This is a genomic window from Devosia ureilytica, from assembly GCF_024273195.1.
Taxonomy (GTDB): domain Bacteria; phylum Pseudomonadota; class Alphaproteobacteria; order Rhizobiales; family Devosiaceae; genus Devosia; species Devosia ureilytica.
Map to the genome: position 1 here is coordinate 1 of NZ_JAMZCU010000005.1, position 95,487 is coordinate 95,487.

A 95,487-nucleotide genomic window follows, 5' to 3' on the forward strand; every position below is an offset into this window, starting at 1 on the left:
TGAAGGCCGCATTGCCGACCGCATCGACCGTGGGCGCATCGTTGGAGTCCAGGAGACTCTCGTAGAATGGACGTTCTACATTCTCCCCAAAAGCCAGCGCCGTCGGCGGCAGCAGGCCGCCGATGTTGAACGCGTCGCCGATACCGCCCACCGGCACTTCGAAATTGCCGCCCGAGCTCTGTGAGCCTGCGCCGCCTGGGCCGGCAGCGGTTTCGATGCCATTGGCTTCAAACAGGGTCGCGACAGTCTGTGCGGGGATTTCGATGTCGCCGATGAAAATGGTAAGGCCGGTGATCGCGCCATTGGGAACGACGATGATCGAGCCGTCGGCCTGGACAAATTCGAGATCCGTGCCGTTGACGCGCGGCTGGTCGACGCTCGCCTCGGCCGGCAGGCGCAAGAACTCGCCGTTCTCGATCTCGATGATGGTCCGCGTCGGGTCTGCCGCTGGAGCACCCTGGGCAGCCTGCTCCGGTGGGGTTGTGTCGGTGGGCGGCACACCGGTGGCGCCGGTATCGGCCTGCGCGACCAAGATGGTTTCGCCGACTGCATCGCGACCTTCAACCAGAACACGCTCTGGATTGCGAATGCTCTCAACCATGACACTACCCCACAAATAACTTCAGTTAACGTGGGGTTAACATATAGTCACAGGTAAGACGCCACAATCGGCCGGACCCGGGAATGGCATAGCCTAATATGCGCGCAGCCGTAATATTTGTTTAACCTTAATAGATCTCGCATACCCGAATATGCAACCTTCCGTCAGCTCAGGATAAATCCGACCAACACATTGGCCGGCTCGGGGGGAGGGACAATAATGCGCGCCTGCGTCCGTCGCTCGTGGTTGTCGACCACGATGGAGACGCCGCATTCGATCGCAGTGCCAGTAGCGAGCTCAGCGAAAATCGTCTCGGCGGGGCGATCAAGCCGCAACTGCGCCTTCTCCACCGGACCGTTGCGCACCATCACAGTGCGCAAATAGCGGACAAACTCGTCATTGACCCGAACAAGATGCTTGTTGCGATCAAGCGCGAAGGACGGCGTGGGCGCCATTTGCATCAGCTTGACCGCAGCCAGCGGCGCCGCAAGCGAAGCGAGTCGGTCGTCCTCGTTCAGCAGGCGCCGAACGATGATACTGCGCAAACCGCTCGACAGGTTCGTGCCCCCGACCTCGGCGGCCCCGAGCAGTTCGCGCACCATCTCCGGGGTCTTGCGTCCTTGCCGCGTCGCCAATCGCGCAATTGCATCCCAGAACACCCCTTCCAGGCGCAGCGCGTGCCGGCCCGTGACGGTTGTGACGGTTCGAAAGATTGGAACCGACCAGTCGTCTCCTGAACTCGCACCTGTCGAGACGTCCACAAGGTGGTCGTCGCGGTTGCTATCGTTCAATGAGAGCCTCCTGTCGGACCTTGTTGATGGGCTTGAGCAGATACTGCAGGATTGAGTGCTTGCCGGTAATGATGTCCACCGTGGTGACCATGCCAGGCAAGGTTGCCAGTTCCTGTCCGTGATAGTTGAGCGCCGTTTCCTCGGCGCGGACTGTCACGAGGTAATAGGTTTCGCGCGTTTGTTCATCGACAAGGCTGTCGGCGGAGACATTGTCCACCACCCCCTGCAGGCCGCCATAAACTGAGAAGTCATAGGCGGTGAACTGGATGCGCGCGGCCTGCCCGGGGATGACAAAGGCCACGTCCGATGGCTTGAGACGCGCCTCCACCAGGAGGAAATCAGACTTGGGAACAATGTCCATCAACCGCGCGCCAGCCGTCACAACCGCACCGATTGTGGTCACATCGACTGCATTGACGATCCCATCGACCGGCGAGCGGACTTCCGTGCGGCTGACCCTGTCTGTAGCGCCACGCAGTTGCTGCTCGGCGCTGGCCAGTTCCGCCCGCCGCAGCGTCAGTTCCGACAAGGCTTCCTGGCGAAATTGCTGATCGGCCTGCTGCACCTGCAATTGCGCCTCAAGCAGCGCTGCAGCCAGGCGAGCCGAGCTTTCGACCGTCGCGTCAATCTGCCCGGACAGATCCCCCACTTCCGATCGGAGCGCCAGAAGGTCTGTCCGTGCCGTCAACCCGCGCTCGGCCATGGGCTCGACCAGGGCAAGACGCTCCTGGGCAATTTCGAGGTTGGACTGCAGGCGTGCCCGGTTGACCGTTACCTCGTTGAGCTCACGCTGGCGCTGCTCGACACGTTGCCGCAACACATCGGCCGTACTCACACGGCTTTGCAGCCGCGACTCCAATAGATCACGTTCGGCACTGCAGACGGCGGGGGCCTCTGCGCCCACGTTTTCCGGGCAGATAAAATCCGAAAGGGTCAACCCGGCGCTTTCGATCCGCAACCGCTCGGTCTGCGCGGAAAGCGCCAGGACGCGCGCCTCCACCTCACCGGCACTCGAGGCGGTATTGGTGTCGTCGAGCCGCACCAGCAATTGACCCGCGGAAACCTGCTCGCCCGAGCGCACCAGGATGTCGGTGACCACGCCGGGTTCAGCGCTCTGCACGATCTGTGACTTGCCTGAGGGAATAACCTTGCCTTCGGCGCGACTGATCTGGTCGACCTCGGCCCAATTGGCCCAGAGCAGGAATGCGACAACGACGGCCACCACCAGTACGATAATCTGCGTCCAGGCGCGCGGGGGGCGATCCGGCCGGAGGGAGTAGGTGGTTGAGGGCTTCATTTTGCTGTTCTGAAAATTCATTGCGCGTCCGCCCGCATGCGCAGTTGTTCGAGCACCTTGTCCTTGGGGCCGTCCGCAATCAACTTGCCATTGTCGATCACCATCAGGCGCGTCACCAGCGAAAGCAGGCTGTAGCGGTGTGTCGCAATCAGCACCGTCTGGTCGGGCATCAAGCTGGATTCCAGGTGCTTGATCAGCTGCCGCTCGGTTGCCAGGTCCATGGAGCTCGAGGGTTCATCAAGGAACATCACCTTGGGTTCAACGAGCATGGCGCGCGCCAGGGCGATGGCCTGGCGTTGCCCGCCGGACAACAGCACGCCGCGCTCGCCCACCGGCATGTCATAGCCTTGCGGGTGCCGCGACACGAAATCCTCCACCCCCGCGCGACGGGCAGCGGTCATCAGCCGCTCTTCGGTCGCCGCCGGGTCGCTCATCAGAATGTTCTCGCGGACCGTGCCGTTGAATATTTCGGGGTCCTGGATAACCAGGCCCACGGCGCGTCGAAGGTCCTCGGGATGATATTGGTCGATATCGATGCCGTCGATGGAGACTTCACCCTCGCTGGCGCGATGGAAATTCACCAGCAGCCGCCCAATCGTGGTCTTGCCCGAGCCGATGCGCCCGATAATGCCGATCTTCTCACCCGGCTCGATAGCAAACGAGATTCCGTCCAGCACGAACACCTTGGACTGCGGATAGGCAAACCGGACCTTGTTGAAAGTGATCTTGCCGCCCTGCACCACCCGCTGCATCTGATTGACGCGTGTCGGGCGCTCATCGGGCAGCTTCATGATTCCGTCGACCGTCTGGTAGGCCTCAACGGCGGCGCGGGCGCGTAGCAGGGTCCCGGCAATCATGCCGATCGGGGCAATGAGGCGATTGGACAACATCATCGCCGCAATGATGGCGCCGGTGGTCACATCACCTGTGGTAAAGGCATAGGAGCCACCAACAATGATCCCGACCAGGGACAATTGCGATAGCGTTGCGGTGGTATTGGTTGCCATGGCCTGGAAGGCGCGCAGCTTGTCCTGCGTATTGGACGAAGCCAGCACCGCGGCCTCCCAGCGGCGCAACAATTGCCCTTCGGCGCGCGACGCCTTCACGGTTTGAGCGCCTGTCAACGCCTCAACCAGTACCGAATTGCGGGCAGATGATTCTGCCAGCGCCGATTTGACCGCCCGGCCGGACAAAATGCCGACGATCAGCGTGATGACCAGGGCCGCCACGCCGGCGATCAACGGGAAGATGACCAGCCAGCCAACCAGCAATGTCAGCACATAGGCAAAGATGCCCAGAAACAGCACGTCGACAAACATGACCAATGTGCTGGCCGCAACAAACTCGCGCAGCACTTCGTACTGGCCGATACGGCTGACAAAGGCGCCTGTCGAAGCCGGGCGGGACGACATGGGCGTGTTCAGAACCCGATCAAACAGCGCCGAGGACATCTTGAAGTCGATCGATCGACCAACAAATTCGATCACCCCGGCCCGGGCCAGTTTGAGCAGCAGGTCAAATATCGAGACCATGCCCACGCCGATGGCCAAGACCCACAAGGTCGTCTGCGCCGAATTGGGCAGCACGCGATCATAGACGTTCATGGTAAAGAGCGGGAAGGCGATGGCGAAGACGTTGATGAATGCAGCGGCCAGAAGGACATAGATCGCGCTGGCCGCATGCCCCCGCACGGCCGACCAGAACCAGTGCCCCTGCTGCGCCATGCGGACGCCGCTATGTTCCTGCACCGCCTGAAAGTCAGGTGAGACAAACATCAGCGGCGCCTGCTGCCGGGCGTCGATGTCCTTGGCGTCCAGGTTGACCTCGCTGCCCTGCAGCGGATCATAGGCGCGATAGGTGCGGCGATTGAGCCGGCTCAGCAGCACCAGCGGTGCGCGATTGCCGGGAAACAGAATAACGGGGAAGTCATATTGCTTGAGGCGCTGAGGCGCCTCATTGCCATTTCGAACCGTCACACCGATGCGCGCAAATGCGGCCGCCATCAGCCGAACGTCCATGCGTCCGTGCTCGATCGGCAGGCCGGCCGTCAGCGTCGCAACGGAATCGGACTTTCGCCACGCTCGCGCCAGGAACCGTATGCAATCCAGAACGGGATCGACAGTGGAGGTTTTTTCAACCTCGGATTGAGCCGCGACAGTCATTCACGCCGCCGTTCTGCAAACAGGCATTACCAACCACCAAAATGTAGCTGGTGCACAGTTAAGCACAGATTGGTGGCGCTGTAATCAAAGCGCCATCACAACTTAGTTGCTAGCTGTCGGCAGAGTTAATGGTGTAAGCGTGCGCGGTTCTGATGCTTGCCAAGACTGGATATCGAACGCCGAGCGCGTGTCGGCAACTGCACTGCCATGGGTGCTCACACCCATGAAATTGAGCAATGTGCCACTGGCAGCCAGCACGCGGTATTCAGCAAACATCACACTATATCGGGCAGTTTCGCGCAGGATCTGCACATTGTAGCGCGTATTCTGGGCATCGAGCACGTCCAGCAACGAGCGCTCACCAATGATGAACTGATCGCGATATGAATCGACGAGGCTTCCCGAAGAATTGAGCTGCTCGTCATACACCCGGGCCAGTTCGCCCTGGCTTTTTAGCCGCAACCAGGATTCGCGCACCGCCTGCTCGACTTCGCGCACGGTCTGGTCAAAGACCAGCTTGGCTTCGCTTTCGCGGCGAATTTCTTCCTGAACCTGCGCCCGCGCTATGCCACCGTCAAAGATGTTCCAACGCAGGGACAGCTTCACGCTGGCATCGTTCTGCCAGCCATCAGCGCCAGAGATATCGTATCCGGTCGCAGCGCGCCCTTCGAGCTGAAGCTTTGGCTTCAATCCGGCCTCAGCCTGGTCAACCAGCGCGGACGCTGCGTCGATATCAGCGCCAGCAGTCTTGGTCCGCGGATTGTTGACAATCGCATTGGCAATCGCCAGCTCAAGCGAGCCAGGCACGGCGATCGAGGCACGGCTCGGGGCACCCACGGAGCCAGGCATCATCCCGACAAAGGTCTTGAACTCGATCTGCGCGGCAGCCAGCTCAACGCCGGCTTCGGTCAGCCGAGCCCGCGCCGCAGCAAGGCGCTCGATGGACTGGAAGCGATCTGCCTCGGTCAACTGCCCACTGTCGATGGCAGCCGCCACATCCTGAACCATTGACTCATGGAAGGTGACGTTCTGGCGGGTAAGACCCACGATCTGCTGCTGCAGCAGGACCTGATAATAGACGCGCACGATCTGGAGGGCGATAAACTCGCTGCGCTCCATCACGCGGTACGATGCACTGTCCACGCGCGCGGCCTGGCGGGCCAGCTCGGAATCGCGGAAACCGCCATCATAAAGATCGTAGGTGGCAACCAGGCCGATCTGGGTGGGATAGAGCGGATCGTTTTCGATACCAAGCGCCCGGCGGGACGGATTATTCAACATCTGGACGCCGGCAGAGGCCTCCAGATCGACACGCGGCGCGTAGAGCCCCTCAGCCTGACGCAGCTCGAAGCCGGTCGCATCGTGGTTCTGGATCGCCTGGCCGATCTCTGGATTGCTGTCCATCGCCAGCTGCACGGCCTCTTTAAGGCCCATTGCATGAACTGCACCCACACTCATCAAGGAGACGGTTGAAAGCAGGACGATCTTGAGAAACGTATTCATGCTGAAAATCTCTTTGCCCACTATCCCAACCTACCGGAACGACACGTACTGCTGGTGAAAGCAGTCGCATTTCTGAACCGACTCTTCGTCGACATAGCCACCATTGAGATAGCCCAATGCGGTCGAGCACGCCCAGCGCGCCTCCATGGCCCAGATAAAAGCCGGCTGCCGGGACGTCAGAACCGACGGATCATCCATTCCGGCCTTTGCACTTTCGAGATTGGCGGCGACAGATTGGCGAATCTCTTCGACCGGCATGAGCGGCATGACTGACTGGCGATAATTGGTGCACTGCCCGCCGTAATTGAGGAGCAGATCGGCAGCCATCCCATTGCCCGCAGCGACAAAAGTCCCCACCACGACTGCGATGACCCTGACGAATCCAAGCTGCATAGTAATTGCCCCACCCCATAACCTGCGCGCAGTTTAGTGCATCTGCGCGCCGCCGAGCAAGTCTGCCAAATCCTTTTACAAACTTTCACCGGAACCGATGCAGAAATGCCGCACCGTTTAACAAATCGGTAACTATTAGAACCATCGAAAACTAGGCCCACAAAGCATAACAAAATAGACGGCCAGCCTATCTGATCAGATGGTGCCGACCAACCTCCCACCACGCCACTGAAAGCCGAGGCTCTTTGCGCAACATCACCCGGCGCCCCTCACCGAGGGCCAATCGTTGCCCACCGTCGCATCCAGCACATTCATGCCAGTTTCCAAGGTCCAAGACAGACAAGCACTCAGCGCCCGCGCAAATGTATTTACGTCGTCGCGCCTCTGGCTGCGGAAACATTTGCCGAAGTTGAAAAAATCGTAATGACGCAAGCTAGCCGATCCTGCACCAGCGCAAACGCAATTGCGCGCACTAAGATGCCCAACTCTGCGGTTTGAAAGTATCCCACACGCTATACAAAATAGCGAAATGGCGCGCCCGGAACGATTCGAACGTCCGACCCCCAGATTCGTAGTCTGGTGCAAGCCGTTGATTTGTATACTTCTTTCCGCAAACCAGAGCCTTAGCGACGCATTGTAGATCAATGGCTTAGATCGGAAATGCAAACCGAATCCGCCATTCGCGATTAACACGAAAATGGGGCGCGGCTTCTGCTGTTGGGTCAGCGCCTCTCGCCAAGCTGTCGCCAATTCTCACCGGGGTTGAAACCGGGGAATGGCTCACTCCCTCGGTACCGCCAGTCAGATGCCTTGGGATTCACGCGCAAATGAAGCGAAGTCCTAGAAAATCCACTTAGTAAGTAGGCAGTGCCTTGGGGTGCCGAGGCATATCCGGCGACCTATCCTCCTCATCCGGATTGAACGTCTTCTTACGCACAGTGTTTGGATGGGTACTCTCGGCGTAGTGATGATGGACTTTTGGCCAACGCTAGCAAAGCCCCTTGCCATACGGGGCCAGGAAAGGCCACGAAGTCGGGCTCACCATTTGCTAGCGCTTCTGGGCATGTGCGAGCGTTGGACGACAATTCACCAACAACTTAACGTAAACACCACCGCATCCGGCATGCGGTGGTCCGTCAACCTGGTGTAAACACCACCGCAAACTGGCATGCGGTGGTAATTCGTGATAGCCGCCTGCGAAACTAGCAAAGGCGGGTCGATATGGGCTTTTTTGAAGCATCACCGCATCTATTCTTGCGGTGATGCTAACACCAAGTTGACAAGATTAGCCGGTATTGCGTTTTTCTCGAAGTCAGCAATTACAGCTTTCTGCAAATCAGGCTGACGCCTACATTTCAGCCCGACTGTTCTAAAGCTCGCTGAGCGCTTTTGCTGCATGCAACGACAAAACATGCATCAGACTGTTGAACATCCAGCCAGGGAGCACCCCTGTTGATCCTCAGACAGTCAGATCGGGCCTCGACAGGATTGATGTCAAAGTAGCGACAATTTTGGCCGCGGATATAGCTGGTACTTTTCACTCTGGGGCCTACAACTTTCTGACTGGAGAGCTGCCAGATCGGGAGACGATCCATTTCATCGCGTTGGATGAATAGCGGACCGAGACCAAGGACGTTGCGCCAGTACTCGGCGACATGCTGTTTGGTGCTTGTGCGGGTGGCGACCAAGCCGGCGCTGTGGATCAGAGACCCTAGCTTTGCCTCTAACCAAGGGTCGAACTCTTGGGCCGAACGGTGCACACGGACACACCTTCAATGGGCTAGGCGAGTATTCTAGGAAATCGACAGTGTTGTGGTCCGGAGAACGTCAGGCGAAGCCGGTCAGAAAAGTCCGCATTTCCAAAATATATAGTTATCTAGAATATTATATATAAATATGAAAATGAGAACTGGAACGAACACGCTCTGCGTTCTCCGGCAAACAAGAAAGAGCGCCTCAGCGACTTCGAGACGGCCTTATCCTACCTCGGCCTAAGCGTGGAAGGTTCCGTCTGCTCTATGAGCCTTTCGACAGAGGCCGGCAGGAGCCAGGTGGCTCACTTCACCAGCATCCGCTTCGCCCCCTTCCCGTAGGGCCCTCATCGCCAAAAGCGGTTCATCGCTCCCGCAGCCTCTCCCCTGATTTCGAAAAAAGATCTGACAACCACGGCATCCCTTTTTCCGGATCGCTATAGGGCCATTGTTAACCCGAGCGAGACCCATGTCGAACCAACAGATCCTCTCCGTTCCTTACACCATTGTATGCCCACCTCAGTGCTCAATCACCAGATCGTGCCGATTGTGGCTCTCGAAGCATGGAGTAGATGAATGACGCGCCTTGAGTATTTTCGCCCAGCGCTCATTAATGCTGCGGCCACTAAAGACGCATGGCTGCGATGGACGATTGAGCGGCAATGGGACAGATACATCACCCTATCGTTCAATGAGCCGGCGAAACTGAATCGCCTGGGAGATGTAACAGAGTCGGAAATCGCAAGTCGAAGGGATAAGCTAAAGGAGTGGGACGGGCGAATGAACCGATGCCTATTAGGCCGAAATTGGGCCAAGCTTCACGACTATCGCATGTTCAACATGTACACGATGGAAAAGCCACGCACCAATCCGCACTTTCATGGTTTGGTGCACTTCTTCAATGTAGACGAGGCAGAAAGAGAGCGCCAAGCCAAAATATTCGATGACCGCGCTGAAGACATCTGGAAATATCTAGTTGCCTCCGGGGACGTCGATGTCAAGCCTGTTTTTAATGAACTTGGCGTAGCAAATTATGTTGGAAAGTCTATCACAGATAGTCTAAACTTTGAGAACTGGGTGCCGCCTGACGAATTTTGGCGCCCCTAGTCTCTGGAACCGCAATGCCGTTGCTCGCGAAGCGAGGACGACTAGTAGCCAGCGCCAAAGCCGCACCTGCCCAACTGCCTCTCAAAACGAGAAGCAGTCCTGTCCTATGGAAACAGTCAATAGAAAACGATCACATAAAAATATTAGACATGTAATGCATACAATAAGCGAGAGCGCCGCAGGCGCTCTCAAGGCCGAAGGCCGTTAGGTACAAAATAAAAGTGTGCAGCGTCTGGTGAGCCTAAAGCTCAAGGCTGCAGCCAGATAAAATTCATCGGCCCAAGAGAGCTCGCGGCCGCGGTGACTAACCGACCTGGCGGTGTCCGGTGCATTATCGTCGACCTGCCGCGCCAGGCTGTTGTCGACCACGACCGATGGCTTGCCATACGCGCAATTCGGTTGGCGCAACTGGTCTCGGGCCTTTCAGGCCTTGCATTGCAAAGGGCTGGCTTGTGACCGCCTGATCAATTCAATTGTGCTTTGCTGCCCATTAGCTGACAATCTTGAAGGACTCGTTATGCTCCAAGGTCGGACTTGTTAATCTCGAAGGTTTAGCGTCTCGCCGCGCTTCAGGATCTCGTAGATCACCCCCTCGAGAATCGGCAGGGCCTGCCTGTCTTTGCTCAGCAGTATTGTCGCAAGTGTACTGTGCGAGGACATTGCGCGAACCACGGCTGCCTGGACGGCGCCGGGCAGGTTCCCTTTCATCGCCTGGTCTTTACTGTTTTTGTTGATCTGGGCCATCACGACCGGGTTCTCGCGGGTGATCGCCGCGACCTGGTTAACGAAGGCCACCTGGTCCTCCAGCGGTGTCGCTTCCCCGAATAGGCTGTTCAGCCGCTCAATCAGCTCCTGCATATACACGGGCAGAGCGCCAGGTCGTGAGCCGCCACCACCGCCCTTCACCGGGTCGACGGTGGGCAGCTCCTCGTCTTCGCCTTCGCTTGTCGGTTCCCGCTCCGCGATGTCGTAGCCGGTCAGCGCGATGCCGTGCAGGTCGATCTCAGCTGCAGGCACTCCGTCGAGCCGGTTCGCCAACAGCTTCGAGAAGGCGGCAAAAGTTTCTAGGTCTGGGTCACCTAGGTCTACCAGCTGGGCGATGTAGGCGTAGAGCCGTCCGAACCGGGACAAGCCTGACTTGAAGTCAGTAAGAGAAACGATCGCCGTTTCGACCTGCTCGCGTTCGTGGTCGGCACGCCTCATCCCATCGTCGTTCCCGGCGCTCTTTGCGCGCTGCCAAGCGTCCTCAGCCGAAGCCGCACGTTCCCGCAGGTCGGACAGTCGCAGATTGTAATCATCCGTCGGCTCCTGCGTCGCGGCGTACATTGCCTTGTGCGCCGCCTCGTCGTCGTTCCCAGTCGCAGCAGAAGCGGCGGTCCGGAAACGGGCGCGCTGGAAGTCGAGAATATGGGTACCGTCGTAGATACCCTGATCGTCGAGGAATTCCTTCAGGTCGTAGATGACATTCAGGTCCTGAACCTTCTCAATCCGAGCGCCCCGATCGTACTGGGCGAAGGCGGCCCGGACCACGTCCGGGTCGTTAACGAAATCGATGATGAAGGTTTGATCTTTGCCCGGGAAAGTCCGGTTCAAGCGCGAGAAGGTTTGGACAATCTCAACCGCGTTCGCGATCTTCTTGTCGACGTACATCGCGACCAGCTTGGGCTGGTCGAAACCGGTCTGAAACTTGTTCGCCACCAGCATGACCCGGTATTCTGGCCGGTCGAATACATGGCGCAGATCTTTGCCACCTGCCTCCGGGTTCATATTCGCCTCGGTGAATTCGGCGTCCTCCTCGACGACGAAAGCGTCCCCGTGGAGCAGACTGTCGTTCGGGTGCATCACTTCGCGCCCGGTGAGCTTGCCGGAGAAGCCAACAAGGGTTCGGATGTGTCTGTATTCCGGGTTCGCGGCAATGAAGGCGTCAAAAGCCCGCTTGTACCGGACCGCAGAGGGCCGGGAGCTGGTGACCACCATCGCCTTGGCCTTCCCGTCCAGAAGGTGGGCCACGTTCTTCGAGAAGTGTTCGATGATGAACTGAACTTTCTGGGCGACGTTCGTCGGGTGAAGCGTCATCCACTTCGCCAGCGCTCGCTTGGCGGCCTTCCCGTCGACCCGCTTCTCGTCGACGATCTCCTGTCCGAGGTTGAAGGCGGTCTTGTAGGGGACGTAGCCTCGCAGAACGTCCAAGATGAAACCTTCCTCAATTGCCTGGCGCATCTCGTACTTGTGGAACGAGACCGGCAGGTTGTCGTCCGAGGCAGGCTTGGTGGGATCGGCCGGCCGGCCGAAGAGCATCATGGTCGAGTGCTTAGGGGTCGCCGTGAAGGCGAAATGGGACACGTTGGACGGGCGCTTACGGGCCCGCTGGATCTCGAACAGAATGTCCTCGACCGTCATCTCCTCCGCGTCCTTGCGCGCCGACAGGGCCAGCGTTGCTTGCAGCTTGGATGCGGTGTTCCCGGTCTGGGAGTTGTGCGCCTCGTCGATGATCACCGCGAAGTTCCGGTCCCGCAGGGACGACTCCGTCAGGATCGCCTCCATGGCGAAGGGAAAGGTCTGGATGGTCACCACGATGATCGGGGTGCCCTTCAGCATCGCCTCACTCAACTGGTCGCTCTTCGACTTCGACGAGGTCTCCCGATCGATCGCGGCGATCAGCCCCTTCTGGTGGTCGATCTGCTGGACCGCGTCCTGCAACTGACCGTCCAGGACGTTCCGGTCCGTCACGATGATCACCGTGTCGAAGACCGGCGTCCCGTCGTCCCGGCGCAGTTTCACCAGGTCATGCGCCGTCCAGGCAATCGTCGAGGTCTTGCCCGAGCCCGCGCTGTGCTCGCACAGGTAGGGGTGCCCGGGCCCCTTCGCTTCCGCATCAGCGATCATCTTGTTGACAGCGTCGAACTGGTGGAACCGGGGGAAGATCAGGGTCTCCTTGACCGACCAGTTTCCCTTCAGGTCGACCACGTTCTTCTTCTCGACATAGACGAAGCTGTGGAAGATCCGCAGGAACGCTTCGGGCTGGCAGATCTCCTCCCAGAAATAGGCGACGGGATATTCACCGTCGGCTCGCGCCGGGTTTCCGGCGCGACCGTTGTCGCCCTTGTTGAAGGGTAGGAAGAAGGTGTCGTCGCCCGCGAGCTTCGTGGTCATCCAGATCGCGCTGTCGGACATCGCGAAATGGACGACCGCGCCGCGATGCTGCGTCAGGAGCGGGTGCTTGCGTTTCGTGACCGGGTCTACGGGCAAGCGGTCGCGCCGGTACTGGGCTTTCGCGTGCTCCACCGACTGGGTAAAATCGGTCTTCAGCTCGACCGTCACCAGCGGCAGGCCGTTCAGGAACAGGCCGAAGTCGATGGCGAGCTCGCGACCCGGGTGATATTTCAGCTGCGGCACGACCCGCAGCCGGTTCGACGCGTAGCGGTGCAGGACGGCGTGGTTCCTCTGGTCCTCCGGGGCCGCCTCGGACAGGTCGAGGTGACCGGCGCCTGCGATCGAGAAGCCTCTGCGCAGGGTTTGCACCATCCCCTGTTTCTCCAGCGCGGCCTCCAGCCGATCCATGACGACCGTCAGGGTCTTGTCGCCGTTCATCGCGTGAAGGCGGTCCCATTTCTGCGGCTGGGTGGCGCGCAGCCAGGCTTCCAGGTCCTCCGGATACATGGCGCGGTCCGCGTCATAGGCGTCGGAGGTGCCGACCAGCCAGCCCGCCGCGGCGAGCTTGCCAACGATATGGGATTCCAGGTGCTTCTCGTGATGCAGGTCGCTCATGCAGCAAGCCTCACGTCGATCTTGCCGGTGACGGCGGCGGTGATCAGGGCGGCACGCTTCTCGCGGAGAAGGTCGATGCTGCGCTCGGTTAGGGCGATCAGGCTGTCGATTTTTGCCGTCTGGGTCTCGATGTGCTCAACGATCTGACATGCGTCGTTTTCGGGTGGAAACGGGATGCGGATCGAAGTGAACTTGGGTGGTCTGATGGTTTTTCGTAGTCCCGTGTAGAACGGCTTGAGGCCTTTGCACATATCGAGGTGAAGGAACAGGAAATAGAGATACTTTGAATAGATAAGCGCAAGACAATCGAAAACCGAATAGGCACCCGTGATCATGCCGTGGCGATCAGACAGCCCTACCGTTCGTGGGGTTTCGTCAATATCGAACAAGCAGAACACAAAGTCGCCGGGGCTGACTTCCTGATAGGAATCGAAAGACTCAGGGAATTTTCCGAAATTTTCGCTGATATCGCGCTCGATCACGCCACGCGTGGTCAAAGACAACAGCCTGTATTCGCCGTGGCGTGATCCAACGATGTTCTTCTTGACCCGCAACGCTCGGCCGACGGGAGATATGTCCCAAATTTCTGGCACCATGCCGACCGCCTTGAATGGACCATCTTTCATCGGCGCGTCTGGGTCGATGCCCTTCGTCACCGCATGGGTGATCACGGCCGCCCGCTTTTCCTTCAGCAGCGTGATGAACCGGGTCTTCTTCTCGATCAGCCCGTCAATCCGGCCAGTTTCGACCTCGATATGGTCGGCGATAGCTGCCTGTTCGCGGAGATCCGGCTTCGGCAGCTTCACCTTGCGGACGTGACTGAAGTTCAGGTCCTGCCCGTCACGGACAAAGTTTGAGGTCAGGCGAAGCGCCTGAATGTAGAGGCTGGATTTCATTAGGGCGCCATAAAATCGCCCTTCTACGTCTGGTCCGGGCTTAAGCACCGTGTAGGAGGAACGGACGCTGCCGACAGCGCGGGCGCGCTCGAGCCCACCATCCATGCTGCGCATACTGATCACGAAATCGCCTAGTTCGACATGCTTGCGCATATCGAGATTGACGACCGCCATAGTGACTTGACGTTGCTCAAGCGCCTCGAATTCTGCAACCGGGATGACCCCGTACTTCTGAGTCGCGGACAGCAGCTGGTCGCCTTCGCGTGCGCGCTCCTTGCTCTCAGTGAATAGAGCGGCCGGCGGAACAACCTCCCAATGAGCAGGCACCTGCCCCAGCCAGTCTGCGCCTGAGTCCTTCATCGGAGTTCGCTTGCACGAGATGGGTGTCTTGAGATCTGTACCTGTCATTCCGTCAGTTCCGCGAGCAACGATGCAATGTCCGCCTCGACCGCCTTCAGCTCGGCGTCAATCTCCTCCAGATCGCGGGGTGGCTGGTATTCATAGAAGTAGCGGTTGAAGTTGATCTCGTACCCCACGACGCCCACCTCACCGTCGTATTCATCACGGAACGTCTCATCCAAATAGGCGTCGGGCGCATGAGGCAGCACCTCCTGCGCCATGTAGTCCCGGATGTCGGTACCCAGGGGGATGTTCTCGTAATCCGTCAGGTCGTCGTCGGGGATGAGATCGCCGTTCTTGTCGCAAATCGGATCGATCTCCGGATCGTGGACGCCGAAGGCCTTCTGAAACGCCTTGATCAACGCGGCTGGGACAGATCGCTGACTGATCATCGCGCCGGAGTTCTTCCGCAGCCAGGCCGCCATCCAGTGCCAGCCATGGATCGCGCCCATCTCGCGATCAAGCAGCTTCAGCCAGAGGTCCTTCGAGTCGGTCGTCAGGCGCACCCACGCCTTCTCGGACTCGAGCGCCGCCAGCCCCTCCTGTGAGATCACGATCTTCTTGCGCAGCGGGCGCAGGACCTTCACCCGGCGATAGCCGAAGTCGCGGCTGTCGAAGATTCGGCTCGCCTTTGTCTCGGCGAAATCGGCATACATCTGGACGATCTGCCGGATCTGGCCATCCCCGACGCGGCGGCGCTTGTTGCCCTCGCTCTTGCGCATGGGCTCGAACAGCGCGGTCGCGTCGATCAGCTGGACCTTGCCCTTCCGGTCGGCCGGCTTCTTGTTGGACAGGAGCCAGATGTAGGTGCCGATCCCGGTGCGGAAGAAGATTTCGGTCGGAAGCGCGATGATCGCCTCGACCACGTCCTCTTCCAGCAGGTAGCGCCGGATCTCGGATTCCCCTTGCCCTGCATTCCCGTTGAAGAGGGGCGAGCCGGACAGGACGATCGCCGCCCGTCCACCGCCGCGCTCCGGCGTCTCCAGCTTGCTGAGGAGGTGGAGGAGGAACAGCATCGACCCGTCGCTGACGCGCGGCAGCTTGGGGCCGAAGCGGCCCTCGAACCCCTTCTCCTGATGCTCCCTGACCACGGCGGTCTGGTCCATCTCCCATTTCTTACCGAAGGGCGGATTCGAGACGCAGTAATGGAACCGTTCGTTCGCGAGCTTGTCGTCCGACAGGGTGCTGCCGAGCTTGATGTTCTTCGACAGGTCGCGGCCGGGATCGGACTCGACGGTCTTGAGCAGCATCGAGGCGAGGCAGACCGCGTGAGTCTCCGGTTCCAGCTCCTGTCCATAGGGCACAATCACCGGGGCGACCGAATACCGGTCGCGCAGCGCGTTCACATGCCCCATCCCGTCCGACAGGAAGCCGCCGGTGCCGCAGGTGGGATCATAGAGGGTCCGGATCAGGCCGGGGCTGTCGATGAACATCTGGTCGTCGGGGTCGAGCAGCAGTTCGATGGCCAGATGGACGACGTCGCGCGGAGTCATGAAATCTTCAGCCGCTTCGTTCACCTCGGCCCCGAAACGGCGGATCAGGTGTTCATAAACGTTGGACATGACCCGCTCCGGAACTGTGTCAGGGTGCAGGTCGATGGCGGCAAAGTTCTGACAGATCTTGTAAAGGACCCCGGCCTTGTCCATCCGGGCCAGCGTGTTCGCGAAATCGAACTGTTCAAAGATGACCCGGGCGTTGTCGGAGAACGAGGCGATGTAGTCCTCGAGGTTCTGACGGGTCCGGGTCGCGCCGAGGCTGCGGAGGTCGTAGTTCGAGGTGTTGTAGAACGGGTACCCGGTCTGCGTGCGCAGGATGACGTCGAGGTCTATCCCGCTGTCTTTCATCTTCTTGACACTCTCGCGCACCTGATCCCGGGTCGGCTCCAGAACGCATTCCAGGCGTCGCAGGAGAGCAAAGGGCAGAATGATCTTGCCGAAATCGACGTGCTTAAAATTTCCCCAGAGGTCGTCCGCGTTCTTCCAGATGAAATCGGCGAGAGCGGTGTTCGTATTCATCTGTCTTCCCTAGTTTTGTGGCATTCTGAGTTGCAGGCGTGAACCGCTGGGAGATTAATTCGCTTTTGGCGTCTATTGTTATCATGCGGCCCGGCCGAGAACCTGATCTCCGTTTAGGAGAACGATTTGCTGATCATGGGGCTACTGAATCGGTGTTTCAGCCCGAGCCGTTTGCCCCCTCTAGATCCGCCGCTTTCTGGCGCACTTCTGCTATCAGAACAGGTTAAACAAACTGCTGCCGGCTGATCCCCACAAAATTGGAGGCGGAAGGCAGTTAAACGCGTTTCCACCTCCAAAACCGGACAGTCCGGTTTTGGGCTTTGAAGCAGATGGCAGCCGTTAGGTGATCAACGTCTTCGGCGACTGGACCACCCCAGAGCTAACTTGCAAGGCGCCAAGTCACCGTTTGACGCACGGCAGGGGCATGCAAGACTTAACAGTTATTTTGCATCTACTGTATCCGCGCGCTCGACACCTGACCAATCCTACCATTGTTGACTGCTAAACCGTCCCATGGGTATCAAATGCCGTGGGGGAGGACGGATCGCTGATATATTCTAATCATGTGCTGACAGAGGATCCCGAAGGCCATCGCTGGGCCGTGGTGAAAGAGACCTGCGACGTCAGCAATGACAATGACGCCTTGCTTGTACATGCGGTGGAGATCATACGCCAGGCTTACGGCGAGGACGAAATCCGGCGCATTGCAGATGAGGCAGCGATGTCATTGCCGGAGCCTGCAGAAGGTCTCACAGGGTCGTTCGACACCGGAGCGATCATGGCAGCCTTCAGGAAATCCATTCCCGATCCGGATAGAGAAGGCCGCAAACCGGCGCAGCTCGCAAACTACAGGTCGGAGACAGCGGAGCTCATTGCCCGCGCCGCGCTAGCAAAACTATATGGGTTCGAGGTTCCGCCGGCGTTGCACGCCACCAAGCCGAACCGAGTCCAGCCGATACTGGGCTTCGATGGTTGGACCGTGGCGCTGACCTCGCCCAACGGCCTTTCCTTGGTCCTTATTCAGGTCAAAGGCACTGATGAACCGAAGCGCCCCCCCGGGGAGGCGGCCAAGTTGGTGACCGAATGCGGCAAGGCCGTCACCGACAATGCAAAGCTGAACGATTTCCTAATGGCATGTGTGGTCCGGTGCCAAGGCACCGAATATGCAGCGATGCTTCTCGCGATGGTGTGGGAGCTCGAAACGACGGGGATGATTGCCAACACACTCCTGTCTCCAGTTATAGTCCGTGGTGAGGTCGAGGCAGATTTAGATGATCTGCAGTCCTTAAGAGAGGCGACAATTTCCTACTTGCATGCGAAAGCCCGTGGCATGACTCTCTCGCTCGGTGCCGAACTCAACGCGTTCGGTCGAGCGGCAATGGAAAGAGCCCGCAGGAATGACTGACGTTACGCCAATCTTCGATAGGGAGTATCTGGATGGTCTGGTCTCCCGCTTCGATGATGGTGCTTTCCAGTCATCGTTCAATAACCAGGAACATCCCGATGCCGCGCAGCTCGTTCAGCTTAAGCTCGGATCTATGCTGGGCTATGAGGAGTGGGTCTCCCGATTGGACGCGGATGTTGCCAGCCTCGGCACTTCCGACCATGTCGATGATGCCAGCCGGGTTTTCGATCGTTGGCTGGCCTATGTTGTAACGGCATATCCGCATCGCTCGATCGAGCTTCGCGACCTATTCTTGATGTCGACTTCGGCATTATGGGCTAGGCGTCCGACGGAGCTGCGGCACGTGCTAAGGCTCGATTCCATTTCGGCGATCATTGATCTGGCTGCGTCCTCCGATCAGGGATGGCCTAATCGGGTCAGGGAAGCCGTTTCTCGCGCGCTGATACTGGTCGCGCGCCAATCCGGGCGGGAAGATGTCGAGAACGCGCGCAAGCGACTTGACGAACTGCGAGACCTGCAGCGATCGGTCGAGGTCGACTGGCTCGAAGAGGCGCAGCGCCCCCAGCAATCGGCGTTGGAACTTCTTGCGTTGTACCATTGCGCCCAGGCGACCATCGTGCTCTCGCACTACGTGTTAGACGGTGCCTTCGTTGGAGCCAAGGGGCGCGCCGTCAATGTCGGAACAGAGTTGCGCACCTTGCTTCGAAAGTCTGGCGAGTATGCTGATTTGAGCTCAGAGCCTGGCCTGATGACCTGGACCAGGTCGGTCGCCTTGATGATCCATAAGCTGCGTGCGGACTCGATTTGGGCAAGCGGTTTCAACATCAACGATAAGATCGATCAGTTGGTCCGCTCATTTAGCCAACGCGACGGCGCAATCCTGAGCATGCTTCCTTCGCAACAAGATGCTCTGGCCAACAATCTGCTTGACGCCCAGCGCGAAGCTATGGTGCTCCAGATGCCGACAAGCTCCGGCAAAACTTTGATGGCCGAACTCGCAATCCTGCAGACACTCTCGAGCTACGCAACGGCAAAGGTCGTCTACCTTACACCCACCCGGGCCTTAGCTACCCAAGTGAGACGGACATTGAGTGCCGATTTCGGTGATCTGGACATTGAAGTCACCGCCGCCGGTAGCGCGTTCGAGGAAGATCCTTTTGAGCTCGCCCTGTTGCAGTCCGCGAGCGGCGTGGTGATTTCCACGCCGGAAAAGCTTGACCTCCTTTTACGTGCCCATTCCGACTGGTTCGAAGGCGTTCGTCTGGTGATCGTTGATGAGGCCCACCTTCTCAGAGACGGTGAACGGGGCGCGCGTCTTGAGCTTCTCCTTGCCAACCTGCGCCGTGAGCATGCCCACGTAAGATTGCTGCTTCTTACGCCTTTCGTGGAGAATGCCGTGGAAGTGGCGAATTGGTTGAGCGAAGATCGCGGCAGCGAGGTTGACGTGAGTTGGCGGCCGGCGCGGTTGATAGTTGGGCTGGCTTCCATCAAGGGCCGCCAATCCAAGCGTCGCTGGGAAATCGAATGGAAGGAGCCACATAGGCGGTCGGCTCTCACCGACACTGTTATGTTTTTGACCGAAGGAGAACGAGAAGCGCTTCGCGTCAGTAATTCCACTCGCACCAAGACGGTTTCCCTGAGCAAGCGATTGAGATCTATCGGCCCCTCGTTGGCGATGTTCCCGTCGTCTCGGGTGGGGGCCGAACAGGCGGCGCTGAAAATGGCCGAAGATAAGAGGGTGATAGATATCGACACCGCGCCTGCCGAACTTCGCGTCGCGTTGGCCCTAGCAGCCGAAGAATATGGAGACGATAGCGATCTTACACGATGCCTCAGGAAAGGTGTCGCCTTCCACCATTCCGCCCTGAGCGGCGAGTTGCGCTATCTCGTCGAGAGGTTGGCGGCGAAAGGAACACTGGACTTCATCGCAGCGACCACTACGCTCGCGCAGGGCATGAACTTTCCAGTTTCCAGCGTCGTCATCCATTCGGTAAGCAAACCTGGAGCGGGCCCTCTAACGCCGGCCGAATTCTGGAATATTGCTGGTCGTGCCGGTCGAGTTGGACTGTCGGAAAAGGGTGTCGTCGTCTTCGCGAATTCCGAGCACAGGGAATACTGGGATTCATACACCCGCTACCTGTCCGAGAGGATGGTATCCGCCATGGCGGAAGCAATCGCCAAAGTTCGCGAAAGCGATTCGGTCAAATGGACCTACAGGGTCAACGAGGGTCTTCGTCCCTTCATTCAATATATAGGTCACTCGGTCGCGAGGCAGGGCGCTAGTGCTACAGCAAGCGAATTGGAGCGTCTCGTCACCGCCAGCTTCGCCGGCAAGACCCAGGAAGTCGGGGACGCTCTGCTCAGGTTGGCGAGAAGATATATCGCGGACATTGCCGGCAAGCCACTCAATTACATGAAGGTGGCGGACCAGACCGGCCTCGCATCTTACAGCTTCGACGAGCTCTACGCCAACATCGCTGCGGATCAGGTGCTCGCCAAGGGTGGAGCGGATGAACTTAAGAACCCTGAAGGCATGAAGCATCTAATCGACGTGCTAGCAAAGCTCCCAGAACTGTCGTTGGCGCTGGAACAGGGGCATGGGCAGATCAACACCATGGCGGTGGCGAAGGTCGTCCATCAATGGATCAATGGCGCCAGTGTTAAGGAAATTTCCGCAACCTTTCCGGGAGACAGCGAGGCCGATAGGGTTCGTGAGGCCGGCAAATACGTCTTTGGTAAGGTTTCCCAGACGGTGTCATGGGGGGCTCATGCATTTCTTCGCGGAAGGACAATGCTGTCAGGGAACGACGCGCTGCTTTCCGAAGAGCACCGGATGCTGCCCGCCTACATTCAATATGGCGTCAATGACTCAGTTTCGGTCCTTGCTTCGATCATGGGCGTACCGCGACAGCTGGCTCCGCAAATGGCCGCCCTCTATGGCGAGCGGAACGGCAGCTTGCGCCCAGAAGACAGCGAAAAGTTCAAGACATTCCTCCATACTGGCCCGGTTGAGTTGTGGCGGGATGCGGTAGCCAATACGAAACTTGGCGAACGAGTGTCGGCCGACGACCTCCGAACCGTATGGCGCGATGCCCAGGGTCTCGACCGCGCGCCGACGAAGTCGGCTACTATTGCATAAACGGAGAAAATAATGTCGCGTGGTCATCCGGTTGTTCTGTCCAATGGATCCAAATGGCCGAATAAGACTGTCGCTAAAGCCTACTTCCGCGCCTTGCGAGATCGGTGGGGCGTCGGAGTCGTGATCGACGACCCCATCGACCATGAGAACCTTTGCGCTCTCCTTGAGCGATATGACGAGGTTATTGCGACGGGCCCGTCGAAAGTCGGTTGCGGTATCCGTCATTTCGAAACGAGGGAAAACGTCTCGCACGGCGGTCTTACGATCGGTTTTTGGGTGATCCGCACTGATGACAGCGAAACTGATTTTAGCTTTATGAGCGCCGTCGACGGTCAACCGCGAAATCCGGACGCGGAGTTTGTCGAAGCCTGCAGGGAAGCTGTCTACGAACGCATTTCTGAGGCGAAGCGTGAGTTCTTCCGAAAACATGCCGACGGAGCCGGACGCTTGGCATGCACGGTGACCGGGGAACTCGTTTCGGCAGCGGCGGCCCGTGTCGACTACATCGGCAAGTCGCTCCGAGATATCGCTTGGGATTTTAGGGTTAGCGAAGGTTGGGGGGCTGCAGTGCCTCAAGGTGTTATCTCTCCGCCGGCCGATGCTCAAGTTTCGGCCCAGTTCGCCGACATGGACGCCATGATCCGCTTTCGGTTCTTCCACGATCGCAATGCCAGAATGCGAGTTGTCTCGAAGTCTGCCCTGCCATCCAGATTGGCCGCCACCCGCAATATGGCGGTAGAGACTCCGCTTATGTTCGTTTGAACACAGGTCGGCTACAAACTGCAGCGCGAATGCCATTGGAGAGGGAGCTCATGGCTCAGAAGAAACGGCACACCATGCGCCGCACGAGCCTAACACCGCCACCTTTTCGTCGCTACACGAACCTTGCGGCCGCGATTCACCTGCTTCAGTCCCGCAAGATCACCCTTCTAAACCCGGCGCGGTGGGACGACGCCAACGACGCCTATTTCATGGGCGAGTATAAGCGCCTCGCAGGTGCCGAGACGGTGCTGGCCATCTGTTTTGCCGAAACAGCCGAGACGTATCATCATTGGCGAGTGTTCTCGCACGGCGCGGACGGCGTTTGCATAGAGTTCGACAAGGCGCGACTTCTGGCCAGTTTCGAGGGCCAGACTGGCGTCCTGAAGGACAAGGTCGTCTACCGAAAGATCGCGACGCTCAAGAAACGCCGCGAGATCGAAGCGGAGGAGCTGCCTTTCCTGAAACGGAAGCCATACGAACCAGAATGCGAATACCGCGTCATCTACGTCAACGAGACCGCTTCCATGGAGGCCAAGGACTTCGACATTGACCTCTCTTGGATCCGCCGGATCACCCTGAGCCCCTGGATGTCGAATGCGCTGAAGGAATCCGTGAAGAAGACCCTGCGTGGGATCAATGATGACTGCCGGCGCCTATCTGTCGTCCGCTCTACGCTGGTCGGAAACGAAGAGTGGAAGGGCCTGACAGCGAAGGCCGTCCAGATCGGATAACTGCGTCTGCTCTTGGGCGAAAATCAAGCTGGTTTGATCGACAGAAATGGTGAAGGGCTGAGATGCCGTTTGGCGTCGCAAAGCCACCCAGGCAAGAACCCGCGGTCCGCGTGCACTGGACTATGGGGATTTCTGTTTTGGCCCGACAGAAGCCCTGCTGCGCTCCGCGCCATATTGCGTGGAGCACTCGTCAAGTTGATGTCGCTCGTAGTGCACCTGACCCACCATCCACCACATCCACATGATCGTGCTAGGTGGTGGCCTCACACAGGATGGGCGGTGGATCTCGTCGCGCCCCGGCATTCCTGCAGCCGGTGCGGGTGCTCGGCGCGCTGTTCCGCCGGTTGTTCCTCAGCAGGCTGCTCGGCCCCCATGGTGCCGGAAAAATTGGCTTCTTCTGCAAGCTGGCAGGGCTCAGCGGCCGCCGCGCCTTCCAGCGTCACCTCGCGCCGGTCCGTAAGAAGCGCTGGGTGGTCTATGCAAATCGCCCTTTGCCGGGCCTGAGGCCGTGTTCGCCTATCTCTCCCGCTACACCCACCGGGTCGCCATCTCCAACAGCCGCCTGCTCCGGTTCGATGGGAGCGCGATCACCTTCCGCTACGAGGATTGTCGCCGCAGCGGCGCCAACCGGCAGCAGGTCATGACCTCGGCCGTCGACGAGTTCATCCGTCGCTTCCTGATCCACATCCTGCCGCGCGGGTTCCACCGCATCAGGCACTACGGCCTGCTTGCCGGCTCATCCTGCAAGGACGCTCTCGCCCATGCCCGCGATCTGCTTGAGGTGGCGCCGGCGCCGGACGAAGCGGCGGCCGAGAAGACCGCAGATCAGCGACCACCATGCCCCTGCTGCGGTGGCACCATGGTGATCATCGAGACCTTCGCTGCATGGTGCCAGTCGCGGGCGCCGTCGAGCGCCCGACCATCAACCCGGGAGACCATCCATGAACCTCCCGCGCCACCCCTCCCGCGGAGCGGGTTCATACATGGGGCGCACCTCCGACTCAGGGAGAAGAACACCTCCCAACACAAATCATGGCCATCGTTGACTCGTGAACGCGCGCGCCTCGCGCCAAACGATCCCAAAGGTGGGCACCGAGCTTCCCTTGAGTAATGTTAGCAGCGCCATGTAGCGCTTCGCTATAGCTGCTGCATAGTCAACGCTTTAGAGACACCAGGATGCCTGCCACCAAGCCATATGCAGATACGCGCCTACCGGCCTACATTGAGAAGCGTATACTCGAGCTACGCCCCATAAAGAGCCAGGCCGAAATCGCCACTGAAACCGGCTTTCCAAACCCAAACATGATCAGCATGCTAAAATCAGGCGCAATTCGCGTTCCGCTCGACCGAGTTCCCGCCCTAGCGGAGGCACTCCAGGTCGATCCCGCACGGCTTCTGCAGTTGGCCCTGGAGCAGTGGGCCGGTTCAGCCGCGGCACGCGCGTTCGACAGAATTTTTGAAACTGTTGTGAGCAAAAACGAAGTGGGCTGGCTGTCCGAAATACGTGACGCCTCTGATCACACCGATCCGGTAATGACTACTCGGGCTCGTGCTGCGATCCGCGCCATTTTCGGTAAGTAAGTAGTATCAAGCGACACGAAAACGCGCCGTCCGAGCGTTCGGTCGGCGCAGTCTATTCGAGGAGTTGAGTTGTCGCCCGGCAGTGGTCAGCCCGGCCCTGGCAGGAGCCGCCGACGCTGAAAAGGGAAAACCTGTGTGGGACAAAACTAGACGATGGCTGAACAATTTCAACCGGAAGCGGATCGCCGTTCCGGAGATCGCTGTTTTTGTGGACTGCGACGGGATTTCTGCAGCGGACGCTGAGCGAGCTCTCAAGATAGTCAAGCAGTACGGACACATCCGCCTATTGCGCGTTTACGGAAACCACGCCGGCCGATCCGTACACGCTTGGGCTAGCCTCGTTAGCAGGAACAACGGAGAAGCTCGTCATCTTCCCACACTAAAGCCCGGAAAGAATGCCAACGACATAGCCCTGTCGATTGATGCGGTCGAGGTGGTGCTGACCGGCAGAATCGATATTTTCGCGATCGTCGCCAGTGACACGGACTTCGTCCCTCTAGTGCGCCGGCTACTCCAGGAAGGCAAGACCGTCCTTGGATTTGGACAGAGGTCAACACCTCAAGCACTCCGAAGCGAGTGCAGTATGTTCTGGGATCTGGAATCGTCGAAGACCTTTGCTGTCGCGAGGAGGGCCGGCAACAAACTCTGGACCCTTTCCCCGTTAGATGCAGAAGCGCTGGTGGTAGGGGTACTAAGGGAGATTGCTCCGGATGGAGAGCTGATCGCCCTAGGCCGCTTGAGCAAATTACTCAAAAGGCGGGAGCCGGATTTCGACTCCCGGGTTTACAGCCGACGGAACATCAGCGGCTTGATACGCCACATGCAGTTGGTCGAACTCGTCGATCTGGATGGGGTTCCAAACGTCCGTTTGCGCGCGCCCCAGGACTAGCGGTGGTCCAATCGCAACGGCGGACGATTTAGGCCCAACCACCTTGCGAAACACCCATTCAAATGAGGATCAGAGTCTGCCTCGCGCTATCAAGGAGATAGTGGCACTAGGCTGTGGCAGCAAAAAATAGAAAAACATTTCACGCAACCCAACAGCGCGAACGCTATAGCGCCAAGCGAACGAAGGAGTGTTGTGTCACGATGAAGATAACCGCCTACCTCGTCCACGCCTTGCCAGTGGATCAGCGCCGTGTGTTCAATCGAAAAGAAGCAGCCAGCTACATCGGTGTTAGCCCTGGCCTCTTCAGCAATTTGGTGCGCAAGGGCATCATGCCTAATCCTCTTCCAAGCTTTGGTCGCGCCCGCCGCTGGGACAAGGCCTCCCTTGATCGAGCGCTGGACGCTTCCGTCGGCATCACTGGCTCGGGTGCACCTCTGACCACTGCCTACGACCAATGGAAGGCCACGAATGGTTAGGGCCAATCTTAAGGGCATCAACACGGTCAAGAAGCGTCGGAAGGACGGCTCGGTCAAGATTCACTATTACCATCGTGCGACCAAGCGTCCGCTAAGAGGCTCACCAGGCTCGCCGGAGTTCCTTAACGACTATGCGACGGCTGAGCAAAGCCAAGTCACGCAGCGAACAGGGACGCTCAGCGGCCTGATCCGCGACTTCACTTTGTCGCCCGAGTTCGGAAAGCGCGCCGAGAGCACGCAGAAGGAGTATCGACGCATGCTTGCCAAGGTCGAGACCAAGTTCGGCACTATGCCGCTGGCCGCCCTAGAGGACAAGCGCGTTCGCGGAGACTTCATGGATTGGCGCGACGAGGTGGCCACAGAGTCAGGCGCAAGAGAGGCCGACAATCGAATCTCGGTACTCAGCGCCCTGCTGTCCTGGGCCGTTGATCGCACGCGGATCGGGCAGCACCACGCGCGCGGAATTGCTCGACTACATAAATCAGATCGAGCTGACAAGATCTGGCTTCCTGAGCACATCGAAACATTCATGAAGGTCGCACCGATCGAGATGCAGCGCGCGCTCATCCTCGCGCTTCATACCGGCCAGCGTCAGGGAGATTTGCTCAAACTGGCATGGACTAACTATGATGGGCAGCGCATCAGCCTTCGCCAGAACAAGGGAACGCGCCGCGTATATGTTGCCTGCACACCAACTCTAAAGAGAATGCTTGACGGAATAAACCGCAGCGCAGCAGTGATCTTGACGACCAAAACGAGCCTACCCTGGACGAAGCGCTATTTTTCCGAGCATTGGAAAGCGGCTTGTCAGGCTGCAGGTATCGCGGATCTACACTTCCACGATTTGCGCGGGACCGCCGTTACGATGCTGGCAGAGGCCGGATGTAGCGTTCCGGAGATCGCCGCGATCACCGGTCACTCCCTAAAGTCGGTTGACACCATTCTAGAGAAGTATCTGTCTCGGACGGAGCACTTGGCCAAGTCAGCGATGACCAAGTTTGAGAACGCAAGTAGCACAGATTTTGCAAACCGGTTGCAAACCGTTGATCGAGCCGAAACGAGAGGAACCGCTAAGTCATTGAAATAAGTGGCGCGCCCGAAGAGATTCGAACTCCTGACCCCCAGATTCGTAGTCTGGTGCTCTATCCAGCTGAGCTACGGGCGCGCAGGCCGACTATGCGGCAGGCTTTGGATCGGTGAGACTTGCGCTTCCGATCGAAGCGGGGCAACCCATACATGGGCATGCTGGCCATTGCAAGCGGCGTCGCGACGATTTTTGTGGAAGCAATTAGACGAGTGGGCGCCGGCTCGGCAGCGTGATGTCAAAGCGGGTGCCCTGCCCTGTTTCGGCCAGCGCCAGCGCCCCGCCATGCGCCTCCACGATCTCGCGGGCAATGGCCAGCCCCAGCCCGGTTCCGCCCGACCGCGCCGATCCCTCGAAAGCCACAAACAGATTTTCGCGCGCGCGCGGCGGCAACCCAGGGCCATTGTCGGCCACCGAGATTACCGTTCGATCAGCATCGCTGCTGGCAGCCACTGTGATAGCGGACGATCGGTCCTCCAGCGAACCGGTTTCAAGCGCCTCGCGGGCATTCTTGAGCAGGTTGACCAGCACCCGCCCCATCTGTCCCGCATCCACATCCACCATCAGCGCAGCGTCCACCTCATTCTCGAACCCGATCATCGGATTGCCGGACACCCGCGCCTCAAAGGCCGCATCCTCGACCAGCGTGCGCAGGGACACTGCTGCGAAGCGCGGCACCACGCTGGTTTCCCGGCCATAATCGAGCACCGACTGGGCAAAGCCGATAGCCTTGTCGAGCGTCGTCACCAGACGGGGCGCCAGTCGTTGCACCTTGGGATCATCGAGCGTTGCCACCTGGTCCGACAGCAATTGCGCCGAAGTCAGGGTATTGCGGAGGTCATGATTGATCTTGGCCACTGCCAGACCCAGATCGGCCAAGTGCCGCCGCTGCCGCAGCATGGAGAACAGCTCGCTTTCCATCTCCGCCAGTTCGCGCTCCAGAATGCCGATCTCATCGCGCCGCGAGGAGGGCGCCAAAATCAGCGCCGCATTCTCCGGGGCCTTGCGGAAAGCCAGCATGTTGTCGGTCAGTCGTAACACCGGATCAATGAACAAGCGGCTCACCAGGACATAGAGAACAAAGGCCGTCACCGCCGCAATGCCCAACGACACAAGCGCGATCGAGCGCGAATAGTCGATCATGTCGCGGCGCAATGGCGCCTCGGGCATCAGCAGTTCCACCAGGCTCTCGTCCATGTCGCCGGCGCCCACCACCCGCAGTGTACGGCCCGGCCCGGCAAACAGGGTGTCGAGCGCCCCCCAGACACGGCTGGGCAGGTCGCCTTGGCGCAGGTCGGCGGTCACCACGGCGTCGGGCATCACCGGATTGGTCAATTCGATCATCTGGCTCTGGCCCTCGCGCCGATAGACGATGGCATTGGCGCCGGCCGAATTGAGCAGCCTGTCGGTCAGGTCTCGCGGCAACGCCATGACGTCGGGTACGGCATCAAGCACCCGCGCCGCCACCACCCCGACGCGCAGCCTGTCTTCAAGCCAGGTCGTGCGAAAACTGGCAACCGATGGCAGATAGACGATGATTTCAACAAACAGGATGACGCCGATGATCGTGACGATCAGCTTGCTCGAAAGCCCCGAGAATCGGCCGCTCATGATGCTGTGCTGATTTTTCATCACCCCGATCCTATGCCAGACGCCGCCCAGACGTCAGGCCCATTTTGGTCTAATGACCCTGCGGACTAAAGACGCAGCAGCCGTCGCAGTGCACCGCGACGCTTTGCCCAGTTAGATACGGTGCGACCGGCCAATCGGGTTTCACCAAGATCAACAAGGCTCGATATCAGGCTTGGATCGGGGATCGGCAGGTCCGCCAGCGCCTCGAGCGGCACGTCCCGGTCCATGGCCAGCGCCAGCACCGCCGCCATCTCGGCGGCACCCGGCCCAACCAGGCTTGCTGCGACCACGCGCCCCTTGGCATCGGCCAAGACTTTAATGAGGCCTGCGGCTTTCCCCAATGCCTGCGCCATGCCGTTTTCGGCAAAGCTGGTGCGATAGATCCCGTGGCCTGCCGCCAGCTTGCCCGGATCGGCGGGAAACCGTCCGATCTGGGCCAGCGCGGGTTCTGTCAAAACCAGTTGCGGCTGCGCTGCGGGACGATGCGCCGGAACGCCCAATACCAGGGCGTCCACCACCGAGCGGCCATGCGACACTGTATGGTGCCACCGATCAAGGCCGGCTGCTGCGCCAACGACGCGCACCTTGCCGTTGCTGGTCTGCCCCAGGGCGCCAATGGCATAGCGTCCCACCTGTCCGCGCAGGGGCCGCAACCGCGCCGCCTCGAGTTTGAGACTCCCCAGATTTGCCATATGCCCATGGCAGACCATCACATGAGAAAGGTCCAGCGCCATTTCCCCGCCATCGGCCAGGTCCACCACCGCGCCAATGCCCTGCGAGCGCGGCTGCAGCACGCGGACTTTACCGCCATCCACAATCCGCACGCCCTCGTCGGACAGCGCCTGCATGAGGATACTGGCGGCCTCGACATCATACCCGCTCAGTGCCCACCCCTGCGGTACCACGGTCACGCCCGACCCCAGCCGCGCATAGGCCTGGGCCAGCGCCAGGCCTTCAGGATCGCCGCCAATCACCAGCAGGTGCGTCAGCTTGCGGACATTGTCGAGAATACTGTGGGGGGTGAAATACTCAATATCTTCAAGCCCCGGAACTTCGGGCAGAATAGGATTGGCCCCCACGGCCAGCACCATGGCCTGCGGCCTGATCACCTGGTCGCCAACCTTCAATCCTGTGGGATCGATGAACTGGGCCTGCCCGCTGACCACTTCGATGCCCAACGCACGCAGCCGCTCGTGGCTGACCAGCGGCGCCTGCGCCGCGACCACCTGTCGCGCCCGCTCCTGCACCGCTTTCATGCTGATCTTGGGGTCGCCCGCGCCAAGCCCAAGGGCCGGTCCGGCGCGCATCGCCACTGCCGCCGATGCGCTTGCGGACAACGAAGCCACACGCACCGCCCGCAACGGGTCTTCGCCAGGTTCGGAAAAGCCTCGGTCGACCAGCATCACGCCGGCCCCGAGCCGCCTCGCATGCTGCGCCAGCGCTATTCCCAGGGCGCCTGCTCCAACAATGCAGAGCTCGGGTCGTGATATCTCAGCCATATCCGCCATGAGGCCAGAACCAATGCTGCTCTTATGCGGGGGAAAGCCTTGCTTGACAACAGGGTGCGCGGGTGTGTTCAGCGTGCTGAGGCGCGTTGACTTGGGAGACTCTTTTCCCTATAGACCCCACCAACCCGGAAGACGGTGCGTCTGTCAGCCGTCGTCACAATTTCTGCTTTCAAGCAGCACCAAACTAGAGGAACCGTGCGTCAGCGCGGTCTGATGTCATGAAGCGTACATACCAGCCCTCCAAGCTCGTGCGTGCCCGTCGTCACGGTTTCCGTGCCCGTATGGCCACCAAGGACGGCCGCGCGATTCTCAATCGCCGCCGCCGCGATGGCCGCAAGAAGCTGTCGGCCTAAGGGCTTGCAGGCCGGATGACGGCCGAACAGCCATTGCCCAAAGCGACATTGCGCCGCCTCAAGCGGCGCGCGCAGTTTCTCAAAGCCGCCCGGGGCAATCGCGCCGGGCGCTCTGCGTTTGGACTGCAGGCAATTGCCAGCGCCGAAAGCGCGCCCGGTGTTGGCTTCACCGTCACCAAGAAAGTCGGCAACTCGCCCGAGCGCAACCGCATGAAACGCCGTCTTCGTGCGGCTGCGGCAGCATGCGCGCGTGACTTTGTGCCCGGACATGACTATGTCCTCTTGGCGCGGCGCGAGGCTCTCAGCCAGCCCTTCGCCAGAATGATCGCCGACCTGTCGAGCCTCATCGCTCGTGTGCATGACACAAAGTCGGGCGATAATCGAAATACTCCCGGCCGCGGCCAACGGAACCCGAGACCATGAACTCTGACAATCGCAATGTCATCCTCGCCGTCGTACTCAGCATGCTCGTGTTGTTTGGCTGGCAGTTCTTCATTGCCGGGCCGCAGCTCGAACGCGCACAGCGCCAGGCCGAGATCACAGCCGCCCAGCAGGCCGAAGCCGAACAGCTTTCCGTGCCGCAGACCAATGCCGACGGCACGGCCGCCGCGCCCGCCACCGATGCGCCCCAGGTCTTTGCTGATCGCGACAGCGCCATTGCGGCGACCGAGCGCGTCACCATTTCCACGGCTGACCTTGATGGCTCGATCAACCTGACCGGCGCCCGCATCGACGATCTGCAGCTCAAGCAATATCGCGAAACTGCCGATCCCGATTCGCCCATCATCGCGCTCCTCAAGCCCGCAGGCCTGCCCGACGCCTATTTCGTCGAACAGGGCTGGGCCGCCGCTGCCGGTTCGAGCGTCGCCCTTCCGGGCAGCCAGACCGTCTGGACCGTTGAGGGCGACAACGCCACTTTGACCGCCCAGACCCCGGTGACTCTGCGCTACGACAATGGCGCCGGCCTTGTGTTCCATCGCACCTTTGCCGTGGACGACTATTATCTGTTCACCATCACCCAGAGCGTCGAGAACACCGGCACGGGTGATGTGGCGCTGTTCCCCTATTCGCGCGTGATCCGTCACGGCAATCCGAAGGTGCAGAACTTCTTCATCCAGCATGAAGGCCCCATTGGCGTGCTGGGCGCGAACAATTACGTCGCCCGCAAATATGGAGATCTGCAGAACGAAAAGCAGGTCGATTTCTCCTCGACCACCGGATGGCTCGGCATTGCCGACAAATATTGGGCCACCGCCGTGCTGCCCACGGCCGGCACCGCCATCAACGCCCGCTTTGCTTTCTCGCAGTCCAATGGCACCAATGTCTTCCAGACCAATTATGTCGAGACCCAGCCCGTCATGGTGCCGGCCGGCAGCACCGTCAGCCACGAAGCCTATGTTTTCGCCGGCGCCAAGGAAGACCGGGTCATCGCTGCCTATCAGGAGACCTATGGCTTCGATCGTATCGAGCTCCTGATCGACTGGGGCTGGTTCCACTTCCTGACCAAGCCGATGCACTGGCTGCTGGTTACGCTTTACGGCATCCTGGGCAATTTCGGCCTCGCCGTGCTTGCCGTGACCGTTATCGTCAAGGCCATCTTCTTCCCTCTGGCCAACCGCTCCTACGCTTCCATGGCTGCCATGCGCCGTGTGCAGCCGGAAATGAAGGCCATGCAGGAGCGCTTCAAGGACGACCGCGCTGCCCAGCAGCAGGCGATGATGGAGCTCTACAAGAAAGAGAAGATCAATCCGCTCTCTGGTTGTTGGCCCATCCTCATCCAGATCCCGGTGTTCTTCTCGCTCTACACCGTCATCTTCATCTCGCTTGAGATGCGCCATGCGCCGTTCTTTGGCTGGATTCAGGATCTGGCAGCGCCCGATCCGACCAATATCTTCACCCTGTTCGGCCTGATCCCCTGGGACCCGACCGTATTGCCGGTGCTGGGCTCGTTCCTTCACCTGGGCATCTGGCCCGTCATCATGGGCATCACCATGTGGGTGCAGATGCGCCTCAATCCGCCGCCGCCGGATCCGACCCAGGCCATGATCTTCAACTGGATGCCGGTGATCTTCACCTTCATGCTGGGCACCTTCCCGGCGGGTCTGGTGATCTACTGGGCTTGGAACAACACCCTCTCCATTGCCCAGCAGTGGTTCATCATGAAGCGCCACGGCGTCGAAGTGAACCTGTTCGGCAACATCATGGACACCTTCCGCCGCAAACCCAAGCCGGCCGAGCCCAGCAAGAGCTGAGCCGAAACAATCAGATAACAGGGCCCGCCGCTGATCCGGCGGGCTTCTCCTTTTAGGGTCAACGACATGAGCCAGCCCGACTATTCTCCCCACGTCATCGAGCGCGGCCGCCTGCTCTTTGCCCGCCCGATCCTGTTCGTGAAGGGTTGTGTCAGCCTCAACGACCTGCCACCCATGGATCGCATCGAGATTGCCTTTGCCGGCCGCTCCAATGTGGGCAAGTCCAGCCTGATCAATGCCCTCTGCGGCACGTCCGGGCTGGCGCGCACCTCAAACACGCCGGGCCGCACTCAGGAGCTCAATATCTTCGAGAGCCAGAGCGAGAGCCTGCGCATCGTCGACATGCCCGGCTATGGCTATGCCAAGGCGCCCGAGCCCAAGGTCAAGGCCTGGACCCGGCTGGTGCATCAATACCTCACCGGCCGCGCCACTCTGCGCCGCGTCTATGTGCTGGTCGATAGCCGTCACGGCCCCAAGGACAATGACATCTCGGTCATGAACGAGCTTGATCGCGCCGCCGTCAGCTATCAGGTGGTGCTGACCAAGGTCGACAAGCCCTCGGCCACCGATCTGGCCAGCGCCATCGCCAGTACAGAGGCCTGCATCGCCAAGCGCCCCGCAGCCCATCCCGATGTCATCCAGACCTCGAGCGAAAAAGGCACCGGCCTCAACCAGCTGCGTACCGAAATCGCCATGCTGCTCGAAAGCTGAGCCGAAAACAAAAAAGGCGCCTCGCGGCGCCTTTTGCATTCACGCGGCACTGGCAGCGTCCTGCAGGAACCGGGCGATATAGGTGCCCAATCGCGGGCTATCCGAAGGCTTGGCGAACGAGCTGAGTGCCGCTGATATGACGTCGTCCGGGGCTCTGCCGCGCCGCAGTTCCACCAGCGCCCGCGCATAATCGTCGTCGAATTCGGGATGCGGCTGGAAGCTCAGCGCCTTGCCCGATTTGTAGAGCAATCCCGCATTGGGCGCGAAGTCCGACCCCAGGATCACCTCGGCCTCTGCGGGCGGCACGATCACCTGATCCTGGTGCGAGCACGCGACTAGCATGGTGTCAGGCGCATCAGCCATGAAGCCGGGCCGCTGGCGCACCTGATATTGGTGCCGCCCCATGCCCCAGCCCTTTTCGGACTTGCGCACGTCCCCACCCAGCGCGTCAGCCATGATCTGGTGACCAAAGCAGATGCCCAGCATCGGCGTGCCGGCGGCATAGGCATTGCGGATGAAATCGCGCAACGGCGGCAACCAGGCGTGATCCTCGTAGACGCCCGCCGGCGATCCGGTGATCACGATGCCCTCAAGAGCAGCCGGATCAGGCAGCGCGTCGCCTGCCTCCACATTGACGTCGTCATAGCCAAAGGCCATGCCCGTTGCGTCGAACATGGCGCGGAACATCAGGCGATATTCAATGAATTGGGATTGCAGCGGCGCGGGAACCGCGCCCGTCTGGACGATAGTGAGTTTCATGAGGGCAGACTGGTTTAAGACCTGCCCTCAGATAGCGGCTCGGCGACCGGCTGGCAACACAACCGATCAGGCGGCAGGCTCAAATCGCAGCGATAAGCCATTGATGCAATAGCGCAGGCCGGTGGGCTGTGGTCCGTCTTCGAACACATGGCCCTGATGGCCACCGCAGTTTGAGCAGTGCACTTCGACGCGCTTCATGAACAGCGAATTGTCCTCGGCCGTTCCGATGGCGCCGGGGATAAAATCCCAGAAGCTGGGCCAGCCGGTGCCGCTGTCATACTTTTTGGCGGCCTCAAACAGGGCCTGGTCACAGCCCGCGCAATGAAACGTGCCGGCGCGTTTTTCATCATTCAACGGCGACGTGTAGGGCCGCTCGGTGTCCTCATGACGCAGCACCCGGTAGGCTGCGGGCTCAAGCTTTGCCTGCCATTCTTCATCGGTGAGGGTGAAGGGGAAGTTGCCCTCTGCGGCCACCGGCGCCCGCCCGAACCCCAGGGCAGCGCCCAGGCTCAGCAGCGAACCGGAAATCAGGACTTTGCGACGCGAAAGGCTCATCGGGCTTCTCCTTAAAAGGGCTGACGCCACCCGGCGGGAGGAAAGCCGGGCAGCGTCGGGGCAAGAGTGACGTGATCACAATAGCAAGCAAGGGGGCGACTATCGCGTCACGTCAAGGTGAGGCTCCACCAGAGGGACTGGAAGCGGGGCGGAGCCTCGGTACCTGCGCTATTCGTTGGTGCGCAGGCTTTGGTTACATCGCCGGCAGAAGCACGGCGTCGATGACGTGGATCACGCCGTTCGACTGGTCGACGTCAGCGATGGTCACGGTTGCCATGCCACCATTTGCGTCGGTGATCTTGACCATGTCGCCGTCCAGCGAGAAGGTCAGTTCACCACCCTGCACGGTCGCGGCCTTGTATTCACCGCCATTGTCATTGATCATCTTCACCAGGTCGCCCGAGTGAATGTCGCCGGCAATCACGTGATAGGTGAGCACTGCGGTCAGCTGGTCCTTGGCTTCAGGCGCCAGCAGGCCTTCGACCGTACCGGCCGGCAGCGCTTCAAACGCAGCATTGACGGGCGCGAACACGGTGAACGGGCCTTCGCCCGACAGCGTCTCAACCAGACCCGCAGCCTGAACGGCGGCAACCAGGGTGGTGTGATCGGCCGAATTCACGGCGTTTTCGACAATGTTGTTGGTGGCAGGCATGGCGGCGCCGCCCACCATCGGGTTTTCCTGGGCAAAGGCAGCGCCCGAAAGCGAACCAAGGGTCAGAACGGCGGCGAGGGAGAGAGCACGGATCGAAAGTGTCATGTTTAGGTCCTTCCTGTGTAATTCTGTTCCCATTCATCTCGATGGGACGCAGGAAGCTACGGGGGCTCTTCACCGGAAGTTTCAGTGCGCCCGACAAAAAAACAAAAAAAACGCGACCCCAGAGGATCGCGCCTATTATTTGTTAAAAATCAAAGCGCTAGCTTCGCAACCCCGACCATGCCGGGTCCGAGGCGTAGCTTTCGGTCGGTACGGTCTGGGCGCTGCGCCCCCAGATATCGACGCTCATCAGTCGCGGGCCATCATTGCCACCAGGATCCTGGAAGAACATGATCACCCGGCCATTGGGCGCCCATGTCGGCCCCTCGGCGTGATAGCCCGAATAGAGCAGGCGCTCGCCCGACCCGTCGGGGTTCATGATGCCGATATGGAACTGGCCGCCCGACTGCCGGGTAAAGGCAATCAGATCGCCATTGGGTGACCAGACGGGCGTGGAATAGCTGCCCTGGCCAAAGCTGATGCGCTGGGCGTTTCCACCACCGGCACCCATCATGTAGATCTGCGGCGAGCCGCCCCGGTCGCTTTCGAATATCAGGCGGCTGCCATCGGCCGAGAACGAGGGCGAGGTGTCGATGGCTGCGCCGGAGGTCAATTGCGTCGGCTGCCCGCCGCCGGTGGAGATCGAGTAGATGTTGGTGCTGCCGCCCTGCTCAACCGAAAACACCACCGTCCCGCCATCGGGCGAAAAGCGTGGTGCAAAGGTCATGGCACCAACATTGGCCAATTGCTGCTGCTGCCCGGTCGAGAGTTGCAGCAGATAGACCTGCGGATTGCCCTGCGAGAAGTTCATGTAGGTGACGAGATCGCCATTGGGCGAAAAGCGCGGGGTCAGCGCCATGGTCTGGCCATCGGTGAGATAGCTCACATTGGCCCCGTCCTGATCCATGATGGCCAGCCGCCGCACGCGATTGGCCTTGGGGCCGCTCTCGGCCACATAAAGGACCCGCGTATCGAAATAGCCCGTGCCGCCCGAAAGCTGGGAATAGATCGCGTCCGAAACCAGGTGCCCGATGCGCCGCGCAGAACTGGGGTCGGTGTTATAGCTATTGCCCACCACCTGCGCCGCCTGCTGGGTATCCCAGACGCGTACGGATGCGGAGATCTGTCCGCCCCGCTCCACCGCGCCCATCACCACGCCATCGACATTGGCCGTGCGCCACACGTTGAAATCGGGAGTGGCATTGACGTCGCCAACCTGCACCGGCAGCGAGGCCGGATCGAGCGGCAGGAATAGGCCAGAGCGCCGCAGATTGTTGCGCACGATATCGGCAATCTCGCGCCCGAAGGCCGGGTCCGACGAGGCAAAGTCGGGAATGGCGATGGGCAGCGGCTGGAAATTGGCGCCTTCCACCACGATGCGCAGCTGCGCAAAGGACATGGGAGCGGTCGCCAACAGGGCGCCACCGGCCAGGCCGAGTTTGAGCGCTGTGCGTCGGTTGAAAACAGTCATCGGTCCTAAATCTCTCCGGTCTTGCCGTTTGGGCCGCAGTTTGGCCAGCACCAAGGCAAATTCAAGGTCAGGGTCTGAGTTCCACTTCGATCTGCCGCCATTCGTCATAGGCGTCAGCCGAAAGCATCGAATAAGGGCCGCATTGCACCACGGCGCGCTGCGCCGCACGGGCAATCGCCTGTCCGCCCGCCGTCTGGTCGGCCGAGACGATCTGCGGTGTGCCATTGACGCTGCCGTCGCGGTTCATGCTCACGTTCAGCGTCACATTCATGCCGCTATTAAAGTCGCTCGGCAGCAGGTTCCAGCAGGTCTTGATCTTGGCCACCAGACCATCGATTGCCGTCTGGCTCAAACGGGCGGACGTGCCCGTCGTGTCGCCCAGCGTCGGCGAACCGCCCTGCCCGGTGGTCGCGCCAGTGGTGGGCGCATTGTTGATGATCGCCGTAATATCGTCAGCCGTCTCCGAGCTGATCTGTGTCGGCGGAGCCGGCCGCGCGGCGGCAGCGGCCTGGCGCACACGCTCTTCTTCTTCACGACGACGACGTTCGGCAGCCAGCGCCTGCTCGCGAATTTGTGCGAGGTCGCTGGGCCGCGATGTCGGCAGCGCCACGTCAACCCGGGGCGGCGTTGGTTCTGGCTCGGGGGTGGGTTCGGGCTCCGGTGTCGGCTCCGGCTCCGGCTCTGGTGCTGGCTCAGGTTCAGGTTCCGGTGCGGGCTCCGGCTCCGGCACAGGTTCAGGCGTTGGTTCTGGTTCGGGCGCCGGCTCGGGCTCGGGCGCAAGGTCCACCGGCCGCTCCTGCGGCAGCTCCACCGGGGCGGGCTCTGGTTCTGGTGCGGGCTCGGGCTCTGGTGCTGGCTCAGGCTCGGGTTCGGGGACCGGTTCGGGTTCAGGCGTTGCCTCGGCTTCTGGTGCGGGCGCTTGTTCGGTCACCGGCGCCGGTGTCGGAATATCAGCCGGCGAGGGCGTCACCTGGTCTTCTTGGGTATTGCCTGTCGGCTGCGCCAGCTCGGCAGGCACTTCAGATTCCACCGCCGACGGCGTCTCGGTCTCGACGACTTCGCTGTCGAGCTGGCCCAGGCGGATGTTGGAATATTCCTCGATGGGCACCAGCTCGACCGCAATGGACTGCACCGTCGGCTGCAATGGCTCTGTCAGTCCCAGATTGATGAGACCGATCACCAGCAGCAACGCATGGACGGATACCGATACAAGTACGCCGGTGCGCATGCCCTCGGCCTACCTCTCGCGCTCTGTAACGAGCCCGATCTTGGTATAACCGGCGGCGGACAGCAGGCCCATGACCCGCATCACCGTCCCGTAATTAGCCGTGGTATCCCCGCGCAGATAAACGCGGTCCTCCACGGTCGCCAAAGTCCCAACCGTGGACACCAGATCAGTTTCGGTCACTGGCGCCTCGTCGACAAAAATCGCCCCCTCGGGCGACACCGAGACAGTGATCGGACGTGTCTGGCTCGGCAATTCGCTGGCTGCTGTGCGCGGCAGATCGACCGGGACGCCCGATGTCAGCATGGGCGCGGCCACCATCATGATGATCAGCAACACCAGCATGACGTCGACCATCGGCGTCACGTTGATCTCGCTCATAATCCCGGATTTCTTGCGCCGACGGCGGCGGCCGCCGCCGCTGCCTCCGCCACCTACACCACCCATGCCCATGTCAGCGACCCCGCGCTTCGAGCTGGCGGCTGAGAATGGTTGAGAATTCGTCGGCAAAACCCTCCAGCCGTCCGATCATCTTGCCGGCGTCCGAGGAGAGCTTGTTATAGGCAATAACCGCAGGAATGGCGGCCACAAGGCCAATCGCCGTTGCAAACAGCGCCTCGGCAATCGGCCCGGCCACCACTGCCAGGTTCGTGTCGGACGATGCCGCGATATTGGTGAAGGCATTCATGATGCCCCAGACCGTGCCGAACAGGCCGATGAACGGCCCCGCCGACCCGACCGTGGCCAGGAAGCTCAACCGCTTTTCGAGATATTCGCTCTCCCGGGCAATGGCCACATCCAGAACCTTGTCGAGCCGCTGCTGCATGCCCACAAAGCTCGCCGCGTTTTGCTCGTGGCTGCGTTTCCATTCCTTCATGGCCGCAACAAACACCGCGCCCAGCCCACCTGAGGGCTTTTCCGCCTGCTGCTGATAAAGTTCCTCCAGCGACTGCCCCGACCAGAACGTGCGCTCGAAGCGGTTCATCTCCGCCTGGCTGCGTCGATAGGTGATGGTTTTGTCGATGATGATCGCCCAGCACCAGATCGAAGCGCCAAGGAGTCCCAGCATCACCGTCTTGACGACGAAGTCAGCGGCCCAGAACAGGCCCCAGATGGAGAGGTCCGCATGCGGAGCGACCGCTCCAACTGCATCCATGGCTTCCATGTCGTGATCCCTTTTGGCCGGCCCGTGCGTGAAGCCCCATTGCCGCTGCGATGGGGACGAAATCTGTCAAAATTAAGAGAAATGCCCGCATTTCCGGGCGCAGGATGGTCCGGCGCGGCGCAAATCTGCCTATGCGCCGTTTATGGTCACCAAAGAGTTAATAAAGAGAGTCTGGGGACCGGATCGTGACCTTTGGTCCGCTGGCTGACAGCTAGGCGCCAGGTTCTAGACGTTGCCGCAGAGCCTTGGGCAGGCGCGCCGGTCCTCCGCTCATCTTGATCGTCACCACGCTTACCCGCGCCGAAGTGACGGCCACGCCTTCACGCGAAATTGTCTGATTGAGCACCAGCCGCACACCGCTCATTTCTGCCACTTCGGTCGAAACCTCGAGCAAATCATCGATCCGCGCGGCGGCCCGAAAGTCGATTTCCATCGCGCGCACGGCAAAGGCCAAGCCCTCGCTTGCCAGCTCATGGTGATGAATGCCCAGATCGCGAAGCAATTCGGTCCGGCCGCGTTCGAAGAACTTGAGATAGGCGGCGTGATAGACATTCCCCGAAAAATCGGTGTCCTCATAGTAGATGCGAACCGGAATGATGTGCTGGGTCATGGCGACTTGAAGCTCAGCCCACGCGCGGACATGGCCGGCTCCAGTTCGACAAAGCTCTTCGGCCCGATCCCGTGCAAATCAGCGACATCCTGGCGGACCCAAAGCGCCAGGTCAGCAAACGTGATGATCCCGGCCGCCGCCAGCGCCCGCTGCGCCGGACGGCTGAGCTTGACACTATCAGCGATCCGGTCCGTCGCAGCGCTCATGCCGGTTCCCGCTCGTCATAGGCTATATGGGTCTGCTGGTCCGGCAAGTTCCGCAGAAATTCCGGTAGCCAGCGGGGCTGGAGATTGAAGGCCTCCAGCGCATCCCCTGCCAATGGCACCCAATAAAACGAGAGGATATGCCCCTCGTCGGGTCTTTGCAGCCAGGGCGACGTACCATTCGGCCCCTGCCCCGGTAGGTCAACCGTGTAGAAAAACCCCAGCTCGTGAAAGTCCTCGCCCGCGCGGCGATAAAAACTCTCCGAGGTCGCGATCATCGGCCCCAGCGTTGCCGGCATGGCCAGCTCTTCGGCCATCTCGCGCTCAAGGCTCAGCGCGCTCGTTTCACCCAATTCGATCCGCCCGCCGGGCAGCATGGTGTAGCCATCATCGTCCTCCCGGCAGACCAGCACATGACCATCGACAATGATGATCCCGGCCACACGAAAATTGAACCGCTGCCCCTCGATGGGAAAACTGATGACGTGGCGGGCGCTCATTCCTCGGTCTCCTCGAAGAGGCTCGATTGCAGCCCGACAAAGCCCTGCGGCACGACCCGGTTCAGGTGCTGGAAGGCGATGGCCGTCAGCATCCGCCCGCGCGGCGTGCGCTGGATGAACCCCTGCTGCAACAGATAAGGCTCGACGATTTCCTCGATGGCGTCGCGCGGTTCCGAAAGCGCCGCAGCAATGGTTTCGATTCCCACCGGTCCGCCATTGTAGAAGTCGGCAATGGTTGTGAGATAACGCCGATCCAGCTGATCCAGCCCCCGCGCGTCGACATCGAGGCGCAACAGTGCCTTGTCGGCCACGGCGCGATTGACCTCGGCAACCCCATCAACCAGCGCGAAGTCGATCACCCGGCGCAGCAGCCGCCCGGCGATGCGGGGCGTGCCACGCGAGCGCCGGGCAATTTCCATCGCCCCGTCCGCCGCCATCGGCATCCCCATCAGTCGCGCCCCGCGCGTCACGATCTGCACCAGTTCCTCAGGCGTATAGAAATTGAGCCGCACCGGAATGCCGAAGCGATCGCGCAGCGGCGTCGTCAGCAGGCCCGCCCGCGTGGTCGCCCCTACGAGCGTGAACTTTGCCAGATCGATCCGCACCGAACGCGCCGCCGGCCCCTCGCCGATGATCAGGTCGAGCTGAAAATCCTCCATCGCCGGATAGAGCACTTCCTCGATGGCCGGGTTGAGCCGGTGGATTTCATCGATGAACAGCACATCGCGGTCTTCGAGATTGGTCAGCAGCGCCGCCAGATCCCCCGCCTTGGCGATCACCGGGCCGGACGTGGCGCGGAAACCCACGCCCAGCTCGCGCGAAATGATTTGCGCCAGCGTGGTCTTGCCCAGCCCCGGCGGGCCCACGAACAACACATGGTCCAGCGCCGCTCCGCGCTGCCTGGCCGCCTGGATGAACACCTCAAGATTAGCCCGCGCCGCCGCCTGCCCGACGAAATCGGCAAAACCGGACGGGCGCAGGGAGACATCAAGATTGTCGTCGCGGCCAGCAGATGCAGAAGTAAGGGTCACGCACTCAGCTCCCGCAGGCCCAGCCGGATCAGCTTCTCGGTTGGGGTATCATCGCCTTCCTTGGCCACCACCCGCGCCACCGCGCCCGAAGCCTGCGCGCTGGAATAGCCCAGATTGGTCAGCGCCGAGACCGCATCGGAGATATTGCCGGCGGCGAGGCCCTCGCCCAGGGCCGCCTGCAGCCCCAGCGTGCCCGCATCGATCCCGCCAAGCGCCGGCACCTTGCCCTTGAGCTCGGTGACCACGCGCACCGCCAGCTTTGGCCCGACGCCATTGGCGCGCCCGATCATCGCCTTGTCCTGCAAGGCAACCGCGCTTGAAAGCTCGGCTGGCGAAAGCACCGACAGGATCGCCAGCGCCACGCGCGCGCCCACGCCCTGCACACTGGTCAGCAGGTTGAACCAGCCCTTTTCGGCCTCGCTGGCAAAGCCATAGAGCTTGATGAAATCCTCGCGCACGATGGTCTCGATGAATACCACCGCCGCTTCGCCCACCCGGGGCAGCGCCTGCAGCGTCCGGCCCGAGCAGAACACCTCGTAGCAGACCCCGCCGCAATCGATCAGCACGACATCGTCGCCAAAACTGTCGATCAGGCCCTTTAGCTTGCCGATCATGCAAAGGCTCCCATGCGGCGAGCGGAAACGCGGTGATGCGCGTGGCAGATGGCAATGGCCAGCGCGTCTGCCGCGTCCGCTCCCTTGATCACTGCACTGGGCAGAAGCGTTTTGACCATCAGCGCCACCTGGTTCTTGTCAGCATGTCCCGTGCCCACCACCGATTTCTTGACCAGGTTGGCCGCATATTCGGCCACCACCAACCCGCGCATGGCCGGGGTTACCAGGACCACGCCGCGCGCCTGCCCCAGGATAAGCGCCGAGCGCGCCCCGGCATTGACAAAGGTTTCTTCCACCGCCGCCTCGTCCGGGGCATGGGTGTCGAGAATGGCATTCAGCCCCTCGGCCAGCGCCGCCAGCCTTTGGGCCAGTGGTCCATCCACCGGCGGCGTCAGCGTGCCACCGGCGACAAAGCTCAGCCGATTGTCCAGCGCTTCGATAATGCCCCAGCCGCAGCGTCGCAGCCCCGGATCGATCCCGATGATTCTCACAGCCCGTGTCATGATGTTCCTTGTAGTGACGCCGGCCAATCATACCAAGTGCAAAGTGAACAAATGAGCAACAAACGCACAGTCCCAGCCACTTCGTTCAATTTTTACCAGATGGACAAACACCGTGTTGAGGAAACTCGGGCTAGCTAGCGGTCCGGGAATTCAGGCAAATGGGGCATAAATGGCAGAGGCGGAGAACAATAAAGCCGGACACAGGAATTTCCGGCACTGCCAAGGTTTTGGCTCGCCTTCGAGCTTACCGTTGGCCCCGAATTTCGCACCACAATCGGCTCCCCGTTCCAACGCCGCCCGCTGCGCGCAATGATGTCACCGCGCGCCCCGACACTGCAAGGCTGGTCCAGCGTCGGCCGCTGGACGCTGTTCGGCACCATGGCCTGCGTTGCCGCCTCGATCAGTTTTACCCTCATCGTCTTCGGTGACCTGGGCGGCGAGTTGGCCACCCGGCTGCTGATCAGCGCGGCCGCACTGCCCATCATGATCGGCGCACCGCTGTTTTTCTATTTCAGCGTTCGCATGCGCGGCCTGGCCATTGCCAACGCGCGGCTGGGGCGCGTTGCCCGTACCGACAGCCTCACCGCCTGCCTTAACCGCGGCGCCTTTACCAGCCGCATCGATGCGTGGCTGCGCGATCCGGCCTCGTCCAATTGCGGCGCCCTGCTGATGGTGGACGCCGACAATTTCAAGGCAATCAACGATCTCTATGGTCACGATCTTGGCGATGAGGCACTGACCATCATCGCCCGCGCCATCCGCTCCACCCTGCGCAATGGTGACCTTGTCGGTCGCATGGGCGGCGAGGAGTTTGCCGTCTTCCTGCCCGGCGTCACCCAGCACCAGGCACAGGTCGTGGCCGAACGCATTCGCGTCTCGGTCAACACGGCCGAGTTCAGCCCGCATGGCGAAGCGCGGCGGCTCTCGGTTAGCGTTGGCGGCGCCGCCTTCTCGCAGACCACCAGCTTTGCCCAGCTGTTCCGCATTGCCGACCAGCGCCTCTACGGCGCCAAGCATGCCGGCCGCAACATCGCCGCCGTGGTGCAGGTCGAGGATCACCCCTCCATCAACATCCGGCGCACGGCATAAAAAGGGCGGCCCCAAGGGACCGCCCGCTATCCAGAAGTCACCGACCTGGGACCAGTCGCCATTTCGCCCTGGCTCAGCCGTAAATGTCGGTTTTCGAGAGCCGGAGCGCAGCGTACATCGACCACGTGAGCACCGGCAGCGCAGAAAACTGACATTTGCAGGCCAGCATCAGCTCAATGTCGATTGGCCCTAAAGCTTGGCGGCGTCTTCGTCGCTCATGTCGAAATTCGAATAGACGTTCTGCACGTCATCGTCTTCTTCGAGCGTATTGATCAGCTTCATCAGCGTCGCGCCCTTTTCGGCGTCGATCTGCGTCTGGGTCTGCGGCCGCCAGATGGCCTTGACCGCCTCGGCTTCGCCCAGCACGGCTTCGAGCGCTGCCGACACCTCCGCCATGGTCTCAAAGCTGGTGTAGATATAGTGGCCTTCTTCGTCGCTCTCGACGTCGTCGGCACCGGCCTCGATGGCCGCTTCCATGACCTTGTCCTCGGTGCCTACCGCCGCTGGGTAGGTGATTTCGCCCACGCGGTCGAACATGAAGCCCACCGAGCCGGTTTCACCCAGCGCGCCGCCATTCTTGGAGAAGTACGAGCGCACATTCGAGGCGGTACGATTGCGATTGTCCGTCAGCGCTTCGACGATCACGGCCACGCCACCCGGGCCATAGCCCTCATAGCGGATTTCGTCATAGTTCTCGCTGTCGGCACCGGCCGCCTTCTTGATGGCGCGGTCGATATTGTCCTTGGGCATGGACTGGCTGCGCGCATTTGCAACGGCAAGGCGCAGGCGCGCGTTGAACGCCGGATCAGGCTGGCCCATCTTGGCGGCCACGGTAATTTCGCGAGCCAGTTTGGAAAAGACCTTGGAGCGGACCGCGTCGGACTTGCCCTTGCGGTGCATGATGTTCTTGGCGTGGGAATGGCCGGCCATTCAATACCTCGGATAAGCAATTCTGGAATTTCGGGCTGCTTATAGGGGGCCGCACGGCAAAAATAAAGCGCCCGCCCCGCTTGTCGGCGGAACGGGCGCCGGGTTTACCCCAGATCAATCAACCCGGATCGTGCTTGTTCCAGATTGTCTGGTCGATCTTGTCGGCCAGTTCGGGATAATCGGCAGCGTGGAACAGCGGCTCCTTGCCCGCCTTGCGCTGGGCCCGGTAGTCCTTGGTGAGTTTCGCTACCGTTCCCGAAAGCATCACGATGGCAATCAGGTTCACCGTCGCCATCAGCCCCATTGAGGCATCGGCGGCGTTAAACACCGTGGCGACGCTTTCGTAAGCCCCCCACACCACCATGGCGAGCACGCCCAGCCGCAGCACCGTTAGCCCCGCCATATTGCCCACCTTCAGATAGGTCATGGCGTTTTCCGCATAGGAATAGTTGCCGATGATCGAGGTGAAGGCAAAGAACAGAATGGCGATGGCAATGAAATATTGCCCTGCCCCGCCGATATGGACGGTCATCGCCGCCTGCGTCAGCGGCGTCCCGGTCAGGTCGCTGCCGTCGCCCATCACCCCCGAAAGCAGGATCATCAGCGCCGTCGCGGTACAGATGAGAATAGTGTCGATGAACACGCCCAGCGCCTGCACAAATCCTTGCGAGGATGGGTGATGGGGGTCGGGCGTCGCTACCGCCGCGATATTGGGCGCCGAGCCCATGCCGGCCTCGTTGGAGAACAACCCGCGCTTGACCCCATTGAGCAGCGCCCCGGCAATCCCGCCACCGGCGGCGTCCAGTCCAAAGGCGCTCTGCACGATATTGCCCAGCACCCCGGGCACTTCGCCGATATTGATGGCCACCACATAGAGCGCCACCAGCAGATAGACCACGGCCATGAACGGCACCGTAATCTCGGCCACCCGGGCAATCTGCTTGATGCCGCCAAAGATCACCAGCCCCGACAGCGCCGCCAGCGCCACCCCGACCCAGATCTTGTCAAAGCCAAAGGCGCCTTGCATGGCATCGGCAATCGAATTGGCCTGCACCGCATTGAACACCAGCCCGAAGGCCAGGATCAGGCAGACCGAGAACACGACGCCGGCCCAGGGCGCACCCAAGCCCCTTGCAATGTAGAAAGCGGGTCCACCGCGATACTCGCCGTTCTCGTTCCTGGTTTTGTAAAGCTGCGCCAGCGTGGATTCCGAATAGGCCGTGGCCATGCCGACCAGCGCCACCATCCACATCCAGAAAATGGCGCCCGGCCCGCCTAGGTAGAGCGCAACGGCAACGCCAGCCAGATTACCAGTGCCGACGCGCGATGCCAGGCTCGTGCACAGCGCCTGAAACGGCGTGATACCGGCACTGTCGTTCTTCTTGCTGCCAAGAACGGCACGGAACATTTCACCGAAATTGACGAACTGGATAAACCCCAGTCGCACGGTGAAAAACAGGCCTACCGCCAGCAGACCATATATGAGGACATAGCCCCAGAAGATGTCGTTGAGAAAATTGATGACCGGATCGAGCATGGCCCCACTCCTGCATGCGTGGACGATTGATCGGCACGTCGTGCCGCGTCCGGGGCCTGTCTTTCCTTCTTAGCCAACCCAATAAGTGCGCCCCAGGCGCAACAGAACTGATCGGACCCTAATTCGCTCGGCCCGGCAAGGGGGGAAATCTGCCAGTACGTCAGGCCTCGGGAAAGTCCGGCAGCATCTGGCTGAGCACGCCGCCGACGCGCAGCGGGCAGATATGCCGCGCCAGCCCTGTTGCAGGATCAGTGTCCACCGCCACGCCGCAGAGCGTTGCTTCACCCTCGGCGGGGGTGAACCGGCCATTTGGAATGCCGGTCAGGAAGCGGTTCAACGGCTCGTCGGTATCGGTGCCGATGATGCTATCGAAATCCCCGCACATGCCGGCGTCGGCCATGAAGCCGGTCCCGCCCTTGAGCACGCGATGATCCGAAGTCGGGATATGGGTATGCGTGCCCACCACCAGCGTGGCGCGGCCATCCAGATAATGCCCCATGGCCTGGATTTCTGACGTGGCCTCGGTGTGAAAGTCGACGATCACCGCATCGGCCACATCGCCCAGCGGCGCCTCGGAAATCGCCGCATCGACGGCCCGGAACGGATCGTCGATGGGGGGCATGAACACCCGGCCCAGCGCATTGACCACCAGCACGCGGTGCCCGTTGCGCCCCTCGACCATCATGGCGCCCCGCCCCGGCGTGCCCGGCGCATAATTGATCGGCCGGATCAGCGTTGGCTCACGCTCGATATAGCTCAGCGCCTCGCGCTGGTCGAAAGCATGATCGCCCAGGGTCACGATATCGGCTCCGGCATCGCGCAGCGACTGGAAATGGCTCTCGATCAGCCCCTTGCCGTGGCTGGCGTTCTCGCCATTGATCACCACGAAGTCGAACTTGTAGCGCGCGACCAGCCCTGGCAGGCGCTCGCTGACCGCATCGCGACCGGCGCGGCCCACCACGTCGCCCAAAAACAACAGCCTCATGCTTTGGGTCCGAAGAAACGCACGCCGTTCTCGGTAACGATCGCATCGAGAGGCACGTCATGGCCCTCGCGCGGAATATGCGCCAACTCCTGAGCCGCAAAGGCAAGCCCGATCAGCATTGGCTTTTTCGGCAGCACCGCCAGCGTTCGATCATAATAGCCGCCGCCATAGCCAAGCCGCGTGCCTTCATTGTCAAAACCCAGCAACGGCATCAGCACCACGTCGGGCACCGCGCGTGGTGCGAGGTCGGATGGCGCCAACGTGCCGAACCCGGCCTCATAAAGGGGCGCGTCGGCCTCCCAGACCCGCAGGTCCAGCGGCTCCTCGTCGCCCGCGACCACCGGCAGCACCACCTTTTGCCCGCTGTCCATCAGCCGGATGAGAATGGGTTGGCAGTCCAGCTCATCGCGAATGCGCCAGTAGCCGGCCACCACGTCTTCCGGGGCATAGGCGATAGTTTCGAAAAAATGCAATGCGACGGCCTTGGCGGCCTCGGCGCGGTCTTCCTGGGAAAGTCCAGCGCGCACAGCGTGGGCGTCCCGGCGCAAAGCGGCCTTTGCTAGTTCCAATGCCTCGTCCGCCATGCGCCCTCTTTGGTCTAGAATTCGGTGCCGCCCTGGCCGTGGGACATCTGATCCCGGGAACCTACATACGTAGGTGGGCGCCGTATGTCCGAGCCCACGGGCCCGGTCAGGGACAGCTCCCTCAGGATCGATTAAGGCCCCGGGGATATGTGTGTCCACACGCGCCGGGCAGCGAACACAGATATAGGCGCATGTGCGGCCCGCTGCAAAGGGCGCTCATATCAAATCAGGCCAGTTTTGCAGCGCGTGAACAATTCGAAGAATGACGACGTCTTCGTCCTCGACCACATAAAGAATGTGATGCCGGCCACTTGGCATGAGGCGCACCGGCCCGTTAGCCGACGTTCGCTCCATGCCCAACAGCGGATTTGCAGACAAGGTGTCGAACATCTCGACAATTTTCGCGATATAGTTGCGGGACTGGCGAACGCCAAACTGCTCTATGCCCGTGACAGCGATCCATTCCAGATCGCTGTCGGCAAGTTCGGCAGTTCTCCATGCCATATCTCAGCGCTTCTCCCGCTTTGCGATGGCAGCTTCCGCTCTCTTCATCACCAGGTCGAGCAATTCATCCTTGGTATAACTATGGCGCGGACTATCCAGCGCCTCGGCCACAACCCGATCAAAATCGGCCTGTTGCCGGGCCCGCTCCTGCTCCTTGCGAACAAGATCGCGCACAACGTCGCTGCTGTTGGCGTAGCGTCCGGTTTCGACCTGCTGCTCCACCCATTCCTTCATGGCATCGGGCAGGGATACGTTCATCGTGGCCATCGGAACCTCCGAACCATTGGCAAAGTTTGCCAATTTTTGCCAACTTACGGCAGGGGCACCGTCTCGTCCAGTGCATCGGCGACGCCTTCGAGCGCCTTGGCCGCTTCGCTCAGCTTGGCGGCGAACTGCGCCTCGGTGCTTTCGAGTTCGGCGGCGATATCCTGCCCCGCCTGGGACAATTCTGCCACCTGGGCCTCCAGCGCCTTGATCCGGCGCTCGGCCTCGGACAATTCGTCGAGCACGGCAATGCCAGCCATCACCGTCAGCCGATTGTCGCCGATTTCGCCGACCGCGCCCTTTAGCCCCTCGACATGGGTGTTGAAGCGCTCGGCCAGCCCGATCAGGTGACCCTGCTGCCCCTCTTCGCAGGCCATGCGATATTTGCGGCCATTGATCTCGACATTGACTTCGGGCACTGGCCTACTCCGCCTTTTCCAGCACCGAGCGCACGGTTTCCATCGCCTCGACCAGCCGGCGCGACACTTCGTGGGCGCTGTCGTCGAGCCGCTTGGCCCGCGCCGCAGTCTTGTCGAGTTCTGTGGCCAGCCGTGCGCGCTCATGCACCAGCCGCTGGGTATCCACTTCCATGCGCTGCTGGCGCTGCAGACGGGTGTTGAGGTCGCGGGCACTCGTTCCCAGACGTGCCAATGCCCGGTCAAACCGGGCCGCCGCCGAGATCATGCCTTCTTCAAGTTCCGTCTCACTCATGGCCGCTACTGCCCTCAAGACGCGACGATTCCAACCCCGCCAGCCTGCCCCAGCGATTATGGCAATGCAACTGGCTTAACACGGCAACTCCCCGGAAATCCGGCGTCTACCGAACGGCAATGGCCTTTGGTGACATTGACAGGCAAGCCGAACCTGTTATGCCTCAACCCCGCCTTTTGGGAGGAGGCAGGCCCGGCCGCCGCTCCCGACAAACCCTAGACTTTTGAGCAAGCGAGCGGTCCTCCTCATGACGAACACAGCCCAGCAGAACGACTTGGCCAATGCGATCCGATCCCTTTCCATGGACGCGGTCGAAAAGGCCAATTCCGGCCATCCCGGCCTGCCCATGGGCTGCGCTGACATCGCCACGGTGCTTTTTACCAAGGTCATGAAGTTCGACCCCGCCGACAGTCATTGGGCTGATCGCGACCGCTTCGTGCTCTCGGCCGGCCACGGCTCGATGCTGCTCTATTCTTCGCTCTATCTCCTCGGCTACCAGGACATGACCCTGGAGGAAGTGAAGAACTTCCGCCAGCTTGGCTCCAAAACCGCCGGCCACCCCGAATATGGCTATGCCCAGGGCATCGAAACCACCACCGGCCCGCTCGGCCAGGGCATCGGCAATGCCGTGGGCATGGCCATTGCCGAGGCCAAGCTCAATGCCGAATTCGGCTCTGATCTTGTTGACCACTATACCTGGTGCCTGGCCGGCGACGGCTGCCTTATGGAAGGCATTTCCCAGGAGGCCATTGCCCTGGCCGGCCACCTCAAGCTCCATAAGCTCGTGGTGATCTGGGACAATAACAACATCACCATCGATGGCGCCGTCTCCAATTCCGACAGCACCGACCAGATCGCCCGCTTCAAGGCATCGGGCTGGAACACCATCGAGATCGATGGCCACGATCAGGCCGCCATCGAAAAGGCCCTGCTCGACGCCAAGCACTCCGACAAGCCCACCATGATCGCCGCCAAGACCACCATTGGGTTCGGCGCCCCGAAAAAGGCTGGCACCAACAAGGTTCACGGCTCGCCCCTCGGCGCCGAGGAGCTGGCGGGCGCCAAGGCCGCGCTTGGCATCACCTACCCCGCCTTTGAAGTCCCCGCCGAGACCCTCGACGCCTGGCGCGCCGCCGGCCTCCGCTCGCAGAATGTGCGGGGCGAATGGCAGTCGCGTCTCGGCGCTTCGGCCAGCAAGGCCGAATTCGAGCGCCGCATGGCTGGTGAACTGCCGGCCGGTTTCGCCCAGGCGATGATCGACTACAAGCAGCAGCTCAGTGCCGACAAGCCCAAGGTTGCCAGCCGCAAGGCCAGCCAGATGGCGCTCGACGTCATCAACGCCATCGTGCCCGAAACCCAGGGCGGCTCGGCCGATCTCACCGGCTCGAACCTGACCAATACCAAGGAAACCCTGCCCTTCCAGGCCGACAACTACTCCGGCCGCTACATGATGTACGGCATCCGCGAGCATGCCATGGCTGCGGCCATGAACGGCATTGCGCTCCATGGCGGGCTGATCCCCTATGGCGGCACCTTCATGTGCTTTACCGATTATGCCCGCCCGGCCATCCGCCTGTCGGCGCTGATGCACCAGCGCGTCATCTACGTCATGACCCACGATTCCATCGGCCTGGGCGAAGACGGCCCCACCCACCAGCCGGTCGAACATATGTCCGCCCTGCGCGCCATTCCCAATCTGCTGGTCTTCCGCCCCGCCGACGCCGTGGAAACCGCCGAATGCTGGCAACTGGCCCTCGAGGCCGAGAGCATGCCATCCATTCTCGCGCTCTCGCGCCAGAACCTGCCCACCGTTCGCACCGAGCACACCGCCGAAAACCTCTCGGCCAGGGGTGCTTACACCCTGGCCGGCGATGCCAATGCCGATGCGGTGATCTTTGCCACCGGCTCGGAAGTCGCCATCGCGCTCGACGGCATGAAGCTGCTGGCCGAACAGGGCATCAGCGCCCGCGTCGTCTCGGTGCCGTCCATGGAGCTCTTTGCCAAGCAGTCCGCCGCCTATCGCGCCGAAGTCCTCGGCACGGCCAAGGCCCGCGTGGCTATCGAAGCGGGCACCGAAATGAGCTGGAACAAGCTGCTGGGCGACAATGGCCGCTTTGTCGGCATGCAGGGCTTCGGCGCCTCCGGCCCCATCGAAGCGCTTTACGAACACTTTGGTCTTACGGCCAAAGCCGTTGTTGAAGCCGTCACCGCACAGTTGTAAGAGGGCGCTGCCCTCCCTTCCTAACTCCCGCCCTAGGAGCGTCTCACATGGCAGTTCGCGTCGCCATCAATGGCTTTGGCCGTATCGGTCGTAATGTTCTCCGCGCCATCATCGAGTCGGGTCGCACCGACATCGAAGTCGTGGCCATCAATGATCTCGGCCCGGTCGAAACCAATGCCCACCTGTTCCGTTTCGACAGCGTGCATGGCCGCTTCAATGGCACCGTCACCGTCAATGGCGACACCATCGACGTGGGCCGCGGCCCCATCAAGGTTACCGCCGTCCGCGATCCGGCCGAATTGCCGCATGGCGAAATGGGCGTCGACATCGCGCTTGAGTGCACCGGCATCTTTACCTCCAAGGAAAAGGCCAGTGCCCACCTCAAGGCCGGCGCCAAGAAGGTGATCATTTCTGCCCCCGGCGACGGCGCTGACAAGACCATCGTCTATGGCATCAACCATGCGTCCCTGACCAAGGACGACGTGGTGATCTCGAACGCCTCGTGCACCACCAATTGCCTGGCCCCGCTGGCCTATGTGCTGCACAAGGAATTCGGCATCGAAAAGGGAATGATGACCACCATCCATTCCTATACCGGTGACCAGCCGACCCTCGACACCATGCACAAGGATCTCTATCGCGGCCGTGCGGCTGCCCTCTCGCAGATCCCGACCTCGACCGGCGCTGCCAAGGCCATTGGCCTCGTGCTCCCCGAGTTGAAGGGCAAGCTCGATGGCGTCTCGATCCGCGTGCCCACGCCCAACGTCTCCTGCGTCGATTTCAAGTTCATTTCCAAGCGCAATGTGACCGCCGAAGAAATCAACGCGGCCGTCAAGAAATATGCCGACGGCGAGCTCAAGGGTATCCTTGGCTACACCACCCAGCCCAATGTCTCCATCGACTTCAACCACGACCCGCATTCCTCCACCATGGCTCTGGACCAGACCAAGGTGATGGACGGCAATTTCGTTTCGGTCCTGTCCTGGTACGACAACGAATGGGGCTTCTCCAACCGCATGGCCGACACCGCCGTGGCCCTGGGCAAGACGCTCTAGGCGATTTGCAGACCTGAATTATAGGGCGTCCTCCGGGACGCCCTTTTTTGTTGAGAATGCGCGCACTGCTATTCCTCTCCCCCTCGGGGAGAGGTGGCCGGAGTGCAGCGGAGGACGGTGAGGGGGCTTTCCCACACCGCGGCGCCATCCTCCTCATCCGGCGCTACGCGCCGCCATCTCCCGAAGGAGGACAGGATTTAGAGCGGATGACAAAATCAACGTCTTCCGGCATCGTGCCCGAACTCGGAGCGTTCCATGAATCTCAATCGATCCATCCGCTGGCACGGCCTTCACCTCGCCACCACCGAACAGTGCCACGTCATCGCCACGAGCCGTGACACCCGCATTCGCGGCGCCATCATCGGCCCCGATTTCGGTCTCTTCTATCGCTTGAAGCTCGATGAAAACGGCAACACCCGCACCGTCAGGATCGAGCGCACCGATGGCCAAACGCTCGAACTGTTCGCCGATGGCGCTGGCAGCTGGTCCGATGATCGCGCCGAGCCCATCTCGGCCCTGCGCGGCTGCATTGACATCGACATCTGGCCCACCCCGCTGACCAATTCGCTGCCGATCTGGCGTCACGCCTTCACCGACAATCAGCCGGTACGCTTCGCCATGGCCTGGATCGATGCCACCAGCTTTGAGCTCAAGCGCTCTGAACAGCTCTACACCCGGCTTGACGCCAGCCATTATCACTATCAATCCGCCAATTTTGAAGCCACGCTGAGCGTGGATGATAATGGTTTGGTCGTGGAATATCCGGGCCTTTTCGCCCGCGCCTGACCGGCACGAGGTCACGCCGCTGTCACCAAATCAGCCTATGCACTGCCGTGTCGGAAACGGAGCAACACCATGTTCCTTCTTACCAGGCGGATATCGTCAGTCTTGCCGCTCACCTGGTTGCTGATCGGTTGTGTCGAGATGGTCTGGCTGCTCCCGGCACCGGCGTTGCTGATGCTGGTCTTCCTGTCCTGGCGCCATCGCCACATCCTTGCCCTGGTCGGCACCGCCCCCCTCGCCAGCGACGGCTTTGCCAAGCATGTCATGGTCCACGACCTGCTCCGCCTTGGCGGGCAAATGCTGCTCTCGCCCTTGCTCTATCTTCTCGGCACCCAGGCAGCCGCAATCATCTCCTGACACCGGCGCAACATTGGATGCACGCCATCCAGAAGGCTTCCAAGAGCGGGGCCAATGCGCTCCTCCCCCTGTCAGGGGGAGGTAGTGAAGCTTGGCCTTCAGGCCATAGCGAAACTGGGAGGGCGTATCCTCTTCAAAAAACACATCAATCCAAAAGTAATCCCCGGTCCCTCCACCATCCCTCATACTGCCCTCGTTCCCGCCGTTAACACGCGGCACTGACGAGGTGTCGGGCGGGAAGACTGGGCCGCACCGGGTCGCCGGGGCGGAGGCGTGTATGCTGACCACCGGCCGCTCAACCAAAGCGACTGGCGATAGGCGGCGATGGATGTCTCTGGCATCCGGGCCAAAGGTCTTCGCCGACAGCCTAGGGGATGAGCACCTGCAAGGGGGCCGCTCGATGCATGCGTCCGAAATCCCAGGCGTGGGAAGCGGCTTTCGCCTCTTCTTTACGAATACCTTCGGGGCGAAAGCCGCTTTTCACCGTGTCACCGCAAGCCGCAAGGCCGGGCGGCGATTGCTGCTGGACCCAATTCAGTCACCACAGAGAAATTTTCTGTCCCCGCTTCCGCCAAACGTGCCACTCTGTTACCCACGTCCCGAACAGAACTGACCTCGGAGGCAGCACCATGAGCAACGGCTTCAAGACCCTCGATGACCTCGATCTGACGGGCAAGCGCGTGCTCCTGCGGGCCGACCTCAATGTGCCGGTGGCCGACGGCAAGGTGACCGACGCTACCCGCATCGAGCGGCTGGTGCCCACCATCCGCGAGATCGTCAAGAAGGACGGCAAGGTCATTCTTCTGAGCCACTTCGGTCGCCCCAAGGGTCAGGTAAATCCCGAATTTTCGCTCGAGCAGGTCTGCGCCGCCGTAGCCGACCAGACTGGCCACCCTGTTGGCTTCGTCGCCACCGATTGGGTCGATGTCAGCGCCGCCAAGGCCGCCATTGACGCCGCGCCCGCCGGTTCAGTCCTCGTCATGGAAAACACCCGTTTCCATCCCGGCGAGGAAGCCAATGACGTTGATCTGGCTCAGCGCATGGCGAGCCTTGGCGATTGCTATATCAACGACGCCTTTTCGGCGGCCCACCGCGCCCATGCCTCCACCGAGGCCCTGGCACATCTGCTCCCCGCCGCAGCGGGTCTGGCTATGGAGGCCGAACTCGAAGCTCTGGAATCAGGACTGGGCAAGCCGAAAAAGCCCGTCATCGCCATTGTCGGCGGCGCCAAGGTCTCGTCCAAGATCGACCTGCTCGAAAATCTCGTCACCAAGGTGGATGGCCTCGTCATCGGCGGAGGCATGGCCAATACGTTCCTCTTTGCCCAGGGCTACGGCATGGGCAAGTCGCTCTGTGAAAAGGATCTGGCCGATACCGCCCGCCGCATCATGGAAAAGGCCGAAAAGGCCAATTGCGCTATCATCCTGCCCATCGACGCCGTTGTCTCCTGGCATTTCAAGGCCAATTCGCCGACCCGTCTCTATGGCATCGATGCCGTGGACCCCGATGGCATGATCCTCGACATCGGTCCCTCCTCCATCGAGCGCATCATTGGCGCTATCGATGATGCGCATACCGTGGTCTGGAACGGCCCTGTCGGCGCCTTTGAAATGGAACCCTTCGACGCGGGCACCGTCGCCATTGCCAAGCATGTAGCCAAGCGCACCCATGATGGCCTCTTGATCTCGGTCGCCGGTGGCGGCGACACGGTCGGCGCCCTCGCCCATGCCGGGGTCAAGGACAAGCTCACCTATGTCTCCACCGCCGGCGGCGCCTTCCTCGAATGGATGGAAGGCAAGCCCCTCCCCGGCGTCGAAGCGCTCAAGAAGTAGAGAGCCTACAAGGCGAACATCACCCCACCTCATTCCCTCCCCATCAAGGGGAGGGAGGCGCAGGGCGGGGACGCTAGTGTTCATCCCTCCCCCTTGTGGAGAGGGTAGCGTCGCAGGGCCGAAGGCCCTAGCAAAGCGAGGGTGGGGGTGCCGGCGCGGCAGACCTTCGCGACCTAGAACCGCGCTGTCACCGGGTCCGACCCGATCCGCCCGTCCGCCGCATCAAGGCCGGCAATAGCTGCCTTGTCCGCCTCGCTCAACGCGAAGTCGAACACGTCGAAATTCTCGACGATCCGGCTTGGCGTCACCGACTTGGGAATGACCACCAGGCCCATGTCGAGGTGCCAGCGGATGATCACCTGTGCCGCGCTCTTGCCGTGGCGCTTGGCAATGTCCCCGATCACCGGGTCATCCAAAAGCTTGCCCTGCCCCAGCGGGCTCCAGCTCTCCGTCACCACGCCAAGCTTGGCATGCTTGTCCCGCATCGCCTTCTGCTGGAAACGCGGATGCAGCTGGATCTGGTTGATCGCGGGCGTGACACCGGTTTCGGCAATCAGCTGCTCGATATAATCGCCCTCGAAATTCGAGACGCCAATCGAGAGCGCCTTGCCCTCTTCACGCAGGCGGATCATTGCCCGCCAGGTATCGATGAACTTGCCGCGATAGGCCGAGGGCCAGTGGATCAGATAAAGATCGACATAGCCTGTGCCGAGCCGCTCAAGACTTGCATCCATGGCCCGGAGCGTTTCGTCAAACCCCTGATCCTCGTTCCACACCTTGGTCGTGAGAAAGATATCCCCGCGGGCAACGCCCGACGCTACAATGCCCTTACCGACCCCGGTTTCGTTCTGATAGACGGCCGCCGTGTCGATATGCCGATAGCCGGTCTGGAGCGCCGTGCTGACCGCCTCGACAGCGACGTCATCAGGGGTCTGCCAAACTCCCAGGCCGATTTGTGGGATGGAGCGGCCGTCATTGAAGCTCACGTGTGTTTGCGTGCTCATCTTTTTTTCCTGATTTGTCGTGGAAGGGCGCCAACAGCGCCAGTGGACTATCGGCAACTTACGATGGAGGAACTCAAATTCCAAGCCCGGCAATCGGTTCCATTTTATCTTCCATACAAGATTAGCCTTTCGTCGCATAACCGGAGGTCTAATCGAAAGCGGCGTAACGAAAGTCTAATCTCAGGGTCAGTTCCCATCGAAGGTTTTGACCCATGACCAAATCGCTCAATGCGATCGCCCAGAAGCTGATGACCACCGGCATGGGCATTCTCGCTGCCGACGAATCCGAAGGCACCATCGGCAAGCGTTTCGCCAAGATCAATCTGCCCAATACGCTCGATTTGCGCCGCGACTATCGTGAAATGCTGTTCGGCGCGACCGAAGCGATGAAGAACTATGTGTCGGGTGTCATTCTCACCGAGGAAACCCTCAAGCAATCGGCCGCCGATGGCACGCCCTTCCGCGCCATTCTTGCCGACGCCGATGTCATCCCCGGCATCAAGGTCGATCGCGGCGCCTTCCCAATGCCCGGCGAGGCCGGCGAGAAAATCACCGAGGGCCTCGATGGCCTGCGCCAGCGCCTTGAACATTATGCCGAGCTTGGCGCCGGATTTGCCAAGTGGCGCGCCGTCATTACCATCAATGACATCGCCCCCACCCGCAACAACATCCGTGCCAATGCACATGTGCTGGCCCGGTACGCCATGCTCTGCCAGGAGGCCGGCATCGTCCCCATCGTCGAACCCGAGGTTGTGGGCGACGGCGAACCAGGCAATCATTCCATGGAGCGCTGCGCCCAGGTCACCGGCGACGTTCTGGAAAATGTCTTCAAGGAACTGCGCCTGGCTGGCGTCGATCTCGCCGGCATGCTCCTTAAGCCCAATATGGTGCTGCCGGGTCTTAATTCGCGCGACCGTCCCACGGTTGAGGAAGTCGCCCGTCGCACCGTCGATGTGCTCAAGGAACATGTGCCCGCTGCCGTCCCAGGCATCGCCTTCCTCTCGGGCGGCCAGACCGATGAAGAAGCCACCGCGCATCTTTCGGCCATGAACCGCCTCGCGGGGAAACCCTGGCCCATGACCTTCTCCTATGGCCGCGCCTTGCAGAATGTTGCCCTGCGCACCTGGGCCGGTCGGCGCGAAAATTTCACCGCCGCGCGCCAGGCCTTTGCCCACCGTGCCCATATGAACTCCCTGGCCGCTATTGGCGAATGGACCAACGACCTCGACCGGGCGGCTTGAGTCTCAGTTCTCCCCGCGATCCCAACGTCGCGGCTGGCGCGCGCATCCCTCCCGGAGCGCGCGCCTTTTTTCTTCCCGGCTTCGCGCCATTGCCTACACTGGGGTCAATCCCCTATTGAGGCTTGTCCCTTTGTTGCCAAAATGGCGACCTAGGGAGCATCGGCTCGATCACCCGGAAACATCATGGCTCCGCAGCTCTATCTCATCACGCCGGACAACCCGCATCTGGAGCAGTTTCCGCGCCTCCTCATGAGCGTGCTGTCGGGGCCCGAAGTTTCGGCTTTGCTGGTCCGTCGCGGCAAGCTTGACGATGCAGCTTATGCCGGACTAGCCGAGCGTCTGGTGCAGATCGGCCAGGCCGCCGGCGCCGCCGTGCTGATCGAAGACGATGTCGATCTGGCGCGCCGCCTTGGGGCCGACGGCGTGCACGTTACCACCGGCGGCACCAAGGCGATCAGCGCCGCCGTCTCTGCCCTCAAGCCCGAAGGCATCGTCGGGGTCGGCAACGTTCGCTCGCGCCACGACGCCATGAGCTTTGGCGAGCTGGACGTGGACTATGTCATGTTCGGCCCGCTCGGCGGCACCGCCGATCCGCAAGCTGGCGAACTGGCCCAGTGGTGGGCGGAGACATTTGAGATCCCCGCCATTCTGTCCGACCCGACGGCTGAGCCCGGGACCCTGGGCGCGACTGACGCCGAGTTCATCGCTCTTTCCGATTGCATCTGGTCATCTCCCGATGCCGCTGTGACCCTCACCGCTTTCGACAAGGCCAGCAAGGCAAAAGCATGAAGCTGATCCGCGCCGTCGTCTGTGTCGCCCTTTCGGGCCTGTGCCTGCCGGCCCTGGCTCAAGGCAACGCCGCCGACGCGATCAGCAGCGAAGTTTTCGGCCCCCGCAAACGCATCGACTATGCTTTCGGCGCTTTCCAGCGCGGCTACTTCCTCACGGCACTGGAATTGGCCCTCCCCCGTGCGGAGAAGGGCGATGCCGCCGCCCAGACCCTGATCGCCGAAATCTATGCGCGTGGCCTTGGTGTTGTGCAGAGCTACGAGCGGGCTGCCGGCTGGTACCAGTTGGCCTCGCGCAACGGCGATCGCCTGGCAACCTTCGAGTTGGGCATGTTCTACCAGGACGGGGTGGGCGTTCCGCGCAACCGCCAGCGCGCCGCCGAACTGTTCCAGGCCGCCGCCGATGCCGGCTATATACCGGCCAAGTACAATCTGGCGCTGCTGCATGTCGAAGGAGTCTATGTCGAGCCGAACCTGATCACCGCCGCTGCGTTGATGAAGGAGGCAGCCGACGCTGAACTGCCCGAGGCACTCTACGACTATGGCGCCATGCTGCTCGAAGGCGCGGGCGTCGTGCCAGATCTCGCGGAAGGCGCCCGCTACATGAAATTGGCCGCGGAAGAGGGCTTGGTTGATGCCCAGATAGACTACGCCACCCTGCTCTACCTCGGACAAGGGGTAGAGAAGAATGTTGCGGAAGCGGCGCTTTGGTATGGCATTGCTGCCGAATCCGGCAATGTCGTGGCCCAGAACCGGTATGCCAAGTTGTTGGCCGTCGGCGAAGGGACCACGCTCGACCTTGAAGAAGCTGCCATGTGGCGCGCCCTGTCCCGTCGCCAGGGGTTGACCGACCCCGATCTCGACCGGCTTCTGGTCTCCATTCCACCCGAGGCCCTCGCACGCGCCGAAGAACGAGCCCGTTTCTGGCCTTCCGCGCCGCCCAGCGCCGTGGCTGAAGCGCCCCCGGCTGCCGTTCAAGGCCCGATGCTGCCAACCCCGACCGACCCGGCCAACGCCCCCAGTCAGGCGGTCGATCCCAATCCGCTCCCGCCGGTGACGACACCATCCCCGACCAACCCGGTCGCCGAGGAACAAACCGAAGTCGAAACGCAAGACCCTTGAACCGCGGGCGGTTCTGGGGCAATAAGCCCGCCACACTTCAATCCAGCGGCGGGACCCCATGGTCCCTTTGCCGGCCGGCAGCCCGATCTGCCCGTGCCGGCTGACCCGCATGAGCTAGCGAGCACCTCCCTATGGCGCGTTCCGCCCTTCTTAATGTCATGGTCAGTGCGGCTTTCAAGGCCGGCAAATCCCTGTCGCGTGACTTCAACGAGGTCGAGAACCTGCAGGTCTCCCGCAAGGGTCCAGCCGATTTCGTCTCCAAGGCCGACATCCGCGCCGAACAGATCGTCTTTGACGAATTGCGCAAAGCCCGCCCCACCTATGCCTTCCTGATGGAAGAGGGCGGCGAGGTTGCGGGCACCGATGGCCAGCACACCTGGATCATCGACCCGCTCGATGGGACCACCAATTTTCTCCATTCCATCCCGCTGTTTGCCGTCGCCATCGCGCTGCAGCGCGGCGATGAAATCGTCGCTTCGGTGATCTACAATCCAGTGATGGATGAACTCTACACCGCCGAAAAGGGCGGCGGCGCCTGGCTTGCCGATACCAAACGCCTGCGCGTTGCCAACCGCCGCCATCTGTCTGATGCGGTGGTCTGCACCGGCATCAAGACCCAGGGCACAAGCAATGACACGTTGCAGCTGCGCCAGCTCGCAACGGTCAATCCCGCCGTTGCCGGCATTCGCCGCTCGGGCTCGATTGCCGTCGATATGGCCTGGCTCGCCGCCGGACGTTTCGACGCGCTCTGGGAAGCCGGCCTCAAGCCCTGGGACGTCGCCCCGGGTCTGTTGATGGTCAAGGAAGCCGGTGGCCTCGTGTCCGACTATGCCGGCCAGCCCGGTTCGGTCGCCAATGGCCAGATCGTTGCGGGCAATGAACCGCTGCACGGCGCCCTGCTCAAAACCCTGCGCACCATTCAATAGGTTTTTCTGCCCCATTGCTGTCATGGCAGTGCGTTAACCTTTTCCATTGTCACGCCTTTCGACCGCCTCTAGACTCCGAGGCGGTTGATTTGCGTGCGAGGGGCAAGGTTCGGCAAAGATGACGCAGACTTACGATCCCTATCACCTCGCCAGCCCGACCGTTTATCTGGTCAAGATCGTGATCTTTCTGGTGCTGGTGGGGCTGGTCGCCGCCATCCTGATCACCAATATCGTCAGCTTCTTCTGGGCCAATCCGTTCATCAATTCGATGATCTTTTTTGCCCTGTTCGTGGGCATTTTCCTCAGCTTCCGCCAGATATTCCGCCTGTTCCCGGAAGTGAAATGGGTCAATTCGCTCCAGGATGGCACCGTCACCTCGACGCGCCCGCCGGTGCTGCTGGCCCCGGTTGCCGGCATCCTGCGCGAGCGGATTGGCGAGGCGGTCATCACCCCGTCCTCCATGCGCTCCATTCTCGATTCGGTCGGCAATCGCCTCGATGAAGCCAAGGACACCTCGCGCTATCTCACCGGTCTTCTGGTCTTCCTGGGCCTTATGGGCACCTTCTACGGCCTGCTTGAAACCGTGAGTTCGGTCGCCGGCGTCATCAATGCTCTGGATGTGACCTCGGCCGACACGGCCTCGCTCTTTGCCAATCTCAAGGAGGGTCTGGCGGCTCCGCTGGGCGGCATGGGAACGGCGTTCTCGTCCTCGCTGTTCGGCCTTGCCGGATCTCTGGTGCTGGGCTTTCTCGACCTCCAGACAAGCCAGGCACAGAACGCCTTTTACACCGACCTCGAGGACTGGATGACCTCGATGACCGAACTCGATCACCCGGTCAGCGCCATGCAGGCCAATGCTGGTGGCCCGGAAATGGCGGCCATGTTCGAAAAGCTCGGCGACAGCATGCAGAACCAGAACTCCTCCCAGAATGCCATTCGCGCCATGGCAGAACTGGCGCGCGGCATTGACGGGCTGGTCAAACATATCCGCGTCGAGCAGGACGACCTGAGGCGCTATATCACCGAGCAGGGCGAGACCAACAAAAAGCTGCGAGACCTGATCGAGGCCATGCTCAACGAAGCCGACAACGAGCGCCGGGACTGATCCATGGCTGGAGCGCGCGCCCGCCGCAGACAGGAAGCCAATTACTGGCCCGGCTTTGTCGATGCGCTGTCGAGCCTCTTGCTCGTCATCATTTTCATGCTGTCCCTGTTCATGCTGACCCAGTTCTTCCTGGGCCAGGAACTGCAGGGCCGCGACACCGCGCTGGCCCGGCTCAACAGCCAGATCGCCGAGCTGACTGACCTGTTGCAGCTTGAGCGCGCCAATTCTGACGACCTCAATGCGCAATTGGCCAATCTGACGGCGACCCTGGCAGGAGCGCAGGCCGACAATGATGCGCTCACCAGTCAGCTCGCCGGGATCGACACCGGGCTCGGGGATCGCGACGCCGCCATTGCCAGCCTCGAGTCCGACCTGCTCGATGCTGAGCGCCTGTCGGACGAGGCAACGGCCCAGGTCGCGTTGCTCAACCAGCAATTGGCGGCCCTGCGCACCCAGATCGGGGCGCTGGAAGCCGCGCTGGAGGCCTCCGAGGCGCGCGACACGGAATCGCGCACCCAGATCGCCGACCTCGGGCGCCGCCTCAACCTGGCACTGGCCCAGCGTGTTCAGGACCTCAGCCGTTACCGCTCCGACTTCTTCGGGCGGCTGCGCCAGATTCTCGAAACCCGCGCCGATGTGCGCGTGGTCGGCGACCGCTTCGTCTTCCAGTCCGAAGTGCTCTTCGACCCCGGCCAGGCCGATATCGACCCCGGTGGCACGCCGGAACTGGACGCCCTGGCCGACGCCATATTGCAGCTCGAAACCGAAATCCCCACCGACATCAACTGGGTGTTGCGCATCGACGGTCATACCGATAGCCGCCCCATATCCAATGCCCGCTTCCCGTCCAACTGGGAGCTATCGGCCGCCCGCGCCATCTCGGTGGCGCAATATCTCGTCTCGCGCGGCGTCTCGCCCAATCGCCTGGTCGCCGCCGGCTTTGGCGAATTCACCCCGCTCGATCCGGGCGAGAACGACGAAGCGTATCGCCGCAACCGCCGCATCGAATTCAAGCTGACCGAAGGCTGAGCCGCGCCCGATGCGCTTGCAAGCCAAGCCCGTGCTGATATGCCGCCCGGCCAGATGGCGTCGCGTTTGCACGGTGAAAAGCGGCTTTCGCCCCGAAGGTATTAGTAAAGAAGAGGCGAAAGCCGCTTCCCACGATCGGGATTTGTGACGCACGCATCGAGCGGCCCCCTTGCAGGTGCTCATCCCCTAGGCTGTCGGCGCAGACCTTTGGCCCGGATGTTTTTAGACATCCATCGCCGCCTGTCGCCAGTCGCTTCGGTTGAGCGGCCGGTGGTCAGCATACACGCCCCCGCCCGATCGACACCGTGCGGCCCGTCTCCCCACCCGATGCTTCGTCGGCACCGCGTGTTGCCGGTGGGGATGGAGGGACTATGGCACGGGATTTGGTGGCGGGGATAAGTGGCGTTGTCGAGGTGCGAATTCAGCCGAGCGCGAAGCCCGTGGGCGTGGTGCGAGGCCCTCGGGTCGAGCCCGAGGGCGGCATGCGGATGGGGTGGCCGGCCTTCTCGTGTCGAGGGGATCGGGGAGTGCCTGATAACCGCATGCTTAACCTTAATAGCGGCGTGCCTTGATGTGTTGCGCCATGGCAACGTCACAAAAAAGCCTGGTTTCCCGCCACATCCGCGCCCCATTAGGCAAGGATTAACCGTCCTGGCACACCCGGTCTTAAGATTAAGCGCGGTAAATGTCGTCCTTAAGATTTTAGCCTTCTCTTAGGAGCCTCCCGTGGTCATCCCCGCCCCAATCAATACCGCAATGCGCGCCGCAGCCATGTTGCTGTTCGTGGTTGTTATCGCCGCTTGTTCGCGCAGCGCCACTGACAATGTCGGCCTGACCGGGGTCGGCAATGCCGGCGCCGGCGCCCCTGGCAGCCAGCAGGAATTCATCGTCACCGTTGGCGACCGCGTGTTCTTCGAGACCGATTCCAGCGCGCTCACCAGCGAAGCCATGGCCACGCTCGACAAGCAGGCCGCCTGGCTCAACCAGTACCCGAACTATCGCATCATGGTCGAAGGCCATGCCGACGAACGCGGCACTCGCGAATATAACATTGCGCTGGGTGCCCGCCGTGGCTCGGTTGCGGTCAATTACCTGGTGTCCAAGGGCGTCAATGCCCAGCGCATCACCACCCAGTCCTTCGGCAAGGAGCGCCCGGTGGCGATTTGTAACGACATCTCCTGCTGGAGCCAGAACCGCCGCGCGGTCACCGTCGTCCAATAAATCCCGAGCTTTCGCCGCTCGAAAGTTCCAAAACGAATCCAGTGAAAACTGGAGGCAAGAGCGCCCGGAGCCACAAAATGGCCCGGGCGCTTTCTTTTCACCAAAATTGCTCTTTATCGGCGGACCGATAACACCCATCTTGGCCGGCGACGGCAACAATGGAGGCAGGCTTGACGCTATCAAACTTCGCAAAACTTGGTCGAGCGACGCTCTGCGCGCTGGGACTGGGCCTTTGTGCATCAGCGGCCAACGCGCAGTCGGTATTCCCACCCGGCGAGTTGAGCGGTCTCAGCTTCAACAATGACGGCGGCCGCATTCTGGTGGCCCAGGCCGATAGCGCCCAGCTCCTGGTGCGCATCCAGCAGCTTGAAGAGCAGAATCGCCTGCTCAACGGCCAGATTGAAGGCCTGACCTTCCAGCTCACCCAATTGCAGGAAATTCTCAACCGCTTCCAGGAAGATGCCGAATTCCGCTTCCAGCAGCTGGAAGGCGGTGCTGGGGGAAAAACTGATGCGGCAACCCAACCGGGCGGCGTGACGCAGCCCGAGGCGTTGCCGCAGGACCCGGCCACCGAGACAGACGTGCCCCTGACCGACATTCCTGAGCAGGGCGTGCAGCCCCTGCCCGGCGAGGTCGAGTTCGACCCCACCTTCGATGATGGCTCAGCCGCCACGGACGATCTGGGCCAATCTGGCGACCCGCTGCTGGGCACCGGCCAATCGGGCGGGGTAGACCTGATCACCGGCCAGCCGCTCGACCTCAGCTATGACCCGACCGCCGACGCCACCGGCGACCCGGATGCCGACGCGCAATATCGCGCCGGTTATGAGGCGCTTGTGGCCGGCGATTATAGTTTTGCTGAACAGCAGTTCGCCCAGTTTATCGAGCTCTATCCCGACAATGAGCAGATGATGGATGCCAGCAATTGGCTCGGCGAATCGCTGTTGGCGCGTTCGGCCTATGCCGAGGCCGCCGATGTGCTGGTCGATGCCTATCAGAAAAACCCCGATCATCCACGCGCGCCGGACCTGCTGCTCAAACTGGGCATTTCCCTGGCCGGCGTGGGCGAACGCGAAACCGCCTGCCGCACCTTTGCCGAGATCGACACGCGCTATCCCGACACCATCCCCGCGTTCCAGACCCGTCTTGGTGAGGAAAAGGCCAAGGCTCAATGTCCGCCGGCCTGACCCCGGACCTGGGCGACCCAACAGTTCTCAACCGACTGTTTGCCCCAGCCGCTGGCGAGCCTGCCATCGGGCTGGCGGTATCGGGCGGCCCCGACAGCCTGGCGCTGCTGCTGCTGGCGCAACGCTGGGCCGCCGGACTGGAAACGCCGCCCAGGCTGATTGTCTATAGTCTCGACCATGGCCTGCGGCCCGAAGCGGCCGCCGAAGTCGCCATGGTTCTGGACGTCGCCCAACGCCTCGGCATCGCCGCCCGCGCACTCGCCTGGGCCGGCACCAAGCCGGAGGCCGGACTGCAGGAAGCGGCGCGGCAGGCGCGCTATCGCCTGATCGGCAAGGCGATGGCCGAGGACGGCGCCACGCTTTTGCTCACGGCCCATCACCGCAGCGATCAGGCCGAAACGGTGCTGATGCGCCTGGCCCATGGGAGCGGCATCGAAGGCCTCAAGGCGATGACGCGAATGAGCCTGGTCGAAGGCGTGAGGGTGCTGCGGCCGCTGCTGGACGTCGAACCGGCAGCCCTTGCCACGCTGGTCGATGAAGCCGGCCTTACGCCCGCGCGCGACCCATCCAATGACGACGCGAGCTATGAGCGGGTGCGCTGGCGTCAGCTGCTGCCCACATTGGCTCAGGAGGGGCTCGACAGCGCCGCCCTCGCCCGCTTTGCCACGCGTATGGCCGAGGCTGATCTGGCCCTGGCACAAATGGCCGACGCTGCCTTTGCTGAACTGGTAACGCTCGACGGTTTCGGCGCCGCCAGCGTGCCGCGCGCAACATTTCTGGCGCTGAGCCCGGCCATTGGCCGGCGTGTGCTTGGCCGGGTGCTCAACATTGTCGGCGGACGACAGAAGCCCCGGGCACTGGGCCAGGTAGAGCGGCTTTACGATCAGATTGCCCAAGCCGACCTGCCCCGCGCCGCCACGCTGCTGGGTGCCGTGGTGAGAATGAAGGGCGCGGCCCTGACCATCTCGCGCGAGCCGGGCCGAGCCCTGCCCGAAGATATCATCCTGGCGCCGCGCCAGCGCCTGGTGTGGGACCAGCGGTTCTTGATCACCAATGTTTCGGATGACGCCGGAATGGTGGCGGGCGCCACCGATTTCATGCCGCGCCATCGCCTCGAAGATTTCCTCGGCTTCAAGGTGACGACACCCGCCGAAGCCATTCGCACCGCACCGCTGGTTCGCGACGCGGCAGGCGGCGTGCTGGCCCTTGGCGGCTGGTCGTTTGATGATCGGGTCAAGGTCGAGCTGCTGATCGACTGATAACGGGCCGCACCGCGTAACGGTACTGCCCTGCGCGGCATCGCGGGGACGCCAAGCCCCTGCCTTTAAATCTGGTGCACCTCGCCCAGTGCCACCACGGGGCCGGTCGCCTTGCCTTCCGGCGCGCCGCCCTTGGGTTCGAGCGTGATGGCCAGCACCGAGCCTTCGCCCCAGCCGGCCCGCACCTGCTCGCTCAATTCCACCACCGAGCGCTGGTTCACCGGGATGACACCCATTGAAATCGGATCTTGTCCGCCCTGGATGGCCCAGAGCTCAAGGTCGCGGTCGGAAGCAACATCGCCCGAAAGCGCCGTCAGCCGCACTGCGCCCGTGCCGTCGTAAAGCGCCAGGAACCGCACATCGCTGCCTTCGGCCTCGAGCGCTGCGACCAATTGGGTGGTGAGGCTCGTCACGTCCGGGCCGGGCCGCATGAGATTGAAGCCGATGGCAGCAACCGCCACGGCCAGCGCGCCGGCGGTGATGCCACGCCACAAGGCCAGGCTGTCCCAGAAGCCAGGGCGCTTTGCAACGCCGAACAAACGTCCTTCGATCTGCTCCAGCGTATGGGCCGGGGTCGGAACTTCGGCAAATTCACTGTCGAGAGCTGCAAACCGCGCCGACCAGAAATCGCGCTCGGCCTGCAAGGCCGGATCGGCCTCGATCTGGCGCTCAACACGGGCATGATCGGCTGGGCTCAACAAGCCCAGGACATATTCAGCCACCAGCGCACTGCGCCCGCCGTCACCCTTTCTGTCCTGGTCCTCACTCATGCCGTCAGACACTCTCTCAGTTTGATCAGGCTGCGCCGCAGCCAGGTTCGCATCGTGTTGAGCGGCACGGCATGACGCTGCGCCAGCTCCTCGTAACTATAGCCGTCGAGATACGCTCCGCGCACGGCTTCTGCCCGGTCAGGTTCCAGCTCGGCCAGGCAGGCTTCAATGCGTGCCCCATCCTGGCTGCTGGCCGTCAAGCGCTCCGGGTCCGGCCCGGCGTCCGCAATTTCAAGGGCACCGTCCAGATCATCGGCGGGCGGGCGGCGGGCACGCAACATGTCCAGCGCATGGTTGCGGGCGATGGCCACCAACCAGCTGATGGGGGAATATTGTCCCGCCACATAGCGGTCCGAACGCTGCCAGATCTTGATATAGACCTCCTGAATGGCCTCCTCGGCCTCGGCCCTGTTTCTCAAGATACGCAGGACCACGCCAAACAGTTTCGCGCTTGTGCGTTGATAGAGCGTCCGAAATGCCTGCCGGTCTCTCAGAGAGCAGCGCGAGATCAAATCTGCGATGTCCGCTGTGGCGGTTTGCATGGCCATAGTCTGGCATCCCTCCCATTGCACCGCAATCGCGATGGTCCCTTAGGGTTCATAACGCTGGCAAGGGACAAATGGATCACGAGCCTTGAAAATGTCGGCAAAGGCGATTTCATCGGAACGGGAAATCCTTTAGACCCATTCCCCGATATGAAGGCCTTGCCAGGGAGCCGCTTACCATAATGACTGACCAAGCCCCCGACACCGACCGGTTCAGCCACGACGCCGGCATCCTCGCCCAGGCCCTGCCCTATATGCAGCGCTATGAGGGCAAGACCGTCGTGGTGAAATATGGCGGCCACGCCATGGGCGATGCCCAGCTGGGCCAGGCCTTTGCCCGCGACATCGCGCTCTTGAAGCAATCCAAGGTCAATCCCATCGTCGTGCACGGCGGCGGCCCGCAGATTGCGTCCATGCTCAAGAACCTGGGCATCGAATCCAAGTTCGAGGGCGGGCTGCGCGTTACCGACAAGCGGACCATGGAAGTGGTCGAGATGGTTCTGGCCGGCTCGATCAACAAGGAAATCGTGGCGCTGATCAATGCCGAGGGCGAATGGGCGATTGGCCTGTGCGGCAAGGACGGCAATATGGTCTTTGCCAAAAAGGCCGAAAAGACCATCAAGGACCCCGGCTCCAATATCGAGCGCGTGCTTGACCTGGGCTATGTCGGCGAGCCGGTGGAGGTGGATCGCACGCTGCTCGACCTTCTGGCCCGCTCAGAGCTGATTCCGGTCATTGCCCCGGTCGCTCCGGGTCGCGATGGCAATACTTATAATATCAATGCCGACACCTTTGCCGGCGCCATTGCCGGATCGCTCGGCGCCAAGCGCCTCTTGTTCCTCACCGACGTGCCCGGCGTGCTCGACAAGGACGGCAAGCTGATCCCCGAGCTGACCGTGCGCGACGCCAAGGCGCTGATCGCCGATGGCACCATTTCGGGCGGGATGATCCCCAAGGTCGAAACCTGCCTTGAAGCGCTCGACAATGGCGTTGAGGGTGTCGTCATCCTCAACGGCAAGCAGCCCCACGTCGTGCTGGTGGAACTGTTCACCGAATTCGGTGCCGGCACACTGATCGTGCGCTGACCCCGAAACCTCCGCTGGAAATGAAAAGGCCGCCCCGAGGGGCGGCCTTTTGCGTCAGGCTTCCACCGGGATCGGTGGAGCCGAATTGCCCTGCGGCTGACGCCCATTGCCCTTGAAGGCAAAGGCCAGGGCCAGCACCAGGCCAAATGAGACCACCTGGTACCACATGGCCAGCGCCGCCGCGTCGCCAAAGGCGGCCTGCGGGCTGTTGCCGGCGGCAAAATTGCCGGACAACTGGGAGAAGAAAATCTGCCCCACCAGCGCAATTCCCAACGCGCCACCCACCTGCTGGAAGGCCTGCAAGGCCCCCGAACCGGCGCCGGCATCGCGCGGCGGCACATTGCGCAGCACCAATTGGAACAGCGCCGAGAACCCCGTGCCCAGCCCAATGCCCGAAATCAGAAGCGGCAGGAGGAAACTCATGGGATCGATGCTGGCGCCGGTGCCGGCAATGACAAAATGCAGCCAGCCGGTGCCTCCGGCGATCATGCCCCCCGCGACAGCGAGGCGGCTGCGCAGATAGTGAGACCCGAAGCGCCCGGCGATAAACGATGCGATCAAGACCCCCACGGAGAATGGCAGATTGGTCAGGCCCGACTGTAGTGGGGTAAAACCAAACCCCGATTGCAGCAGCAGCGAAATGACCATGAAAAGGCCCGGAATGCCCGAGGCGAACACGGTGACCACAAAGGCGCCGAACATATAATCGCGATTGGCCAGGAGATCGTAGTTGAGCAATTGCGGCTTGCCGGCCGACGCGCGCTGGCGCTGCCAGAAGACGAAGACGCCCAAGAGCACGACGCCCGCAGCCATCATCCCAAAGCTCCACATCGGCCAGTCCAGCGCCCGTCCCTCAATGATGGGAAAGACCACGGCAACAATGCCAAGACCGAACAGGCCAATCCCCACGAAGTCGTTGCTGAGTTCCTTATGGTCCGGCAGGCGCGGAATGAGGAACCAGCCCGCGACCAGCGCGGCAATGCCAATAGGGATGTTGACGAGGAAAATCGGCTGCCAGTCCAGGCCGAACAGCTGCGCATCGATCAGGATGCCGCCCAGCACCGGACCGCAGACCGAAGCCAGGCCCGCCGACAGGCCGAACAGCGAAAAGGCCTGCCCGCGTTCCTGCGGCGGGAAGGTGACGGTGGCAATGGCCAGCACCTGCGGCGTCATCATCGCGCCCCCGAGCCCCTGGAGAATGCGGGCGGCGATCAGCATGTCGATGGAATGAGCCATGCCGCAAAGCGCCGAAGCCAGAGTGAACGCGGTAACGCCCAAAAGGAACATGCGGGTGCGCCCGACAATATCGCCCAACCGTCCGAACGGCAAAAGCCCCAGCGCAAAGGCCAGCACATAGGCGGCCACAACCCATTCGATCTGCGCGTCGGTGGCGCCCAGGTTCTCGCGCATCGAAGGCAATGCGACATTGACGATGGTAACATCGATCAAGTTCATGAAATTGGCGATCAGCAGGATCACCAGCGATAGCCAGCGGCGTGGATCAGGCGGCACGGTGGCGCCGGAGTGGGGTAGAGACATGTAACGTCCTCAGGTCCTGGCTTGGGCAACGACGGCCCGTTCGAATTCGGAAAAGACTGCCAGCATTTCGCCGCGCCGCGGGCGGCTGGACCGCCAGCCGACAACCATGGCGATAAAGATGCTGGCAGCAGCAAGCGGATCGATGTTGGAGCGCAAGGTCCCGTCGGCGACGCCCTTGGCGAATATTTCTGCGAGCATCTTGTGCCAATGAACGCGCATGGGCTGCATGATGGCCTCGATGGCCGGATCACGACCAGCGCGCTCTGCGAGCAGCGCCATCACCGCGAGGCGTTCAGGCGCCTGCTCCTGGCTATCGAGCGCGTCTTCAAATTCCATGCGCAACAGATCAAGTCCGGTCTTGCCTTCACGCGGGTGCCGGAGACTCTGGGCGCGGAACTCGGCTTTCAGGCTCTGCGCCACAAGGGCTATGAGCGCTTCCTTGCTGGGCACGTGATAGTGAAGCGTGGCGATATTGATGCCGACCCGCGCCGCGATATCGCGGGTACGCAGGCCCTCAAGGCCCTTCTCCACGATCAGGTCGCGCGCCGCCCGGGCAATGGCTGTCCGGCGTTCGTCGCCACTTTCGCGCTTCTGGGTTTCGCTGTGCATGGCGCTCCCATAGACCGCACCCGCGTCATAATCAATCAGTTGATTGAGAAATAATGCCATGCCCATCCGTCGGTGCCGCTTTGCTTGGCCCACTGCCTCTGCCAATCTGGCGCCCTGCGTTGACATTTGCTGTCAGCAGGCGTCCATCACCCCACCACGCGTGCCGCCAGAGACAGCCCATGACCGACTATGTCCGCAAGATCCTGACCTCCTCGGTCTATGAGGTTGCCGAACAGACCCCGCTCGACAAGATGGAGCTGCTTTCAGAACGGCTGGGGCACACGATCCTGCTCAAGCGCGAGGACCTGCAGCCGGTCTTTTCCTTCAAGATCCGTGGCGCGCATAACCGTATCGTGCACCTGTCAGCCGAGGAGCGGGCGCGCGGGGTCATTTGTGCCTCCGCCGGCAATCACGCCCAGGGGGTCGCGCTCTCGGCCACACGGCTGGGCATTCGCGCCATCGTGGTGATGCCAACGACTACACCGGTCATCAAGGTCAATGCCGTCAGACGCCTTGGTGGCGAGGTCGTCCTGTTCGGCGACGCGTTCGACGCCGCGCGCGCTCACGCCGCTGGCCTTGCCGAAAAGCATGGCTATGTCTTCGTCCACCCCTTCGACGATCCCGACGTGATTGCCGGCCAGGGCACCGTGGGCCTTGAACTGATGCGCCAGCATCCCGAGCCGATCGGCGCCATCTATGTGCCGGTGGGTGGCGGGGGCCTCGCCGCCGGCATTGCCAGCTTTGTGAAATTCCTGCGCCCCGAAATCCGCGTCATCGGCGTCGAGCCGGAAGAGGCCGCCAGCATGAAGGCGGCCATTGCCGCCGGCCATCCGGTGCCGCTCGATCAGGTCGGGCTATTTGCCGATGGCGTGGCCGTGCGCCAGGTGGGGGATGAAACCTTCCGGCTCTGTCGCGAACTGCTCGATGACATCGTGACGGTCTCGGCCGATGAAATCTGCGCCGCCATCAAGGACATCTTTGACGATCACCGCGCCATCAGCGAACCGGCGGGCGCCCTGGCACTGGCGGGCCTCAGGCGCGACATCGAAAATGGCAATGCGCCCGAAGGCGCCCTGATCGCCATCAATTCGGGCGCCAATGTCAATTTTGACCGGTTGCGCTACGTGGCCGAACGCGCCGAAATCGGCGAACGCGCAGAAGCGCTATTGGCCGTGACCATTCCCGAGCGTCCCGGCAGCTATCGTGCCTTCATTCGCCTGATCGGCAGCCGCGCCATCACCGAGTTCAACTATCGATACGCGCCCGGCGCCAATGCCCATATTTTCGTGGGCATCAAGCTCTCGGGCGGTGACGCGGAAAAGCACGACATCATCACCATGCTGACCGCCAACGCATTGGCGGTGACCGACCTGACCGATAATGAGGTTGCCAAGCTGCATGTGCGTCACATGGTGGGCGGGCGGGCCGCCGGCCTTGGCAATGAGATGGTGTTCCGCTTTCAGTTCCCCGAGCGACCCGGCGCCCTGCTCAAGTTCCTTGAGGGGCTCAACGATGGCTGGAACATCACCCTGTTCCACTATCGCAACCACGGCGCCGACTATGGCCGGGTGCTGGTGGGCATTGCGGTGCCCGCGGAGACAAGGGCGGACCTGTTCGCCCATATCGATGCCATCGGCTTTCCCTATTGGGACGAAACCGAAAACCCCGCCTATCGGCAGTTTCTCGATCTTGAGTAATGCGGCGGGGTATGGGACCCGAAGTTTCCCGATCCGGCACGCAATACTATTGGCGAGCGGTATTCCTGCGTGCTGACATTAGCTTGAAATATACCGCATCTATAGCGATCCGACCAATTTCCATCGCCAGGCCATTGCATTTGCGCTGGTGAGAGGCAATCTGCAGAAACGACGCGTTGGACTGGGGGGCTCCGGTCGCGCGCAATCCATTCGAGGGAAATCAAACATGATCAGGACGATCAAGACCACTGGCCTGATGGCCGCCACCGGACTGGCTACCCTGGCGCTGATGCAGCCCGCCATGGCGCTCGATGCCGACGCCTTCGTTGACCGCATTGAGACGGTCTACAAGGCCATGGGCACCGAGATGAGCTTTGGCACCGCGACCCTTTCGGGCGACACCATCACCGTGGACGGGGTGACCCTGACCATCCCCGGCGAAGAGCCGATGGTCCTTGATACCGAACTGACCTTTTCCGGCGTGGCCGAATATGACGACGGCAGCTACACCATGGACACCCTGTCGGTCCCCGACATCGACATGGAATTTGGCGACGAACATGTGGGCCACCTGACCCTGGTGGACATGGTTGCCGAAGACCTCTGGCTGCCTCCCGAAGGTGACACCAGCGCCGAAGTCCTGCTCCAGCTGGTAGGCCGCATGGCCACCGGCCCGCTGACCGTGACCCGCGATGGTGCCGAAGTCATCAAGATCGACGGCATGGAAGCGGCGACCGAGTTTGTCTATGACGCCGACGACGCGCTGGAATCGCTGGCCTCAAGCCTCTCGATCTCCAACATCTGGGCTGACCTGAGCACCGTGGGCGAAGAAGAGCCCGAAGCCGGCGCCATCATCACTGCCCTTGGCCTCACCAATATCAGCGGCAATATCACCCAGTCGATGAACTGGACCATGGCAGATGGCAATGTGGTGATCGACGAGTTCCTGTTCGATTTTGCCGATGTGGGCGCACTCAACCTCACGCTCGACATTGCCGGCTTCACCCCCGCCATGCTCGACAAGCTCTATGCCATGCAAAGCTCGGACCTTGATCCGACGAGCGAAGAGGCCCAGGCCCAGCAGATGATGGCCGGCATGGAGGTGGCTCAGGCCATGACCATTTCGGGCGTATCCATCCGCTACGATGACGCTTCGCTTGCCGGCAAGCTGCTCGACATGTTCGCCGCCCAGTCCGGCGCCGACCGCGCCGCCTTTGTGGAAGGCCTCAAAGCCATGCTGCCCGCCATGATCGCCGAAAGCGGCATTCCGGCGCTTGCAGACCTCGTGGTGCCGCCGGTCTCGAGCTTCCTCGATGATCCGCAGAGCCTTGAAGTGGCGGTCAAGCCGGCCAGCCCAACCAGCGTGCTGGTTCTGGCGGCAGCGGCCTCCAACCCAGCCAGCCTGATCCAGGCGCTTGGCTTGACGGTCACGGCCAACCAGAAGAGCAAGTAGCCTCCGAAACGGGCGGGGCCCAAGGGTCCCGCCCCAACGGCACTGATGAAGCCTTCATGCTTTCGTGCCAGAATGCCCTCATGACCGCGCCCCTCATCCGCACCAGCCTCGACCATGTCACCGAATGGGTGTTCGACCTCGACAACACCCTTTATCCGCGTGAATGCAATCTGTTCGCCCAGATCGACACGCGCATCACCCATTATGTGATGGACGTCACCGCGCTCGATTTTGCCAGCGCCCGGGACCTGCAAAAGACCTATTACCGCGACTTCGGCACCACGCTGAACGGGCTGATGCAGCGCCATGCCATCGACCCGGACCACTTTCTCAACACCGTCCACGCCATCGATTATTCGCCGGTCGATCCGCATCCCGACCTCATCGAGGCCATTGCCGCCCTGCCCGGCCGCAAGTTCATCCTGACCAATGGCGATACTGGCCATGCCCGCTCGGTGCTCGCCCGGCTCGGCGGCGCGCATCTGTTCGAACATGTGCATGACATTCGCGCCATGACCTATGTGCCCAAGCCGCACCGCGCCGCCTATGACGGTTTTTTCGACCTGCATGGCATCGACCCGAGCCGCGCCATCATGTTCGATGACCTGGAAAAGAACCTGGTCGTGCCCCATGAAGTCGGGATGGCGACAGTGCAGGTGGTGGCCGGCGAGGACTTCGCCCACGAGCAGGTCGAGGCCTGGGAACTGGGCCGGTCAACCGGACCGCATGTCCACCACGTGACGGCCGATCTCGCCGGGTTCCTGCGCAACCTGCCCTGAGCGTGCTGCCCGGACATGACCGACAGGTAATGGGATCAGTGATTTGTTACTATTCCCGCTGCCGATGAAGCGCTTTAGACTGGCACCATGAGCGACCTTCCCGGCCGGCGTCCGCCGCCCATTCCCGACAAAAGCCCCACCCTGCGCGACCAATTGGACAACCTTACCCATCTGGGACGGTTGCTGGCGCAGATCTGGCGCACCAGCAAGGGCTTGACCACGGCCAGCATCGGCCTGCGGCTGATCGCGGCGTTGCAGCCGGTGGCGGTTCTCTATGCCGCCAAGCTGATCGTCGATGAGGTGGTCCGGCTTTCTGCCCTCACCCCGCCGGGGCCGGGCATTCTCGATTGGTTCGAGGCAGGTCTGCTTAATCCCATCATCGGCTTTCTGCTGCTTGAGCTGGCCCTGGTGCTGGCCAATGACGTCATTGCGCGCATGACCGGGCTGGTCGATTCGATCCTCTCCGAACTCCATTCCAACCAGGTGAGCGTCGAGCTGATGGCCCATGCCGCACGGCTCGATCTGCAGCATTTCGAAAGCGCCGAATATCAGGACCGGCTGGAGCGGGCCCGCCGCCAGGCCGCCGGGCGCAATGCGCTGTTGAGCCAGATATTCGGACAGGCTCAGGACATCATCACGGTCATCACCCTGGCGGCGGGCCTGTTCTTTTACGCCCCCTGGCTGATCCTCTTGCTGCCCATCAGCTTCCTGCCCGCCGTCTGGGGCGAAACCCGGTTCAATTCACTGGCCTATATGCTCAGCCGCTGGCGCACCCCGGAGCGCCGGGAGCTCGAATATCTGCGCCATATCGGGGCTAGCGCCGAAACCGCCAAGGAGGTCAAGCTTTTTGGCCTGGGGGATTATCTCATCGCCCGGTTCAAGACACTGGCGCACCAGATTTTCCTCGAGAACCGCCGCGTCGCCACGCTCCGCGCCAGTTGGGGGGCCCTGTTTGCGGGCATCGCCAGCCTCGCCTATTACGCCGCCTATGGCTTTATCGTCTGGCGCACCATCACCGGCGCCTTCACCCTGGGCGACCTTGCCTTTCTCTCGGGCTCTTTCCTCCGGCTCAATGGCCTGTTCCAGCGCATCCTGCTCGGCTTCACCGCCATTGCCGGGCAATCCATGTATCTGGACGACCTCTTCTCCTTCTTCGAGATCGCGCCCACCGTGCTGCCGCCGGCCCAGCCAAAACCCTTTCCGGCTCCGATCACCAGCGGCATCACCTTTGACAATGTGGGGTTCAGATATCCCGAGACCGACAATTGGGTGGTCCGCAATCTCTCCTTCACCCTGCCGGCGGGCGAAACGCTGGCGCTGGTGGGCGAGAATGGCGCGGGCAAAACCACCATCGTCAAGCTGCTGACCCGGCTCTATGACCCGAGCGAAGGCCGCATCACCATCGATGGCGTTGACCTCAAGGACATGGCGCCGACCGATATCCACGCCCATGTCGGGGTGATCTTCCAGGATTTCATCCGCTACAGCTTTACCGCCCGCGACAATATCGGGGTCGGCCGCATCGAAGCGCGCGAGGACCAGGCCCGCATCGACACGGCCGCCGCACAGAGCCTGGCCGACGGCGTCATCGCCCGACTGCCCAAGGGCTATGACCAGCAATTGGGCCGCCTGTTCAAGGCCGGTCGCGATCTCTCGGGTGGCGAATGGCAGAAAGTGGCCATCGGCCGCGCCTATATGCGCGATGCCGAACTGATCATCCTCGACGAACCCACCGCCGCGCTCGACGCCAAGGCCGAAGCCGAAGTTTTCGCGCGCTTCAAGGGCCTCGCCGCGGGCAAAAGCGCGGTGATTATCTCGCACCGTTTCTCAACCGTGCGCATGGCCGACCGCATCCTGGTGCTCGACAATGGCGCCATTCTCGAAGCCGGGACCCATGAACAGCTCGTCGCCCTGAAAGGGCGCTACGCGGAACTGTTTGATTTGCAGGCTGCGGGGTATCGCTAGGCGACTTCCTTTACGCAGCCGGTCACCCCACCCTGATTCCTTCCCCATGATGGGGAGGGAGCAGGGTCCCTACCGTCTTGCCAGTGTCACAATACATCGATAAATCTCGATACATGGATGATACAGCAATCATTGAGGCTCTGTCCGCCCTGGCCCAGCCGTCGCGCCTTGCCGCGTTTCGGCTGGTGGTGGAGCACGAGCCGCACGGTCTGCCCGCGGGCGAAATCGCCCGCCGGCTCGATGTGCCGCAGAACACCATGTCGAGCCATCTGGCTCAATTGACGCGGGCCGGACTGCTTTCGGCAGACAAGCAGGGGCGCACCATCACCTATCGGGCCGAGATCGACCGCATGCGCTTTGTCATGTCCTATCTCGTCAACGACTGCTGCGGCGGTCGCCCGGAACTGTGCGCCCCGTTGATCGAAGACATCACCCCCTGCTGCGTTCCTGAGGAGGCGCGTCGTGACTGACCGAGCTTATAATGTGCTGTTCCTGTGTACCGGCAATTCGGCCCGCTCCATTCTGGGTGAAGCCTTGTTGAATGCCGTGCCCGGCGGTGTATTCAAGGCCTATTCGGCCGGGAGCCAGCCCAAGGGCGCGGTGCATCCACTGGCGCTGCACACGCTCAATGAACTGGGGCTGCCGACCGAGGGCTATCGCTCCAAATCCTGGGATGAATTCGCGACGCCCGATGCGCCCAAGCTCGATTTCGTCTTCACCGTCTGCGACAATGCAGCGGGTGAAGCCTGCCCGTTCTGGCCTGGCCAGCCAATGACCGCCCATTGGGGCGTTGAAGACCCGGCCGCCGTTACCGGCAGCGAGATCGACAAGGTCAATGCCTTCCGCGACGCTGCCCGATTCCTGCGCAATCGCATCAACGCCTTTGCCGCCCTGCCGCTCGCGACCATCGACCGCATGTCGCTGCGCAATCGGCTCGACGAAATCGGCAAGCTCGATGGCGCCACCAGCAAGGCCAACAATGAGTGATCCTATCCGTCGGCTCGCTGCCGAAGCTCTCGGCACCGCCATGCTCGTTGCCACCGTGGTCGGCTCGGGCATCATGGCCCAGCGCCTCACCAATGACATCGCCCTGGCGCTGCTGGCCAATACCGCAGCCACCGGCGCCATCCTGGTGGTGCTGATCGGCCTGTTGGGGCCAGTCTCGGGAGCCCATTTCAACCCGGCTGTGACCCTGGTTATGGCGTTGCGGCGCCAATTGAGCGCCACCGATGCGGGCTTTTATGTCATCGCCCAAATCGGCGGCGCCCTGATCGGCACCTTGCTCGCCCATTTGATGTTCGACCTGCCCCTGGTTTCGGCCTATGCTGACCCACGCAATGGTGCGAGCCAATGGCTCAGCGAGGTCATGGCCACCTTCGGCCTGCTACTGACCATCCTCCTGTCGCTCAAGCACGCTGCCGATCAGATAGCGCTGCGCGTCGGGCTCTACATCACGGCGGCCTATTGGTTCACCGCCTCGACATCTTATGCCAATCCGGCCGTCACCATTGGCCGGGCGCTGACGTCGAGCTTCGCCGGCATCGGCCCGGCCGACGTGCCCGGCTTCATCGTCGCCCAGATCGTCGGCGCATTGCTGGCTCTCGGCGTCGCCACCTGGCTGCTGCGTACACCTTCGGAGCATCGCGCATGAGCATCACAATTTATCACAACCCCGATTGCGGCACCTCGCGCAACACCTTGGCGATGATCCGCGGTGCCGGCATTGAGCCCGAAGTCATCCTCTATGTGCAGGCCCCGCCCGACCGCGACCGGCTGATGGAGCTGATCGACCGCGCCGGGCTTCGCGTGCGCGATGCAATCCGCGTCAAGGACACGCCCTATTTTGAACTCGGCCTCGACAATGCCGCACTGTCGGACGCCGAACTGATCGACGCCATGCTGGCCGATCCGATCCTCATCAACCGGCCCTTTGTCGAGACGCCCCATGGCGTACGGCTCTGCCGGCCGTCCGAAGTGGTACTCGATATTCTGCCCGAGGCTCTCGGCATCCCCTTCACCAAGGAAGATGGCGAAGTGATTATCGACGCCCAGGGTCATCGGGTCTGACTGGCCAAACACGGCAAACCGCCCTACCTATCGGGGCAGCAAGCCAATCGGATGCGCCCGTGCCCCTGCCCGAAGACAATCGCCTGACCGTCATCGCAGAAACCTATCGGCTGCTTGGCGACCCGACCCGTCTCAAGGTCGTGCTGACCTGCCTTGAAGGCCCCATTGCCGTGGGCGACATCGCCAAAGCCACCGGCGCCAGCCCGTCGCTGGTCAGCCATCACCTGCGCCTGTTGCGTGCCGCCCGCCTCGTGCGCGGCACGCGCCGCAACAAACAGGTGTTTTACGAAGCCGCCGACGACCACATCGCCCGCATGCTGAGCGATATGCTGGCCCATGCCGCCGAAGAGCACGAGCCAGGCGAAGACGACGTCGGCTAGACGGGCCGCGGGCCTCAAGACTCTGACCTGCGCAAACGCTAAGCTGACGCGCGTGGCGTTCCAAAGCGCCAAGTCGCCGATACGTTTTGCTCGAAACGCTCGGGCCTGCACATCATGTCTGCACGGAGAGTACCCATGCCTCGTTTCCTTGCCGTCTATACCATGAAGCCCGAAGCCCTCGCCCGGTTTCGCAGCATGACGAAGGCCGAACAGGATGCCGTCGACGACAAGGGGCTGAAGCTGTGGGCAGATTGGGAAGCCCGAAATGCCGGCTCGATCACCAATCGTGGCGGCATGGTGGGCAAGACGACGCGGGTGACCACAGACGGCATCGCCAGCGCCACGAATGACTTTTGCGGCTATGTCATCATCGAGGCAGAAACCGCCGAGGCCGCCGCGAAGCTGTTCGTGGATCACCCACATTTCTCGGTGTTTCCGGGCGACGGCGTTGACATCATGCCCTTCCTCGCCGGACCGGATGAGGGATAAAGCGGCTTGACATGATCATATGCACAGCTATTCATATGATATTCTGAAAGAGAGTATCATCATGTCTGTCCATGACCACGGCCACACGTCTGATCACGACCACCACGACCATGACCACGCCGGACATGGCCATGCTCCCAAGGTGAGCACCGGTAATGAGCGCGCGGTGCTGATCGGCCTCTGCCTCACCGGCGCCTTCATGGTGGCAGAGGTGGTAGGTGGCTATTTGTCCGGTTCGCTGGCCCTGCTTGCCGATGCCGGGCACATGCTGACCGACACCGTGGCGTTGTTCCTTGCCTGGCTCGGCTTTCGCCTGGGCAGCCGCCCGGCGGATGCCAGGCGCAGTTTTGGCTATTCGCGGCTGGAGGTCTTGGCCGGGCTGATCAACGCCCTGACGCTCTTCGTGCTGGTGGGCTGGATCGCCTATGAGGCGGTGCAGCGCCTGTTTGCGCCCGAAGAGGTGCTGGCCGGACCAATGCTGGTGGTGGCGGTGCTCGGGCTGATCGTCAACCTCGTGGTTTTCCGCATTCTCTCGAGCGCCGACGCCGACCATGTGAACATCAAGGGCGCCATGCTGCATGTGCTGGGCGACCTGCTTGGCTCGGTCGGCGCCATCGCCGCCGCCGTGATCATCTGGCTGACCGGCTGGATGCCCATTGACCCCATACTGTCCCTGCTGGTGAGCCTGCTCATTCTGCGCAGTGCCTGGGCCCTGCTGACGCGCACCTTCAACATCCTGATGGAAGGGGCGCCCGACGGGGTGGAACCAGAGGCCCTGGGCAACCAGCTGGTTGAAACCATAGATGGCCTGGCCGGCGTCGGGCACTTGCATGTGTGGTCGCTGTCCTCCGGCCAGACCATGGCAACACTCGACATTGCCCTGCGCCCTGGCGCCGACCCCGCCACGGTTACCTCTGCGGTGAAGTCTGCCCTGATGGATCAGCACAATATCGCCCATGCCACCGTGGAGATCGACTGGACCGGCACCTGCGCTGATTGCCCGGCGGCCCCGACGCCTCATCAATAGGTGGCGCGACCGCCCGAGAGATCGAAGACGCTGGCCGTGGTGAAGCTGTTTTCCCTGCTGACCAGCCAGGCCACCATGGCTGCAGCTTCTTCGACTTCGAGAAACCGCCCGCGCGGAATGCGCGAGAGCATATAGGTGATGAACTCGTCGGTGAGCGTGTCGAGGATGCGGGTCTTGGCAGTTGCCGGGGTGATGGCGTTGACGGCGATATCGTGCCTGGCCAGTTCCTTGCCCAGCGACTTGGTCAGGCCAATGACGCCCGCCTTGGCGGCTGAATAGGCCGAGGCAGTGGGATTGCCCTCCTTGCCGGCAATCGAGGCAATATTGACGATGCGCCCGTAATTGCGCGCCTTCATGCCAGGCACCACCACGCGATTGACGTAGAACGTGCCGTTGAGATTGATGTTGATGACCCGGCGCCATTCTTCGGGATCGTAAGCGTCCAGCGTCGCATTGTTGCCGGCAATGCCGGCCGAATGGACGAGAATGGAGACCGGCCCCAACCCGGCCTCGGTTGCCGCATGCGCCTGCTCCAGCCCGGCAAGATTGGTGACATCGACCACCTGACGGGACACCCCCTCCCCCAGCGCCGCCACCGCCTTGTCCAGCACGTCTCCATCGCGATCCCACAGGCTGACCCTCGCGCCCGACGCCAGCAGGCGATGAGCAATGGCAAAGCCCAGCCCCTGCGCTCCACCGGTCACCACCGCCACCTGGTCCTTGAGATCGATCTGGTTCATGTCCGCTCCCTTGCATATTGGGCTGCCGCCTGCCCGGCCAACCGCCCGGTGGCAAGACACGCCGTGAGCAGGTAACCGCCCGTCGGTGCCTCCCAATCCAGCATCTCGCCGCAGGCGAAGGTGCCGGGAAGCGCGCGCAGCATCAAGCCCGCATCCAATCCGTCCCAGGCTATGCCGCCGGCTACCGAAATCGCCTGTTCGATGGGACCAGGCCGTTCGACCGGCAGGGGCAGCGCCTTGATGAGCCCGGCAAGCGTCTCCGCAGTCCGGCTCGCGGCATCAGGCACCAGTTCGCGCAGCAGGCCAAGCTTGACCCCATCCAGCCCGGCGCCCTTGCGCAGCCGATTGGAAAAACTGGCCTTGGCAGGTTGCCGGCCCAGATCCTTTGCCAGCCGCTCGACACTGCGTCCGGGTGCCAGATCGAGGGTGAGGGTAGCAACGCCATCCCGCTCCAACCGGTCGCGGAGGGCCGCCGCATGGGCATAGACGAGGCTCCCCTCGATGCCCGATCGGCTCACCACAAACTCGCCCGGCAGGTCGCCCGCGTCGCTTCTGGCCACCACCGCCTTGACCGGTGCCCCCGCAAAGCGCTCGGCAAAAACGGGGCTCCAATTGACCTCGAAACCGCAATTGGCCGGGCGGAAGGGCGCCACGCTGACCCCGCGCTCTGCCAGCCGCGGCACCCAGGCCGCATCGGACCCCAGCGCGGGCCAACTGGCGCCGCCCAGCGCCAGCACCACGGCATCAAAGCGATCCGTGACCTGACCTTCGGGGGTTTCAAAAACCAACATATCGCCGTCATAGCCCAGCCAGCGATGCCGCACCTTGACCGTGACACCCTGACCCGCAAGGCGGCCGAGCCAGGCGCGCAACAGCGGCGAAGCCTTCATTGCCTTGGGAAACACCCGGCCCGAGGAGCCCACAAAGGTCTCGATGCCCAGGCCCGCGCACCAGTCGCGCAGTGCCGACGCCGGAAAGTCGTCGAGCGCGGCCTGCAATGGCGCGCGGGACGCGCCGTAGCGCGCCTCGAACTGGGCCTTATCCTCGGCATGGGTGATGTTGAGGCCTGACTTGCCGGCCATGAGCAATTTGCGCCCGACCGTGGGCATGGCGTCAAAAACGACAACGTCAGCGCCCGCCGCCGCAGCAGCCTCGGCCGCCATCAGCCCCGCCGGGCCGCCGCCAATGATTGCTATCCGCCCCATGTTGTCCCCGCATCACCTAGCCAAGGGCATAGCGCATGCCGCCCGAGGGAGCCACTCCCTGCCCTTGGCAAACGCCCGCCGCCCCGCGAATTCTGTTAAGTTTCGCCTAAGGTATGACGCCGTATGATCGCCCGGTTTCAGGCGGGGGCCGACGATGCATGTGCTGATTGTCGATGATAGCCGGTCGAGTCTGGCGTTGATCGGCAGCATCGTCAAAGAAGCTGTGATGGGCGATGTCGAGCTATGCCTCAACCCGCTCGAGGCCCTGGAGCGGTGCCAGGCCCATCAATATGACCTGGTGATCGTTGACCACATCATGCCCGAAATGGACGGCGTGGCCTTCACTGCCGCCCTGCGCTCGCGACCTGCCTATCGCATTGTGCCGGTCATCATGGTCACCTCGGACAGTGACAAGACGGTGCGCATAGAAGCCATCAAGGCTGGCGCCACCGACTTCCTGCACAAGCCCTTCGACCCCATCGAATTGCAGGCGCGCGTCGCCAACCTCCTGGCCCTGCGCCAGGCCCAGGTTGAACTGGCGGACCGCGCCCAATGGCTTACCCGCGAAGTCGAGCGCGCCACGGCCCATCTTCTGGCGCGCGAAGAAGAAGTCATCTATCGCCTCGCCCGCGCCATCGAATATCGCGACGGCGACACGGGCGAACACGTCTCGCGCGTGGCCCAGATCAGCCAGTTGATTGGCGAGGGCATCGGCCTGCCGCCCGAGCGCTGTCGCATGATCTATCTGGCCGCGCCTCTGCATGACATCGGCAAGATCGGTATTGCCGACGCCATTCTCTCCAAGCCCGGAAAGCTGACGCCTGAGGAAATGGCCATCATGCGCGAGCATGTGACCATTGGTGCACGCATCCTCGAGCGTGGCGGCTCGGACCTGATCCGCACCGCCGAGCTGATCGCGCAAAGTCATCACGAGAAATGGGACGGCACCGGATATCCCGATCGCCTGTCCGGCGTGGATATCCCGATCGAGGCGCGCATCGTCGCCATCGCCGATGTCTTTGATGCCCTGTGCTCCGAGCGGCCCTACAAGGCTGCCTGGCCCATCGAAAAGGCCTATGCGGAAATCATCCGTTGCAGCGGCGCCCATTTCGACCCTTCCTGTGTTGCGGCCTTCCGCGCCAAATGGCCCGAGATCTGCGCCGCCATGCGGCCCGACGACCAAGCCCAGGCCGTCGGCTTCTAGTTCTGCTAGCCCATCACGCGACGTGACTTGCGCCCATCGAGCCCATTGGCTGCGTTGCACCAATTGACGCGCCACAGACCCGCCGTCACCCCAAGTGAATCAAACAATATCATGACTCGAATTCTTGGCGCTCGACTCTGAGTCAAACGCACTCGACTCAACCTGATTCACGATGGATTCCGAAAGAACCACACGGAAACAGTAGAGATTATTTGATTAAAATGATTACTACTGGAAGTAATATTTGAAAGAATCGACCGACGGAGAAAACTGAACAGGCAAAGTAACCATCGGTTAAGCGCGCCGTGTAAGTATTATCTCCAAGCCGGATGGGAATACGGCGAAGATTGGCAATAGCAACAGCATAGCGGATTCAGCAGCGCACCAGTCCACTTCGCCTACCGACTTCCCCTAGAACTTCGCGGTAGAGAGACAGAATGTCATCATCGAAAAACTGTATCCGGTCATCCGCATGACCGAAGAACGTAGTTACACGCTCGTATTGACGGGCGACGCAGGAATCAAATCCGCACAGGATGTTGCGGCCAGCCTGCTTGAAGCCATCGAGAACCACGCCCGGCTGGAGGTCGATACGCAGACTTTGTCTGCCGCCGACCTCACCACTGTGCAGACCTTGCTTTCGGCCAGGGCAAATGCCCACGCGCGTCAGCGGGACCTCACCCTGTTGGCGCCTCTCGGAGCCCCCTTGAAGGCCGTGCTGGATCAGGCCGGATTTCTCTCGCCCGGACAGGAGCATCGCAGCTTCTGGACCACTTTTGCAGACCAGCCAGCAGGACACTGAGCATGAGCAAGACCATTCTGACGATCGACGACAGCGCCTCCATCCGCCAGATGGTGGCCATGACGCTGACATCGGCCGGGCTCGAGGTTATCGAGGCCGGCAATGGTGCGGAAGGCTATGACAAGGCCACGACCAATACGGTCCATGCGGTGCTGACCGATCTCAACATGCCGGTGCTCAACGGCATCGAGTTCATCCGCAAATATCGCCAGCACCCCTCCTCCAAGGGCATTCCGATCATCCTGCTGACCACCGAGTCCGACGAGGCGTTGAAGCGGGAGGCCAAGGAAGCAGGCGCTACCGGCTGGATCGTCAAGCCGTTCAAGCAGGACCAATTGCTGGCCATCATCAAGAAGGTCACGGGCGCATGAACATAGCCGATCCCACGGAAACCTTCCGCCAGGAGGCGCGCGAGCTGCTTGAACAGCTCGAGGCGGGATTGCTCGATCTCGAGCAGGACCCCTCCAATGCCGATCTGATCAATTCCACCTTCCGCGCCCTGCACACCATCAAGGGCTCGGGCGCCATGTTCGGTTTTACCGCCGTGGCCGAATTCGTCCACGAGTTTGAAACCGCCTTCGACCAGGTACGCAAGGGGCAGACCCAGGCCAATACGGCCCTGATCAGAGTGGCGCTGGACGCCAAGGACCACATCCACCTGCTGATTGAAAATCCCGAGGCCGAAATCGGCGGCGGCGACGCGATCCTGGCCCAGTTGCGCATCATCATTGCCGGTGGCGCACCCACGGCCAGCCTCGCCCCCAGGGAAAAGCCCAAGCCTGTTGAAGCAGCACCGCCCAGGCCGGCCGCAATCAAGGCGACGTGGCGTCTCGAGTTCTACCTGCCCTCCGACGCGCTCATCTATGGCACCAATCCGCTTCTGCTGCTCGACGAACTGGCGGAAATCGGGCCGGCCACGGTAACCGCGCTCACCGACCGCATCCCGGACCTGGCCGTTCTCGACCCCGAAACGCCCCATATTGGCTGGCGCGTCGATATTGAGGCCGACGACCCCACATCGGCCATCGACGATGTTTTCCTGTTCCTGCGCGACAATATGGAACTGACCCTGACACGGCTCGACGATGTCATCGCAACCGTTGCCGCGCCCGAGATTGCGCCTTCCGTTGCAGCGGCACCCCCGCTCACCGCGCCTGCGCCGGCGGCCGCAATTCTGGCATCGCAAGCCCCGACCCCAAAGCCCAAGCCGGGCACCGGGGCCGACACCGCCGACCGGGCCGCAGCCTCCTCCCTGCGTGTCCCGGCCGAGCGGCTGGACGAATTGATGGATCGTGTCGGCGAACTGGTGATTGCGCAGGCGCGCCTCAGCCAGATTGCCGGGCTCAGCTCCGATACCGCGCTCAAGACCATTGCCGAGGAACTCGAACGCCTGTCCTCGGGGCTGCGCGACACCACTATGGGCATCCGCATGGTGCCCATCGGCACGCTGTTCGGACGTTTCCGCCGCCTGATCCACGACCTGTCGGGCGAATTGGGCAAGACCATCGAATTCGTCACCGCCGGTGAAGACACCGAACTCGACAAGACCATGATCGAGCGCCTGGCCGACCCGCTGGTGCACTTGATCCGCAATTCGGTCGATCATGGCCTCGAAAGCGCAGAAAAGCGCCTCGCGGCCGGCAAGCCGGCCAAGGGCACGGTTCGCCTGTCGGCCGTCTATTCAGGCGCCGAGGTGGCGATCTCGGTCACCGATGACGGCGCCGGTCTCGATCTCGCCCGCATCCGCGCCAAGGCCGAAGAAAACGGCCTGATCACGCCCGAAGCCAAGCTCACCGAACAGGAACTCAGCCACCTGATCTTTGCGCCCGGCTTCTCGACGGCCAAGGAAGTGACGTCTCTGTCGGGCCGCGGCGTCGGCATGGACGTGGTCAAGCGTACCATCGACGGATTGCGCGGCACCATCGAGGTGACCAGCAAGCCTGGCCAGGGCTCGACCATGACCCTGAGGCTCCCGCTGACCCTGGCCATCATCGATGGCATGCTCGTTCGCGTCGGCAATGGCCGCTATACCATCCCTCTGGCCGCCGTCGAGGAATGCGTGGAAATTCCCGAGGGGATCGAAGCCCATGCCAAGGGCCGCAACTTTCTCGACATTCGCGGCGCCCTCGTCCCCTATCTGCGGCTGCGCGAAGTCTTCGGCACCACGGTTGAGGCCGATCCGCACCAGAAGGTGGTCATCGTCTCCTCGGGCGAAGGCCGGGTGGGCCTGGTGGTCGACCAGATCATTGGCAACAACCAGACGGTCATCAAGCAGCTTTCCAAGCTCCATTCGGGGGTCAAGTCCTTCTCCGGCGCCACCATCCTGGGTGACGGCACTGTCGCGCTGATCCTGGACACCGCGCATCTGGTGGCATCGGGCCAGTCCTATGTCGATCGCAACATCACCGGGAGGGCCGCATGAACCAAGCCCAGAACAGCATGCCCGCCTCAATGACCGCCCTGACCATACGTCTGGACGACGAACTGTTCGCAGTCGAAGCCGGTCGGGTGCGCGAGATACTCGATCTTGTGCCCATCACCGAAGTCCCCAATGCGCCCGACTTCGTGGGCGGGCTGATCAATGTTCGGGGACGCGTCGTGCCCCTCGCCGATCTAAGGGTGATGTTCGGCATGAACCGGCCCGAGCCGGACCAGGACACTCGCATCGTGGTGATGGAAGTGGACATTGACGGCGAACCCACCATCGCCGGCATCCTTGCCGACAAGGTGCATGACGTCACCGATATCGAGGCCGCTTCCATCGAAGAGGCTCCAAAAGTCGGCATGCGCTGGCGCCCTGAATTCATCAAGGGCATCGGCAAGCGCAATGGCGGCTTCATCATCATTCCGAACATGGAACGCATTTTCGAAACACCGGGCGCAAGAAACGCACCCGTCGCAGCTTCAGAAGAAAGGTCTGCATCGTGAGACTGACAATCAAGACAAAACTGGCGGCCGTCTTCGGCGTGGTCGTCGCGCTTTCCGCGGGAAGCATGTTCATCGCCCTGCAGAACCTGGGCCAGCTCAACCAGGAGCTTGAAACCATGGTCGAGGTCCGGTCGGCCAATCTGATCCGGTCCTCGCAGATGCAGACAAGCCTTGAAAGTCTGGGCTCGCGCGTCCGCGCGCAGATCATCACCAAGGACCAGGCGGAAAAGGAAAGCTACGTCGCTTCACTCGCCGAAGACTATAATGAACTGATCGATGGCCATGCCTTCCTTGAAGGCAACACCATGGACCCGGCGATCAAGGAGCAACTGCCGGCTTTCATCGCCAAGGTCAACGAACTCTATGTTGCGGTTGAACGTGGCGAGGAACTGACCCTCAAGAACTCCGACGCAAATGCTCTCGCGATCAGCCGCAGCGAAGGCAGCGGCGCGCTCGGCGTGTTTGAGGAAACCATGGCCGCCCTGCGCACGTCGCTACAGCGCAAGGTCGACGCCGGCGACCTGTCCGCCTTCCCCGCCTATCAGGCCGCGACCGAGCTGTTCCTGACCGGTTCGGACATGTTCCGCCAGCAGCGCAATGTGCTTCTCGCCGCCTCTCAGGACCGGGAGCTCCAGGAAAAGTGGCATGCCGACTATATTTCGGGCGTGATCGCGAATGCCGAGCGCCTACCCGAGCTGCAGCGGACCATGCCAACCGCCGACATGACCCTCTTCAACGCCGCCCGCGACGCCTATGACGGCATGGTCGCCGCCATGGACAAGGCCGTGGCCGTTTCCATGGAAAATGGCGACTACTTCGCCTTGCAGGAAATGCAGCAGGTGAACACCCTGCGCCGCGAGGCCAACGCCATCTTGCAGACCATGATTGACCGCAATACAGCCGTCATGGAGCAGGCAAAAGCTGAAGCGAACGAACTTTACCAGACTTCGCTGATGCTGCTGATCGGCCTGCTGGTGGGTTCGGCCCTGATCGCCCTGATCGCCGCGACCTGGATCGTCATGACGATCTCCCGCGCTCTTTCCAGCGCCGTGCGCCTCGCCGATGAAGTGGCTGGCGGCAATCTCTCGGCCAGTGCCGAAGTCAAAGGCGATGACGAAGTGGGCGATCTGATCAAGACGCTCAACGCCATGACCGGCAAGCTGCGCGAAGTGGTCACGGAAGTCACCAACGCCACCCGCAATGTCGCTGCCGGCTCCCAGGAAATGTCGGCCACCGCCGAACAGCTGAGCCAGGGCGCCACCGAACAGGCCTCCTCGACCGAAGAGGCCTCTGCCTCGATGGAAGAAATGGCGGCCACCATCAAGCAGTCGGCCGACAATGCCAGCCAGACCGAAAAGATCGCCCGTCAGTCCGCTGCCGACGCAATTGCTTCGGGTGAAGCGGTGACCAATGCCGTTACCGCCATGCAGACCATCGCCGAAAAGATCATGGTGGTGCAGGAAATCGCCCGCCAGACCGACCTGCTCGCCCTTAACGCCGCGGTGGAAGCCGCGCGCGCTGGTGAACATGGCCGCGGCTTTGCGGTGGTGGCTTCCGAAGTGCGCAAGCTCGCCGAACGCAGCCAGGCTGCCGCCGCCGAGATCTCGACGCTCTCGGGCACCACGGTCAAGGCGGCCCAGTCCGCCGGCGAAATGCTGGGCAAGCTGGTGCCTGACATCCAGCGCACGGCCGAACTGGTGGAGGAAATCTCCGCCGGCAGCCGCGAGCAGAATGCCGGGGCGGCCCAGATCAACACGGCCATCCAGCAGCTCGACAAGGTCACCCAGCAGAACACCTCGGCCGCCGAGGAAATGTCTGCCACCTCCGAGGAACTGGCCAGCCAGGCCGAGCAGCTGCAATCGGCGATCAGCTATTTCCGCATCGACGCCACAAGCCTCTCGGCGCCAGCCAATGAGAGCGTGAGCAAGCCCGACATCAAGGCCCAGATCATGGCAAAGGCCCCGCATATGGCGCCACGCAAGCCCGCCAAGGCAAAGGCCAAGGCAAGCGCCGGTGGTGGCTTTGACCTCGACATGGGCGATGCCGGGGACGACCTCGACAGCGATTTCACCCGTCGCGGCGCAGCCTGACCACAAGGTCCATCAAGCACCCCGACCGCCAGAAGGCGGTCGGGTATGGCTGACGAACTGGACGCCGATTTTACCCGCCGCGCAGCGGCATAGGAAAATGCCATGGCTGAACTCTTGCAATATGTCACTTTGGGTGTCGCCGACGAGCTGTATGCGGCGCCGGTTACCAAGGTGCAGGAAATCCTGGACATGCGGCCCATTGCCCGCCTGCCACGCGCCCCGGACAACCTCCTGGGTATGATTGATGTACGGGGCGAAGGCGTTCCGGTGCTCGACCTGCGCCGGACCCTGGGCATTGAACCGGCGCCCGACACCGAAAACACGCGCATCGTCGTGCTCTCGGTCAATGGACCGCAGGGCATCCTGACGGTCGGCCTCCGCGCCGACCGGGTCTTCGAGGTGACCGTGCTCGACAGCGAAACCCTCGATCCGGCCCCGACCATCAGCGCCAGCTGGAGCGGTCACTGCATCGCGGGCATTGGCCGGCGCAATGGCCGTTTTGTCACCGTGCTCGACCTCGATCGACTGCTTGGCGAAGCCGCAACCGTGGGCATTGCAGCCTGACATCGGAGTTGGCCGGGTCCCGACCCGGTCGTCCAGTGACCGCGTATCGGAGTATCTCAGTGCCTGTAGCCGCCAGCAAATTCACATTGGACGAAGCCGACGACCACCTGGACATGCGCGATTACCAGCGCATCGCCACCCTGATCGGCAAGCAGGTCGGCATCAAGCTTCCGCCCGCCAAGCGCCTGATGGTGGAGGGGCGGCTGCGCCGACGCCTGCGACACCTGCAGCTGGACACCTTTGCCCAATATGGCGACTTTCTGTTCCGCCAGGATGGGCTTGAGCGCGAACTGCCTTATCTGATCAATGCGGTGACCACCAACAAGACCGACTTCTTCCGCGAGCCCGAACATTTCGAGTGCATGGAGCGGGTGCTGGTGCCCGCGCTGCTCTCGGCGCGCCAGGACCGTATGCCCCTGCTCAAGGTGTGGAGCGCTGCCAGTTCCACCGGCGCCGAGGCCTATACCATCGCCATGGTGCTGGCCGATATGGCGGCAGCGCGGCGCGACTTCCGCTTCGCCGTTCTGGGCACCGATATTTCGACCGAAGTGCTCGAGACCGGCCGTCGCGCTGTCTATCCGGCCGAACTCGTCGCGCCCGTGCCGCCCGGCATGCAGTCGCGCTTTCTCATGCATCCCCGCCGCCCCGGCGCGCGACCCGAGGTCCGCATTGCTCCCGAACTGCGGCGCCAGGTGCGCTTTGATCGGCTCAACCTGATGGACGAGAGCTATCCCTACGACCGGGACGTCGACATCATCTTCCTGCGCAATGTGCTCATCTACTTCGAAAAATCCGATCAAGCCGCGGTCATTTCGAGACTGGTCGGACACCTTCGACCCGGCGGTTATCTACTTCTTGGTCATTCGGAGTCCATGATCGGCACGTCGATCACCATGCGTCAGATCGCGCCCGCCGTATTCCAGAAGGTCTGAGGCCATCCGATGAGCCAGAAAATCCGTGTGCTGATCGTCGATGACAGCGCTTCGGTCCGCACGACGCTGTCCGACATCATATCGGCCGACCCCGACCTTGAGGTCATGGCCACGGCAGCCGACCCCTATGTCGCCGTCGAGCGTATCCGCCAGGAAGTGCCCGATGTCATGTTCCTCGACATCGAATTGCCGCGCATGGACGGCATCACCTTCCTCAAGAAGATCATGAGCCAGCGGCCCATTCCGGTGGTGATCTGTTCGAGCCTGGCCCAGGACGGTTCCGACGCGTTCATGCAGGCGCTTGAAGCGGGCGCGGTCGATGTGGTGGCCAAGCCGCGCGTCGATACGGCCCAGTTCCTGCAAGAATCGCGCATGCGTATCTGCGACGCTGCCAAGGCCGCTGCCCATGCCAAGATGCGGGGCCTCGCCAAGGACTCGCCGGTCCTGCGCGCGCCCAGTCCCGACATCAAGGTCGAGGCCAAGCTGACTGCCGACGCCATCATTCCGCCGATCTCGGACGCTCGCCGCGAAAGCCTGATCGCCCGCCTGCCCGTGACCGAGCCCATCGTCGCCATCGGCGCGTCAACCGGCGGCACCGAAGCGCTGCGCGAAGTGCTCGAGGCCCTGCCGGCCAACAGCCCGCCGATCCTGATCGTCCAGCACATGCCGGAAAAATTCACAACGGCCTTTGCCCGCCGCCTCGACATGAGCTGCGCCGTCACCGTCAAGGAGGCCGAGGACGGCGACCTCGTGTTGCCGGGCCAGGTGCTGATCGCGCCGGGAAATCTGCACATGATGCTGGTGCGCAATGGCTCGCGCTACACCGTCAAGATCGAGGAAGGCCCGCATGTGTCCCGCCATCGGCCTTCGGTCGATGTGCTGTTCCGCTCCACCGCGCAATCTGCGGGCAAGAACGCCATGGGCATGCTGCTCACCGGCATGGGCGACGATGGCGCGCGGGGTTTGCTTGAAATGCGCCAAATGGGCAGCCTGACCATCGCCCAGGACGAAGCCAGTTGCGTCGTGTTCGGCATGCCCAAGGAAGCCATACAGCGCGGCGCCGCCAGCCGCACCCTGCCCCTCAACAAGATGGCCGGCGAAATCAACGCCTTTGGCCGCAAATCCATGGCCAGCGCCGGAGGAAATTCGTGAGCACTCTTGCTGACCCCAAGGCTATCCGCACACTCGCCGCGGATCTGGCGCGGCCCCGCCAGGACATCGAGGCCGCCTTTGTCGCCGTTGGCGCCCGCCTGACCGAAGGCGCAGCGCTGCTCAATACCTTGAGCAAGCTGTTCGAAGCGCTACCCGAAGCACTGGGCGGCGCCGATGTGGAAGAAGCCACGACGCGCCTCAGCGCCGTGGCGACCCGAGCCGAAGAACTCGCAGCGACCTTTGGCCAGGAAAAGGCCGATCTGGCGCGCCTCGTCGAAGTGGTGGCAGCCGCCAGCGCGCCCATTTCCGACCTCAAGCGGGCCGTCAAGATGATGGGCATCGTCTCGGTCAATGCCCGCGTCACCGCCGCCAGCATTGTCGGGGATAGCGACGACTTTGACGTCTTTACCACCGATATTGCGAGCCTGTCGGACTCGGCCAGCCGCACCATCCAGGATTTTGCCCAGGTCTATCGGCAGTTGACCGCTGAGGTGGACCGCGCCGCCAACCAGCGCGCCCGCTTCGAGGCCACCCATGCCCATACGCTCTCGCATCTGGGGTCAAGCCTTGCCACCACGCTCGAAGCCCTCGGGCAGCAGCGCACCACGGCCCTTGCCAGCAGCGCCCAAACCGGTCGCGTGTCCCGCCAAATCGTGGGGCGTATCGGCAGCGCCGTAATGGCCCTGCAAGTCGGCGACGCCACCCGTCAGCGTATCGAACACGTCGAGGCCGCCCTTTCGAGACTGGCCGAGCATCAGTCTGACCCGGCCCTCGCGGCGGACCATCCCGCCGCCCTTGCTGCGATTTCAACCTTGCAGCACACTCAACTGCGCCAGACCGCCGCCAGTTTCGCCCATGAAGTCGAGCAGGCCGAGGCAGATCTGTCCGCCCTTGCCGCCGACGCCGGGACCATCATGGCCCGCTCACGCGATTTCGGCGGCGACGAACGGGGCAAGAGCTCGGCCATTGCCAGCCTTTCGGCGCAATTGCGCACGGCCGTGACCATTCTGGCCGATTTTGAAACCGAGCGCGCAAAACTCGAAATCGTCGCTGCCGCCGTGCAAGAAACAGTGCGGGTACTGCTCGAGCATGTCGAGGCGGTGCAGGAAATCGAATCCAACATGCGCCTGGTCAGCCTCAATGCCGCAGTACGATGCGCTCAGTTGGGGCCGCGCGGCGCCTCGCTGACCGTGATTGCCAGCCAATTGCGCGAGCTGACCAGCGAAACCGTGGTTGCGGCCGAGGCCGCCATGGCGCGGCTGGACGAATCATCAAGCCTGGCCGGATCGTTCGGTGCCGCTGCTGCCGGCCAGGGCGCAGGCCAGGTTGGCGCGCTTGAAGACCAGGCCAATCTGGCCCTCGACATCCTCTCACGCCTCGATCAGCACATGGCCGCCGCACTGGCCCGCCTCAACAATGATGGCCCCAGGGTGATCAAGCTGCTTGAAGGGGCAGCCGCCGGCCTGTCGGGTCAAACGGTCATGGCCGAAACCATGGACGACATGGCCATCACCATCGCCGCCCTATCGACCGAGCCCGCACCCACGACCCTGTCGCCGGCCCTGGCTGACCTCATCGCCGGTCTGCGCAAGACTTATACGATGGAAGCCGAGCGGCAGGCCCATGACCGGCTGTTCCCCAAGGCGCCGGGCACGGCGGCAATTGTGGCGGATGAAGCCGAAGCCGAAATGAACCTCGAAGCCTTCATGCTCTGACCTGCGCGGGAAAATGGTCCCGGTGAAATCAACCGAACAATGTATTGATGATTTCACCGGGAAATTTGGTAGCGAAGCCCAGATTTGAACTGGGGACACGCGGATTATGATTCCGCTGCTCTAACCAACTGAGCTACTCCGCCCCAAGGGGCAGTCGGGCAGACCGACTTTCGCCTTACTAAGGTTTGCCGGCTCCGCCTGTCAAGCGGTGCGTATTACACAAGTGCGAAATCTCCGCTTGTTGTTCAATTATCCGCACCAGTGCGTTGCGATTGGTTTGCTAGGCAAAACGAGAGCGCGCCCATACATTCATGATCGAACACGGCGCACCCTGCGCCGCACATGATTTAGGTTGGCGGGCCGCTTTGAACCCGCCGAGGAGACATGAAATGACCCTTGAGCTTGGCGGCATTCATCACCTGACCGCAGTGACCGCAGACGCGCCGAGAAATCTCGCTTTTTATACCCAGACCATGGGCATGCGCCTGATCAAGAAGACGGTGAACCAGGACGACACCTCGGCCTACCACCTGTTCTATGGTGACGGCGTGGCCTCGCCCGGTGCCGACCTGACCTTTTTCGATTTCAACACCATGCGCGAAACCCGCGGCAATCACACCGTTGGTCGCACCGGCCTGCGCGTTGATAGCGAAGACACGTTGAAATGGTGGAAGGATCATCTGCAGTCGAACAATGTGGGCACCAGCGCCATCAAGGAACGCTTCGGCCATGTCTCGCTCGATTTCGAGGACTTCGAGGGCCAGCGCTTCCGCATGGTCGTTGATGGGGCCAATAAGGTCGTGCCCTGGGCCAAGTCACCCGTCCCGGCCGACAAGCAGATCATTGGTCTGGGGCCAATCACCCTGTCGGTGCCGGAACTCGAACCCACCGACGCCATGCTGACCCGCGTCATGAGCATGCGCCAGGTGCGGCACTATCCGGCCCGCGAGCGCAATGGCGAGGTCTTTGTCTATGAAATGGGTCCGGGCGGTCCGGCCGCTGAACTCCATGTCAGCGTCGATCCCAGCCTGCCCAGGGCCCGGCCCGGCGCCGGTGGCGTCCATCACGTCGCCTTCCGCACCCCGGACCAGGACAGCCTGCGCGAATGGGTGCGCCATGTGAACAGCTTCGGCATCCGCTCCTCGGGTGAGGTGGAACGCTTCTATTTCACCTCGCTCTACTTCCGCGAGCCCAATGGCATTCTTTTCGAGATTGCCACCGACGTTCCCGGTTTCGCGGCTGACGAACCGATGGAAACCCTGGGCGAAAGCCTGGCCCTGCCGCCCTTCCTCGAAGGCAAGAGGGCGCAGATCGAGGCGGGACTGAAGCCGCTGGTCTGACCTTCACCTCTCCCTTGGGGGAGAGGTCGACGACGAAGTCGGCGGGTGAGGGGGCCCTCCCGGCAAACCCAGACAGGGGG

At 61.8% G+C, this 95,487-nt stretch carries 90 protein-coding genes, 2 tRNA genes, 1 other RNA gene and 1 pseudogene; 52 read left to right on the plus strand and 42 right to left on the minus strand.

Annotated elements, in window-relative coordinates:
* The 6 genes from NIM87_RS13290 to NIM87_RS13315 all read right to left on the minus strand — a co-directional run.
* Nucleotides 1-601 (minus strand): hypothetical protein (locus NIM87_RS13290; RefSeq protein WP_254675189.1); only part of this gene is annotated, 601 nt, incomplete at its 3' end.
* A 164-nt stretch (nt 602-765) separates the two neighbouring features.
* The gene (locus NIM87_RS13295; protein WP_254675190.1) at nt 766-1,392 is read right to left on the minus strand and encodes a ribbon-helix-helix domain-containing protein; all 627 of its coding nucleotides are present in this window, start codon (nt 1,390-1,392) and stop codon (nt 766-768) included.
* A complete protein-coding gene (locus NIM87_RS13300; protein ID WP_254675191.1) occupies nt 1,382-2,689 on the minus strand; it encodes an HlyD family type I secretion periplasmic adaptor subunit in 1,308 nt (435 codons plus the stop codon). The genes NIM87_RS13295 and NIM87_RS13300 overlap by 11 nt, the downstream gene beginning before the upstream one ends.
* A 17-nt stretch (nt 2,690-2,706) precedes the next feature.
* Nucleotides 2,707-4,851, minus strand: coding sequence for a type I secretion system permease/ATPase (locus NIM87_RS13305; RefSeq protein ID WP_254675192.1), 2,145 nt, complete (start codon nt 4,849-4,851; stop codon nt 2,707-2,709).
* Between the two features lie 102 nt (nt 4,852-4,953).
* The gene (locus NIM87_RS13310; protein WP_254675193.1) at nt 4,954-6,354 is read right to left on the minus strand and encodes a TolC family outer membrane protein; all 1,401 of its coding nucleotides are present in this window, start codon (nt 6,352-6,354) and stop codon (nt 4,954-4,956) included.
* A gap of 30 nt (nt 6,355-6,384) precedes the next feature.
* Entirely contained in the window at nt 6,385-6,747 is a 363-nt protein-coding gene (locus tag NIM87_RS13315) for a hypothetical protein (protein ID WP_254675194.1), read from the minus strand.
* 2,327 nt (nt 6,748-9,074) lie between these two features.
* On the opposite strand from NIM87_RS13315, the gene NIM87_RS13320 reads away from it, so the two are divergent.
* Nucleotides 9,075-9,605: a hypothetical protein gene (locus NIM87_RS13320; protein ID WP_254675195.1), complete on the plus strand. Its 531-nt coding sequence runs from the start codon at nt 9,075-9,077 to the stop codon at nt 9,603-9,605.
* Nucleotides 9,606-10,142: 537 nt separating this feature from the next.
* Here NIM87_RS13320 and NIM87_RS13325 read toward each other — a convergent pair.
* From NIM87_RS13325 to NIM87_RS13335, 3 genes are read right to left on the minus strand one after another with little or no spacing between them, the layout of a single operon-like run.
* On the minus strand, nt 10,143-13,373 hold the full coding sequence (locus NIM87_RS13325) for a type I restriction endonuclease subunit R (RefSeq protein WP_254675196.1): 3,231 nt from the start codon (nt 13,371-13,373) through the stop codon (nt 10,143-10,145).
* A complete protein-coding gene (locus tag NIM87_RS13330; protein ID WP_254675197.1) occupies nt 13,370-14,677 on the minus strand; it encodes a hypothetical protein in 1,308 nt (435 codons plus the stop codon). The genes NIM87_RS13325 and NIM87_RS13330 overlap by 4 nt, the downstream gene beginning before the upstream one ends.
* The gene (locus NIM87_RS13335) at nt 14,674-16,683 is read right to left on the minus strand and encodes a type I restriction-modification system subunit M (RefSeq protein ID WP_254675198.1); all 2,010 of its coding nucleotides are present in this window, start codon (nt 16,681-16,683) and stop codon (nt 14,674-14,676) included. Before NIM87_RS13335 ends, NIM87_RS13330 begins: the two co-directional genes overlap by 4 nt.
* A gap of 565 nt (nt 16,684-17,248) precedes the next feature.
* Here NIM87_RS13335 and NIM87_RS13340 point away from each other — a divergent pair.
* The 9 genes and pseudogenes from NIM87_RS13340 (at nt 17,249) to NIM87_RS13380 (ending at nt 26,753) form a co-directional block, all read left to right on the plus strand.
* A complete protein-coding gene (locus NIM87_RS13340; protein WP_254675199.1) occupies nt 17,249-18,088 on the plus strand; it encodes a hypothetical protein in 840 nt (279 codons plus the stop codon).
* Nucleotides 18,081-21,227 (plus strand): DEAD/DEAH box helicase, encoded by a 3,147-nt coding sequence (locus tag NIM87_RS13345; protein ID WP_254675200.1) that lies wholly within the window; start codon nt 18,081-18,083, stop codon nt 21,225-21,227. Before NIM87_RS13340 ends, NIM87_RS13345 begins: the two co-directional genes overlap by 8 nt.
* A gap of 12 nt (nt 21,228-21,239) precedes the next feature.
* Entirely contained in the window at nt 21,240-21,989 is a 750-nt protein-coding gene (locus tag NIM87_RS13350; protein ID WP_254675201.1) for a DCL family protein, read from the plus strand.
* 50 nt (nt 21,990-22,039) lie between these two features.
* Nucleotides 22,040-22,720, plus strand: a complete 681-nt coding sequence (locus NIM87_RS13355; protein WP_254675202.1) for a DUF2971 domain-containing protein — start codon at nt 22,040-22,042, stop codon at nt 22,718-22,720.
* Between the two features lie 216 nt (nt 22,721-22,936).
* Nucleotides 22,937-23,657: pseudogene (locus NIM87_RS18860) on the plus strand (IS91 family transposase); the annotation flags it as partial.
* 239 nt (nt 23,658-23,896) lie between these two features.
* Nucleotides 23,897-24,301 (plus strand): helix-turn-helix domain-containing protein, encoded by a 405-nt coding sequence (locus NIM87_RS13365; RefSeq protein ID WP_254675203.1) that lies wholly within the window; start codon nt 23,897-23,899, stop codon nt 24,299-24,301.
* A gap of 82 nt (nt 24,302-24,383) precedes the next feature.
* Nucleotides 24,384-25,190: an NYN domain-containing protein gene (locus tag NIM87_RS13370; RefSeq protein WP_254675204.1), complete on the plus strand. Its 807-nt coding sequence runs from the start codon at nt 24,384-24,386 to the stop codon at nt 25,188-25,190.
* A 200-nt stretch (nt 25,191-25,390) separates the two neighbouring features.
* Complete coding sequence (locus NIM87_RS13375; protein ID WP_254675205.1) at nt 25,391-25,666, plus strand: helix-turn-helix transcriptional regulator; 276 nt, start codon at nt 25,391-25,393, stop codon at nt 25,664-25,666.
* Nucleotides 25,659-26,753 (plus strand): tyrosine-type recombinase/integrase, encoded by a 1,095-nt coding sequence (locus NIM87_RS13380; protein WP_254675206.1) that lies wholly within the window; start codon nt 25,659-25,661, stop codon nt 26,751-26,753. The genes NIM87_RS13375 and NIM87_RS13380 overlap by 8 nt, the downstream gene beginning before the upstream one ends.
* 1 nt (nt 26,754) lies before the next feature.
* Here the strand turns inward: NIM87_RS13380 and NIM87_RS13385 are convergent.
* From NIM87_RS13385 to NIM87_RS13395, 3 genes are all read right to left on the minus strand, one after another.
* Nucleotides 26,755-26,831: transfer RNA gene (locus tag NIM87_RS13385), tRNA-Arg, on the minus strand.
* Between the two features lie 123 nt (nt 26,832-26,954).
* Nucleotides 26,955-28,382: a sensor histidine kinase gene (locus NIM87_RS13390; protein ID WP_254675207.1), complete on the minus strand. Its 1,428-nt coding sequence runs from the start codon at nt 28,380-28,382 to the stop codon at nt 26,955-26,957.
* Between the two features lie 65 nt (nt 28,383-28,447).
* On the minus strand, nt 28,448-29,890 hold the full coding sequence (locus tag NIM87_RS13395) for an FAD-dependent oxidoreductase (RefSeq protein WP_332017524.1): 1,443 nt from the start codon (nt 29,888-29,890) through the stop codon (nt 28,448-28,450).
* 218 nt (nt 29,891-30,108) lie between these two features.
* Here NIM87_RS13395 and rpmH point away from each other — a divergent pair, with 218 nt between their 5' ends.
* The 4 genes from rpmH (at nt 30,109) to yihA (ending at nt 33,206) form a co-directional block, all read left to right on the plus strand.
* Nucleotides 30,109-30,243 (plus strand): 50S ribosomal protein L34, encoded by a 135-nt coding sequence (rpmH, locus tag NIM87_RS13400; protein WP_035077916.1) that lies wholly within the window; start codon nt 30,109-30,111, stop codon nt 30,241-30,243.
* 15 nt (nt 30,244-30,258) lie between these two features.
* Nucleotides 30,259-30,666, plus strand: coding sequence for a ribonuclease P protein component (gene rnpA, locus NIM87_RS13405; protein ID WP_254675209.1), 408 nt, complete (start codon nt 30,259-30,261; stop codon nt 30,664-30,666).
* Nucleotides 30,663-32,495 (plus strand): membrane protein insertase YidC, encoded by a 1,833-nt coding sequence (yidC, locus tag NIM87_RS13410; RefSeq protein ID WP_254675210.1) that lies wholly within the window; start codon nt 30,663-30,665, stop codon nt 32,493-32,495. Before rnpA ends, yidC begins: the two co-directional genes overlap by 4 nt.
* Before the next feature lie 66 nt (nt 32,496-32,561).
* Complete coding sequence (yihA, locus tag NIM87_RS13415; protein WP_254675211.1) at nt 32,562-33,206, plus strand: ribosome biogenesis GTP-binding protein YihA/YsxC; 645 nt, start codon at nt 32,562-32,564, stop codon at nt 33,204-33,206.
* Nucleotides 33,207-33,245: 39 nt separating this feature from the next.
* Here yihA and NIM87_RS13420 read toward each other — a convergent pair whose 3' ends face one another.
* The 13 genes from NIM87_RS13420 to ruvC all read right to left on the minus strand — a co-directional run bounded on the left by NIM87_RS13420 (nt 33,246) and on the right by ruvC (nt 42,596).
* A complete protein-coding gene (locus NIM87_RS13420) occupies nt 33,246-33,965 on the minus strand; it encodes a type 1 glutamine amidotransferase (protein ID WP_254675212.1) in 720 nt (239 codons plus the stop codon).
* A 66-nt stretch (nt 33,966-34,031) separates the two neighbouring features.
* Complete coding sequence (gene msrB / locus NIM87_RS13425; RefSeq protein ID WP_254675213.1) at nt 34,032-34,520, minus strand: peptide-methionine (R)-S-oxide reductase MsrB; 489 nt, start codon at nt 34,518-34,520, stop codon at nt 34,032-34,034.
* 193 nt (nt 34,521-34,713) lie between these two features.
* Nucleotides 34,714-35,277 carry a fasciclin domain-containing protein gene (locus NIM87_RS13430; protein ID WP_254675214.1) on the minus strand — a complete coding sequence of 188 codons (564 nt, stop codon included), beginning with the start codon at nt 35,275-35,277 and terminating at the stop codon, nt 34,714-34,716.
* 157 nt (nt 35,278-35,434) lie between these two features.
* Nucleotides 35,435-36,745 carry a Tol-Pal system beta propeller repeat protein TolB gene (tolB, locus tag NIM87_RS13435; protein WP_254675215.1) on the minus strand — a complete coding sequence of 437 codons (1,311 nt, stop codon included), beginning with the start codon at nt 36,743-36,745 and terminating at the stop codon, nt 35,435-35,437.
* A 67-nt stretch (nt 36,746-36,812) separates the two neighbouring features.
* A complete protein-coding gene (locus NIM87_RS13440; protein WP_254675216.1) occupies nt 36,813-37,973 on the minus strand; it encodes a hypothetical protein in 1,161 nt (386 codons plus the stop codon).
* Nucleotides 37,974-37,982: 9 nt separating this feature from the next.
* Nucleotides 37,983-38,423: an ExbD/TolR family protein gene (locus NIM87_RS13445; protein ID WP_254675217.1), complete on the minus strand. Its 441-nt coding sequence runs from the start codon at nt 38,421-38,423 to the stop codon at nt 37,983-37,985.
* 1 nt (nt 38,424) lies between these two features.
* Nucleotides 38,425-39,135, minus strand: a complete 711-nt coding sequence (gene tolQ / locus NIM87_RS13450; RefSeq protein ID WP_408640077.1) for a protein TolQ — start codon at nt 39,133-39,135, stop codon at nt 38,425-38,427.
* A gap of 211 nt (nt 39,136-39,346) precedes the next feature.
* Nucleotides 39,347-39,745, minus strand: coding sequence for a tol-pal system-associated acyl-CoA thioesterase (gene ybgC, locus NIM87_RS13455; RefSeq protein WP_254675218.1), 399 nt, complete (start codon nt 39,743-39,745; stop codon nt 39,347-39,349).
* Nucleotides 39,742-39,951: a helix-hairpin-helix domain-containing protein gene (locus tag NIM87_RS13460; RefSeq protein ID WP_254675219.1), complete on the minus strand. Its 210-nt coding sequence runs from the start codon at nt 39,949-39,951 to the stop codon at nt 39,742-39,744. The genes ybgC and NIM87_RS13460 overlap by 4 nt, the downstream gene beginning before the upstream one ends.
* Nucleotides 39,948-40,448 (minus strand): NUDIX hydrolase, encoded by a 501-nt coding sequence (locus NIM87_RS13465; RefSeq protein ID WP_254675220.1) that lies wholly within the window; start codon nt 40,446-40,448, stop codon nt 39,948-39,950. Before NIM87_RS13465 ends, NIM87_RS13460 begins: the two co-directional genes overlap by 4 nt.
* Nucleotides 40,445-41,479, minus strand: coding sequence for a Holliday junction branch migration DNA helicase RuvB (gene ruvB / locus NIM87_RS13470; RefSeq protein ID WP_254675221.1), 1,035 nt, complete (start codon nt 41,477-41,479; stop codon nt 40,445-40,447). The genes NIM87_RS13465 and ruvB overlap by 4 nt, the downstream gene beginning before the upstream one ends.
* Complete coding sequence (gene ruvA, locus NIM87_RS13475) at nt 41,476-42,093, minus strand: Holliday junction branch migration protein RuvA (protein WP_254675222.1); 618 nt, start codon at nt 42,091-42,093, stop codon at nt 41,476-41,478. Before ruvA ends, ruvB begins: the two co-directional genes overlap by 4 nt.
* Entirely contained in the window at nt 42,090-42,596 is a 507-nt protein-coding gene (ruvC, locus tag NIM87_RS13480) for a crossover junction endodeoxyribonuclease RuvC (RefSeq protein ID WP_254675223.1), read from the minus strand. The genes ruvA and ruvC overlap by 4 nt, the downstream gene beginning before the upstream one ends.
* Nucleotides 42,597-42,908: 312 nt before the next feature.
* Between ruvC and NIM87_RS13485 the strand changes: the two genes are divergently transcribed.
* Nucleotides 42,909-43,685, plus strand: coding sequence for a GGDEF domain-containing protein (locus NIM87_RS13485; RefSeq protein ID WP_254675224.1), 777 nt, complete (start codon nt 42,909-42,911; stop codon nt 43,683-43,685).
* Nucleotides 43,686-43,874: 189 nt separating this feature from the next.
* On the opposite strand, the gene NIM87_RS13490 is transcribed toward NIM87_RS13485, so the two are convergent.
* From NIM87_RS13490 to NIM87_RS13530, 9 genes are all read right to left on the minus strand, one after another.
* Complete coding sequence (locus NIM87_RS13490; protein ID WP_254675225.1) at nt 43,875-44,615, minus strand: YebC/PmpR family DNA-binding transcriptional regulator; 741 nt, start codon at nt 44,613-44,615, stop codon at nt 43,875-43,877.
* Between the two features lie 118 nt (nt 44,616-44,733).
* Entirely contained in the window at nt 44,734-46,152 is a 1,419-nt protein-coding gene (locus NIM87_RS13495; protein ID WP_254675226.1) for an alanine/glycine:cation symporter family protein, read from the minus strand.
* Nucleotides 46,153-46,312: 160 nt separating this feature from the next.
* Nucleotides 46,313-47,137 (minus strand): TIGR00282 family metallophosphoesterase, encoded by an 825-nt coding sequence (locus NIM87_RS13500; protein WP_254675227.1) that lies wholly within the window; start codon nt 47,135-47,137, stop codon nt 46,313-46,315.
* Nucleotides 47,134-47,721 carry a 5-formyltetrahydrofolate cyclo-ligase gene (locus NIM87_RS13505; RefSeq protein ID WP_254675228.1) on the minus strand — a complete coding sequence of 196 codons (588 nt, stop codon included), beginning with the start codon at nt 47,719-47,721 and terminating at the stop codon, nt 47,134-47,136. Before NIM87_RS13505 ends, NIM87_RS13500 begins: the two co-directional genes overlap by 4 nt.
* Nucleotides 47,722-47,741: 20 nt before the next feature.
* Nucleotides 47,742-47,899, minus strand: a non-coding RNA gene (ssrS, locus tag NIM87_RS13510) — 6S RNA.
* 38 nt (nt 47,900-47,937) lie between these two features.
* The gene (locus NIM87_RS13515; protein ID WP_254675229.1) at nt 47,938-48,225 is read right to left on the minus strand and encodes a type II toxin-antitoxin system RelE/ParE family toxin; all 288 of its coding nucleotides are present in this window, start codon (nt 48,223-48,225) and stop codon (nt 47,938-47,940) included.
* 3 nt (nt 48,226-48,228) lie between these two features.
* Nucleotides 48,229-48,492, minus strand: a complete 264-nt coding sequence (locus NIM87_RS13520) for a type II toxin-antitoxin system ParD family antitoxin (RefSeq protein ID WP_254675230.1) — start codon at nt 48,490-48,492, stop codon at nt 48,229-48,231.
* Between the two features lie 44 nt (nt 48,493-48,536).
* A complete protein-coding gene (locus NIM87_RS13525; RefSeq protein WP_254675231.1) occupies nt 48,537-48,908 on the minus strand; it encodes a cell division protein ZapA in 372 nt (123 codons plus the stop codon).
* 4 nt (nt 48,909-48,912) lie between these two features.
* Nucleotides 48,913-49,200, minus strand: a complete 288-nt coding sequence (locus NIM87_RS13530) for a DUF4164 family protein (protein ID WP_254675232.1) — start codon at nt 49,198-49,200, stop codon at nt 48,913-48,915.
* 247 nt (nt 49,201-49,447) lie between these two features.
* Here NIM87_RS13530 and tkt point away from each other — a divergent pair, with 247 nt between their 5' ends.
* From tkt to NIM87_RS13555, 5 genes are all read left to right on the plus strand, one after another.
* Nucleotides 49,448-51,421: a transketolase gene (gene tkt, locus NIM87_RS13535; RefSeq protein WP_254675233.1), complete on the plus strand. Its 1,974-nt coding sequence runs from the start codon at nt 49,448-49,450 to the stop codon at nt 51,419-51,421.
* Between the two features lie 47 nt (nt 51,422-51,468).
* The gene (gene gap / locus NIM87_RS13540) at nt 51,469-52,476 is read left to right on the plus strand and encodes a type I glyceraldehyde-3-phosphate dehydrogenase (protein WP_254675234.1); all 1,008 of its coding nucleotides are present in this window, start codon (nt 51,469-51,471) and stop codon (nt 52,474-52,476) included.
* Between the two features lie 255 nt (nt 52,477-52,731).
* Nucleotides 52,732-53,262 carry a putative glycolipid-binding domain-containing protein gene (locus NIM87_RS13545; protein WP_254675235.1) on the plus strand — a complete coding sequence of 177 codons (531 nt, stop codon included), beginning with the start codon at nt 52,732-52,734 and terminating at the stop codon, nt 53,260-53,262.
* Between the two features lie 69 nt (nt 53,263-53,331).
* The gene (locus tag NIM87_RS13550; protein ID WP_254675236.1) at nt 53,332-53,616 is read left to right on the plus strand and encodes a hypothetical protein; all 285 of its coding nucleotides are present in this window, start codon (nt 53,332-53,334) and stop codon (nt 53,614-53,616) included.
* A 629-nt stretch (nt 53,617-54,245) separates the two neighbouring features.
* Complete coding sequence (locus NIM87_RS13555; RefSeq protein WP_254675237.1) at nt 54,246-55,448, plus strand: phosphoglycerate kinase; 1,203 nt, start codon at nt 54,246-54,248, stop codon at nt 55,446-55,448.
* A 173-nt stretch (nt 55,449-55,621) separates the two neighbouring features.
* Here the strand turns inward: NIM87_RS13555 and NIM87_RS13560 are convergent, their stop codons facing one another.
* On the minus strand, nt 55,622-56,452 hold the full coding sequence (locus NIM87_RS13560) for an aldo/keto reductase (protein ID WP_254675238.1): 831 nt from the start codon (nt 56,450-56,452) through the stop codon (nt 55,622-55,624).
* A gap of 212 nt (nt 56,453-56,664) precedes the next feature.
* Between NIM87_RS13560 and NIM87_RS13565 the strand changes: the two genes are divergently transcribed.
* The 9 genes from NIM87_RS13565 to tilS all read left to right on the plus strand — a co-directional run bounded on the left by NIM87_RS13565 (nt 56,665) and on the right by tilS (nt 66,330).
* Nucleotides 56,665-57,693, plus strand: a complete 1,029-nt coding sequence (locus tag NIM87_RS13565) for a class I fructose-bisphosphate aldolase (RefSeq protein ID WP_254675239.1) — start codon at nt 56,665-56,667, stop codon at nt 57,691-57,693.
* A 183-nt stretch (nt 57,694-57,876) separates the two neighbouring features.
* Nucleotides 57,877-58,482, plus strand: a complete 606-nt coding sequence (locus tag NIM87_RS13570; protein WP_254675240.1) for a thiamine phosphate synthase — start codon at nt 57,877-57,879, stop codon at nt 58,480-58,482.
* Nucleotides 58,479-59,603 (plus strand): tetratricopeptide repeat protein, encoded by a 1,125-nt coding sequence (locus tag NIM87_RS13575; RefSeq protein ID WP_254675241.1) that lies wholly within the window; start codon nt 58,479-58,481, stop codon nt 59,601-59,603. The genes NIM87_RS13570 and NIM87_RS13575 overlap by 4 nt, the downstream gene beginning before the upstream one ends.
* A 131-nt stretch (nt 59,604-59,734) precedes the next feature.
* Nucleotides 59,735-60,529 (plus strand): inositol monophosphatase family protein, encoded by a 795-nt coding sequence (locus NIM87_RS13580; protein ID WP_254675242.1) that lies wholly within the window; start codon nt 59,735-59,737, stop codon nt 60,527-60,529.
* A 118-nt stretch (nt 60,530-60,647) separates the two neighbouring features.
* Nucleotides 60,648-61,634 (plus strand): flagellar motor protein MotA, encoded by a 987-nt coding sequence (locus NIM87_RS13585; RefSeq protein ID WP_254675243.1) that lies wholly within the window; start codon nt 60,648-60,650, stop codon nt 61,632-61,634.
* A gap of 3 nt (nt 61,635-61,637) precedes the next feature.
* A complete protein-coding gene (locus NIM87_RS13590; RefSeq protein WP_254675244.1) occupies nt 61,638-62,663 on the plus strand; it encodes a peptidoglycan -binding protein in 1,026 nt (341 codons plus the stop codon).
* 756 nt (nt 62,664-63,419) lie between these two features.
* On the plus strand, nt 63,420-63,884 hold the full coding sequence (pal, locus tag NIM87_RS13595) for a peptidoglycan-associated lipoprotein Pal (RefSeq protein WP_254675502.1): 465 nt from the start codon (nt 63,420-63,422) through the stop codon (nt 63,882-63,884).
* Between the two features lie 170 nt (nt 63,885-64,054).
* Nucleotides 64,055-65,071 carry a tol-pal system protein YbgF gene (gene ybgF / locus NIM87_RS13600; RefSeq protein ID WP_254675245.1) on the plus strand — a complete coding sequence of 339 codons (1,017 nt, stop codon included), beginning with the start codon at nt 64,055-64,057 and terminating at the stop codon, nt 65,069-65,071.
* Entirely contained in the window at nt 65,056-66,330 is a 1,275-nt protein-coding gene (gene tilS, locus NIM87_RS13605; RefSeq protein WP_254675246.1) for a tRNA lysidine(34) synthetase TilS, read from the plus strand. Before ybgF ends, tilS begins: the two co-directional genes overlap by 16 nt.
* 65 nt (nt 66,331-66,395) lie before the next feature.
* On the opposite strand, the gene NIM87_RS13610 is transcribed toward tilS, so the two are convergent.
* Nucleotides 66,396-67,100: an anti-sigma factor gene (locus NIM87_RS13610; RefSeq protein WP_254675247.1), complete on the minus strand. Its 705-nt coding sequence runs from the start codon at nt 67,098-67,100 to the stop codon at nt 66,396-66,398.
* Nucleotides 67,097-67,648 (minus strand): sigma-70 family RNA polymerase sigma factor, encoded by a 552-nt coding sequence (locus NIM87_RS13615; RefSeq protein WP_254675248.1) that lies wholly within the window; start codon nt 67,646-67,648, stop codon nt 67,097-67,099. The genes NIM87_RS13610 and NIM87_RS13615 overlap by 4 nt, the downstream gene beginning before the upstream one ends.
* A gap of 179 nt (nt 67,649-67,827) precedes the next feature.
* Between NIM87_RS13615 and argB the strand changes: the two genes are divergently transcribed.
* Nucleotides 67,828-68,730: an acetylglutamate kinase gene (argB, locus tag NIM87_RS13620; RefSeq protein WP_254675249.1), complete on the plus strand. Its 903-nt coding sequence runs from the start codon at nt 67,828-67,830 to the stop codon at nt 68,728-68,730.
* Between the two features lie 54 nt (nt 68,731-68,784).
* On the opposite strand, the gene NIM87_RS13625 is transcribed toward argB, so the two are convergent.
* Nucleotides 68,785-70,269 (minus strand): MFS transporter, encoded by a 1,485-nt coding sequence (locus tag NIM87_RS13625; RefSeq protein ID WP_254675250.1) that lies wholly within the window; start codon nt 70,267-70,269, stop codon nt 68,785-68,787.
* 9 nt (nt 70,270-70,278) lie between these two features.
* On the minus strand, nt 70,279-70,938 hold the full coding sequence (locus NIM87_RS13630; RefSeq protein WP_254675251.1) for a TetR/AcrR family transcriptional regulator: 660 nt from the start codon (nt 70,936-70,938) through the stop codon (nt 70,279-70,281).
* Between the two features lie 119 nt (nt 70,939-71,057).
* Between NIM87_RS13630 and ilvA the strand changes: the two genes are divergently transcribed.
* From ilvA to NIM87_RS13685, 11 genes are all read left to right on the plus strand, one after another.
* Nucleotides 71,058-72,575, plus strand: coding sequence for a threonine ammonia-lyase, biosynthetic (gene ilvA / locus NIM87_RS13635; protein ID WP_254675252.1), 1,518 nt, complete (start codon nt 71,058-71,060; stop codon nt 72,573-72,575).
* A 226-nt stretch (nt 72,576-72,801) separates the two neighbouring features.
* On the plus strand, nt 72,802-74,028 hold the full coding sequence (locus NIM87_RS13640) for a hypothetical protein (RefSeq protein WP_254675253.1): 1,227 nt from the start codon (nt 72,802-72,804) through the stop codon (nt 74,026-74,028).
* 80 nt (nt 74,029-74,108) lie between these two features.
* On the plus strand, nt 74,109-74,807 hold the full coding sequence (locus tag NIM87_RS13645) for a pyrimidine 5'-nucleotidase (RefSeq protein WP_254675254.1): 699 nt from the start codon (nt 74,109-74,111) through the stop codon (nt 74,805-74,807).
* Nucleotides 74,808-74,894: 87 nt separating this feature from the next.
* Nucleotides 74,895-76,772: an ABC transporter ATP-binding protein gene (locus tag NIM87_RS13650; protein ID WP_254675255.1), complete on the plus strand. Its 1,878-nt coding sequence runs from the start codon at nt 74,895-74,897 to the stop codon at nt 76,770-76,772.
* Nucleotides 76,773-76,885: 113 nt separating this feature from the next.
* On the plus strand, nt 76,886-77,242 hold the full coding sequence (locus NIM87_RS13655) for an ArsR/SmtB family transcription factor (protein WP_254675256.1): 357 nt from the start codon (nt 76,886-76,888) through the stop codon (nt 77,240-77,242).
* Nucleotides 77,235-77,759 (plus strand): arsenate reductase ArsC, encoded by a 525-nt coding sequence (locus NIM87_RS13660; protein WP_254675257.1) that lies wholly within the window; start codon nt 77,235-77,237, stop codon nt 77,757-77,759. Before NIM87_RS13655 ends, NIM87_RS13660 begins: the two co-directional genes overlap by 8 nt.
* Nucleotides 77,728-78,423: an aquaporin gene (locus NIM87_RS13665; RefSeq protein WP_408640078.1), complete on the plus strand. Its 696-nt coding sequence runs from the start codon at nt 77,728-77,730 to the stop codon at nt 78,421-78,423. The genes NIM87_RS13660 and NIM87_RS13665 overlap by 32 nt, the downstream gene beginning before the upstream one ends.
* Nucleotides 78,420-78,839, plus strand: a complete 420-nt coding sequence (arsC, locus tag NIM87_RS13670) for an arsenate reductase (glutaredoxin) (protein ID WP_254675259.1) — start codon at nt 78,420-78,422, stop codon at nt 78,837-78,839. Before NIM87_RS13665 ends, arsC begins: the two co-directional genes overlap by 4 nt.
* 59 nt (nt 78,840-78,898) lie before the next feature.
* Nucleotides 78,899-79,219, plus strand: a complete 321-nt coding sequence (locus NIM87_RS13675; RefSeq protein WP_254675260.1) for an ArsR/SmtB family transcription factor — start codon at nt 78,899-78,901, stop codon at nt 79,217-79,219.
* 135 nt (nt 79,220-79,354) lie between these two features.
* Nucleotides 79,355-79,708, plus strand: coding sequence for a hypothetical protein (locus NIM87_RS13680; RefSeq protein WP_254675261.1), 354 nt, complete (start codon nt 79,355-79,357; stop codon nt 79,706-79,708).
* A gap of 61 nt (nt 79,709-79,769) precedes the next feature.
* Nucleotides 79,770-80,735: a cation diffusion facilitator family transporter gene (locus NIM87_RS13685; protein ID WP_254675262.1), complete on the plus strand. Its 966-nt coding sequence runs from the start codon at nt 79,770-79,772 to the stop codon at nt 80,733-80,735.
* On the opposite strand, the gene NIM87_RS13690 is transcribed toward NIM87_RS13685, so the two are convergent.
* The gene (locus NIM87_RS13690; protein WP_254675263.1) at nt 80,729-81,475 is read right to left on the minus strand and encodes an SDR family NAD(P)-dependent oxidoreductase; all 747 of its coding nucleotides are present in this window, start codon (nt 81,473-81,475) and stop codon (nt 80,729-80,731) included. The two genes, NIM87_RS13685 and NIM87_RS13690, sit on opposite strands and share 7 nt — an antisense overlap.
* On the minus strand, nt 81,472-82,680 hold the full coding sequence (locus NIM87_RS13695; RefSeq protein WP_254675264.1) for a TIGR03862 family flavoprotein: 1,209 nt from the start codon (nt 82,678-82,680) through the stop codon (nt 81,472-81,474). The genes NIM87_RS13690 and NIM87_RS13695 overlap by 4 nt, the downstream gene beginning before the upstream one ends.
* Nucleotides 82,681-82,834: 154 nt before the next feature.
* Here NIM87_RS13695 and NIM87_RS13700 point away from each other — a divergent pair, with 154 nt between their 5' ends.
* The 10 genes from NIM87_RS13700 to NIM87_RS13745 all read left to right on the plus strand — a co-directional run bounded on the left by NIM87_RS13700 (nt 82,835) and on the right by NIM87_RS13745 (nt 94,067).
* Complete coding sequence (locus NIM87_RS13700) at nt 82,835-83,884, plus strand: HD domain-containing phosphohydrolase (RefSeq protein WP_254675265.1); 1,050 nt, start codon at nt 82,835-82,837, stop codon at nt 83,882-83,884.
* Nucleotides 83,885-84,356: 472 nt separating this feature from the next.
* Nucleotides 84,357-84,686 carry an STAS domain-containing protein gene (locus NIM87_RS13705; protein ID WP_254675266.1) on the plus strand — a complete coding sequence of 110 codons (330 nt, stop codon included), beginning with the start codon at nt 84,357-84,359 and terminating at the stop codon, nt 84,684-84,686.
* A 2-nt stretch (nt 84,687-84,688) separates the two neighbouring features.
* A complete protein-coding gene (locus NIM87_RS13710; protein ID WP_254675267.1) occupies nt 84,689-85,057 on the plus strand; it encodes a response regulator in 369 nt (122 codons plus the stop codon).
* The gene (locus NIM87_RS13715) at nt 85,054-87,108 is read left to right on the plus strand and encodes a chemotaxis protein CheA (RefSeq protein WP_254675268.1); all 2,055 of its coding nucleotides are present in this window, start codon (nt 85,054-85,056) and stop codon (nt 87,106-87,108) included. Before NIM87_RS13710 ends, NIM87_RS13715 begins: the two co-directional genes overlap by 4 nt.
* Nucleotides 87,105-87,614 (plus strand): chemotaxis protein CheW, encoded by a 510-nt coding sequence (locus NIM87_RS13720; RefSeq protein ID WP_254675269.1) that lies wholly within the window; start codon nt 87,105-87,107, stop codon nt 87,612-87,614. The genes NIM87_RS13715 and NIM87_RS13720 overlap by 4 nt, the downstream gene beginning before the upstream one ends.
* Entirely contained in the window at nt 87,611-89,704 is a 2,094-nt protein-coding gene (locus NIM87_RS13725; RefSeq protein WP_254675270.1) for a HAMP domain-containing methyl-accepting chemotaxis protein, read from the plus strand. The genes NIM87_RS13720 and NIM87_RS13725 overlap by 4 nt, the downstream gene beginning before the upstream one ends.
* 102 nt (nt 89,705-89,806) lie before the next feature.
* Complete coding sequence (locus NIM87_RS13730) at nt 89,807-90,268, plus strand: chemotaxis protein CheW (protein ID WP_254675271.1); 462 nt, start codon at nt 89,807-89,809, stop codon at nt 90,266-90,268.
* Between the two features lie 113 nt (nt 90,269-90,381).
* Complete coding sequence (locus tag NIM87_RS13735) at nt 90,382-91,200, plus strand: CheR family methyltransferase (RefSeq protein ID WP_254675503.1); 819 nt, start codon at nt 90,382-90,384, stop codon at nt 91,198-91,200.
* A gap of 9 nt (nt 91,201-91,209) precedes the next feature.
* Nucleotides 91,210-92,352, plus strand: coding sequence for a protein-glutamate methylesterase/protein-glutamine glutaminase (locus tag NIM87_RS13740; RefSeq protein ID WP_254675272.1), 1,143 nt, complete (start codon nt 91,210-91,212; stop codon nt 92,350-92,352).
* Nucleotides 92,349-94,067, plus strand: coding sequence for a hypothetical protein (locus NIM87_RS13745; RefSeq protein ID WP_254675273.1), 1,719 nt, complete (start codon nt 92,349-92,351; stop codon nt 94,065-94,067). The genes NIM87_RS13740 and NIM87_RS13745 overlap by 4 nt, the downstream gene beginning before the upstream one ends.
* 66 nt (nt 94,068-94,133) lie before the next feature.
* Here NIM87_RS13745 and NIM87_RS13750 read toward each other — a convergent pair.
* Nucleotides 94,134-94,210: transfer RNA gene (locus NIM87_RS13750), tRNA-Met, on the minus strand.
* Nucleotides 94,211-94,456: 246 nt separating this feature from the next.
* Here NIM87_RS13750 and NIM87_RS13755 point away from each other — a divergent pair.
* Entirely contained in the window at nt 94,457-95,407 is a 951-nt protein-coding gene (locus NIM87_RS13755) for a ring-cleaving dioxygenase (RefSeq protein ID WP_254675274.1), read from the plus strand.
* Nucleotides 95,408-95,487 lie beyond the last annotated feature (80 nt).

Bases quoted from the DNA above. Each gene is read 5' to 3' on its own strand.
- NIM87_RS13460 (WP_254675219.1), bottom strand. From the start codon at position 39,951: ATGAGCGCTGCGACGGACCGGATCGCTGATAGTGTCAAGCTCAGCCGT.
- NIM87_RS13445 (WP_254675217.1), bottom strand. From the start codon at position 38,423: ATGGGCATGGGTGGTGTAGGTGGCGGAGGCAGCGGCGGCGGCCGCCGC.
- arsC (WP_254675259.1), top strand. From the start codon at position 78,420: ATGAGCATCACAATTTATCACAACCCCGATTGCGGCACCTCGCGCAAC.
- NIM87_RS13315 (WP_254675194.1), bottom strand. From the start codon at position 6,747: ATGCAGCTTGGATTCGTCAGGGTCATCGCAGTCGTGGTGGGGACTTTT.
- NIM87_RS13310 (WP_254675193.1), bottom strand. From the start codon at position 6,354: ATGAATACGTTTCTCAAGATCGTCCTGCTTTCAACCGTCTCCTTGATG.
- ilvA (WP_254675252.1), top strand. From the start codon at position 71,058: ATGACCGACTATGTCCGCAAGATCCTGACCTCCTCGGTCTATGAGGTT.
- NIM87_RS13430 (WP_254675214.1), bottom strand. From the start codon at position 35,277: ATGACACTTTCGATCCGTGCTCTCTCCCTCGCCGCCGTTCTGACCCTT.
- NIM87_RS13500 (WP_254675227.1), bottom strand. From the start codon at position 47,137: ATGAGGCTGTTGTTTTTGGGCGACGTGGTGGGCCGCGCCGGTCGCGAT.
- pal (WP_254675502.1), top strand. From the start codon at position 63,420: ATGCGCGCCGCAGCCATGTTGCTGTTCGTGGTTGTTATCGCCGCTTGT.
- NIM87_RS13335 (WP_254675198.1), bottom strand. From the start codon at position 16,683: ATGAATACGAACACCGCTCTCGCCGATTTCATCTGGAAGAACGCGGAC.
- NIM87_RS13630 (WP_254675251.1), bottom strand. From the start codon at position 70,938: ATGGCATTATTTCTCAATCAACTGATTGATTATGACGCGGGTGCGGTC.
- ybgC (WP_254675218.1), bottom strand. From the start codon at position 39,745: ATGACCCAGCACATCATTCCGGTTCGCATCTACTATGAGGACACCGAT.
- ruvC (WP_254675223.1), bottom strand. From the start codon at position 42,596: ATGACACGGGCTGTGAGAATCATCGGGATCGATCCGGGGCTGCGACGC.
- NIM87_RS13485 (WP_254675224.1), top strand. From the start codon at position 42,909: ATGTCACCGCGCGCCCCGACACTGCAAGGCTGGTCCAGCGTCGGCCGC.
- NIM87_RS13655 (WP_254675256.1), top strand. From the start codon at position 76,886: ATGGATGATACAGCAATCATTGAGGCTCTGTCCGCCCTGGCCCAGCCG.
- NIM87_RS13755 (WP_254675274.1), top strand. From the start codon at position 94,457: ATGACCCTTGAGCTTGGCGGCATTCATCACCTGACCGCAGTGACCGCA.
- NIM87_RS13465 (WP_254675220.1), bottom strand. From the start codon at position 40,448: ATGAGCGCCCGCCACGTCATCAGTTTTCCCATCGAGGGGCAGCGGTTC.
- NIM87_RS13710 (WP_254675267.1), top strand. From the start codon at position 84,689: ATGAGCAAGACCATTCTGACGATCGACGACAGCGCCTCCATCCGCCAG.
- NIM87_RS13490 (WP_254675225.1), bottom strand. From the start codon at position 44,615: ATGGCCGGCCATTCCCACGCCAAGAACATCATGCACCGCAAGGGCAAG.
- rnpA (WP_254675209.1), top strand. From the start codon at position 30,259: ATGACGGCCGAACAGCCATTGCCCAAAGCGACATTGCGCCGCCTCAAG.
- NIM87_RS13565 (WP_254675239.1), top strand. From the start codon at position 56,665: ATGACCAAATCGCTCAATGCGATCGCCCAGAAGCTGATGACCACCGGC.
- NIM87_RS13380 (WP_254675206.1), top strand. From the start codon at position 25,659: ATGGTTAGGGCCAATCTTAAGGGCATCAACACGGTCAAGAAGCGTCGG.
- NIM87_RS13560 (WP_254675238.1), bottom strand. From the start codon at position 56,452: ATGAGCACGCAAACACACGTGAGCTTCAATGACGGCCGCTCCATCCCA.
- tolQ (WP_408640077.1), bottom strand. From the start codon at position 39,135: ATGGAAGCCATGGATGCAGTTGGAGCGGTCGCTCCGCATGCGGACCTC.
- NIM87_RS13580 (WP_254675242.1), top strand. From the start codon at position 59,735: ATGGCGCGTTCCGCCCTTCTTAATGTCATGGTCAGTGCGGCTTTCAAG.
- NIM87_RS13350 (WP_254675201.1), top strand. From the start codon at position 21,240: ATGTCGCGTGGTCATCCGGTTGTTCTGTCCAATGGATCCAAATGGCCG.
- NIM87_RS13365 (WP_254675203.1), top strand. From the start codon at position 23,897: ATGCCTGCCACCAAGCCATATGCAGATACGCGCCTACCGGCCTACATT.
- gap (WP_254675234.1), top strand. From the start codon at position 51,469: ATGGCAGTTCGCGTCGCCATCAATGGCTTTGGCCGTATCGGTCGTAAT.
- NIM87_RS13650 (WP_254675255.1), top strand. From the start codon at position 74,895: ATGAGCGACCTTCCCGGCCGGCGTCCGCCGCCCATTCCCGACAAAAGC.
- NIM87_RS13615 (WP_254675248.1), bottom strand. From the start codon at position 67,648: ATGGCCATGCAAACCGCCACAGCGGACATCGCAGATTTGATCTCGCGC.
- NIM87_RS13345 (WP_254675200.1), top strand. From the start codon at position 18,081: ATGACTGACGTTACGCCAATCTTCGATAGGGAGTATCTGGATGGTCTG.
- msrB (WP_254675213.1), bottom strand. From the start codon at position 34,520: ATGAGCCTTTCGCGTCGCAAAGTCCTGATTTCCGGTTCGCTGCTGAGC.
- NIM87_RS13640 (WP_254675253.1), top strand. From the start codon at position 72,802: ATGATCAGGACGATCAAGACCACTGGCCTGATGGCCGCCACCGGACTG.
- NIM87_RS13440 (WP_254675216.1), bottom strand. From the start codon at position 37,973: ATGCGCACCGGCGTACTTGTATCGGTATCCGTCCATGCGTTGCTGCTG.
- NIM87_RS13375 (WP_254675205.1), top strand. From the start codon at position 25,391: ATGAAGATAACCGCCTACCTCGTCCACGCCTTGCCAGTGGATCAGCGC.
- NIM87_RS13690 (WP_254675263.1), bottom strand. From the start codon at position 81,475: ATGAACCAGATCGATCTCAAGGACCAGGTGGCGGTGGTGACCGGTGGA.
- NIM87_RS13730 (WP_254675271.1), top strand. From the start codon at position 89,807: ATGGCTGAACTCTTGCAATATGTCACTTTGGGTGTCGCCGACGAGCTG.
- NIM87_RS13590 (WP_254675244.1), top strand. From the start codon at position 61,638: ATGGCTGGAGCGCGCGCCCGCCGCAGACAGGAAGCCAATTACTGGCCC.
- NIM87_RS13680 (WP_254675261.1), top strand. From the start codon at position 79,355: ATGCCTCGTTTCCTTGCCGTCTATACCATGAAGCCCGAAGCCCTCGCC.
- NIM87_RS13355 (WP_254675202.1), top strand. From the start codon at position 22,040: ATGGCTCAGAAGAAACGGCACACCATGCGCCGCACGAGCCTAACACCG.
- yidC (WP_254675210.1), top strand. From the start codon at position 30,663: ATGAACTCTGACAATCGCAATGTCATCCTCGCCGTCGTACTCAGCATG.
- NIM87_RS13550 (WP_254675236.1), top strand. From the start codon at position 53,332: ATGTTCCTTCTTACCAGGCGGATATCGTCAGTCTTGCCGCTCACCTGG.
- tilS (WP_254675246.1), top strand. From the start codon at position 65,056: ATGTCCGCCGGCCTGACCCCGGACCTGGGCGACCCAACAGTTCTCAAC.
- NIM87_RS13305 (WP_254675192.1), bottom strand. From the start codon at position 4,851: ATGACTGTCGCGGCTCAATCCGAGGTTGAAAAAACCTCCACTGTCGAT.
- tkt (WP_254675233.1), top strand. From the start codon at position 49,448: ATGACGAACACAGCCCAGCAGAACGACTTGGCCAATGCGATCCGATCC.
- NIM87_RS13505 (WP_254675228.1), bottom strand. From the start codon at position 47,721: ATGGCGGACGAGGCATTGGAACTAGCAAAGGCCGCTTTGCGCCGGGAC.
- NIM87_RS13570 (WP_254675240.1), top strand. From the start codon at position 57,877: ATGGCTCCGCAGCTCTATCTCATCACGCCGGACAACCCGCATCTGGAG.
- NIM87_RS13705 (WP_254675266.1), top strand. From the start codon at position 84,357: ATGACCGAAGAACGTAGTTACACGCTCGTATTGACGGGCGACGCAGGA.
- NIM87_RS13700 (WP_254675265.1), top strand. From the start codon at position 82,835: ATGCATGTGCTGATTGTCGATGATAGCCGGTCGAGTCTGGCGTTGATC.
- NIM87_RS13515 (WP_254675229.1), bottom strand. From the start codon at position 48,225: ATGGCATGGAGAACTGCCGAACTTGCCGACAGCGATCTGGAATGGATC.
- NIM87_RS13585 (WP_254675243.1), top strand. From the start codon at position 60,648: ATGACGCAGACTTACGATCCCTATCACCTCGCCAGCCCGACCGTTTAT.
- NIM87_RS13695 (WP_254675264.1), bottom strand. From the start codon at position 82,680: ATGGGGCGGATAGCAATCATTGGCGGCGGCCCGGCGGGGCTGATGGCG.
- NIM87_RS13390 (WP_254675207.1), bottom strand. From the start codon at position 28,382: ATGAAAAATCAGCACAGCATCATGAGCGGCCGATTCTCGGGGCTTTCG.
- NIM87_RS13575 (WP_254675241.1), top strand. From the start codon at position 58,479: ATGAAGCTGATCCGCGCCGTCGTCTGTGTCGCCCTTTCGGGCCTGTGC.
- NIM87_RS13720 (WP_254675269.1), top strand. From the start codon at position 87,105: ATGAACCAAGCCCAGAACAGCATGCCCGCCTCAATGACCGCCCTGACC.
- NIM87_RS13420 (WP_254675212.1), bottom strand. From the start codon at position 33,965: ATGAAACTCACTATCGTCCAGACGGGCGCGGTTCCCGCGCCGCTGCAA.
- NIM87_RS13665 (WP_408640078.1), top strand. From the start codon at position 77,728: ATGGCGCCACCAGCAAGGCCAACAATGAGTGATCCTATCCGTCGGCTC.
- NIM87_RS13330 (WP_254675197.1), bottom strand. From the start codon at position 14,677: ATGACAGGTACAGATCTCAAGACACCCATCTCGTGCAAGCGAACTCCG.
- NIM87_RS13555 (WP_254675237.1), top strand. From the start codon at position 54,246: ATGAGCAACGGCTTCAAGACCCTCGATGACCTCGATCTGACGGGCAAG.
- NIM87_RS13735 (WP_254675503.1), top strand. From the start codon at position 90,382: ATGCGCGATTACCAGCGCATCGCCACCCTGATCGGCAAGCAGGTCGGC.
- NIM87_RS13685 (WP_254675262.1), top strand. From the start codon at position 79,770: ATGTCTGTCCATGACCACGGCCACACGTCTGATCACGACCACCACGAC.
- yihA (WP_254675211.1), top strand. From the start codon at position 32,562: ATGAGCCAGCCCGACTATTCTCCCCACGTCATCGAGCGCGGCCGCCTG.
- NIM87_RS13610 (WP_254675247.1), bottom strand. From the start codon at position 67,100: ATGAGTGAGGACCAGGACAGAAAGGGTGACGGCGGGCGCAGTGCGCTG.
- ruvA (WP_254675222.1), bottom strand. From the start codon at position 42,093: ATGATCGGCAAGCTAAAGGGCCTGATCGACAGTTTTGGCGACGATGTC.
- rpmH (WP_035077916.1), top strand. From the start codon at position 30,109: ATGAAGCGTACATACCAGCCCTCCAAGCTCGTGCGTGCCCGTCGTCAC.
- NIM87_RS13520 (WP_254675230.1), bottom strand. From the start codon at position 48,492: ATGGCCACGATGAACGTATCCCTGCCCGATGCCATGAAGGAATGGGTG.
- NIM87_RS13645 (WP_254675254.1), top strand. From the start codon at position 74,109: ATGACCGCGCCCCTCATCCGCACCAGCCTCGACCATGTCACCGAATGG.
- argB (WP_254675249.1), top strand. From the start codon at position 67,828: ATGACTGACCAAGCCCCCGACACCGACCGGTTCAGCCACGACGCCGGC.
- NIM87_RS13495 (WP_254675226.1), bottom strand. From the start codon at position 46,152: ATGCTCGATCCGGTCATCAATTTTCTCAACGACATCTTCTGGGGCTAT.
- NIM87_RS13300 (WP_254675191.1), bottom strand. From the start codon at position 2,689: ATGAAGCCCTCAACCACCTACTCCCTCCGGCCGGATCGCCCCCCGCGC.
- NIM87_RS13325 (WP_254675196.1), bottom strand. From the start codon at position 13,373: ATGAGCGACCTGCATCACGAGAAGCACCTGGAATCCCATATCGTTGGC.
- NIM87_RS13530 (WP_254675232.1), bottom strand. From the start codon at position 49,200: ATGAGTGAGACGGAACTTGAAGAAGGCATGATCTCGGCGGCGGCCCGG.
- NIM87_RS13740 (WP_254675272.1), top strand. From the start codon at position 91,210: ATGAGCCAGAAAATCCGTGTGCTGATCGTCGATGACAGCGCTTCGGTC.
- tolB (WP_254675215.1), bottom strand. From the start codon at position 36,745: ATGACTGTTTTCAACCGACGCACAGCGCTCAAACTCGGCCTGGCCGGT.
- NIM87_RS13625 (WP_254675250.1), bottom strand. From the start codon at position 70,269: ATGTCTCTACCCCACTCCGGCGCCACCGTGCCGCCTGATCCACGCCGC.
- NIM87_RS13715 (WP_254675268.1), top strand. From the start codon at position 85,054: ATGAACATAGCCGATCCCACGGAAACCTTCCGCCAGGAGGCGCGCGAG.
- NIM87_RS13545 (WP_254675235.1), top strand. From the start codon at position 52,732: ATGAATCTCAATCGATCCATCCGCTGGCACGGCCTTCACCTCGCCACC.
- NIM87_RS13395 (WP_332017524.1), bottom strand. From the start codon at position 29,890: ATGGCGGATATGGCTGAGATATCACGACCCGAGCTCTGCATTGTTGGA.
- NIM87_RS13320 (WP_254675195.1), top strand. From the start codon at position 9,075: ATGACGCGCCTTGAGTATTTTCGCCCAGCGCTCATTAATGCTGCGGCC.